The organism is Variovorax sp. E3 (assembly GCF_016082275.1).
GTDB lineage: Bacteria > Pseudomonadota > Gammaproteobacteria > Burkholderiales > Burkholderiaceae_C > Variovorax.
The window spans coordinates 55,999-145,899 of record NZ_MOWM01000003.1; the positions used below are offsets into that span (position 1 = coordinate 55,999).

An 89,901-nucleotide genomic window follows, 5' to 3' on the forward strand; every position below is an offset into this window, starting at 1 on the left:
TATCTCGCCGCGGCGGGCGTCGGCCACATCGTGCTGGTCGACGACGACGAGGTCGATCTCACCAATCTCCAGCGACAGGTCGCCCACACGCACGCGCGGGTGGGGCTTGCCAAGGTCGAATCCGCCGCGCAGGCCATGCGCGACATCAACCCCGACATTGCCATCCAGACGCACGCCGTGCGAGCCGACGAGGCGCTGCTGCCCCGCCTTGTCGCCGAAGCGGATGTGGTGGTCGACTGCTGCGACAACTTCGCCACCCGGCAGCTCGTCAACCGCATCTGCGTGGCCCACGCCAAGCCGCTGGTGGCGGGCGCGGCCATTCGCTTCGACGGCCAGTTGAGCGTCTATGACACCCGAGACGCCGCCTCCCCCTGCTACGCCTGCCTGTTCCCGCCCGACGCCGCCTTCGAGGAGACGCGCTGCGCGGTGCTGGGCGTGTTCGGCCCCGTGGTCGGGACCATCGGCACGCTGCAGGCCAGCGAGGCGCTCAAGCTGCTCGCAGGCATCGGCCCGTCGCTGGCGGGCAAGCTGTTGATGTTCGACGGGCGCAGCACCGGTTTCGACACGCTGCGCGTGGCGCGCGACCCGCACTGCAGCGTCTGCGCGCAGCGCCCGGCCGCCTAGCGCTTCAAGGCTGCTTCGCCGGCACCGGCGTCGTCACCGGCGCAGGCGCAGGCGCAGGCACCGGCACCGGCACTGGCTGTTTGGCCCCCTTCGCCCGGGCGGCACCGTTGGCCGCCGCACCGGCCGTCGGCCTGTTCGCAGCGGCCAGCACGCCCTTGCAATCCGATCTTCGCCCGGCCCGGTCTCGATGGTCGCGGCCAGCGCCAGCAGCGGATTGATGGCACCCAGCGCCAGCGCGGCCAGGCCACGTTCGGCCAACGGCGCCACCTGCAGGCCGCCCTTCGGCGCGCCGAAGGTGCCGCCCACCACCAGCGGTGTGCGAATCGACAGGATGTTCTTGCTCTTGGGCTCCGGCCGCACCACGAAGTCGAGCCCCTCGGTCGCGAGGTTGGCCTGGCCGGTGGCGGTGAACACGGCATTGGTGGTGTCCACCACGAGCGTGCGCCCGCTCATCAGCCCCTTGTTGACGTCGAAGGCCAGGGCCGCGCAACGCAGCTCCACGTTGCGGTCGCCGCGCAGCAGGAACTTGATGATGTCGCCGCCCACCAGCGTCGCGAACACCGGCAGCAGGTTGCCGAACTGGCCGCGCCCGGAAATCACCGCCACGTCGCCCGACACCCCGCCCAGCCAGTTGGCCACGGTGCTGCCCGAGCCCGACAGGTTGATGCGCCCGTCGAGCCGCCCCACGCTGTTGCCCGTGGTCTCGAGCTTGGGGAACAGGCGGGCCAGCTGCATGGCGCGCACGTCGAGCGAGGCGCGGATGTCGGCCGGGTTCTTCGAGGCGTCGATGCGGATCGCGCCGCCCAGCTTGCCGCCGGCCACGCCCAGGTCGAGCGGGTCGAGCGTGAGCACGCCGGTGTCCAGCTTCACCTGCACGCTGCCACGGTCGAGCGGAATGTCGCGCACGTTCTGGATGCGGTCGGCGGTGTATTTGACGTCGGCGTTCATGGCGCGCAGGCGCTCGAAGTCCAGCGGCGCGGTGGGCAGCACCTTGCCGCCCGGGCGCTTGACCTGCGTCACGGTCGGCGGCGGCGCCACGCCCTCCACCGTGTTGGCGGTGCGCGCGGTGGGCGGCAGGCCAATCAGCGGGCCCAGGTCGTCCATGTCCATCACGCGCGAGCGCAGGTTGCCCGACAGGTGCGGCAGCGTGCCCGCCTGGTCGAACTTCATGTCGCCGGCAATGTCCGACAAGCCCAGCTTGCCCTTGAGCCCGGCCACGCCCCACAGCTTGCCGCGCTTGCTGAGGTCGCCGCTCAGCGCGTAGGGCGAGGTCTGCGGCAGCGCGATGCCCAGCAGCGGGAACAGCGCGCCCAGCGTCTGCCCCTTCAGCTCGAACTTGGCGTCGATGCCGTCGAGCCCCGACAGCTCGGCCACGGTGCCGGCGGCCTTCAGCTGGGTCTGGCCGGCCGCGGCGTTGATCTCCATGGGAAACGGCGGCGCGCCCGCCGCGTTGATCTGCAGCACGTTGCCGGTGCGGCCGCTGGCGGTCAGCGGCTGGCCCTTGTAGCGGCCCTTGATGCGGTAGTCGAGCGGCATCTCGCCGCGACGGGTGTCGTAGCTCAGGTCGGCATGCAGGTCCACGCCCAGGTGCTTGGCCAGGAAGTCGACCGCGCCGGTGTCGACCTGCAGCAGGCCGATGCTGGGCACCGTGCCCGAGTCGGAGGTGTCCTTGCCCAGGGCCCAGGTGCGGCGCCCGTCCGCCTCCATCTGCAGGCCCACGGTGGGCGAGAACAGCGCCAGGCGCGGAATGACCACCTTGCTGCCGACCAACGGCCAGATGCGGATGTCGAACTCGGCGCGGTCCGCCTTGACCAGGTAGGGGTCGCGCGCCCAGTCGGGGTTGGCGAACTCGATGCCGTCGAATTTCACGGTGGCCTGCCGCCAGCCGAGGTTCACGTCGAGCCGGCGCGTGATCTCGAATTTGCGGCCGGTCTTTTCGCTGACGTAGCGGTTGACCGGCTCGCGCAGCACGTCCCACGGGAAGAAAGCCAGCACGAGCACCAGCAAGCCCAGCAGCAGCACGATGGAGGCCAGCAGCTTCTGCCACAGCGGCCGGGTGCGAAAGATGTTCGTTGCCATGATCGATGGAATACCTCAAGCGGCGGGCGCGCAGGGTCGGCTGCGGACCGCAGAAACCGTGCGGCATTGCCTACGACGGCGATTTACCAACGCTTCGTCGGAACCCGCCTACAACACCCGGTCCACGAAGCTTGCATGATGCGCGACAAGGAGGCCTCAATGTCCACATGCAGGCATTCCCGCAGGCGGGGTCGCTTCGGATGTGCCTGCCAACGTCAGAGGAAGCGTGGCTCGGCATGGATCCCAGATTGCAGACATACGTCGTCGAAGACAACCTCACGATCCGTGAAAACCTCATTGGCACGCTGGAAGAACTTACCTGCGCCACGGTCGTGGGCTTTGCCGAGACCGAAGGCCACGCCCGCGAATGGCTGCTCGGCCATGCCGGCGAGTGGGACCTCGCCATCGTCGATCTCTTTCTCAAGCAGGGCAGCGGCCTGGGTGTGCTGCAGGCCTGCCAGGCACGCAAGCCGGCCCAGAAGGTGGTGGTGCTCAGCAACTACGCGACGCCGGACATCCGCCGTCGCTGCGCCGAATTCGGGGTCGACGCGGTGTTCGACAAGTCGAACGAAATCGAGGCGCTGGTCGACTTCTGCCTCGTGCAGGCCAGCGCGTTGCGCGCCGCGCCCGGAACCGCGGGTTGAGGCCGCCTTGCGCGCCCTCCCCGCTCCCGTGCCGGTCTCAGTCGATCAGCTTGTTCTTCAGCGCGTAGTACGTCAGGTCGCTGTTGGAGGACAGGTTCATCTTCTCCATCAGGCGCGTGCGGTAGGTGCTCACGGTCTTCACGGACAGCGACAGCGTCTTGGCGATGTCGCCGGCGGTCTCGCCCTTGGCCAGCTTCAGGAACACCTGGAACTCGCGCTCCGAGAGCTGCTCGTGCGGCGCGGCGTCGTCCTTGCGGTCGAGCTGGCGGGCCAGCAGTTCGGCCACGGCGGGCGTGATGTAGCGCCGGCCCAGCGAGATGGTGCGGATGGCGTTGACGATCTCGATCGGATCGCATTCCTTGTTCAGGTAGCCGCTCGCGCCCTGACGGATCAGGTTCATCGCGTAGTGTTCTTCGGGATAGCCGCTCAAGATGAGGATGCCCACGTCCGGCGCCTTGGCGCGGATCATGGCGAGCGCGTCGATCCCGCTCTGTCCCGGCATCGAAAGGTCCATGACCAGCACGTCCAGCTCCGTGGTGCGCACCAGTTCGATGGCTTCGCGCCCGCTGGCCGCTTCACCCGCCACGCGCAGGTCCACGTGCTCGGAGAAGAACTGCCGGAGGCCCGATCGCACGATGGCGTGGTCGTCCACAATTCCAATTTTGATCATCTGCTACTTTCGTCGTTGTGTTGCGCGCATGCGGGCCGCAACATGCCGGGTCCCTGATTGTTGTCAATTATTCACGAACTTGCGTAGTACGCAGCCTTGAAAGTTTCATGCACTGGTTAGCCCCTCCAAAAATGGCCGTGAGCCTGCTGCTCGCGGCGCTGGCTGCGCTGGCCCTCGTCGGCATCAACGAGGCCGGCTACCGGCAGTCCAGCCGCGCCCTGGCCGACATCAACGAGGCGCAGCAGGTGCGCGGCACGCTCAACCAGATCCTGCAGAACATGCTGGACGCCGAGACCGGCCAGCGCGGCTACCTGCTGACCGGCGAGGCCAGCTACCGGCAACCCTACGACAACGCGGTCAAGCAGGTCGACGGCAACCTCGCGACCCTGCGCCAACTGTACGCCGATCGGCCGGCCGAACTCACCCAATTGGCCGAGCTCTCGAAGCACGTGCTGCGCAAGGTCGCCGAAATGGACATGAGCGTGCGGCTGCGCCAGGACGGCAAGGAAGACGCCTGGAAGTTCGTCATCACGACCGACGTGGGCCGCGAAGAAATGGACGCGATCCGCGCCACCGCCGGCGAACTGGTCAAGATCAGCAACGGCACCCTGCAGCAAAGCCAGACGCAGGTGCTCAAGTCGCTGCAACTGGCCCGCATCGGCACCGCCATCGTGGCGCTGGCCGCATTGCTGGCCTTCTTCCTGTACCTGCGCCAGACGCACGCGCTGCGCTCCATCGGCGAGCGCCAGCAGGAGGCCCTGCAGCGCGAGCGCAATGCGCTGGAAGACGAGGTGCGCGAGCGCACCGCCTCGCTGGCCGAGCTGGCCACCCACCTGCAGGACGTGCGTGAAACCGAGCGCGGCTACCTCGCGCGCGAGCTGCACGACGAGCTGGGCTCGCTGCTCACCGCCGCCAAGCTCGACGTGGCGCGCCTCAAATCCCGGCTGGCGGACTCGCCCGACGCCATCCAGCGGCTGCAGCATCTGACCGAGCTGCTCAACAGCGGCATCGCGCTGAAGCGCCGCATCATCGAAGACCTGCGGCCGTCGTCGCTGTCGAACCTGGGGTTGGTGGCGTCGCTGGAAATCCTGGGGCGCGAGTTCGCCGAGCGCTCGGGCCTGCAGATCGAGATGGCGCTGGAGCCCGTGACCATGGACGAGTCGCGCCAGCTCACCATCTACCGCATGGTGCAGGAGAGCCTGACCAACATCGGCAAGTACGCCGAGGCCAGCGAGGCCACCATCGTGCTGAAGAACTACGAGAACCACGTGATCGTGGAAGTGGCCGACAACGGCAAGGGCTTCGACACACAGCGCATGCGCCCGTCGACGCACGGCCTGGCGGGCATGCGCCACCGCGTGGAGGCGGCGCGCGGCAAGCTCACGGTCTCGTCCACCCCCGGCAAGGGCACGCGCCTGAGCGCGATGCTGCCGGTGGTGCGGCCGACCTGAGGCCGCGCCTGGCCGTATTCGGCGCACTCGGCCATCTCCTACGCACCCCGCCCCCGACCGCTGACAGGTCCGGCGCGGGCGGCCACTTAAGGTTGCTCCTGTGCCATCCGATGCTTCCTCCAGGAGCGCCGGATGCGCAGTTTTCAACACAACGAGGCAAGCCTCGAAGGAGTTCCACATGCTGCATTACGCCGTGGTTTTTCTGGTCATTGCACTGATCGCCGCCCTGTTCGGTTTCGGGGGCATCGCCGCCAGCGCGGTGGGTATCGCCAAGATCCTTTTCGTGATCTTCGCCATCCTTGCGATCGCGAGCTTCCTTGCCGGCTTGCTCCGACGCAACTAGCGTAGTTACGATCCACAGGCCTTCGCATTTCATCTTCCCGGAAAGGACTTTCACATGAACACGACCAAGACTCCCTCGCAACTCGCCGACGACGCGCGCCAGACCGCCAACGAAGCAGTCGAATCGACCCGCGCCTATGCACAGAACGCGGTGAATGCGGCGGGCGAAAAGGTCCGCGAACTGCGCCGCGACGCCGAGCCGGCCGTCGAGCAACTGGCAGCGCGTGTGCAGCAAGCCGTTCAGCGCGGCCTGGACGCGGCGTCCACCACGAGCGCGCGCGCACAGCGCCGCATCGAGCGGGCCGCGGACGTCACGGGCCGCTACATCTCCGACCAGCCCGTGCGCTCGGTGCTGATCGCCGCGGCCGCCGGCGCCGCCATCACGGCACTCATCGTGCTGGCCAGCCGCCGCAGCCGGGACGACTACTGATCCGCTGAACCTTCGTTCCACCGATTCCCGGCACCATGCTTCATCCGATTTTCTCCACGGTGCTCGGGCATCCGGAACTCGTCGCTGAACACCTCGCCAACTACGCCGCCCTCGTCCGCCAGGAAACTGCGCAGGCGGGGCGCGGCCTCGTCGCCCGCATCGTCGCGGGGGTGCTGGCCGCGGCCAGCGCCATGCTGGCCCTCGGGCTGATCGGCGTGGCCGTGCTGCTCGGCGTGCTGCATGGCAGCTTTCACTGGGTGCTGGTCATCGTGCCGGGCGTGGCCGTGGTCATCGCGGCCATCTGCGCCTGGTACGCCACGCGCCCCAGCCCGAGCTACGGTTTCGACGACCTGCGCTCCCAACTCGAGGCCGACCTGCAGGCCTTGCACAACGCCGGAGCCCACCATGGCCAGCGCTGAACGCCCGCCCCTGACGCCGCAGCAGCGCCTGGCGCTCTCGCGCCGCGCGCTGGTCCGCGAACTGAACGGCGGCGAAGAGCCGGCCCGTGCCCCGCGCTACGCGACGGCCCAGGAGCCGGACGACGACCTGGAATACGCCCGGCACGACACGCCGGACGCGCTCGCGCACGAACCCCGTTCACGGGGCCGGGCCGGCAACAACGTCTGGCTCTCGATGGGCCGCAGCGTGGTGGAGCGCTGGTGGCGCCGCCACCCCGCGCACGCGGTCGGCCAACTGGCCCGCCCCCTGCTCGAGAACTACGCCCGCAAGCAGCCCGCCAAGCTGATGGCCGCCGCTGCGGCGACCGGCGCGGTGCTGGTGCTCGTCAAGCCGTGGCGCCTGCTGTCGGTCACGGCCGTGCTGGCGGCGGTACTGAAGACATCCGACGTGGCTGACATCGTCAACACGTTGATGCAGAAGACCCAAAGCCCCCCACGAAAGGACCCTCCATGAAAGCCGATGTTTCCTCATCTCCCAAGGCCTCCGGACACAAGCACCTGGTGCTGGACCAGGGCGGCCTGGACGCCGCGCGCAAGAGCCTGGACGACGGCGCCGTCACGCCCAGCTACGGCCCCTGGCGCGACGACGTGGTCAAGCTGCTGAACGACGCGCTGGCCACCGAACTGGTCTGCGTGCTGCGCTACAAGCGCCACTACTTCACGGCCAACGGCGTGGAATCACCCGCCATCGCCGACGAGTTCCTGGTGCACGCCAATGAAGAGTCGGGCCATGCGGACCGCATTGCCGAGCGCATCGTGCAACTGGGCGGCGAACCCGATTTCGCGCCCTCGCACCTGCTGGACCGCAGCCATGCCGCCTACGACGAGTCGACCGACCTGCAGGCCATGGTGCGCGCCAACCTGATCGCCGAACGCATCGCCGTGGAGTCGTACCGCCAGATGATCGCCCTGATCGGAGACAAGGACCCGACCACCCGCCGCATGCTCGAAGACATCCTCTCCGACGAGGAGGAACATGCCGACGAGCTGAAGGACTGGCTCGGCCACTGAGCCCGATGCGACCGGGGCCCGAGTGGCCCCGCCGAAGAAACCAAAGAAGCCAAAGAAAAAGCCCGGACACTCCGGGCTTTCTCTTTGGCGGTTGATCGCCTGTTGCTGATCGCGGCCGGTCAGCCCTTCACTTCGAGCTGGTTGTCCACCGAGGTCACGCCCTGCACGCCCTTGGCAATCTCTTCCGCGCGCGCCTTGGCGGCGGCGGTGGGGGCCGGGCCCTTCAGGCTCACCGCGCCGGCCTTGGTGTCGACGTTGATCTTGATCGCGCTCAGGTCCGGGTCCTTCGCAAGGCCCGCGGACACCGAGGCGTGATGGCCGCGTCGTCGACCGTCGCGCTCACTGCGGCGCCGGCGTCCTTGACCGCTTCCTTCACGTTGGCCATGCCTTCCTTCACCTCGGTGGTGGTGCCGGACGCATCGACCTTGGCCTTGGCTTCCTTGACCGCTTCGCCGGTCTTGGCGGCGGCGGTGTCGGCGGCCTTTTCGGTCTTCGCCACGGCGCTGTCGAGCTTCTCGCCCGCCGTGCGGTTGTCCGACTTGTCGCAGGCGGCCAGCGTCAAGGCGGCGCCGGCCACGAGCACGGCGAGCCACGCGCGCGAATGCGGCATGGCCATGGATTGGTTGGGTTTGTTCATTTGAATTCCTCCTGTCGCGTATCGCGCTGTGCGATGAAAAGAGGGTTGCACGCCTCGTGCGCGCAACCCCGTCCAGCCGGTCAGAGCTTGTCGGCGCCCGACTTGATGGCGTCCTTGGCCTTTTCCTTTACGTCGCCGTAGGTCTTCTGCACCTTGCCGGCAGCCTGGTCGGCCACGCCTTCGCCCTGGAGCTTTTCGTTGCCGACGACCTTGCCGGTCACTTCCTTGATCTTGCCCTTGGCTTCTTCGACGCGTCCTGCCACTTGGTCCTTGTTCATGTCGCTTCCTTCCTGTGAGGGGGTGAAATACCGTGGGCCGGTATGACCCACTGCCTTCAATCTAGGCGTCGGCGCGCGGCCACGAATGCCGCCGGGAGCCCGAAGCGGTGTAGGACAACAAGGCTCAGGCGGTGACGATCCATCCTTCAAGCGGATCGAAAACCTCGGGCAGGCCATGGCCCGGCCCCCGGCTCGCGGCGCGCTGCAGGCCCCACGCGGCCTGCAGCAGGCACAGCACGGCGTCGATGTCGTCGCCGCACCCGTCGGCCAGCAACTCGGCGCGCCGCGCCGCCGTGACGGCCAACCGCAGGCCGAGCCGCGACGTGCCGGCTTCGAGCCCCGCCAGCAGGTCGGTGCGCGCGGCCAGTCGCTCGGGCGTCTGCTTGCGCCGGTCGTCGCTCTTGTAGCTGCGCCGCCCGATCAGCTCGCGCGCCAGCAGGCCCGGATAGGCCTCCAGCGCGATGCGCCCGGCATGCGTGCCCGTGTGCAGCCCGGGAATGCGCGCGCCGGCCGCCAGCAGGCGGGGCACGCCGGCGTGCAGCATGTAGGCCACCGGCGGGTTGACCCATTTCATCGACGGGCTCGATCCCGCGGGCACGTCGGTCGCCCGGTGCGCGAACTTGCCGCCGACGGGGCGGCCCGCGCAGAAGGCGGCGAAGGTGTCGCGGATCTGCGCGCGGCTCAGGCCGGCGTAGTGGTGCATCAGCGCCTCCCACTGCGTGGGCCAGCCCAGGTGCTCGACCAGCTCGCGTGGCAGGCCGAACGGAAAGTCGAAGCCGCCGACCCATGCGGGCGTGGCGCGCAGCCAGTCGCCCCATTCGTCGAGCGAAGCGAAGCGATGCAGGCCGGTCAACGTCACGCGCTTCTTCTCGGCCGCTTGGCCGACCGCCACCACGATGGGCTTGCGCGCGGTGGGCGCGCTGGAAAAATCGCAGCCGAAGAGCAGCACCACGGCCTCAGCCCAGTGCGAGCGCCACCACGCCAGCGGCGATGAGCACCGCGCCGAACAGCCGCAGCAGCCGGTCGCCTTCGCGCAGCAGGTGGCCGCCGATGAGCGCGGCGAACAGCATCGACACTTCGCGCGCCGGCGCCACGTGCGAGATCGGCGCCTGCTGCACCGCATACAGCACGAGCACATACGACACGGGGCTGAACGCCGCCACCAGCAGCGCGTATTTCCACTGCGAGCGCCACAGGCGCGCGGTCGTCGCGCGGTCCCTCAGCGCGACCGGCAGCAGCAGCACGATGCGCACGAGGTTGCCGAAATAGTCGAGCAGGATCGGCGACATGACGAGGAACTTGACCGCATAGCTGTCGACCACCGTGTAGGCCGCGATGAAGCCGCCCGTCAGCACGCCGTAGCGAATGCCCTTGTGCACCCGTTCACGCTGCACCGGGTCGTGCGCCTTGCGCCACAGCTTCGGGCCGCCCGCCACCAGGAACACGCCGAGCACCACGCCCACGATGCCGGCCACGCCGAAGAGGCTGATCTTCTCGCCGAGGAAAAGCACCGCCACCAGCGACGACAGCAACGGCCCGGAGCCGCGCGCGAGTGGATAGACCACGGTCAGGTCCGACCTGCGGTAGCCGCGCAGCAGCACGACGAAATAGAAGACGTGCAGCACGCCGCTGAGCACGACGAAGCCCCACTCGGCCCTGCCCCAGCCCGGCACCACGTTCCAGCCCAGCGTGATGCCCACGGGCGCCCAGACGAGCATGTTGAACACGCTGGTCTGGAAGCTGAAGCGCGCGTCGCCGTTCGCCTTCTTGGCGACGATGTTCCAGCCGGCATGGATGATCCCGGCCAACAGGATCAGTGCGAATGCGGAGAGCGGCACCTCGAGCTACGCGAGACCGAGCGCCGCCGGGCCGCCCCAGGGCGCGAGCGGCCCCCTCGGGTGGCAGCGAGGAGACGAAGTGCCGAGCGCGGGGGCCACGTGCTCAGTGGCGGCCGACGATGGCCGCTGTGGCCATCAATTCTTCGAGCAGCGCCAGCGAGACCTTGCCCGACACCGCGTACGGGTTGAGTTCGGGTTTTTCGGAATACTTCAGCAGCGTCGAGGCATTGAGCTTCGACAGGTTGACCTGCCCCATCGTCCAGCCGCCGAAACGGCGCTCGGAGATTTCTTCGTAGTGCAGCAGCACCACGTCCTTGTGGCGTGCGTCGCGCTGGATGTGGCCATAGAGCTCGCTGATGGCCATGCGGCCACCCTCGATGGCCTGCAGGAAGGTGCCGGCACCGTAGCAGAGGATGCCGGTGATGCCGCAGGTCGTGTTGTGCGTGCGCGATTGCGCGAGGATCGATTCGATTGCTGCCGGGCTGGTGTCGACGGCACGGCTGGCGTAGAGAAGTCGGACCAGCATGGCTCAGCTCTTTCTTGGCAGGAGAGACAAAAATTCGCGGCGCAGGCTCGGATCCTTGAGGAACACGCCGCGCATCACGGAGTTGATCATCTTGCTGTCCATTTCCTTCACGCCGCGCCAGGCCATGCAGAAATGCTCGGCTTCCATGACCAGCGCCAGGCCGTCGGGTTGCGTCTTTTCCTGGATCAGGTCGGCCAGCTGCACCACGGCTTCTTCCTGGATCTGCGGGCGGCCCATGACCCATTCGGCCAGGCGCGCGTACTTCGACAGGCCGATCACGTTGGTGTGCTCGTTGGGCATCACGCCGATCCAGAGCTTGCCGATGATCGGGCAGAAGTGGTGGGAGCAGGCGCTGCGCACGGTGATCGGGCCGACGATCATCAGCTCGTTCAGGTGCTCGGCATTGGGGAATTCGGTGAGCGGGGGCGGCGGCACATAGCGGCCGCGAAACACCTCGTTCAGGTACATCTTGGCGACGCGGCGCGCGGTGTTGTCGGTGTTGTGGTCGTTCTCGACGTCGATGACGAGGCTTTCGAGCACGCCCTTCATCTTGACCTCGACCTCGTCGAGCAAAGTCTCCAGCTCGCCGGGCTGAATGAACTCGGCGATGTTGTCGTTGGCGTTGAAGCGCTTGCGCGCGGCGGTGATGCGCTCGCGGATCTTGACGGAGACGGGCGTACCCTCGTCGTCGTCTTTTCGATCGGGAAGGGGTTCGACGTCGGTTTTCCTCAGCATCCGCGCATGGTAGCAGCGATCATTTTTCGATGCCCCTGAAGGGAAACACCGCGGAACCGGCTTCGCCGGGCCGCAGGGGGCGAGCTCAGACCAGCGAGAAATCGGCCACCAGGGGCAGGTGGTCGGACATGCGGGCCCAGATGGGGCCCCGTGGCACCGCGCAGGCCAGCGGCTCCAGCTTGCGCCCGTAGACGAAGTCGAGCTGCGCCACCGGCAGGCGCGAGGGGTATGTGAGCGTGCGCGGGCCGCGCAGGTCGCTGGTGTCGCGCAGGCCCATGGCGTTCATGGCGTAGCGCATGCGCGCGCCCCAGTCGTTGAAGTCGCCCGCGACCACCACGGCCTCGTCGGGCGGCACCTCGCGGTCGATGAACTCGCGCAGGCGGGCAATCTGCCGCACCCGGCTGCCCTTGATGAGTCCCAGGTGCACCACGATGGCATGCACCGGCCGGCCCTCGACCTCGATCACCGCGTGCAGCAGGCCGCGCTGCTCGAAGCGGTGGTCGGAAATGTCCTGGTGGCTGGTGCGGATCACCGGCCAGCGCGTGAGCAGCGCGTTGCCGTGCTCGCCGTGGCGCGTGACGGCATTGGTCTCGTAGACGGCGGTGTAGCCCTCGGGCGCGAGGAAGTCGGCCTGCGGCAGCTCGGGCCAGCGCGCGAAGCGGGCGGCGGCCTGGCGGTTCATCTTGCGCACTTCCTGCAGGCAGACGATGTCGGCATCGAGCTGCTCGATGGCGTGGCCGAGGTTGTGGATTTCGAGCCGGCGCGCGGGCCCGATGCCCTGCACACCCTTGTGGATGTTGTAGGTCGCGACCCGGAGGTTGTGCGCTGCGGCTGTCGTCGTTGCTGCTGGTGCGGCCGGCTGGTTCATCGCGCAAATTCTGGCAGCAACAGAATGGCTTCGGCGTTTGACGGGGAAAAGCAGGCGTCGGCCGCCTCCCGGTAGGGCAGCCATTTCCAGTCGGTGTGCTCGCGGGGCTCGAGCTTCGGCGTCAGGCGCCCGGGCACGCACAGGCCGAACAGGTGCTCGGTGTTGTGCGTGACGCCGGGTGCATAGCGGGCGCGCCAGCGGGGGTAGATTTCGTAGACGTTGCGCAGTTGCCAGTCGACCAGCTGCGAAGCCAGCGCGGTGCCCTCGCCGCACTGGATGCCGGTTTCCTCGGCCACCTCGCGCGCCGCCGTGAGCGCGAGCGGCTCGTCGGCCAGGTCCTTGCTGCCGGTGACGGACTGCCAGAAGTCGCTCTCGGCGTCGGCGCGCCGGATCAGCAGCACGTCGAGGGCGGGCGTGTGGATCACGACCAGCACCGACTCCGGGATCTTGAAGGGGCGTGCGTCAGAAGCCACTGAGAACGGCGTCCATGGCGGCCATGACCTCTCCCGCACGCGGTGCGAGGGACGCCACCGGCTTTTTCAGGAGACGCGCGGGCAATGGCGCCGCGAGCTGAGGCATGAGCGAAAAGGTTTCGGCCCCGATCTCGACCATCGGACACAGATTGACCGGCGCCTGCCGCACGCCAATGCGAAACAGGGGCATCACCAGGCGCGTCGGCAGATGGTCGAGCAGCCCGCTCTGCACGTCGACGACGAAAGGAACCATCTGGCGCGCTTCGGGCCGCGGGTTGTCGTAGATGTCGAACTGCGCCACTCAGGGAGCATCCTGCCAGGCGACCAACCCATCGCACCACAGGCCATGCTCGTCGAAGCGCGCGTTCTGCTCGGCGATCCAGTCCTGGTACTGCTCGTTGAATTCGCGCTTGCGCTGGGCAAGCGTCTTCTTCTGCTCGAGCGCCTCGAGTTCGGCAAAGCGTGCCGCCGAGACGATCACCGCCGCCACGCGGTCGTTCTTGAGCACGTGAACAGGCTCACGTTCGGCTTGGCCGAGGTAGTAGCCGAATCGGTTCTTGGCTTCGGTGGCGGTGATCTGCATGGCGGCTCCGGCGCAGTGATTAGCCATTTTAGCCATCAACCGCCCCAGAGCCCACCTGCGAGGTCTCAGGCCTTTCAGGCCGCCTGAGGCGTGTTCCGCAGCTTGATGTGCAGTTCGCGCAGCTGCTTCTCGTCGACCGGGCTCGGGGCCTGCGTCAGCAGGTCTTGGGCGCGCTGGGTCTTGGGGAAGGCGATCACGTCGCGGATCGACTCGGCGCCGGTCATGAGCATGACCAGGCGGTCCAGGCCGATGGCGATGCCGCCGTGCGGGGGCGCGCCGTACTGCAGCGCGTCCAGCAGGAAGCCGAACTTGAGCTGTGCGTCCTCGGCGCTGATCTTCAGCGCGCGGAACACCTTGCTCTGCACTTCCTCGCGGTGGATACGCACCGAACCGCCGCCCATCTCGATGCCGTTGAGCACCATGTCGTAGGCCTTGGCGATGCACTTCTCGGGCGCGGTGTCCATGAGGTCTTCATGGCCGTCCTTGGGGGCCGTGAACGGGTGGTGCACGGCGCTCCAGCGCTGGCCTTCCTCGTCGAACTCGAACATCGGGAAGTCGACCACCCACAGCGGTGCCCAGCGGTCGTCGAACAGGCCGGTCTTCTTGCCGAAGGCGCTGTGGCCGATCTTCACGCGCAGCGCGCCGATGGCGTCGTTGACGACCTTTTCCTTGTCGGCGCCGAAGAACAGGATGTCGCCGTTGCGGGCACCCGTGCGGGCGATGATCTCGGCCAGCGTGTTGTCGTCCAGGTTCTTCACGATCGGGCTCTGCAGGCCGTCGCGGCCGGCTGCCGCGTCGTTGACCTTGATGTAGGCCAGGCCCTTGGCGCCGTAGATCTTGACGAACTCTTGATAGGCGTCGATTTCACCGCGCGACATGCCGCCTTCGGCACCGCCGCCGGGCACGCGCAGTGCCACGACACGGCCGCCGGCCATGGTGGCGGCGTTCGAGAACACCTTGAACTCGACGCGCTTCATCAGCTCGGTCAGTTCGGTGAATTCGAGCTTCACGCGCAGGTCGGGCTTGTCCGAGCCGTACTTGAACATCGCGTCGCCGTACGTCATGGTCGGGAACACCGGCAGGTCGATGCCCGCGGCATTGCGGAACACGTTGCGGATCATGCCTTCGAACATCTCGCGGATTTCTTCTTCGGCGAGGAACGAGGTCTCGATGTCGATCTGCGTGAATTCGGGCTGGCGGTCGGCGCGCAGGTCTTCGTCGCGGAAGCACTTCACGATCTGGTAGTAGCGGTCGTAGCCGGCCACCATCAGCAGCTGCTTGAACAGCTGGGGCGACTGCGGCAGCGCGAAGAAGCTGCCGTCGTGCACGCGGCTGGGCACGAGGTAGTCGCGCGCGCTTCGGGCGTGGACTTGCCGAGCATCGGCGTCTCGATGTCGATGAAGCCGTTGGCGTCGAGGAACTTGCGCGTTTCCATCGTCACCTTGTAGCGCAGCATCATGTTGCGCTGCATGGCCGGGCGGCGCAGGTCGAGCACGCGGTGCGTGAGGCGGGTGGTTTCCGACAGGTTGTCGTCGTCCAGCAGGAACGGGGGCGTGACCGAGGGGTTCAGCACCTTCAGCTCGTGGCACAGCACTTCGATCTTGCCGCTCTTGAGCTGGTCGTTGGTGGTGCCTTCGGGGCGCGAACGCACCAGGCCCGTGATCTGCACGCAGAACTCGTTGCGCAGGTTCTCGGCCACGGCGAAGGTGGAGGCGCGATCGGGGTCGCACACCACCTGCACATAACCTTCGCGGTCGCGCACGTCGACGAAGATCACGCCGCCGTGGTCGCGGCGACGGTTGACCCAGCCGCACAGGGTAACGGTTTGGCCCATCAGGGCTTCGGTCACGAGACCGCAATAGTGAGTACGCATGGCCATAGAGAGGACTTCCGGCGCCTTGACGGCGCGTTCGTTTTTATGAGTTGGATGGCTTGGTCGCCAGCACGGCGGGGCCGCCAGGGACGACCACCCCCATCGAGACGATGTACTTGAGCGCTTCGTCCACGCTCATCTTGAGTTCGATGCAATCGCTGCGCTTGAGCATCACGAAGTAGCCGCCCGTGGGGTTGGGCGTGGTCGGCACGTAGACGCTGAGGAACTCCTCGGTGCCCAGGTGCGCGGCCACCTCGTTGCCCGGCGCGCCGGTCACGAAGGCGATGGTCCAGACGTTTTCGCGCGGCCACTGAATCAGCACGGCCGTGCGGAAGGCATTGCCGTTCTCGGAGAACAGCGTGTCCGACACCTGTTTGACGCTGGAATAGATGGAGCGCACCACCGGAATGCGGCGCACCACGGCGTCGCCCCAGCCGAGCAGGCGCTTGCCCACGAAATTGCTCGCGATGGCGCCGACCACCAGCAGGATGGCCAGCGTGAGCAGCACGCCCAGCCCGCGGATGTTGTTCTCGAACAGCCAGCGCTGCCATGCGCCCGGGAGCACCCAGAGCGTCTGGTCCAGCGTGTCGATGATCCACTTCAGCACCGCGAGGGTGATGAACAGCGGAACGATCACCAGCAAGCCGGAGAACAACCATTTGCGCAGGGCGAGCATGGCGAGGGTCTCAGTCGCCGCTCTTGGCGGTGGCGGCAGCGGGCGCGGGGGCCGCAGCGGGTGCGGCCGGTGCCGGGGCGGGGCTGGGCGTGGCGCTGGAAGAAGACTCGCCGGACTTGGCGGCGTCGCTCGAGGCGGGCGCGTGGCCGGTTCGGACTTCTTGCCGCCGCCGTCGCGGAAATCGGTCACGTACCAGCCCGAGCCCTTGAGCTGGAAGCCGGCGGCCGTGACCTGTTTTTCGAAAGCGCTCGCGCCGCACGCCGGACACACCGTGAGAGGCGCGTCGGACATCTTCTGCAAAGCGTCTTTGGCAAAGCCGCAGGCGCTGCACTTGTAGGCGTAGATGGGCATGGGAAATCGGGTGGGGAAAAGCGGCGCAGCTGCCGCTCGCAAAGCCCTCGATTATAGGGGCGACCCCGCCAAACAGGGCCCGGCGTGGGCCCCGGCCCCGAGCTTCACGCCGGTTCCGTGGCCAAAGGCCGGTGCGGCGTGTGAGTGTCCACTAGCCATTGCGGCAACAGCGACCCGACCACCATGCCCCCGAAAGAGCACAGCACGCCCGCCAACTGAGCCGGAAACACCGCGCCCCAGGCCGGTACGGCCAGAAACAGCAGCCACACGCCGATGCCCAGCGCGATCGAGGCGATGGCGCCCTGCGTGGTGGCGCGGCGCCAGTACAGGCCGCACACCAGCGGCACGAAAGCCCCCACCAGCGGCACCTGGTAGGCGCCCGACACCAGTTCGTAGATCGGCGTACCCTGCATGCGGATGGCGTAGGCCAGCACGGCGGCGCTGAACAGCAGCACCGTGATGCGCATCGTCATGAGGTTCTGGCGGTCGGTGCCCGACGGGCGGAACTGGCGCCAGATGTTCTCGGTGAAGGTGACGCTGGGCGCCAGCAAGGTGGCCGAGGCGGTCGACTTGATCGCCGAGAGCAGCGCGCCGAAGAACAGCACCTGCATCACGAACGGCATCTTCTGCAGCACCAGCGTGGGCAGCACCTTCTGCGGATCCTCCTTGAGCAGCGTGGCCGTCTGCTCCGGCATGATCAGCAGCGCGCTGGCCACCAGGAACATCGGCACGAAGGCGAACAGGATGTACGCCACGCCGCCGATGACCGGACCGCGCGTGGCGGCCTTCACGCTGTTGGCCGACATCACGCGCTGGAACACGTCCTGCTGCGGAATGGAGCCCAGCATCATGGTGATGGCGGCCGCGAAGAAGAAGATCATGTCGTGCCAGCTCGGCTCGGGCCAGAACTTGAACAGGTCCTTGCTGACCGCGAACGCCACCACCTTGTCGGCGCCGCCGGCCATGTCGCCCGCGAACATGGCGATCACGGCCAGGCCGGACACCAGGATGATCATCTGGATGAAGTCGGTCACCGCCACCGACCACATGCCGCCGAACAGCGTGTAGGCCAGGATCGAGACCACGCCGATCACCATGCCCATCGGGATGCTGATGGCACCGGCCGACAGCAGGTTGAACACCAGCCCCAGCGCCGTGACCTGCGCCGACACCCAGCCCAGGTAGCTCAGCATGATGATCAGCGAGCACGCCACCTCGACCCCGCGGCCGAAGCGCTCGCGGTAGTAGTCGCTGATGGTCAGCAGCGTCATGCGGTAGAGCTTGCCCGCGAAGAACAGGCCCACCAGGATCAGGCAGGTGCCCGCGCCGAACGGGTCTTCGACCACGCCGTTGAGGCCGCCTTCGATGAACTTGGCCGGAATGCCGAGCACCGTTTCGGAGCCGAACCACGTGGCGAACGTGGTCGTCACGATCATGAACAGCGGCAGGTGCCGCCCGGCAATGGCGAAGTCGGTGGTGTTTTTCACCCGCTTCGCGGCATAGAGGCCGATCGCGATGGTGACCAGCAGATAGACGATGACCAACGTCAGCAGCACGACGGAAACTCCTCTAGAACAAACGCACGCGCACCAGCAATTGCATGGCGAGCAACCCCAATACAAAACCTATGCCACCGTAGACGATGGTCTGCAGCAACCGGTTGGTGCGCTTCTGCTCGGCCAGCAGTTCGAGCAGTTCGCGCCGGTTGTCGGCGGGGCGATTTTCCAGGAAATCGTGCAAAAGTCGCGGAAATTGAGGAAGCAATTTGGCGTACCGCGGCGCCTCGGCCTTGAGTTGCTGCAGCAACTTCTTCGGGCCGATCTGGTCGACCATCCACTTCTCCAGGAAGGGTTTGGCCGTGGCCCACAGGTCGAGATCGGGGTCGATGTTGCGGCCCAGGCCCTCGATGTTGAGCAGCGTCTTCTGCAGCAGCACCAGCTGCGGCTGGATCTCGACGTGGAAGCGGCGCGAGGTCTGGAACAGGCGCATCAGCACCATGCCCAGCGACAGTTCCTTCAGCGGCCGGTCGAAGTACGGCTCGCACACCGTGCGGATGGCCGCCTCCAGCTCGTCGATGCGCGTGCCCACCGGCACCCAGCCGCTTTCCAGGTGCAGCTCGGCCACGCGCTTGTAGTCGCGCCGGAAAAAGGCCACGAAGTTCTGCGCGAGGTATTCCTTGTCCGACTCGGTGAGCGTGCCGATGATCCCGAAGTCCAGCGAGATGTAGCGCCCGAAGGTCTCGGGCGCCAGGCTCACCTGGATGTTGCCGGGGTGCATGTCGGCGTGGAAGAAGCCGTCGCGAAAGACCTGCGTGAAGAAGATCGTGACGCCGTCGCGCGCCAGCTTGGGAATGTCGACGCCGGCCGCGCGCAGGCGCTCCATCTGCGCAATGGGCACGCCCTTCATGCGCTCCATCACGATGACCTCGGGGTGGCAGAAGTCCCAGAACATCTCGGGGATCAGCACCAGGTCGAGCTCGGCCATGTTGCGGCGCAGCTGGGCCGCGTTGGCGGCCTCGCGCACCAGGTCGAGCTCGTCGTGCAGGTACTTGTCGAACTCGCCGACCACCTCGCGCGGCTTCAGGCGCTTGCCGTCGGCCGACAGGCCCTCGACCCAGCCGGCCATCATGGCCATGAGCGCCAGGTCTTTCTCGATCACGCCGCGCATGTTGGGTCGCAGCACCTTGACCGCGACCTCGCGCACCTCGCCCGCGTTGGTGCGGATGGTCGCGAAGTGCACCTGCGCGATCGATGCGCTGGCAATGGGCGTTTCGTCGAACTGGATGAACACGTCGCTCACCGGGCGGCGGAACGCGCGCTCGATGGTCGCGATGGCCACGGCCGAGGGGAACGGCGGCACGCGGTCCTGCAGGAACGCGAGTTCGTCGGCGATGTCGGGCGGCAGCAGGTCGCGCCGGGTCGACAGCACCTGGCCGAACTTGACGAAGATGGGGCCGAGCCGCTCGAGCGCCTCGCGCAGCCGCTGGCCGCGCGGCGCGTCGAGGTTGCGCCCGAAGGACACGATGCGCGCCACCACGCGCAGCCAAGGCTTCTGGAAGCTCGTGAGCACGAGCTCGTCGAGACCGTAGCGCAGCGCGACCCAGACGATGAACAGGCCGCGGTAGAAGCGCCTCATTCGAAGGTGCCCGCCGAACCGCCGGCCTTGCCGGCCGCGCGGTTGCCGACGAACTGGCGCAGCGCGCCGGCGACGCGCCGCACGGCGTTGCCGAGGGTGTGCGCGGGCACGTCGCCGATCACGCGGGCCAGGTCGTCCTCGATGTCCCAGCGCACGTGGTCGACCAGCCAGTTGACCTCGGCCGCCAGTTGCACGTCGCCGACGATCTGCACCGAGGGCTTGTCGCCGCGCAGCGTGGCGCGGGCGATGTCGAAGGGGGATTCGTCGGTGACGGTGAGCCTGAGCTCGGGCTCCGCGCCTTCAGGGGCCAGGTCGAGCAGGCCGGCCGGCGTGGACACCAGCTGCATGGTCACGAAGCGCCACTGGAAGCGCACCACCCTGCCCTGCTGGCGCAGCAACCGCTGCTGGGCCTCGGGCTCCTGCTGCAGCACGTGGTTCAGGAACAGGACCGCGCGGTGCTGGATCTCGTGGACTGCCCAATCCGGGGGCTGGAGGCGTTCGCCGATGCGATTGAAAAGGTCGCCGAGAAAAGAAAAAGGGGACGATGGTGTGGCCATAGTCCCCATTATCCCGTCTGTGTCGCGGCCGGGCGCGGCCGCGACCCGGTTTTACTGTAGTGCCTGCACGCCGGCGACAAGCCAGCCGCTGGTGCCGCTGGTCGGCTTGGTCATGTTCCAGACTTCGCGGAACGGGCCCGGGCCCGCCGAGGCGTCTTCGCGGATCATGCCGGAGAACTCCACGCTGGCCATGTAGGCGTCGGGCAGCTCTTCGATGCCCAGCAGCTTGGCGTCGAGCATGACCACTTCGGTCTTGTTCGAGGCGCCACCCGTGTGGCTGGCGCGGTCGGCCAGCTGCGAGCGGATTTCGTCGACCATGCTGTCGGTCATCATCGAGCGCAGCATCGACACGTCGGCGCGGTCCCATGCGTCCTGCAGGGTCACGAAGTTGCGCTTGGCCGCACCGAGGAAGCCCTCGACGTCGAAGCCGGCGGGAATGCCCCACGACTGCGAACCACCGAGCGCCGAACCGATCATGCTGCCGCCGGCTGCCGCGCCGGCCGCCGAGAGGCTGCTGCCGTGACGGTCGCCTTCAGCAGGCGTTGCGTCGAACGAGGTCGCGCTGCGTTCCCACGGGCGGGCCGATGCGTCGTTGCCCACGTTGGCCGGGCTGTACTGCGCCGGTGCGGTGGCGTTGCTCGGGCTGGCGCCCGCGCCCTGGAACGCGAAGCCGCCCTGGCGGTTGGCACCCGAGGCTTGCTGCGAGCGCGCCTTGATCATGCGCCACACCACCACGCCGGCCAGCACGAGCAGGCCGATCAGCAGGATGTTGCCGAAGCCGGCACCCAGGCCCAGCGAATGCGCGAGCCATGCGAGACCCAGGCCGGCCGCGAGGCGCCGAGCATCGCGCCCCACGGACGCTTCGGTGCCGCTGCCGCCGCGGCCGCACCCGGCTTGGCCGCTGCCGCGCTCGACGCGTTCTGCTGCGCGGGTGCGCCGGGCGCTGCCGGCGGCGTGGCCTGGCGTTGCGTCACGTTGGAGGACTGGCGTCCCACCGACTTGCCGCCGCCCATGCGGGCAGCCTCGGCCTGGACACTGCCCAGCACCAACGCGACCGCCAAAAACAAAGAACCCAAACTCTTCATGTCGTCTCCTCTTGAGCGAAAGATTCGCCTCATCAACACTTGATTCCAACATGGAGGGCAGCGATTCCCCCCGTCATGTTGTGATAGTCCACATGTCCGAAACCGCCCTCTTTCATGAGGGTCTTGAGTTCCTCTTGCGAGGGGTGCATCCGGATGGATTCGGCCAGGTAGCGATAGCTCGCGTCGTCACCGGCCACGAGCTTGCCAAGGCGCGGCAGCACGTTGAAGGAGTACCAGTCGTAGGCCTTGGCGAGCGGCTTGGCGACCTTCGAGAACTCCAGCACGAGCAGCTTGCCGCGCGGCTTGATCACGCGGTTCATTTCCTTGAGCGCGATGTCCTTGTGCGTCATGTTGCGCAGGCCGAAGGCCACCGTGACCACGTCGAAGTGGTTGTCGGGAAAGGGCAGCTTCTCGGCGTCGCAGACCATGGTGGGCAGCGACACGCCGGCGTCCAGCAGACGGTCGCGGCCGGTGCGCAGCATGGCTTCGTTGATGTCGGTGTGCACCACCTGGCCGGTGGCGCCGACCTTCTTGGCGAAGGCCAGTGCGAGGTCGCCGGTGCCGCCCGCGATGTCGAGCACGCGCGAGCCTTCGCCCACATTCGCGACCATCACGGTGTACGCCTTCCAGGCGCGGTGCAGGCCCGCCGACATCAGGTCGTTCATGATGTCGTAGCGCGAGGCAACCGAATCGAAGACGCCGCGAACGCGTTGCGCCTTCTCGGTTTCGTCGACTGTTTCGAAGCCGAAGTGTGTGGTACTCATGCAACCGATGTTAGGCCGGAAGCCTTCACATCAAGCCGACGACCCCGCGCGCACGGCGGACATTTGTTGCTTTTTTCGCGCGCCCTTCCTGGGCGTAGGGCTATGTTTTCAGGAGCACCGCGCGGATTTTCGGGTGCCTGCCGCAGGCCTCAGTGGCTGCTGCAGCCGTGACCGCCGGCTTCGACCATCGGCGTGTCGCGATCGCGCCCGCCTCAGCCAGGCGGTGCTCGTACGTGGCCCACAGCTCGGCCTGCTTCTCACCCAGTTCGTAGAGCAGGTCCCACGAGTAGATGCCGGTGTTGTGGCCGTCGCTGAAGGTCGGCTGCACGGCGTAGTTGCCGACGGCCTCGAGGTCGACGAGATCGACGTTGCGCTTGCCGGTCTGCAGGATTTCCTGGCCCGGGCCGTGGCCCTGCACCTCGGCCGAAGGCGAGTAGATGCGCATCAGCTCGAAGGGAATCCGAAAGCTCGCGCCGTCCGAGAAGCCCACTTCGAGCACGCGCGACTGGCCGTGCACGGTGATCGATTGCGGCGTCGGTGCGCCCGGTTTCAAGCCTGCCATCAGAAACTCCTGTTGCCCAAGCGTTCGATCATCGCAGCCTCGGCGGCCGGCAGGCGCGCAGTGGTTTCTGCCTCGCGCGCGGCGCTGCGTTCGCGTTGAACGGCAGCCCACACGGAGCCCGGAAAGTGGCTGTCATCGGCGAAGCGCGCGATCACGTGCCAGTGCAGGTGCGCCACCATGTTGCCGAGCGCGGCGAGGTTGATCTTGGTCGGGCGCAAGTGCTCGCGCAGGCACTGTTCGACGACGGCCACCGCCTCCATGCACAGCACGCGATCGGCCGCGTCGAGATCGGAAAACTCCGCCGCATGCTCGCGCCAGATCACGCGGTAGAAGGCCGGAAAGCCCGCCTCTTGCGCATGGATGACGCGCAGCTTCGCGCCCTCGAACACGAGGCGACCGCCCGCGCCCTCGCACAGCACGCAGCCTTGCTGCATCGCGGCCGTCACACCAGCACCCGCTCGATCCCGCCCTGGTTGGCGGCGGCCACGTAGGTCGGCATCCAGTCGGCGCCGAGGATCTTGTTGGCCATCTCGACCACGATGTAGTCGGCTTCGAGCAGGCCGTTGTTCAGGTCGTTGCCGTAGCGCGAGAGGCCTTGCAGGCAGCTCGGGCAGCTGGTGAGAATCTTCACGTTGTCCTTTTCGCCGACCTTGCCGCTGTCGCGCAATGCGGCCTCGCCCTTCTTCAGCTCCTCTTCCTTGCGGAAACGGATCTGCGTCGAGATGTCGGGCCGCGACACGCCCAGCGTGCCCGACTCGCCGCAGCAGCGGTCGTTCTTGAGCACGTTGTCGCCGACCAGCGCCTTCACCGTCTTCATCGGGTCCTGCTGTTTCATCGGCGAGTGGCAGGGGTCGTGGTACAGGTAGCCGCCACCGCCCGCATCGGCCAGCGTGATGCCCTTTTCGAGCAGGTACTCGTGGATGTCGATGATGCGGCAGCCAGGGAAGATCTTGTCGAACTGGTAACCCTGCAGCTGGTCGTAGCAGGTGCCGCAGCTCACCACCACCGTCTTGATGTCGAGGTAGTTCAGCGTGTTGGCCACGCGGTGGAAGAGCACGCGGTTGTCGGTGATCATCTTCTCGGCCTTGTCGAACTGGCCGCTGCCGCGTTGCGGATAGCCGCAGCACAGGTAGCCCGGCGGCAGCACGGTCTGCACGCCCGCATGCCACAGCATGGCCTGCGTCGCCAGGCCCACCTGCGAGAACAGCCGCTCCGAGCCGCAGCCCGGAAAGTAGAAGACCGCCTCGGTTTCGGGCGTGGTCGCCTTCGGGTTGCGGATGATCGGCACGTAGTCGGCATCCTCGATGTCCAGCAGCGCGCGCGCCGTCTGCTTGGGCAGGCCGCCCGGCATCTTCTTGTTGATGAAGTGGACCACCTGCTCCTTGATCGGCGCCACGCCCAGCGAGGCCGGCGGCGCTGCCGTCTGCTTCTTCGCCAGGCCGCGCAGCAGGTCGTTGGCCAGGCGCTGCGCCTTGAAGCCCACGCCCACCATGCCCGCGCGCATCGTCTTGATGGTCTGCGGGTTGGTTGCGTTCAGGAAGAACATCGCGGCCGCGTTGCCGGGGCGGAAGCTCTTCTGGCCCATCTTGCGCAGCAGGTTGCGCATGTTCATCGACACGTCGCCGAAGTCGATCTTCACCGGGCACGGCGTGAGGCACTTGTGGCACACGGTGCAGTGGTCGGCCACGTCCTCGAACTCTTCCCAGTGCTTGATGCTGATGCCGCGCCGCGTCTGCTCTTCGTAGAGGAAGGCCTCCACCAGCAGCGAGGTCGCGAGGATCTTGTTGCGCGGGCTGTAGAGCAGATTGGCGCGCGGCACGTGGGTGGCGCACACGGGCTTGCACTTGCCGCAGCGCAGGCAGTCCTTCACGCTGTCGGCAATGGCGCCGATGTCGCTCTGCTGCATGATCAGCGACTCGTGGCCCATGAGCCCGAAGCTCGGCGTGTAGGCGTTGGTCAGGTCGGCATGCAGCGTCTCGGGCTTGCCGGCCGGCGCGCGCAGCAGCTTGCCCTTGTTGAAGCGGCCTTCGGGGTCGACCTTGGCCTTGTACTCGGTGAACGGACGCAGCTCTTCGTCGCTGAGGAACTCGAGCTTGGTGATGCCAATGCCGTGCTCGCCCGAGATCACGCCGTCGAGGCTGCGCGCCAGCGCCATGATGCGCACCACCGCGGCATGCGCGGTCTGCAGCATGTCGTAGTTGTCGCTGTTCACGGGAATGTTGGTGTGCACGTTGCCGTCGCCCGCGTGCATGTGCAGCGCGACCCACACGCGGCCCTTGAGCACGCGCTTGTGGATGGCCGTGCACTCGGCCAGGATGGGCGCGAACTCGGCGCCCGAGAAAATCTCCTGCAGCGGCTGGCGCAGTTGCGTCTTCCAGCTCGCGCGCAGCGTGTGGTCCTGCAGCTGCGCGAACTGCGCGTCGACATTGCGCAGCCAGCCGGCCCACAGCGCGCGCACCTCGTGCACCAGCGCCACGGCCTGCGTCACGCGGTCTTCGAGCAGCTCGGCCGCCGGGATTTCGTGCGCGTCGTCGGTCTTGCCCAGCGGCAGGTTGCCGCGCGTGAGGAAGGCTTCGAGCTCGTCGGTCAGCGCGAGCTTGTTCTGCAGCGACAGCTCGATGTTGATGCGCTCGATGCCGTCGCTGTACTCGGCCATGCGCGGCAGCGGAATCACCACGTCTTCATTGATCTTGAAGGCGTTGGTGTGCTTGCTGATGGCGGCCGTGCGCTTGCGGTCGAGCCAGAATTTCTTGCGCGCCTCGGGACTGATGGCAATGAAGCCTTCGCCGCTGCGCGAGTTGGCGATGCGCACCACTTCCGAGGTGATGCGCGCCACGTCGTCGGCGTTGTCGCCCGCGATGTCGCCGAACAGCACCATCTTCGGCAGGCCGCCGTGCTTCTTCGACTTGGTGGCGTAGCCACGGCCTTCAGGTAGCGGTCGTCCAGGTGCTCGAGGCCGGCCAGCAGCACGCCCGAGCGCTTCTGCTCGGCGAACATGAAGTCCTTGATCTCCACGATGCTGGGCACCGCGTCCTTGGCGTTGCCGAAGAATTCGAGGCACACGGTGCGCGTGTGCGCCGGCATGCGGTGCACCACCCAGCGGCAGCTGGTGATGAGGCCGTCGCAGCCCTCTTTCTGGATGCCCGGCAGGCCCGAGAGGAACTTGTCGGTCACGTCCTTGCCCAGGCCTTCCTTGCGGAAGGTGCGGCCGGGGATGTCCAGGCGCTCGGTGCGCAGCCTGGTCTTGCCGTCGGCGGCGTAGTACTGCAGCTCGAACACGGCGCTTTCGGCGTCGTGGATCTTGCCCAGGTTGTGGCCGATGCGCGTGACCTCGAGCCATTCGGCCTGCGGCGTCACCATGCGCCACGAGGCAAGGTTGTCCAGCGCCGTGCCCCACAGCACGGCCTTCTTGCCGCCTGCGTTCATGGCCACGTTGCCGCCCACGCACGAGGCCTCGGCCGAGGTCGGGTCGACCGCGAACACGAAGCCCGCGCGCTCGGCCGCGTCGGCCACGCGCTGCGTGACCACGCCGGCTTCGGTCCAGATGGTGGGCACGGGGTCGGCCAGGCCGGGCAGCGGCATGTGCTCGACCTCGGTCATCGCCTCGAGCTTCTCGGTGTTGATGACCACGCTGTTCCAGGTCAGCGGAATGGCGCCGCCGGTATAGCCGGTGCCGCCCCCGCGCGGAATGATGGTCAGGCCCAGCTCGATGCAGCCCTTCACCAGCAGCGCCATCTCGGCCTCGGTGTCGGGGCACAGCACCACGAAGGGGTACTCCACGCGCCAGTCGGTGGCGTCGGTCACGTGCGACACGCGCGACAGGCCGTCGAACTTGATGTTGTCCTTGGCCGTGAGCCGGCGCAGCACGCGCGTGGCCTTGCGGCGCAGGGCGGCCACGTCGCGGAACTTGGTATCGAGGCCGCCACCGCGTCGCCCACCAGTCCGGTGAGCTCGCCCACGAGCTGGTCGCGCGGCAGGTCGCTGTCGGGGGTGCGGCGCTTCTGGACCTCGCTCAGGCGGTGCTTCAGCGCATCGACCAGCTGGCCGCGGCGGCGCGGGTTGTCGAGCAGGTCGTCGACCAGGTAGGGGTTGCGCTGCACCACCCAGATGTCGCCCAACACCTCGTAGAGCATGCGGGCCGATCGGCCGGTGCGGCGCTCGGCGCGCAGGGTCTGCAGCAGGTCCCAGCCGCGTTCGCCCAGCAGGCGAATCACGATCTCGCGGTCGGAGAAGCTGGTGTAGTTGTACGGGATCTCGCGCAGTCGCACGGGCTCTGCGGCCTGTGACAACAGCGTGTTCAACGCGGTCGGAGCATTCATCGGGGGTGGCGCCACGGCCAGGCACTGCGCGCCCATTCAGCCGGGCTGAGGATTTTAGGTCAGCGCTTGGGGTCTTGCCTCGTGGCGCCTGCTACGGCCTTGTGCTAAGCGCGGCGGTGGTGGGGGCGCCCCGGGCCCCGCACCACCGGAAAACCCGGTTCAGAACAGCACGCGGCTGCGGATGGTGCCGTTCACCTTGGCCAGCTTTTCCAGCGCCAGGTCGGACGAGGCGGCGTCGATGTCCATCACCACGTAGCCGACCTTCTCGTTGGTCTGCAGGTACTGCGAGGCGATGTTGATGTTGTTGTCCGAGAAGATCTTGTTGATCTCAGACAGCACGCCCGGCACGTTCTTGTGGATGTGCAGCAGCCGGTGCTTGCCGTGGTGCGCGGGCAGCGCCACCTCGGGGAAGTTGACCGACGAGATGGAGGTGCCGTTGTCGCTGTACTTGACCAGCTTCTCGGCCACCTCGCCGCCGATGTTGGCCTGAGCCTCCATGGTGGAGCCGCCGATGTGCGGGGTCAGGATCACGTTGTCCAGGCCGCGCAGCGCCGAAACGAACTCGTCCTTGTTGCTGCCCGGCTCGACCGGAAACACGTCGATGGCGGCGCCCCAGAGCTTCTTGGCCTTGATGGCATTGGCCAGCGCCTCGATCTCGACCACGGTGCCGCGCGCGGCGTTGATCAGGATGCCGCCCGGCTTCATGGCCGCGATTTCCGCCTCGCCGATCATCCACTTGGTGGACGGCAGTTCGGGCACGTGCAGGGTCACGATGTCGCTCTGGGCCAGCAGGTCGTGCAGCTTGGGCACCTGGCGGGCGTTGCCCAGCGGCAGCTTGCTGACCACGTCGTAGAAGGCCACGTGCATGCCCAGCGCCTCGGCCAATACCGACAGTTGCGTGCCGATGGAGCCATAACCCACGATACCCAGCGTTTTTCCGCGAATTTCGTGCGAGTTGACGGCCGACTTGAGCCAGCCGCCGCGGTGTGCCAGCGCGTTCTTCTCGGGAATGCCGCGCAGCAGCAGGATGGCCTCGGCCAGCACCAGCTCGGCCACCGAGCGGGTATTCGAATAGGGGGCGTTGAACACCGCCACGCCGCGCTCACGGGCCGCGTCCAGGTCGACCTGGTTGGTGCCGATGCAGAAGCACCCCACCGCCACCAGCTTGGGCGCGGCCGACAGCACGTCGGCCGTGAGCTGGCTCTGCGAACGGATGCCCAGGAAATGCACGTCGGCCAGCTTGGCCTTGAGCTCCTCGCCCTGCAAGGCCTTGGGCAGGGTCTCGATCTGCGAGTACCCGGCACCCCGGATCACCTCGATGGCCGAAGGATGGACGCCTTCAAGAAGAAGGAACTTGATCTTGCTTTTGTCGAGAGAGGTTTTGCTCATGCCCGAAGGCTAGCATGGTGCAGCGCAGCAAGCGGCGCACCAAACGGGAGCGCGGACGGTCAAAAGGGTTTCCCCGGTTTGAGCTAAATCGCGTTCATGCGAAAACAACCGCCGCGAAACGTTCACATTCGTAACCTAATATCGCGGGTCTCAAATCCCCCTCTCAGGAGTCTTTTTCATGCGCTTCAAGACGCTCGCCATCGCCTCCGCGCTGGCCGCTACCCTGGCCGTGCCAGTTCTCGCCCAGGCCCAGACGGAAATCCAGTGGTGGCACTCGATGGACGGTGCCCTGAACGACTGGGTCAACGACCTCGCCAAGCAATTCAACGAGAGCCAGAAAGAGTACAAGGTCGTGCCCACCTACAAGGGTGAATACGACCAGTCGATGGCCGCCGGCATTGCCGCCTACCGCTCGGGCAACGCGCCCGACATCCTGCAGGTGTTCGAAGTGGGCACCGCCACCATGATGTACTCCAAGGGCGCCATCAAGCCCGTGGCCGACGTCATGAAGGAAGGCGGCCAGAAGTTCGACCCCAAGGCCTACATCCCCGCCGTGGCCGGCTACTACACGGCCCCCAACGGCCAGATGCTGTCGTTCCCGTTCAACAGCTCGACGACGGTTTTCTACTACAACAAGGACGCCTTCAAGACCGCCGGCCTGGACCCCGAAAAGGCGCCCGCCACCTGGCCTGAAGTCGTCTCGGCCGCCGCCAAGCTCAAGGCCAGCGGCAACCAGTGCCCGTTCACCACCTCGTGGATGAGCTGGGCCCAGCTGGAGAGCTTCTCTGCCTGGCACAACACCTCGTACGCGACCAAGAACAACGGCTTCGGCGGCCTGGACGCCCGCCTGGAATTCAACTCGCCGCTGCACGTTCGCCACTTCGAGAACCTGTCGAACATGGCCAAGCAAGGCCTGTTCGTCTACAAGGGCCGCGCCAGCAAGCCGATCACGTCGTTCACCTCGGGTGAATGCGCGATGTTCATCGGCTCGTCGGGCAGCTACGCCAGCGTGAAGCGCGACGCCAAGTTCAAGTTCGCCGAGTCGGCGCTGCCCTACTACCCGGACGTGCAGGGCGCACCGCAGAACACCATCGTCGGCGGCGCCAGCCTGTGGGTGATGTCGGGCAAGTCGGCCGACCACTACAAGGGCGTGGCCCAGTTCTTCACCTTCCTGTCGAGCCCCAAGGTGCAGTCGGAAAGCCACATGCGCACCGGCTACCTGCCGATCACCATGGCCTCGTATGAGCTGACCGAAAAGGCCGGCTTCTACAAGGAAAACCCGGGCACCGACGTGGCCGTGAACCAGATGATCAAGAAGACCACCGACAAGTCGCGCGGCGTGCGCCTGGGCAACCTGCCCCAGATCCGCGCCATCGAGGACGAGGAAACCGAACTGATCTGGACCGGCAAGAAGACCCCGAAGGAAGCCCTGGACAGCGCCGTGAAGCGCGGCAACGAACTTTTGGTGAAATTCCAGGCCGCAAACAAGTAAGCTCTGCACCCGGCCAACCGGCGCGAACGAATGTTCGTTTCGGTTCGTTTTAAGATCGCAAGCCAGCCTGCCCCGTGCAGTGCTGGCTCTTTGCTTATGTGTCTGTTGACCTGAACGCCCCCCATGGAAAAACGCGTCCTTTTTCGCTCGAGCTGGCTGCCCTGGGCATTGCTCGCTCCCCAGCTGATCATCGTCGGCGTCTTCTTCTTCTGGCCCGCCGGTCAGGCGCTGGTGCAATCGCTGCAGCAGCAGGATGCCTTCGGCAACTCGGTCACCTGGGTGGGCTTCGACAATTTCGTGGCGCTGTGGAACGACAGCACCTACATGGCCTCGTTCCAGACCACGCTGATCTTCTCGACGCTGGTCACCGTGCTGGGCCTGGGCATCGCGCTGGTGCTGGCCGTGTTCGCCGACCGCGTGGTGCGCGGCTCGCGCTTCTACCGCAGCGTGCTGATCCTGCCGTACGCGGTGGCGCCGGTGGTGACCGGCCTGCTGTGGTCGTTCATGTTCTCGTCGTCGATCGGCATCGTCGCCTATTGGCTCAAGAAGATGGGCTTCAGCTGGAACCACCTGCTGAACGGCGGCGACGCGATGGCGCTGGTCGTCATGGCGGCCGTGTGGAAGCAGATTTCCTACAACTTCCTGTTTTTCCTGGCGGGCCTGCAGTCGATCCCGAAGTCGCTGATCGAGGCCGCCGCCATCGACGGCGCGCGCCCGATGCGCCGCTTCTGGACCATCCAGTTCCCGCTGCTCACCCCCACCACCTTCTTCCTGCTGGTGATCAACATGGTGTACGCCTTCTTCGACACCTTCGCGATCATCGACGCCACTACGCAGGGCGGCCCCGGCAAGGACACCGCCACGCTGGTGTACCGCGTGTACTTCGACGGCTTCCGCGGCATGGACTTCGGCGGCGCCGCCGCGCAGTCCGTGGTGCTGATGGCCATCGTCATCTGCCTCACGGTGCTGCAGTTCCGCTACGTCGAAAAGAAGGTCCAGTACTGATGACCTCCGCCCTCATGCAATTCAACTCCACCACCACGGAGGCCCGCCATGGTTGAGCGACGCGCCTCACTCGGCATCCTCGCGCACGCGATCATGATCTTCGGCGTGCTGCTGGTGGTCTTCCCGATCTACCTGGCGTTCGTGGCCTCCACGCACACGCCACAGGAAATCATGCAGGCGCCGATGCCGATCCTGCCCGGCGGCAACTTCTGGGAAACCTACAAGGCCGCGCTCACGGGCGGCGGGCGCACCAGCACCAACGTGTCGGTGGCCCGCATGATCTGGGTCAGCACGGTCATCACCTTCATCATCACCTTCGGCAAGATCAGCATCTCGCTGCTGTCGGCGTTCGCGGTGGTGTACTTCCGCTTCCCGCTGCGCAGCCTGTGCTTCTGGCTGATCTTCATCACGCTGATGCTGCCGGTGGAAGTGCGCATCGGCCCGACGTACCAGGTGGTGGCCAGCCTGGGCATGATCAACACCTTCGCCGGGCTCTCGGTGCCGCTGATTGCCTCGGCCACGGCCACCTTCCTGTTCCGCCAGTTCTTCCTGACGGTGCCCGACGAGCTGGTGGAAGCCGCGCGCGTCGACGGCGCGGGCGCCATGCGCTTCTTCAAGGACATCCTGCTGCCGCTGTCCAAGACCAGCATCGCGGCGCTGTTCGTGATCCAGTTCATCTACGGCTGGAACCAGTACCTCTGGCCGCTGATCGCCGCCACGAGCGAGAACATGTACCCGATCGTGGTGGGCATCAAGGCCATGACCGGCAACGGCGAATCGCCGGTGGACTGGAACGTGGTCATGGCCACCGCCGTGCTGGCCATGCTGCCCCCGGGCATCGTGGTGGTGCTGATGCAGAAGTGGTTCGTCAAGGGCCTGGTCGATACCGACAAATAAACGCAGAACGAACGAAAAATGGCTGCTCTCTCTCTACGCAACGTCATCAAGCGCTACGGCCACGGGCCGAAAGCCAACCAGGTCATTCACGGCGTGAGCGCCGAAATCGCCGACCATGAGTTCATCGTCATCGTCGGGCCCTCGGGCTGCGGCAAGTCGACGCTGCTGCGCATGGTGGCCGGCCTGGAGGAAGTCTCGGCCGGCGAAATCTGCATCGGCGATCGCGTGGTGAACAACCTCGAGCCCTCCGAGCGCGACATCGCGATGGTGTTCCAGAACTACGCGCTCTACCCGCACATGACGGTCTTCGACAACATGGCCTACGGCCTGAAGATCCTCAAGGTGCCGGTGCCCGAGATCAAGACGCGCGTCGACAAGGCCGCCAAGATCCTCGAGCTGGGCCACCTGCTCGCGCGCAAGCCGCGCGAACTGTCGGGCGGCCAGCGCCAGCGCGTGGCCATGGGCCGCGCCATCGTGCGCCAGCCCAAGGTGTTCCTGTTCGACGAGCCGCTGTCCAACCTGGACGCCAAGCTGCGCGCGCAGACCCGCCTCGAAATCCAGAAGCTGCACCGCGAGCTGGGCATCACCTCGCTGTTCGTCACGCACGACCAGGTCGAGGCCATGACGCTGGCGCAGCGCATCATCGTGATGAACGGCGGCGTGATGGACCAGTTCGCCACGCCCGAGGAGGTGTACACGCGCCCCGCCACCACCTTCGTGGCGAGCTTCATCGGCTCGCCGCCGATGAACCTGCTCAAGCACGCACCGGGCGTGCGCCCGGGCCAGATCCTGGGCATCCGCCCCGAGCACATGAAGCTCGACGAAAGCGGCTGGACGGTGCAGGTCGAGCAGGTCGAGCTGCTGGGCGCCGAGCGCCTGGTGTACGGCCGCATCGGCGACGAGCAGATCATCATGCGCACCGACGAAGGCGACCGCCCGCCGGTGGCCGGCGACACGGTGAAGATCGCCGCGCGCGAAGACAAGCTGCACTGGTTCGACGCCGGCTCCGGCAAGCGCGTGGACTGATCATGCTCGCCCCCAGGCTGCGCGCACTTCGTGTCGCTTCGCCAACCCCCTACCGGGGGCGACACCAGCGGCCCGGCAAAGCCGGTTCCGCGGTGTCTCGCGAAAAAGCCGGGAGCACACCCGAAAGATGACCATGAATTCCTGGCCCTACCCCCGCTGGGTCGCGCACCGCGGCGCCGGCAAGCTGGCGCCCGAGAACACGCTCGCGGCCTTCAAGCTCGGCGCGGCGCACGGCTACCGCATGTTCGAGTGCGACGCCAAGCTCAGCGCCGACGGCGTGCCTTTCCTCATGCACGACGCCAAGCTCGACCGCACCACCAGCGGCAAGGGCATCGGCGGCGAGCAGCCGTGGCAGGCGCTGTCGCAGCTCGACGCGGGGGGCTGGCATTCGCGTGCCTTCGCGGGCGAGCCGCTGCCCACGCTGGAGAACATCGCGCGCTTCTGCCTGGCCAACGGCCACCTGCTGAACATCGAGATCAAGCCCACGCCCGGCGTGGAGCGCGAGACCGGCGAGGTGGTGGCGCGCGAAGCCGCGCGCCTGTGGCAGGGCGCGGCCGTGCCGCCGCTGCTCACGTCGTTCCAGGTCGATTCGCTGAAGGGCGCGCAAGCCGTGCAGCCCGAACTGCCGCGCGGCCTGCTGCTCGATGCGCTGCGCAAGGACTGGCTCGAAACCGCCGTGCAACTGGGTTGCGTGGCCGTGGTCTGCAACCATGCGCTGTGGGACGCCGGCGTGGTCGCGCAAGTGCACGGCGCAGGCATGCGCGCGCTGAGCTATACCGTGAACGACGAATGGGCCGCGCAGCGCCTCATCGACCTGGGCACCGACGGCATCATCACCGACCGCGTCGACCTCTTCAGCCCTGCCGGCTGAGGCGCACGTTTCTTACAGGCCCTTACTTCATGGCCGCTTCTATGATGCGGCCATGAAACGGACCTCTCGCCTGGCGAGCTACTGCCTCGCCATCCTGCTGGCCCTGTCGACGTGCGGCGTCGCGCTCGCGCAGCCCGATGCCAGCATGAACGCCGGCAACGGCGGCAACCCCAACAACAGCGCCAACACCGCCGCCGCGCCGGCCCCGGCACCCACGGTGGCCGAGCTGCGCACGCAGTTCAACAAGATCGCGGCCGCAACGGCCAGCAGCCCCGACGACGACCCGCGCAAGCAGCTCGCGCAGATCAGCGACATCGGCGCGCAGGCCGACAAGTTCGTGGCCGCGCGCACCGGCGACCTCGCCGACCTCAACGCCCGCCTCGGCGAACTCGGCAACCCGCCGGCCGCCGGCGCCACCGAAGACCCCGACATCACGCGCCAGCGCGCGCGCCTGACCAAGGAGCGCAACGCGCTCGACGCCGACATCCGCCTGGCGAAGCTGCTGTCGATCGACGTGCGCCAGCGCGGCGCCGATCTGCTGTCGCAGCGGCGCGAGATGTTCGAGGCCCAGCTCACCGAGCGCGCGGCCTCGCCGCTGACGGGCGCCTTCTGGACCGACCTGCAGGACGCCTGGCCCGACGACCTCGAGCGGCTGCAGGCCATGGGTTCGGCACTGAACGACGGCTTCGAGCAGGCGCTGGTGCCGGCGTCGCGCACGCTGGTGATCGCGGCGCTGATCGGCGCGCTGCTGCTGGCGTTCCTGGGCGTCTGGGGTGCCGAGCGCGTGCTCGCGCGGCTCGCGACGCGGCTGCTGCCGGCCGGACGGCTGCGGCGCTCGCTGCTGGTGATTGCCATCGTGGGCAGCCACGTGCTGCTGGTGGCGGTGGCCGCGCACGGCTTCGTGGAAGTGCTCAAGGCCCACGCCACCTGGGACCCGCAGGCGCGCAAGGCGCTGCAATCGGCGGCGCAGGCGCTGACTTTCATGGCCTTCGTCATCGGCCTGGGCCGCGCGCTGCTGGCCACCTCGCGCCCGTCATGGCGGCTGCCGCCCATTCCCGACGCCACGGCCGGCAAGCTCGCCGCCCTGCCCTGGCTGGTGGCGCTGGTGGCCGCGCTGGCGTGGACGCCGGCCGAGGTCAATGCGCTGATCGACGCCAGCTTCGCGGCCGTGGTGGCCACGCACGTGCTGACGGCGCTGGTGCTGACCGCGCTGGTCGGCACCGTGATCTACCGGCTCAAGGCGCTGCGCGCCGACGCGCCCGAGGCCGGCCTGCCCGAGCGGCCGATGTGGGTCGGCCTGCTGGTGGCGCTGATCGGTGCGCTGATGATCGCCATCTGGGTGCTGGTGGCGCTGGGCTACGTGGCACTGGGCAGCTTCCTGGCCTCGCAGCTCACGTGGACCGGCATCGTGGCCGCGGCCTTCTACGTGCTGTTCAAGTTCGCCGACGACGTGTTCATGGCCATCGTGTCGTCGCGCAGCACCTTCGGCCAGAGGCTGCAGAAGAGCTTCGGCCTGGCGCCGCAGACGCTCGACCAGGCGGCCACGGTGCTGTCGGGCATCAGCCGCGTGGCGCTGTTCGTGTACATGCTGATTGCGCTGGCCGCGCCGCTGGGCACCTCGCCGGGCGAGGTGTTCCAGCGCAGCGGCAAGCTGGGCACCGGCGTGAAGGTGGGCGAGTTCCAGCTGGTGCCGGGCGCGATTTTGAGCGCGCTGAGCGTGGCGGTGGTGGGCTTCATCCTGCTGCGGGTGTTCAAGCGCTGGCTCACGCGCAGCTACCTGCCGAACACGCAATTCGAGCCGGGCATGCAGAGCTCGATCACCACCTTGCTGGGCTACGTGGGCGGGATCCTGGTGATCGCGTTCACGCTGTCGGCGCTGGGCATCGGCATCGAGCGCATCGCGTGGGTGGCGAGCGCGCTGTCGGTGGGTATCGGCTTCGGCCTGCAGGCATCGTGCAGAACTTCATCTCGGGGCTGATTTTGTTGGCGGAGCAGCCGGTGAAGGTGGGCGACTGGGTGGTGCTGGGCACGGCCGAGGGCGACGTGCGGCGCATCAACGTGCGCGCCACCGAGATCCAGCTGGGCGACCGCTCGACGCTGATCGTGCCGAACTCGGAGTTCATCACCAAGACCGTGCGCAACATGACGCTGGCCAACGCCGAGGGCCGCGTGCTGATCCGCCTGCCGATGCCGCTGACCACCGACGCGCAGCGCGTGCGCGACCTGATCCTGGCGGCCTGCAAGGCGCATGAGGGCGTGCTGGAGACACCGGCGCCTTCGCTCACGCTCGAAGGCATCGAGAACGGGCTGCTGATCTTCCAGGCCATCGCCTACGTGGCGAGCCCCCGGCTCGCGGGCGGCGTGCGCAGCGACCTGCTGTTCGTGATCCTCGACGAGCTGAAGAAGGCCTCGCTGCCGCTGGCGGTGCCGACGATGGTGATGGCCGCGGCCGCCACGCCCGAGCCGCTTCCCACGCCCGGGGTGCCCTCGTCGCCCGCCTCGCCGATTCCGGGCATGCCGGGCTGACGCCCTGTCGTCACTCCAGCGGCAAGGCCGTGGTGAACTTGATCTCGTTCAGGCACACGCTGGAGCGCACCGCCGACACGCCCGGCATGTGCATCAGCGTGTGCATCAGGAACTGCGAGAGCGACTCCAGGTCTTGCGCCACGACCTTGAGCACGTAGTCGAAGTCGCCCGTCACCGAGTAGCACTCCAGGATCTGCTTCATGTCGGAGATCAGGTCCTGGAACTTGGGCAGCTCGTCGACATGGCCGCGCGCCATGGTCACGTGAATGAAGGCGATCACGCCCAGCCCCACGCGGCGCGCGTTCAGCCGCGCCGCATAGCCGTGGATGAGGCCCAGCTCCTCCAGCCGCCGGTGGCGCCGCAGGCACTGCGCGGGCGAAAGGTTGGCCGCTTCGGCCAGTTCCAGGTTCGACGTGCGGCCGTGCACCTGCAAGTGCTCCAGAATCCGCCGATCGATCCGGTCGAGTTCGATCTCATGCAATTTCGTCTCCCAATGCACCAATCAGATGCAATTTTATGGCGCAAAGCGGGGTAAGTCCGGGCCTTTGATGCACCTTAATTGTGCAAAGTACGATCTAGACTCCAAAGCTGCCGGAACTGCACGCTGCAATTCCGGCCCGCTGGATCTCAGGCCCCGGCTCCGCCGGCGGCTTCACTCAGACCTCAGACACATCCATTCCTCTCCGGAGACCCTCACGTGAAAAACGCTTTGCTTCGCACTCCCTTCAGCGCAGTGGCCCTGGCCCTCGGCATGCTGGCCGCCGCGCCTTCGTTCGCGGCCGACACCAAGTCGGTGGCCGTGACGGCCATCGTGGAGCACCCGGCGCTGGACGCCGTGCGCGACGGCGTGAAGGCCGAGCTGAAGGCTTCCGGCTACGAAGAAGGCAAGAACCTCAAGTTCACCTACCAGAGCGCACAGGGCAACGTCGGCACCGCCGCGCAGATCGCGCGCAAGTACGTGGGCGATGCGCCCGACGTGATCGTGGCCATCGCCACGCCGTCGGCGCAGGCCGTGGTGGCCTCCACCAAGACCATTCCGGTCGTGTACTCGGCCATCACCGACCCGGTGGCCGCCAAGCTGGTGAAGAACTGGGACGCCACCGGCACCAACGTGACCGGCGTGTCGGACCTGTCGCCGCTGGAAAAGCACATCGCCCTCATCAAGCAGGTGGTGCCCAACGCCAAGCGCATCGGCGTGATCTACAGCCCCGGTGAAGCCAACTCGGTGGCCATCGTCGACTCGCTGAAGAAGGCCGCCTCGGCCGCCGGCATGACCGTGGTCGAAGCCGCCGCCGCCCGCACGGTCGACGTGCCCACCGCCGCCCAGAGCCTGGTCGGCAAGGCCGACGTGATCTACACGCCCACCGACAACAACGTGGTCTCGGCCTTCGAGGGCATCGTGAAGGTCGCCCAGCAGGCCAAGCTGCCCGTGGTGGCGGCCGACACGGCCACCGTCGAGCGCGGCGCCGTGGCGGCCCTGGGCCTGAACTACAGCGACATCGGCCGCCAGACCGGCAAGATCGTGGTGCGCATCCTCAAGGGCGAAAAGCCCGGCACCATCGCCTCGCAGACCAGCACCAACTTCGAGCTGGTGGTGAACCCCGGCGCGGCCAAGCTGCAAGGCGTGACGCTGTCCGACGAGCTGCTGAAGACGGCGAAGGTCGTGAGCACCAAGTAATTCCCCGACGGGACCGCGCCCCGGTGGCCTCCACCGGGGCGCGCCCGTTTCTGCCTCGCCGCCTGCCGGAAGCCTCCCCCCATGTCCCTCATCGCCTCGCTGGGCGCCATCGAGATCGGTCTGATATTCGGACTGGTCGCTCTGGGCGTCTTCATGTCGTTTCGCATCATCAACTTTCCCGACCTCACGGTGGACGGCAGCTTTCCGCTGGGCGCCGCCGTGGCCGCGACGCTGATCGTCGCCGGCTGGAACCCGGCCGCCGCCACCGCGGTGGCCTGCGTGGCCGGCGCCGCCTCGGGCTGGGTCACGGCCTGGCTCAACGTCAAGCTGAAGATCATGCAATTGCTCGCGAGCATCCTGTGATGATCGCGCTGTACTCCGTCAACCTGCGCGTGATGGGCAAGCCCAACGTGGCGCTCATCACCGAACCCACCGTGTTCAGCATGGTCGACTTCGGCGGCATGCCCGAGCAGTGGGCCAAGCCGCTGTTGCTGCTCCTGATCGTGATCGTCGCCAAGATCCTGGTCGACATGTTCTTTGCCTCGGAAGCCGGCCTGGCGATGCGCGCCACCGGCGGCAACGCGCGCATGGCGCGGGCCCAGGGCATTTCGACCGACTTCCACACCATGCGGGCCTGGCGCTGTCGAACGCGCTGGTGGCGCTGGCCGGCGCGCTGTTCGCGCAGAGCCAGGGCACGGCCGACATCTCGATGGGCGTGGGCACGATCGTGATCGGCCTGGCCGCGGTGATCATCGGCGAGACGCTGCTGCCCGCGCGCAGCATGATCATCACCACGCTGGCCTGCGTGCTGGGCGCGCTGCTGTACCGCTTTTTCATCGCGATGGCGCTGAACACCGACTTCATGGGCCTGCAGGCGCAAGACCTGAACCTGGTGACGGCCGTGCTGGTGGCCGTGGCGCTGCTGGTGCCCGCCTACAAGCGCAAGCTGCGCGGACTCTTCAAGGGGAAGAACTGATGTTGCGCGCCCAACAACTCGAGATGACCTTCAACCCGGGCACGCCGATCGAGAACCGCGTGCTGCGCGGCCTCAGCCTGGAGATTCCCACCGGCCAGTTCGTCACCGTGATCGGCTCGAACGGCGCGGGCAAGTCGACTTTCCTCAATGCGGTGAGCGGCGACCTGATCGTCGACAAGGGCAGCATCGAGATCGACGGCAAGGACGTGACGCGCATGAACGCCTGGCAGCGCTCGGGCATGGTCGCCCGCGTGTTCCAGGACCCGATGGCCGGCACCTGCGAGGCGCTGACCATCGAGGAGAACATGGCGCTGGCGTGGAAGCGCGGCGAGCGCCGCAGCTTCGGCTTTGCGCTCAACCGCAACCTGCGCGAGCTGTTCCGCGAGAAGCTGTCGATCCTGAAGCTGGGGCTGGAGAACCGGCTGGCCGACCGCATCGGGCTGCTGTCGGGCGGGCAGCGGCAGGCGGTGAGCCTGCTGATGGCGTCGCTGAAACCCTCGCGCATCCTGCTGCTCGACGAGCACACGGCAGCGCTCGACCCGAAGACCGCCGCCTTCGTGCTGGAGCTGACGGCCAAGATCGTCGAAGGCAGCCAACTGACCGCGATGATGGTCACGCACAGCATGCGCCAGGCGCTGGACTACGGTTCGCGCACGGTGATGCTGCACGAGGGCCAGGTGATTCTCGACGTGGCCGGACCGCAGCGCGCGGGCCTGGACGTGCCCGACCTGCTGCGCATGTTCGAGCAGACGCGCGGCGAAAAGCTCGACGACGACAAGCTGCTGCTGGCCTGATGCCTCCCGCCGGCGCCCTCCTCGTGCGCGCGATGCGCGCCGACGACCTCGACGCCGTGCTCGCGATCCAGCTCGCCTGCTACGGCGCGGGGTTCGTCGAGGACGGCGCGCTGATCGCGCGGCGGCTCGCGAGCGCGCCGCACACGGGCTGGGTGGCCGAGCATGGCGGCGGCGTGCGGGCCTATCTGGCGGGTTATCCGTCGGTGGTCGGCAAGCTGACGCCGTTGCACGGCGAATTCGAAGTGGCCGCGCGGGCCGATGCGCTGTACCTGCACGACCTGGCGGTACACCCCGACGCCTCGGGACTGGGCCTGGGTCCGCGGCTGGTGCGCCATGGCTGGGCCCACGCGGTGCAGGCCGGATGGCGGCATTCGACGCTGGTGTCGGTGCAGTCCTCGGTCGGTTTCTGGGAGCGCCAGGGCTACACGGCGACACAGCCTGTGGGCCCTGAGCAACAGGCCCGGCTCGCCACCTACCCCGGCGAATCGGTCTACATGCGCCGCGGGCTGGACCTGGATCTGGGCTGACCGGCCTTCAGCGGCGCCAGCCGCGCATCGCCAGCCACTGGACGGTGCCGCAGACCACCACGAGCGCGGCATAGGTCGCCATCATGCCGTCGCGCCCGGACACCACGAGGCCGATCACCGAGACCCCCACGCCGGCCAGGAAGGTCAGCGCCCACTGCAGCCACCAGCGCGGCACGCCCGCGCGCCGGCCGCCCAGGTAACGGCCCGCGAACACCAGCACCAACGCCATGAAGGCCGCCGGGGCGACGAAGTTGAGCAGGTGGTTGAAAAGGTCCAGCAGGTCCATCGGAAGGGGCCGCGCTTGTGTCGGCCGGGTCATGCGGCTCAGGATATGGCTGTCATAGGGAAAGCCATTTGCCCCTCGGCCCACCCGGTGCGGCTGCTGATTTTATAATCACGGGAATGTCTGTCTGGGCTCTTGGCTTGAACCACACGACCGCGCCGCTCGATCTGCGCGGTCGTTTCGCGTTCGCGCTCGACCAGATCGCCCCGACGCTGCAGAGCCTGCGCAGTTCGTTCAGCACCGGCCGGCACCCGCAGGTCGAGGCCGCGATCATCTCCACCTGCAACCGCACCGAGATCTATTGCGCCTCCGAGCAGGTCGCGCTCGACCACACCTTCGGCTGGCTGGCCCAGAGCGGCGGCGTGGCCCCCGCCCTGCTGCGCTCGCATGCCTACACCCTGCACGGCGACGAAGCCGCCCGCCACGCCTTCCGCGTGGCCAGCGGGCTCGACTCGATGGTGCTGGGCGAGCCCCAGATCCTCGGGCAGATGAAAGACGCCGTGCGCGCGGCCGAAACCGCCGGCGCGCTCGGCAGCACGCTCAACCAGCTGTTCCAGCGCTCCTTCGCCGTGGCGAAGGAAGTGCGCACCGCCACCGAGATCGGCGCGCATTCCATCAGCATGGCCGCCGCCGCCGTGCGACTGGCCGGCCAGCTCTTCGAAGACCTGCGCAAGACGCGCGTGCTGTTCGTGGGCGCAGGCGAAATGATCGACCTTGCCGCCACGCACTTCGCGGCCAAGGAGCCCAAGTCGATCGGCATTGCCAACCGCACGCTGGAGCGCGGCGAAAACTGGCCTCGCGCTTCGGCGGCGAGGCCATGCGCCTGGCCGACCTGCCGTCGCGGCTGGCCGAATTCGACATCATCGTGAGCTGCACCGCGAGCACGCTGCCGATCATCGGCCTGGGCGCCGTCGAGCGCGCGCTCAAGGCGCGCAAGCACCGCCCGATGTTCATGGTCGACCTGGCCGTGCCGCGCGACATCGAGCCTGAAGTGAAGGCGCTCGAAGACGTGTACCTCTACACCGTCGACGACCTCGCGCAGGTGGTGCAACAGGGCCAGGCCAACCGCCAGGCCGCCGTGGCGCAGGCCGAGGTGATCATCGACGCCGGCGTGCAGAGCTTCATGCACTGGCTGGGCCAGCGCGGCACCGTGCCGCTGATCCAGCAGCTCAACGCGCAGGCCGACGAATGGCGCGCCGCCGAAATGGCGCGCGCGCGCAAGCTGCTGGCCAAGGGCGAGTCGGTCGATGCGGTGCTCGAGGCGCTGTCGCGCGGGCTCACCCAGAAGATGATGCACGGCGCCATGGCCGAGCTGCACTCGGGCGATGCCAGTTCGCGCGAGCAGACGGCGCAAACCATCTCGCGCCTGTTCCTGCGCAAAGAGCGTTAGCGACGCTGGTCGGTGGCCCGGCGTGCCCGGGCCGCGCTCCTTCATGCGCCCTGCCGCTGCATCGCGGCTTTACCCTCCCATTTTTCCGAGCCCCCTTCGCCGTGAAATCCTTTCTGCGCCATCAACTCGAACGCTACGCCCAGCGCCTGGGCGAGCTCGACTTCCTGCTTTCGCGCGAAGACATCATGAGCGACATGGCGCAGTACCGCACCATCTCGCGCGAGCACGCCGAGGTCACGCAGATCGCGGGCCGCTACGAGCGCTATCGGCAGCGCGAGGCCGACATCGCCGGCGCCAGGGAAATGCTCGACGACCCCGACATGGCCGAGATGGCGCGCGAGGAAATCTCGGGCGCCGAGGCCGAGCTGGTGCAGCTCGAGGAAGAGCTGCAGCGCCTGCTGCTGCCCAAGGACCCGGACGACGCGCGCAACGCTTTTCTCGAAATCCGCGCGGGCACGGGCGGCGACGAATCGGCGCTGTTCGCGGGCGACCTGCTGCGCATGTACACGCGCTACTGCGAGCGCGCCGGCTGGCGCTGCGAAGTGGTGAGCGAAAGCGAGAGCGAGCTCGGCGGCTACAAGGAAGTGGTGGTGCGCATCTCGGGCGACGAGGTGTTCGGCCACCTGCGCTTCGAGTCGGGCGGCCACCGCGTGCAGCGCGTGCCGGCCACCGAGACGCAGGGCCGCATCCACACCAGCGCCTGCACGGTCGCCGTGCTGGCCGAGCCCGACGAGGCCGTGGCCGTGCAGATCAACCCGGCCGACCTGCGCATCGACACGTACCGTGCGAGCGGCGCGGGCGGGCAGCACATCAACAAGACCGACTCGGCCGTGCGCATCACGCACATTCCGACCGGCATCGTGGCCGAGTGCCAGGACGACCGCAGCCAGCACCGCAACAAGGCCAAGGCACTGCAGGTGCTGTCCGCGCGCATCCAGGAAAAAGACCGCAGCGAGCGCGCGGCCAAGGACGCGGCCATGCGCAAGGGCCTGATCGGCAGCGGCGACCGCTCGGACCGCATCCGCACGTACAACTTTCCGCAGGGCCGGCTCACCGACCACCGCATCAATCTCACGCTCTACAAGCTGCTGGCCATCATGGAAGGCGACCTGGGCGACGTGCTCGACGCCTTGCGCGCCGCGCGCGAGGCCGAGCAACTGGCCGAGCTGGAATCGAGCCTGCCCGCGTGATGACCGCCGACAACCCGAAGCCGAGCACCGTGGCGCAGGCGCTGGCCGCCGCCGTCGCGCTGGGCGTCGACCGGCTCGACGCGCAGTTGCTGCTGCTGCACGCGCTGGGCCGCGCCACGCATGACCGCGCATGGCTGCTGGCGCACGACACCGATGCGATGCCGGACGCGGCGTGGTCCGCGCTCTCGGCGCAACTGTCGCGCCGCCTGGCGGGCGAGCCGGTGGCCTACCTGCTCGGCGAGAAGGAATTCCACGGCCTCGACCTGCGGGTCGACGCACGCGTGCTGGTGCCGCGCCCCGACACCGAGACGCTGGTCGAATGGGCACTGGAGTGCCTCGAAGGTCATGCCGCCCCGCGCGTGCTCGACCTCGGCACGGGCAGCGGCGCGATCGCGCTGGCCCTGCAGCACGCGCGCAGCGATGCGCGGGTCGATGCGGTCGACGCCAACGCCGACGCACTGGCGGTCGCCCAGGCCAACGCGCAGCGCCTGGGCCTGCCGGTGCGCTTCGCTCACGCGAACTGGCTCGACGGCGCCGACAGCGGCTACATGGTCATCGCCAGCAACCCGCCGTACATTGCCGCCGGCGACCCGCATCTGCCGGCCCTGCGGCACGAACCCGTTGCCGCGCTGGTCGCGGGCACCGACGGGCTCGACGATATTCGCCAGATCGTCCAGAACGCCTCCGCGCACCTCGCGCAAGGCGGATGGCTGCTGCTCGAACACGGCCACGACCAGGCCGCGGCCGTGCGCCAATTGCTCGCCGAACGCGGTTTCGCCGAAGTGCAAAGCCGCGACGACCTCGCCGGCATCCAGCGCTGCTCCGGCGGAATCTGGCGCACGGTGAAATAATCCCTTCAGCCCACTTTTCAGGAGTCCCCATGTCCGACGCTCAACAACGCATCGACGACCTCGTCAAAACCAACGACCTCGTGCTCTTCATGAAGGGCAATGCCAGCTTCCCGATGTGCGGCTTCTCGGGCCGTGCGATCCAGATCCTGAAGGCGGTCGGCGTCGACACCAAGGCGCTGAAGACCGTCAACGTGCTCGAAGACGACGGTATCCGCCAGGGCATCAAGGAATACAGCAACTGGCCCACGATTCCCCAGCTCTACGTGAAGGGCGAATTCGTCGGCGGCTCGGACATCATGATGGAGATGTACGAGTCGGGCGAGCTGCAGCAAGTCATCGGCGGCGGCGCTTCGGCCTGATTTCAGGGGCCCCGCGATGAGCCACGATCACGACAAGGATCACGGCCATTCGCACGAGGCCGGCTCGGCCGAACCGGCCTGGAAGCACGACGGCGTGCGCGTGGTCGCGGCCAACCAGCTCGACGTCAACACCGCGCAGACGCCCGGCATGAACCGGGCGGCCGCCATCAACTTCGCGCGCGTCGGCGCGCAGAAGCTGTGGGCCGGCACCGTGACCATCCATGCCGACGCCAAGACCGGCGCCCACCACCACGGGCACCTCGAATCGGTGATCTATGTCGTGCGTGGCCGGGCCCGCATGCGCTGGGGCGAAAAGCTCGAGTTCACGGCCGAGGCCGGACCGGGCGACTTCATCTATGTGCCGCCCTACGTGCCGCACCAGGAAATCAACGCCAGCGCGACCGAGCCGCTCGAATGCGTGCTGTGCCGCAGCGACGGCGAAGCGGTGGCCGTGAACCTCGACATCGAGCCCGTCGAAAAGCCTGAATCGGTGTTGTGGGTCGATCCCACGCACCCGCACGGCGGCGTCTGAGCGTTTTTCGCGGGCCGAGTCATGGCACCATGGCATTCTTCGCCGTGCCACCATGACCCTGACCCAAAGCCTGCTCATCATCGCCTTGCTGATCGCGATGAGCGCGTTCTTCTCCCTCGCCGAAATCACCCTGGCCGCCTCGCGCCGCCTGCGCCTGCGCCAGATGGCCGACGAAGGCGACCCGCGCGCGGAAAAAGTGCTGCGGGTGCAGGAGCAGCCGGGCCACTACTTCACCGTCGTGCAGATCGGGCTGAATGCCGTGGCCATTCTTGGCGGCGTGGTCGGTGAGGGCTCGCTCAGCCCGTATTTCGCGGTGTTCTTCGAGCGTTGGTTCAGCGTCGAGGCCTCGGCCAACATCGCGTTCCTGTGCTCGTTCGTGATCGTCATCGCGGTGTTCCTGGTGTTCGCCGACCTGTTCCCCAAGCGGCTGGGCATGAGCAACCCCGAGCAGCTCGCGGTGCGCATGGTCGGGCCGATGCAGGTGCTGATCACCACCTTCAAGCCGCTGGTGTGGTTCTTCACGCGCTGCACCGACCTGCTGTTCAAGGTGCTGGGCATGCCGATGGCGCGCGACGACAAGATCACCTCGGCCGACATCCTGGCCATGACCGAGGCCGGCGCGCGGGCCGGCGTGCTCGCGGTGCGCGAGCAGCAGGTGATCGCCAACGTGTTCGAGCTGGAGACCCGCCTCGTGAGCAGCGTGATGACGGCGCGCGAAAGCATCGCCTGGTTCCTGCACGACGACCCCGAGACGGTGCTGCGCGCGCGCATCGTGGCCGAACCCTTCTCGGCCTACCCCGTGTGCGACGGCGACATCGACCATGTGCTGGGCTATGTCGACGCCAAGGACATGTTCCAGCGCGTGCTCAGCGGCCAGCCGCTGGCCTTCGACCAGGGCCTGCCGCTGCACAAGGCGCTCGTCATTCCCGACCGGCTCTCGCTGACCGAGGTGCTCGAGCAGTTCCAGCAGGCGCACGAAGACTTCGCGATCATCGTCAACGAATACAGCCTGGTGGTGGGCGTGATCACGTTGAACGACGTGATGAGCACGGTGATGGGCGACCTCGTCTCCATGCCCGACGAGGAGCAGATCGTGCAGCGCGACGAGAACTCGTGGCTCATCGACGGCATCACGCCGATCCAGGACGTGCAGCGCGCGCTGCACATCGACGAGCTGCCGCATTCGGAGGAGTACGAAACCCTGGCGGGCTTCCTGATGGTGATGCTGCGCCGCGTGCCCAAGCGCACCGACAACGTGACCTGGGGCGGCTACACCTTCGAGGTGATGGACGTCGACAGCTACCGCATCGACCAGGTGATGGTCACGAAGGGCTCGGGCACCGCGAAGGCGCCGGCCAGCTGAGGGTTTTCAGGCCGCCGAGCGGTCGCGCTCGCGGTCCCTGTCGTTGAACACCCAGAGCCGCTGGTTCGCGAACACGGCGTTGGGGTACGGCGACTTGCCCCGGCTGCCGTTGTAGCGGCCGAGCGTCATGTAGAGGTCGCCGTTTTCGCGGTCGAGGTAGTGCCGCAGGATCACGCAGCCGAAGCGCAGGTTGGTCTGCATGTGGAACAGCTTGGCCGGGTCGGCGTCGCCGATCACGCGGGTCCAGAACGGCATCACCTGCATGTAGCCGCGCGCGCCGGCGCTGGACACGGCGAACTTGCGGAAGTTGCTCTCGACCTGCACCAGCCCCAGCACCAGGCTCACGTCCAGCCCCGAGCGCTTGGACTCGTACCAGACGGTCTGCAGGAATTCCTTGCGCGACGGCCAATCGGGAATTTTCTTCTTGAGCCGCTCGCTCATTTCGCCGAGCCAGCGCAGGTAGACCAGCCGGGCCTCGGTGTTCCCGAACTCGGGCACCGGCGGCGCCTTGTTGTGAATGGCCGAACTCAGCGCGGTGCGCACCGAGTCGATCAAAGGCTCTTCGATCTGCGCGCCGGCCTGGGCGGTCTGCGGCAGCGACAGCATGGTGAGGGCGCCTGCGGTCACGGCGCCGCCCACGCACTGGCGCCGCGAGAGGCCGCCCTCCACGCTCATTTCGCGAGCTTGCCGGTGATGAACTCGGCGATGCCGGCGGCCGGCACCTTGGTGGCCGCGGTGTCGCGCCGGCCCTGGTATTCGAGCTGGCCTTCCTTCAGGCCGCGGTCGGAGATGACCACGCGGTGCGGCACGCCGATGAGTTCCCAATCGGCGAACATCGCGCCGGGGCGCTCGCCACGGTCGTCCAGCAGCACGTCGACGCCGGCCGCGAGCAGTTGCTCGTAGAGGGCTTCGGCCGCGACCTTGACCTCGGGGCTGCGGTCCATGCCGATGGGGCAGACCACCACGGTGAACGGCGCCAGCGCGTCGGGCCAGATGATGCCGCGCTCGTCGTGGTTCTGTTCGATGGCGGCGGCCGGCAGGCGCGTGATGCCGATGCCGTAGCAGCCCATCTCGAGGAACTGCGGCTTGCCGCCTTCGTCGAGGTAGGTGGCGTTCATGTCCTTGCTGTACTTGGTGCCGAGCACGAAGACGTGGCCCACCTCGATGCCGCGCTCGATGGCCAGCACGCCCTTGCCGTCGGGCGAGGCGTCGCCCGCGACCACGTTGCGGATGTCGGCAATGAAGTCGGGCTCGGGCAGGTCGCGGCCCCAGTTGACGCCGGTCATGTGGAAGTCGACCTCGTTGGCGCCGGTGATCCAGTCGGCCAGCACGGCGGCTTCGCGGTCGGCCACGAGCTTGACGGGCTTCTTGAGGTTCAGCGGGCCGAGGTAGCCGGGCTTGCAGCCGAAGTGCTCGTCGATCTCGGCCAGGGTCGCGAAGCGGAAGCCCTGGTCCAGGCCGGGCAGCTTGCCGACCTTGATCTCGTTCATGTCATGGTCGCCGCGCAGCAGCAGCAGCCAGACCTGCGAACCCTTGATGTTGCCGGCCGCGTCGACGATGTCGGTGGCCAGCACCAGCGACTTGATGGTGGTCGAGAGCGGCACGCCCAGCAGCTCGGCCACGTCGGCGCAGGTGCTCTTGCCGGGGGTCGGCGTCTTCTCGAGCGGCTTGGCGGCGGCGGGGCGCGGGCCGGCCGGGGCCAGGGCCTCGGCCTTTTCCATGTTGGCGGCGTAGCTGCTGTCGGGGCAGTAGACGATGGCGTCCTCACCGGTGGCGGCGATCACCTGGAATTCTTCGCTCAAGTCGCCGCCGATGGCGCCGCTGTCGGCCGCCACGGCGCGGTAGCGCAGGCCGAAGCGGTCGAAGATGTTGCGGTAGGCCTGCGCCATGACCTGGTAGCTGGCCTTGGCCGCGTCGAGGTCGCGGTCGAAGCTGTAGGCGTCCTTCATGATGAATTCGCGCCCGCGCATCAGGCCGAAGCGCGGACGGCGCTCGTCACGGAACTTGGTCTGGATCTGGTAGAAATTCTTCGGCAGCTGCTTGTAGCTGCGGATTTCCTGGCGCGCGATGTCGGTCACGACCTCTTCGCTGGTCGGCTGGATCACGAAGTCGCGGTCGTGCCGGTCCTTGATGCGCAGCAGCTCGGGGCCCATCTTCTCGAAGCGGCCGGTCTCCTGCCAGAACTCGGCCGGCTGCACGACGGGCATCGCCATCTCGACGGCGCCGGCGCGGTTCATTTCCTCGCGCACGATGGCCTCGACCTTGCGGATCACGCGCAGGCCCATGGGCATGTAGGTGTAGATGCCCGTGCCGAGCTTCTTGATCATGCCGGCCCGCATCATGAGCCGGTGGCTCGCGACCTCTGCGTCAGCGGGCGCTTCCTTGAGGGTGGAGACAAAAAATCGGGAAGCTTTCATCGGGATCGCGGTGATGGAATCGCTGGATTCGAAGTTGGGAAGTGGGGGACTGCTCCCCCGGAGAGACCCTGAGAGCCTGCATCGCAGCTTGCCGAGGGCAACCCGGCATGCATAATCGACTCAGTTCAAAAATTGGGGTTTGATTATGCTCGACCGGGACGGCTTCAGGCCCAACGTCGGCATCATCCTGCTCAACCAGAGAAACCAGGTTTTCTGGGGCAAGCGCATACGCACGCATTCCTGGCAGTTTCCGCAAGGCGGCATAGACCGCGGCGAAAGTCCCGAGCAAGCCATGTTCCGGGAACTGCACGAGGAAGTGGGGCTCCATCCGGAGCATGTGCGCATCGTGGCCCGTACCCGCGACTGGTTGCGCTACGAGGTGCCGGATCGGTTCATCCGCCGTGACGCACGGGGCCACTACAAAGGCCAGAAACAAATCTGGTATTTACTGCAACTCGTCGGCCACGATTGGGATCTCAACCTGCGTGCAACCGACCATCCCGAATTCGACGCCTGGCGCTGGCATGACTATTGGGTGCCGCTCGACGTTGTCGTCGAGTTCAAGCGCGGCGTCTACGAGATGGCGCTCACCGAGCTTGCTCGCTACCTGCCACGGCAGGATTTTCGCAACCGCTTCCTGCGCAGCAACGTGCGCGCCCGAGAATTCGAGCGCCATTCGCTGGACGCCGGCGCGCCTCCCGGACTGGACCTGCCGCCGGGCGGCAGCTTCGATCCGCATCCCGACATTCCTTCAGTGAGCGATGAACCTTCTCCCAACCACAACGCGCCCTTCCTTCCGACGCAACGCTGAACGCGCCCTGCTGCTCGCCTGTTTCGGCATTCTTGCCGGCTGCGCCTCGGGCAATCACGACACCGACAACGCCGACTGGGCCCAGTCCGGCATGCCGCCGCCGCCCAAGCGCACCGAGACGGACAAGGAGTGGGCCGAAACCGCGGTTCCGCCGCCACCGGCCTTCAGCGAGAGCCGCCTGCTGCCGATCGAGATGCCGCCGTACATGAGCCTGCAGTTCGGCGTCGACCCAAACACGATCGCCATCACGGGCGACGGCATCGTGCGCTACGTGGTGGTCGCGCACAACCGCGCGGGCGGCGCCGTCAATGCCTTCTATGAAGGCGTGCGCTGCTCGACCTCGGAAATGAAGAGCTATGCCCGCTACAACAGCGGCTCTTGGCAGGAAACGCCCAAGCCGGAGTGGAAGCGCTTCTACGACCTGAACTCCAACTACACCAAGGCGCTGGCCACCCAGGGCCTGTGCCGCGGCAATGCGCCGCGCGGCTCGGTCGGCGAAATGGTCCAGAACATCCGAAATCCGGTCCGGGAAGTGCAGTAAGCACAATGACAAACGGGGCCTTGCGCCCCGTTGTCGTTTTCAGCTCGGCATGAGCACCATGTTGTCGCGGTGAACCATTTCCGGCTCCGCGACATAGCCCAGCAGGCGCTCGAACTCGGACGAGGGCTTGCGGCACAGCAGGCGCGCCTCCACGCTCGAATAATTGGCCAGGCCTCGGGCCAGCTCCACGCCGTCGACATCGCGCACCGCGATCACGTCGCCGCGCGAGAACTCGCCCGAAACACTCGTCATGCCGATCGGCAGCAGGCTCTTGCCCTCGGCCCGCACCTTGGCGGCCGCGCCGGCATCGACGACGACGGCACCGCGCAACTGCAGGTGGTCGGCCATCCAGCGCTTGCGGGCCTGGTGCTTGGCGGTCTGCGCCACCAGCAGCGTGCCGATCGATTCACCACGCGTCAGCCGCAGCAGGGCATCGGATTCGCGACCCCAGGCGATGACCGTGGAAGCGCCCGAGCCGGCGGCGCGCTTGGCCGCCAGGATCTTGGTGATCATGCCGCCGCGACCGATGCTGGAGCCCGCGCCGCCCGCCATCGCCTCGAGCGCCGGGTCGCCCGCGGCAGCTTCGTGCACGAACTTCGCTTCCGGGTCCTTGCGCGGGTCGGCCGTGTAGAGGCCCTTCTGGTCCGTGAGGATGACCAACGCATCGGCCTCGACGAGGTTGGCCACGAGCGCGCCGAGCGTGTCGTTGTCGCCGAACTTGATCTCGTCGTTGACGACCGTGTCGTTCTCGTTGATGACCGGGACCACGCCCAGGCGAAGCAGCGTGACGAGGGTCGAGCGCGCATTGAGATAACGCTCGCGGTCGGCCAGGTCGGCGTGGGTCAGCAGCACCTGGGCGCTGCCGATCTGGTTTTCGCGCAGCTTAGTCTCGTACATCTGGGCCAGGCCCATCTGGCCGACGGCCGCTGCCGCCTGCAGCTCATGGATTTCGTGCGGGCGGGTGCGCCAGCCGAGGCGCTTCATGCCCTCGGCGATGGCGCCGCTGGACACCATCACCACCTCGCGGCCGTCGCGCACGAGTTCCGCGAGCTGACGGCACCATTCGCCGATGGCGCCTTCATCGAGACCGCGCCCCTCGTTGGTCACGAGGCTGGAGCCCACCTTGACGACGATACGGCGGGCGTCCCGCAAGGCGGTGGATCCAGAATTCGAAGTCATGTCGGCTGTAGCGGGTCGTGAATGCTGCGTTGATTTTCTCAGTCTGTCGCGTGGCACCGGGAGATGCCGCGCCGGCCGCCCGTCAGGCGCTTTCGGGCGGCAGATCGATGAAGCGCGGATCGATCTCGACCGGCGCATGCTCGGCCACTTGCTGCGCCTTGACCTGCTGGTAGACAGCCTGCACCAAATGCTCACAGCCTTCGCGCGTGAGCGCCGAGATTTCGAACACCGGGCCCTTGAAGCGCAGGCGCTTCACGAAGTCCTTGACGCGCGCCGCGCGCTCTTCGGCGGGCACCATGTCGAGCTTGTTGAGCACCAGCCAACGCGGCTTCTCGTGGAGCGCGGCGTCGTATTTCTTCAGCTCGCCGACGATGGCCTTGGCCTGGGCGACCGGGTCGACCGCATCGTCGAACGGCGCCATGTCGACCACGTGCAGCAGCAGACGCGTGCGCTGCAGGTGACGCAGGAACAGGTGGCCGAGGCCGGCGCCTTCGGCCGCGCCCTCGATCAGGCCGGGCAGGTCGGCCACCACGAAGCTCTGCTCGGGGCCGACGCGCACGACACCGAGATTGGGGTGTAGCGTGGTGAAGGGGTAGTCCGCGATGCGCGGGCGGGCGTTCGAGATGGCGCTGATCAGCGTCGATTTGCCGGCGTTCGGCATGCCCAGCAGGCCGACGTCGGCCAGCACCTTGAGCTCGAGCTTGACGCTGCGCTTCTCGCCGGGCCAGCCCGGGGTCTTCTGGCGCGGGGCGCGGTTGATGGCGCTCTTGAAGCGCATGTTGCCGAAGCCGCCGTCGCCGCCCTTGGCGATGGTGATGACCTCGCCTTCGGTCAGCAGCTCGAACAGCACCTCGCCGGTTTCGGCGTCGGAGATGATGGTGCCGACCGGCATCTTGAGCGTGATGTCGTCACCGGCGGCGCCGAACATGTCGGAGCCCATGCCGTGCTCGCCGCGCTTGGCCTCGTGGCGGCGCGAGTAGCGAAAGTCGACCAGCGTGTTGAGGTTCGAGTCGGCCACCGCGAAGACGTGGCCGCCACGGCCGCCGTCGCCGCCGTTGGGGCCGCCGAATTCCTTGTACTTCTCATGACGGAACGACACGCAGCCGTTGCCGCCATCGCCCGCGGCGATGTCGATGAAGGCTTCGTCGACGAACTTCATGGGATGTCCAGTTTACAAATGAAGAAGCCCCGGCAAAGCGGGGCCTCGGGAGGTCGAAGTGACTCGAGGCTTACGCCGCGGGCGTCACGTTGACCGTGTGCTTGTTCAGCGCACCCTTTTGACCGAACGACACGTGGCCGTCGACCAGGGCGAAGAGCGTGTGGTCCTTGCCCACGCCGACGTTCACGCCGGGGTGGAACTGGGTGCCGCGCTGGCGCACGATGATCGAGCCTGCGCTGATCAGTTCGCCGCCGAAGGCCTTCACGCCGAGCATCTTGGGCTTGGAATCGCGCCCGTTTCGCGTTGAGCCGCCGCCTTTTTTCTGTGCCATGGAATGTGCTCCTTAGCCGGCGATCGCGCCGATTTGCAGTTCGGTGAACTGCTGGCGATGGCCTTGACGTTTCTGATAGTGCTTGCGACGGCGCATCTTGAAGATGCCGACCTTGTCGTGCTTGCCGTGCGACAGTACCGTGACTGTCACCGTTGCGCCGGACACCAGGGGCGTGCCAACCTTGATTTCAGCGCCGTTTCCGACGGCCAGAACCTGGTCGATCACGATTTCCTGGCCTACGTCCGCAGCAATCTGTTCTACTTTAATTTTTTCGCCGGAAGCAACGCGATACTGCTTGCCGCCGGTTTTTATGACCGCGTACATGTAAACCTCTTAGAAATTGAGTCTCCGCAGCGAATTCCGCAGAGCCCAAGATTATAGCGCGGTTTGTGTTCGCCAACCAGCCCCTGCCCCGCGGGCTCCTCGCGGAACGTAACGGCTCCCTATAATTTGCGCGTCCCGGCCCCTGGGCCGCCCTTACTTCCAGCAGCGCCCCCGCGCCTTCGCCTTGCCAGTTCCCGCCGCCGACACCTCCCCCACCGCCACCGTGCTGGACCTGATTGCCGGCGACATGGTCGAAGTCGACCGCGTGATCGCCCGCCGCCTCGACACGGGCGTGCCGCTGGTCAGCCAGGTTTCCAAGTACATCATCTCGGCGGGCGGCAAACGCCTGCGACCGGCGCTGCTGCTCCTCATGTCGGGCGCGCTGAACTACACGGGCGAACAGCGCTTCAATCTGGCCGCCGTGGTGGAGTTCATTCATACGGCCACACTGTTGCACGACGACGTCGTCGATGAATCGACCCTGCGGCGCGGGCGCGCAACGGCCAACGAGTCGTTCGGCAACCCGGCGAGCGTGCTGGTCGGCGACTTCCTCTACTCGCGCGCCTTCCAGATGATGTTGGATGCCAACAACATGCGCATCATGCAGATCCTGGCCGAAGCGACCAACGTGATTGCCGAGGGCGAAGTGCTCCAGCTGATGAACATGCATGACGCATCGCTGGACGAAGCCGCCTATCTGCGCGTCATCCGCTCGAAGACCGCCAAGCTCTTCGAAGCCAGCACCCGGCTCGCGGCCGTGCTGGCGGGCGCCACACCCGAAGTCGAGGAAGCCTGCGCCACTTACGGACAGGCGCTGGGCACCGCATTTCAGGTGATCGACGACGTGCTGGACTACGCAGGCGACGCCAATGAGCTGGGCAAGAACGTCGGCGACGACCTGCGCGAAGGCAAGACCACGCTACCGCTCATCTTCGCGATGCAGCGCGGAACGTCGGCGCAAAGCCAGCTGGTGCGTGCGGCCATCGAGGCCGGAGACACCTCTCAACTGGCCAATGTCGTCCAGATCGTTCGCGAAACCGGGGCACTCGACGCGTCTCGCGAAGCCGCCGCAGCGGAAGCTCGGCGCGCAATTAATGCATTAGATGGCTTTCCATCCAATTTGCACGCTTCAGGTTTGCTACAATTGGCGGCTCAGTTGCTTGAGCGACGTACCTGAACACCTCTCGTGAGTTGGCATCTAGGACGAGTTCTTTTCTTGCAACCAATCGGGGTGTAGCTTAGCCTGGTAGAGCGCTACGTTCGGGACGTAGAGGCCGGAGGTTCGAATCCTCTCACCCCGACCAGCCTTTGGCTGGCATAAATAAATGGCCATGCCTGTTGCTGTGTAGCGATTTACAGCACGGGAGTGTTCAGCGATGATCGTGAAGCACTTTTTCACATCTTTTGCATTCGCTGAATGGCCGCTGCCGAACTTCCAGTCAAAGAATCCGCGCAGATAGCGCTTCCCGGGCTTGCGCGTGCCTTGGTTTCGGCCGGCAAGCTTCCTGCCAAGACGGCGGAAGACATCTATCAAAAGTCGCTGAGCGGCCGCACCAGCTTCATTGCTGAGCTGACCGGCACCGGCGCCGTGTCGGCCGCCGACCTCGCCCACACCCTCTCCAGCGCCTTCGGCGCCCCGCTGCTCGACCTCGACGCCATCGATCACCAGCGCCTGCCCAAGGACCTGCTCGACCCGAAGCTGTGCCACGCCTACCGCATCGTCGTTCTCAGCAAGCGCAATAACCGGCTGATCGTTGCCACGGCCGATCCTTCCGACCAACAGGCGGTGGAGAAGATCAAGTTCGCCTCCCAGATGGGTGTCGACTGGGTCATCGCCGAATACGACAAGCTGTCGCGCATGATCGAAGCCGCCGCCGTGAGCGCCGCGGAGACCATCAACAGCATCGTCGGCAGCGAGTTCGAATTCGACGAGGTCACCGCCGATACCTCGGGCGATGCCAATGAGCAGGCCATCGCCGAAGTCGAAGACGCACCGGTCGTGCGCTTCCTCCACAAGATGCTGCTCGACGCCGTCGGCATGCGCGCCTCGGACATCCACTTCGAGCCCTACGAGCACCACTATCGCGTGCGCTTCCGTGTCGACGGCGAGTTGCGCGAGATCGCCAGCCCGCCCACCGTCATCAAGGACAAGCTCGCCTCCCGCATCAAGGTCATTTCCCGGCTCGACATCTCCGAGAAACGCGTGCCGCAAGACGGCCGCATGAAGCTCAAGATCGGGCCCGACCGCGTGATCGACTTTCGCGTGAGCACGCTGCCCACGCTGTTCGGCGAGAAGATCGTCGTTCGTATTCTCGACCCCAGCAGCGCCCGCCTGGGCATCGATGCGCTGGGCTACGACGCCGACGAAAAGGCGCGGCTGCTGCACGCCATCGGACGCCCCTACGGCATGGTGCTGGTGACCGGCCCGACGGGTTCGGGCAAGACGGTGTCCCTCTACACCTGCCTGAACCTGCTGAACCAGCCGGGCGTGAACATCGCCACGGCGGAAGACCCGTCGGAAATCAACCTGCCGGGCGTCAACCAGGTCAACGTCAACGAGCGTGCGGGCCTGACTTTCGCGGCGGCGCTGCGCGCCTTCCTGCGGCAGGATCCCGACATCATCATGGTCGGCGAAATCCGCGACCTCGAGACGGCCGACATTTCGATCAAGGCCGCGCAAACGGGCCACCTGGTGCTCTCGACGCTGCACACCAACGACGCGCCGACCACGCTCACGCGCATGCGCAACATGGGCATCGCGCCGTTCAATATCGCGTCGAGCGTGATCCTGATCACCGCGCAACGCCTGGCACGGCGGCTGTGCACTGTCTGCCGCGCACCGGCCGACATGCCGCGCGAGGCATTGATCGACGCCGGCTTCAGCGAAGAACAACTGGACGGCACCTGGAAGCCTTACCGGCCCGTCGGCTGCTCCGCCTGCAGCGGCGGCTACAAAGGCCGCGTCGGCATCTACCAGGTGATGCCGATCACCGAAGCCATCCAGGAAATCATCCTGCGCGATGGCAGCGCACTCGACATCGCGCAGCAGTCCGAACGGGAAGGCGTACGCTCGCTGCGCCAGTCGGGCCTGCGAAAAGTCATGCAAGGTCTCACTTCGCTGGAAGAAGTGGTGGCCTGCACCAACGAATAACGCACACACTGAATACCGGAGATCGAATGGCAACAGTGGCATCCTCCCGCTCCCAGCCCACGCACAAGGAATTTGTCTTCGAGTGGGAAGGCAAGGACCGCAACGGCAAGCTGGTGCGCGGCGAACTTCGGGCCGCCGGCGAAAACCAGGTGCAGGCCGCATTGCGCCGCCAGGGCGTGCTCGCCTCGAAGATCAAGAAGCGGCGGATGCGCTCGGGTAAAGCCATCAAGCCCAAGGACATCGCCATCTTCACGCGCCAACTGGCAACGATGATGAAAGCCGGCGTACCGCTGATGCAGTCCTTCGACATCGTCGGGCGCGGCAATGCGAACGCGAGCGTGGCCAAGCTGCTGAACGACATTCGCAGCGACGTGGAAACCGGTACGTCGCTGTCGGCTGCGTTTCGCAAGTTTCCGAAGTACTTCGACACCCTGTACTGCAATCTGGTGGAAGCCGGTGAGGCCGCCGGTATCCTGGAAGACCTGCTGGACCGGCTAGCCACCTACATGGAAAAAACCGAGGCGATCAAGTCGAAGATCAAGTCGGCGCTGATGTACCCGACCTCGGTGGTCGTGGTGGCCTTCGTGGTCGTGGCCATCATCATGATCTTCGTGATCCCTGCGTTCAAGCAGGTGTTCACGTCGTTCGGCGCCGATCTGCCCGCGCCCACGCTGTTTGTCATGGCGATGAGTGAATATTTCGTCTCGTACTGGTGGCTGATCTTTGGCGGCATCGGAGGCGGGATCTATTTCTTCCTGCAGGCCTGGAAACGCAACGAGCGCTTCCAGAAGGTCATGGACCGCCTGCTGCTGCGCATCCCGATCTTCGGCGCGCTGATCGAAAAGTCGTGCATTGCCCGCTGGACCCGTACGTTGGCGACCATGTTCGCTGCCGGTGTGCCGCTGGTCGAAGCCCTGGACTCGGTGGGCGGTGCCTCGGGCAATTCCGTCTACGGTGATGCCACGGCCAAGATCCAGCAGGAAGTGTCGACCGGCACCAGCCTCACCACGGCCATGACCAATGCCAACCTGTTCCCGTCGATGGTGATCCAGATGACGTCCATCGGCGAGGAATCCGGCTCTATCGACCACATGCTGGGCAAGGCCGCAGACTTCTACGAATCCGAAGTGGACGACATGGTCGCGGGCCTGTCGAGCCTGATGGAGCCCATCATCATCGTGTTCCTGGGCACCATCATCGGCGGCATCGTGGTGTCGATGTACCTGCCCATCTTCAAGCTGGGCCAGGTCGTCTGATGCTCGTGTCGAGGGAGTTCGACACCGCGTTCGCCGGTGTCCTGGGGCTATTGATCGGCAGCTTCCTGAACGTGGTGATCTACCGCACGCCGGTCATGATGTACCGGGGCTGGCTGGCCGACGCCGTCGCCAATCTCATGTCGTCCAAGGACGTGCCGTCGCTGTGGTCGCTGGTCTTCGGTCCGAAGGCTGTGCCCCCGGCAGGGCTCGAAGCGGCGGCCGACAAGGCGGCGGTGGCCATCGAGGCCCTGCCCCCCTTCGATCTCACGCGGCCCGCATCGCGCTGCGGAAACTGCGGCCACAAGATCCGCTGGTACCAGAACATCCCGGTGCTGAGCTACCTGGTGCTGCGTGGTCGCTGCGGCGCGTGCAAGACCGCCATCAGCCCGCGCTACCCCTTGGTCGAGCTGATCACGGGCGGCCTCTTCGCCCTGTGCGCGTACCGCTTCGGCATCACCCCTGCCGGCGCCTTGTGGGCCGCGTTCGGGGCCTTGCTGATCTGCCAGTTCCTGATCGACTTCGACACCCAGTTCCTGCCCGATTCGCTCAACTACCCGCTGCTCTGGCTCGGCCTCATCGGCGCGGCCGCGGGCTGGACCGGCGTCTCGCTGAATGCCTCCGTCTGGGGAGCCGTGTTCGGCTACCTGAGCCTCTGGCTTGTGTACCATGGCTTTCGCCTGATCACGGGCAAGGAAGGCATGGGCTATGGCGACTTCAAACTGCTCGCCGCGCTGGGCGCGTGGCTGGGGGCCGACTACCTCATCGCGATCATCCTCGTCTCTTCGCTGGTGGGCGCGGTGATCGGCCTGACACTGCGCTTTGCCGGCAAGCTGGCGCACAAGGACATTCCGATCGCCTTCGGCCCCTTCCTGGCCGGCGCGGGCCTGATCTGCCTCGTGGCGGGTCCGGACCTCGTGAGGCAATGGATTCCGTTCGCGTTCCCCCTGGGCGCGCTGGTCCATTGATCCACGCCATGGTGCGGCGCATCGGATTGACCGGCGGCATCGGCAGCGGCAAGAGCACGGTGGCCTCGCTGCTGGTGGCGCGGGGGGCCGTGCTGGTCGACACCGACGCGATCGCCCGCGCGATCGCGCTACCGGGCGGCATTGCCATGCCGGCCCTTGAGGCGGCGTTCGGTCCCGGCATCCTCGGGCCCGACGGCGGTCTCGACCGGGCTGCCATGCGGCAGCTCGTGTTCACCGACGTGGGGGCCAAGGCCCGCCTCGAATCCATCCTGCATCCGCTGATCGGCACGGAAACCCAGCGCCAGGCGGCTGCTGCAGGTCCCGATGCCATCGTGGTGTTCGACGTGCCCCTGCTGGTCGAATCGGGGCGCTGGCGCGCCATCGTGGACCGCGTGCTGGTGGTCGACGCCACCGAAGAAACCCAGCTGAAACGCGTCGTTGCCCGCTCGGGCTGGACACCCGAAGCCGTGCAGGCCGTGATCGCCCAGCAAGCCCCGCGCAGGGCCCGCCGGGCCGCCGCGGACGCGGTGCTTTACAACGAGTCCCTGAGCCTCGATGAACTCGACGAACAGGTGTGGGGTCTCTGGAAACGGTGGGTTCCGGCGAGCACGCGATAATTTGGGATTGACGCCGCGACGGCTACACGACGATCACGTCAAACGGCGCACGCCTCAGCGCCCCTCACGATGCTTTTCAATTCGTACCCTTTCATCTTCGTATTCTTCCCGCTCGTCCTGATCGGCTTCTTCCTGATCGGTGCGCGCAGCCCCCGGGCGGCGGCGGGTTTCCTGGCACTGGCTTCGCTCTTCTTCTACGGCTGGTGGAGCGTCAAGGCGCTGCCCCTGCTGCTGGGGTCGATCTGCATCAACTACTGGTTCGGACTGCGGCTCACGCCCTCCCCGGGCCGGGAAGACAAGCACCGCAAGGCCCTGCTGATCATTGCGCTGGTGATCAACCTCGGGGTGCTGGCCGTCTTCAAGTACGCCAACTTCTTCCTGGAAAACATCGATGCCGGCCTGGCCGCGGCCGGTTTCGCGCAGATTGATCTGGTGCACATCGTGCTGCCGATCGGCATCTCGTTCTACACGTTCACGCAGATCGCCTTCCTGGTCGACTGCTGGCAGGGCAAGGTGCACGAGCGCAGCTTCATCCACTATGCGCTGTTCGTGACCTACTTCCCGCACCTGATCGCGGGGCCCGTGCTGCATCACGCGCAGATGATGCCGCAGTTCAACAACCCGGCCACCTACAGGATCAACGCCAACAATCTGGCGCTCGGACTGGGCATCTTCGTCTTCGGCCTGGCCAAGAAGATGCTGATCGCCGACCCGCTGGGGCAGTACGCGGACATGATGTTCAAGGGGGTGCACGAAGGCGTGATGCCCTCGCTGTACACGGCCTGGTTCGGGGTGCTGGCCTATACGCTGCAGATCTACTTCGATTTCTCGGGCTACTCCGACATGGCCGTCGGCCTGTCGCTGTGCGTGGGCGTGCAGTTGCCGCTGAATTTCAGGTCGCCCTACAAGTCGACCAACATGATCGAGTTCTGGCGCCGCTGGCACATCTCGCTGTCGACCTTCCTGCGCGACTACCTCTACGTGCCGCTGGGCGGCAACCGCAAGGGCCCGGCGCGCCGCTACATCAACCTGTTCCTCACGATGCTGCTGGGCGGCCTGTGGCACGGCGCCGCATGGACTTTCGTGATCTGGGGCGCGCTGCACGGCGCCTACCTCATGGTCAACCACTTCTGGAATGCCAAGGTGCGCCGCGGCAACACCAGGACCACGTGGTACGGCCGCGTGATCGGCTGGTTCATCACCTTCGTCTGCGTCATGGTCGCGTGGGTGGTCTTCCGCGCCGACAGCATGACGGCCGCCATCGAGATCTACAAGGGCATGCTGGGCATGCACGGCTCGCCCGTGTCGGCCTTCAGCGAGTTCAAGGTCCCGTTCCGCAAGCCCGAGTTCTTCCAGACCCTGTTCGTCGGCCTGCTGATCTGCCTGGCGCTGCCGCCCACCATCACGCTCGACCGCTGGATCCCGGGTGTCGCGGGCCTGGCCGGCCGGCCGCGCCTGCAGCGCCTGGCGACCTGGGTCACCGGGCTGGGCTGCATCTATCTTTTTGGCCTGTGCGTGTCGAAGTTCGGCAGCTACAGCCCGTTCCTCTATTTCCAGTTCTGACATGGAAGACACGAAATCGGCCAGAACCTGGCTTCGCATCTTCGCCGCGGGCTACCTGGTGTGCTGCGCCCTGCTGCTCATCAGCCTCTTCACGCCTATTCCCTATGGCGACCTGACCCGCATCGGGCGCATCTCGGAGCGCGAGTTCGGCTGGCACACGCCGCCGCCTCCCATTCCGGACGCCGACGTCAAGACCTGGCCGATCAACGAGTCCGACGTCCTGGTCATCGGCGACAGCTTTTCGGTGCGCTACGCATGGCAGGCGTCGCTGGTCGGCGCGGGCTACAAGATGACGACCACCCACTGGGACAACCTTGGCGGCGTGGTGTGCGGGGACTTCTCGAGCTGGCTTGAAAAGTCCGGCTTCAAGGGCAAGGTCGTCATCATCGAGAGCATCGAGCGCCTGCTCGAATACCGGATCCAGCAGTCCGAGTCCTGCGGGACGATGAAGCACGCCTTCAATCCGACGCCACCGCCGTTCGAGAACCCGGCCAAGCCCGCGCCGGGCTTCCAGATCAACTGGGACGCCCAGTTGCTCAGCGGCTGGCTCACCTACCAGAACACCAAGGCCATCCTGCGCTCCGACAGCTGGACCAACACGCCCGACCACTGGGGCCCGCTGATCGACGCGCGCAACGTGCCCGACGGCTGCAAGCAATTCAGCCATCGCGCCTGCGGCAAGCTGCTGATGACCGCCGAAGACCGCGTGAACGATCCCCTGTCGGTCAAGTCGGCGCAGTTCATGAAGAACTTCGAGGCCACGGCCGCGCCCTACAAGGTCGTGTGGATGGTCGTGCCGAACAAGACCACGGTCTATTTGCAACAAGATCATGCCGACGCGTTCCGCGCCGCATTCAACCCGCAAAATATCGGACCCGACCTGTTCGCCGTGGCGGCCGAGAACCGCTACAAGGTCATGGACCTTTTCCCCGCCAACGAAACCCATGTCTCGACCCGCGGATACATTCTTTTCGGTCAGCGTATGCTGGAGGCTGTGCGCCAGGTGCTGCCGCCCCCGGCCGCCAAGTCGCAGTGAGCTCGAACCTGACGTGAAAAAACGATACGCGTGATCCTTTACGAGTACCCCTTCAACGAGCGCATCCGCACCTACCTGCGGCTGGAGCACCTGTTTCGCCGGCTCGGCGAACTGGTGCCCTCTGAATCGCCGCTGTCCCATCACTACGCCCTGATCACGATTTTCGAGATCATGGACGTGGCCGCGCGGGCCGACCTCAAGGCCGATGTGCTGCGCGACCTCGACAAGCACAAGAACGTCTTCAACGGCTACCGCGGCAACCCGGCCATCGCCGAAGCCGTGCTCGACCAGGTCGTCGGCCAGCTCGAGCGCAACTTCACGACCCTCAACGGCGTGGCCGGCAAGGCCGGACAGGCGCTGACGGAAAACGAGTGGCTCATGAGCATCCGCAGCCGCGCCGGCATCCCGGGCGGCACCTGCGAGTTCGACCTGCCCGCCTACTACGCCTGGCAGCACCGCCCGCCGGCCAGCCGCCGCGCCGACCTGGAGCGCTGGTCCAACACCCTGTCGCCGTTGGCCTCGTCGATCTACCTGCTGCTCAAGCTGCTGCGCGACGCCGACGTGCCCTACAAGGTGATCGCCACCCACGGCCAGTTCCAGCAGAACCTGCCGCAGGGCCGCAGCTTCCAGCTGCTGCGCCTGCGCATCGACCCCAAGCTGGGCCTCGTTCCTGAAATCAGCGGCAACCGCCTCATGGTCTCGGTGCGCCTGATGCGCCACGAGGCCGACGACCGCCTGCACCAGAGCTCGGACGACGCGCCCTTCGAGCTCACCCTCTGCGCATGACCCGCGTGAACAGCAAAGGCGAGCGGATCGTCCGCTGCCCCTCGTGCGGCGGCGACAGCATCTACGCGCCCGGCAATGCCTATCGGCCGTTCTGCAGCGCGCGCTGCAAGGGCATCGACCTCGGCGCCTGGGCCAGCGAGGAATTCCGGATGCCGGCCGAAGCGCCGCCCGACGAAGAGCCTTTCGGCGACCCCAAGATCCAATAGCCGCAACAGCCGCGCGCGCGGGCTACTTGGCGGCGCCGGCGCCCTCGTCCAGCAGGGCCGGGTCGATATAGGTCGCAAAGCTGCGCGTGTACCTGGGCCGGAGGTGGCCGATGTCCTTGTAGGCCGGTGAGTCGTCGTCCGGCATGCTCCGGATGCACGCGCCCGAGGCGCAAAGGCTGGCAAAGGGCTCGATCACCTGCGCGCCATTCGCCAAGGCCACCTGTTTGAGCCTGGTATTGAGCTGCGCCTGATCCTGCGGCACGGGTGCCGTGAGCCGCCCGGCGGATGCCGTCATCGCCCCCAGGCGACTGCCCTGGATCTGCCGCAGCGGGTCAAAGTCCATGCCGACCGGATTGCCCAGCACCAGGTAGACCTTCTTGTGGGCCGACAGGCGCTTCAACACCTCGCCCAGCGACTGCAGCGACAGGTCGATGCCATCCCCGTTCACGAACGGATGCACGGCCTTCTTGTCATCGACGAAGTAGTTCACGACAGGACCGGCCCCCGTGAAATAGCAACTCCAGCATGCCCCCAGAACGACCGTATCGATCTGGGGTTGCAGCGCCAGATCGAGCACCGCCGTTCGCCGCTCGTCGCAATCGGCACCGGCATCGAGGCGGGAGAACAGGCCCGGCACGGGCGGGCACGAGCCCTTTGTGGCGAAGTAAACCGTGCGCGCCCTGGCCGGCTCGGTGCGCGCCAGTTCCAGTGCGCGCGGTGCGTACTGCTCGACGTGGCTGTCGCCGATCAGCAGCACGTTGTGCTTTCCCTGGCCGGTGCGATAGACGAACTGACCGCCCAACGCGTCCTCCTGGAAGCCATCGTAGTAGTTGTCTTCCTGCGTGGCATCCGCCACGGCCTGCAATGCCTGGCTGGCGTTGCGGGGCGGCGGCATGCCGAAAAACACCAGCACGCCAACCAGCGCGAGCGCCGCACCGCCCGCCGCCAGACCGCGCAACAGCGCCTGCGAAAGGTGCAGCTTGACGAAGCGCTCGACGAACCGGTAAGTGCCCCAGGCCAGCACGACGCCGCCACGACGAGCACCACGCGCACCTGGAGCGACGGCTCGCCCCCTTCGACGATGCGCGCATACGACAACAGCGGCCAGTGCCACAAGTAGAGCGGATAGCTGATCAGCCCGATCCACACCATGACCCGGTTCGACAGCAGATAGCGATTGAGCACGCCATTCGGTCCCGCGGCAATGCAGCTCACCGCGCCCAGCACCGGAAGCAGTGCCCACCAGCCCGGAAACGCCTTCGTGCTGCGCGTCATGAACAGGCCGAGCACGATCAGGGCGACCCCGACGATCGACTGCACATGCTTGGTCAGCGGCCGCGAGTTCGCCGAACCGTCCGCGGTCGCTTGCAGGCGCATCGCGGCCAGCAGCCCGCCGGCCATCAGCTCCCAGGCACGCGACAGCGGCGAATAGAACGCCGCCGCGCGATGCGGCTGCACGGTGATGACGTTGACCAGGAACGAAATCACGGCCACCGCCAGGGTCACGCGCAGGATCGGCCAGCGCTTGCGCCAGGCCAGCCCCAGCAACAGGGGCCAGAAGATGTAGAACTGCTCCTCGATGCCCAGCGACCACAAATGCAGCAGCGGCTTGGTCTCAGCAGTGGCATCGAAATAGCCCGACTCACCAAGAAACACCAGGTTGGCAAAGAAAGCCGCTCCACCCGTGGTCTGCTTGCCCAGTTGAGAGAACTCGCCCGGCAGCAGCACGTACCAGCCGAAAGCCAGCGTCGCGAGCAGCACAAGCACCAGCGCCGGAAAAATGCGCCGGATACGCCGTGCGTAGAAGTCGCGGTAGCTGAAATCCCCCGCGGCCAGACTCTGCAGCAGGATGGTCGTGATCAGGAAACCCGAGATCACGAAGAAGATGTCGACCCCGATGAAGCCCCCGGGCAACAAGCTCGGAAAAGCGTGATAGGCCAGCACGGAGCCCACGGCGACTGCGCGCAGTCCGTCGATGTCCGGTCGGTATTTGGGGTGCATCGTGCGGTCTCGGTCTTCGGCTACTTGGCGGACGGCGTCGTCTCGCTCTTGCGCATCACGCGATCGATGTAGTTCGCGTGGTCTCGCGTGAACTCCAGCCGGAGGTGATCGCCGTCCTTGTACGACGGATTTCCATCGGGCATGACACGCTGGCACGCATTGTCCTTGCACAGGCTGGCCACGGCGTCGATCGGCTCGGCACCGCTCGCCGCGGCGATGGCCAGCAACCGGTCGTTGAGCTGCCTCTGGTTGGCCGGCAGCTGCGCCGTCGGTGTCGTCGGTGCGGCGGTGATGTGCGCCAGCCTGTTGCCCTGGATCAGGCGTCGTGGCGTGAAGTCCGCCCCGCCCGGGTTGTCGAGCAGCAGATACACCTTCTTTTTCTGCGACAGGTCGCGCAGCAGCGCTTCCAGCGAGGCGAGCGAGCGGGCGATGCCGTCCCCGTTCTGGAAGGGATGGACCACGCCGTCCGGTCCGCGGAAGTAATAGTCGACCGCGCCGGAGTCGAGGAAATAGCAATTCCAGCATCCACCGATGACGACCGTCTTGACCTGGGGGGAATAGGCAATGGCCAGCGTCTTGTCGCGGCGTTCCGGGCAGTCGACGTTCTTGTCCGCGAAGACACCAGGCACCGGCGGGCACGAACCCAGGGTCGCGAAATATGCGGTGCGTGTGTCTTCGGGAAAGGCCCGCGCCACTTCCAGCGCGCGAGGCGCGTACTGCTGCACATGGCTGTCACCGACGAAGAAAGTATCGGCCGCGCCGGCACCGACCTTGTAGACCCGCTGGTCGCCGACCATGTCGCGCTCCAGACCTTCGTAATAGTCGCCATCGACCGCGGCATTCGCCACGCCCTGGAGCGCCGCGTTGCTGTTGCGCGGCAAGGGAATGCCGAACGACACCACCGCGCCCACGGCCGCCAGCACCGCCATCGACACCACCAGGGCACGCAGCACGCCCGGCGTCGGCCGATGCCGGGCGAAGCGTTCCACGAACCGGTACGTGGCCCAGGCCAGCAGCACGCTCGCGGCCACCGCGCAGACACGGGCGGTCACCGAGTGGTGCACGGGGTCGTTCTCGACGAGGCGCACATACACCAGCAGCGGCCAGTGCCAGAGATACAGCGGATAGCTGATGAGCCCGATCCACACCATCACCCGGTTCGACAGCAGGTACTTGTTCAGCACGCCCGTCGGCCCCGCCGCGATGCAGCTCATCGCGCCCAGCGTGGGCAACAGCGCCCACCAGCCCGGAAACGCCTTGATGGCCCGGATCATCACCAGCCCGAGCACGATGAGCCCGATGCCGAGCACGGACTGCAGGTGGCTGCGCCACGGGTTGGGAGTCGGCGGGCGCAACCGCATGCAGGCGAGGATGCCCCCGACCATCAGTTCCCAGAAACGGGAGGCCGGCGAATAGAACGACGCCGTCGGAAAGGGATGGACCGTCGCCACGTTGACCAGCAGCGACACCGCCGCGATCGCCAGCACCAGCCGGACGATCGGCCACTTCCGGTGCCAGGCGAAACCCAGCAACAGCGGCCAGAAAATATAGAACTGCTCCTCGATGCCCAGCGACCACAGGTGCAGCAGCGGCTTGGCCTCGGCCGCGGTGTCGAAGTAGCCTGCCTCGCCCCAGAAGACCAGGTTGGCGACGAACGCGGCGCCGCCCACGGTCTGCTTGCCGAGTTCGGCGAACTCGTCCGACAGCAGCAGATACCAGCCGGCGCACAGCGTGACCAGCAGCACCAGCACCAGCGCTGGAAAGATCCGCCGCACACGCCGTACGTAGAAATCCTTGAAGCTGAAATCGCCCGCCGCCAGGCTCTGCAAAATGATGGTCGTGATCAGGAACCCTGAAATCACGAAGAAGATATCGACCCCGATGAAGCCCCCGGGCAGCAGGCTCGGGAAGGCGTGATAGAGCACCACGGAGGCTACCGCGACGGCGCGCAGGCCGTCGATGTCGGGGCGGTACTTGGGGTGCATCAATCAGTCGATCGGTCGTGGGACATCAGGTTGCCACGCCGCCCTCTTCCTGATCCGAAAGAAGGCCGGACACGCCTGACGCGTGCCCTATGCCGCAGCCTGCGGCGCGAACGGCAGCCCGCGCTCCTCCGACAGCCACTGCAACACAGGCAGCGCCCCCGGCAACACCGGCGTCACATCCAGCGGCAGTTGCTGCCACGCCATCTGCTGGCCTTCACGCATTTCGAATTCACCGGTCCACGCCGTCACCTTGCACCAGTGCAGGCGCACCAGCGCATGCGGGTAGTCGTGCTCGGTGATCTTCCAGACCTCGGCGCCGTCGATGGTGATGCCGAGCTCTTCCTGCAGCTCGCGCCGCAGCGCCTGCTCGACCGTTTCGCCCGCCTCGATCTTGCCGCCCGGAAACTCCCAGTAGCCCGCATAGGCCTTGCCTTCAGGCCGGGTCGAGAGCAGCAGCGCGTCGTCGGCCAGGCGAATCAACACGCCGACCGCGACCTCGGTGTGCTTGCGCACTTCGTTGCTCACGCGTTGGCCCGCCCTGCGTAGTCGCGCGCGAACTGATAAGCCACACGGCCGCTGCGCGAACCGCGCTCCAGCGCCCAGACCAGCGCCTCGGGCCGTGCCGCCGCGATGGCGGCGGCATCGACGCCGAACGACGAGAGCCATTGCCCCACGATCGTCAGATATTCGTTCTGGCTGAACGGATAGAAGCTCACCCAGAGGCCGAAGCGCTCCGACAGCGAGATCTTTTCCTCGATCACTTCACCGGGGTGCACTTCGCCGTCGTCGGTGTGCGTGTACGTGAGGTTTTCCTTCATGTACTCGGGCAGCAGGTGGCGCCGGTTGCTGGTCGCGTAGATCAGCACGTTGGGCGTCGACGCGGCAATCGAGCCGTCCAGGATCGACTTCAGCGCCTTGTAGCCCGGCTCGCCCTCGTCGAAGCTCAGGTCGTCGCTGAACACGATGAACTTCTCGGGCCGCTGCGAGACCACCTCGACGATGTCGGGCAGGTCAGTCAGCTCGGCCTTGTCGACCTCGATCAGGCGCAGCCCCTGCGGCGCATAGGCCTGCAGGCACGCACGGATCAGCGACGACTTGCCGGTGCCCCGCGCGCCCGTCAGCAGCACGTTGTTGGCCGGCTTGCCTTCGACGAACTGGCGCGTGTTGCGCTCGATCTTTTCCTTCTGGACATCGATTTCCTTCAGCGAATCGAGCGCCATCGTGGCCACGTGCTTGACCGGCTCGAGCACGCCATGGCCCGAGTTGCGACGGCGGTAGCGCCAGGCGATGGACGCGTTCCAGTCGGGCGGTGCCGCCAGCGGCTGCGGCAGGATCGATTCGATGCGGCCAATGAGCTGCTCGGCGCGCTCGATCAGTTTCTGAAACTGCTCGTTCATGACCGGTAGTCGGCGTTGATGGTCACGTAGTCGTGGCTCAGGTCGCAGGTCCACACGGTCTCGCTGGCGTTGCCGCGGCCCAGGCCGATGCGCACCGTGATCTCGCTCTGCTTCATGACGCGCTGGCCGTCTTCCTCGCGGTACGACGGGTTGCGCCCGCCCTTGACCGCCACGTGCACGTCGTCCAGGAACAGGTCGATGCCGGTCTGGTCGAGGTCGCCGATGCCCGCATAGCCCACTGCCGCGAGGATGCGGCCCAGGTTCGGGTCGCTGGCGAAGAAGGCGGTCTTGACCAGCGGCGAATGCGCCACGGCATAGGCCACCTGCTTGCACTCGGCCGCATCCTTGCCGCCCTCGACCTGGATGGTGATGAACTTGGTCGCGCCCTCGCCGTCGCGCACGATGGCCTGCGCCAGCTGGCGGGCCACGTTCTGCATGGCGGCCACGAGCGCCTTGCCTTCGGCCGAGTCGAGCGAGGTGATGACGGCGTTGGCCGCCTTCTGCGTCGCGATGACCACGAACGAGTCGTTGGTGGAGGTGTCGCCGTCGATGGTCACGCGGTTGAACGAGGCGTCGGCCAGCAGCTTGGCCAGCGGCTGGATCAGCGACGCGTCGATCTTCGCGTCGGTCGCCATGAAGCCGAGCATGGTCGCCATGTTCGGGCGGATCATGCCGGCGCCCTTGCTGATGCCGGTGATGGTGACGGTGGCGCCGCCGACCTGCGCCCGCTGGCTGAAGGCCTTCGGGATCGTGTCGGTGGTCATGATGCCCTCGGCCGCGCGCGCCCAGTGGTTGGCGTCGGCATCGGCCAGCGCGGCCGGCAGGCCCGCTTCGATGCGGTCGACCGGCAGCGGCTCCATGATCACGCCGGTGGAGAACGGCAGGATCTGCTCGGGCGAGATTTCCAGCTTGCGCGCCAGCGCGATGCAGGTCGAGCGCGTGCGCATCAGCCCGTCTTCGCCCGTGCCGGCGTTCGCGTTGCCGGTGTTGATCACCATCGCGCGAATGCCGTGGTTGGCCGCCAGGTGTTCGCGGCAGACCTGCACCGGCGCCGCGCAGAAGCGGTTCTGGGTAAACACGCCGCCGACCGCGGCGCCCTCGTCGATCAGCACGACGGTCAGGTCCTTGCGATTGGCCTTGCGCACGCCGGCTTCGGCCACGCCGATGCGGACGCCGGGCACCGCGAACAAGGCGGCGGGATCAGGGGCAGACAGGCTCACGGGCATGGAGGTTTCTCTTCGAGGGTTTGTTCAGGTCAGCTGAGCTTGCCGTGGCATTGCTTGTATTTCTTGCCGCTGCCGCAAGGGCATGGGTCGTTGCGGCCGACACGGGCAAAGGCCAGGGCTTCGGCGCTCAGCGCGCCGGCACCCGCCGCCGCCAGGCGACGCTGGCTTTCCTCGTCGACGCGCACCTCGACCTCGCCGGTTTCCGTCGGCGCGGTGTAGGTGATGTTGGCAAGGTTCTCGCCGCGGCTCTCGAGCGCTTCGGCGGCTTCCTCAAGCTGTTCGCCCGACTGCACGCGCACCGTCATCAGCTGGCGCGTGACTTCGTTCTTGACCGAGTCGAGCAGTTGGCCGAAGAGCTCGAAGGCTTCGCGCTTGTATTCCTGCTTGGGCTGCTTTTGCGCATAGCCGCGCAGGTGGATGCCCTGGCGCAGGTAGTCGAGCGAGGCCAGGTGTTCGCGCCAGTGGGTGTCGATGCTCTGCAGCAGCACCATGCGCTCGAACTGCGTGAAGTTCTCCTGGCCGATCAGCGCCAGCTTGGCGTCGAAGGTGTCGTTGGCGCCCTTGAGCACCTTCTCGACGATTTCCTCGTCGGAGATGGCGTCCGCCGCCTCGACTTCCTTCTTGAGCGGCATGTCCAGGCCCCACTCGGTGAAGAGCGTCTTCTCGAGGGCGTCGAGCTCCCACTGCTCCTCGACCGATTCGCGCGGTACGTACTGGCGCACGAGGTCGGTGAAGCAGCCTTCGCGCAGCCCGGCGATCTGCGCCGTGAGGTCGCCCGCGTCGAGGATGTCGTTGCGCTGCTGGTAGATCACCTTGCGCTGGTCGTTCGACACGTCGTCGTACTCGAGCAGCTGCTTGCGGATGTCGAAGTTGCGCGCCTCGACCTTGCGTTGCGCGCTCTCGATGCTGCGCGTGACGATGCCGGCCTCGATGGCTTCGCCGTCGGGCATCTTCAGGCGGTCCATGATCGCCTTCACGCGGTCGCCCGCGAAGATGCGCATCAGCGGATCGTCCAGGCTCAGGTAGAAACGCGACGAGCCCGGGTCGCCCTGGCGGCCCGAACGCCCGCGCAGCTGGTTGTCGATGCGGCGCGACTCATGGCGCTCGGTGGCAATGATGCGCAGGCCGCCCAGCGACTTCACGAACTCGTGGTCCTTGGACCATTCGGCGCGCACGTGCTCGATGTCGGCCTGCTTGGTGGCTTCGTCGCGGCCTTCGTCGGCCTCGATCGCCTCGATCATCTTCTCGATGTTGCCGCCCAGCACGATGTCGGTGCCGCGACCGGCCATGTTGGTGGCGATGGTGATCATCTTCGTGCGGCCGGCCTGCGCCACGATGTCGGCTTCGCGTGCGTGCTGCTTGGCGTTCAGCACCTGGTGCGGCAGGCCCGCCTTCTCGAGCAGGCCGTCGATGATTTCCGAGTTCTCGATGGACGAGGTGCCCACCAGCACCGGCTGGCCGCGCTCGTAGCACTCGCGGATGTCCTGGATGGCCGCTTCGTACTTCTCGCGCGTCGTCTTGTAGACGCGGTCGAGCTGGTCTTCGCGCTTGCTGATGCGGTTGGGCGGAATGATCGTGGTCTCGAGACCGTAGATTTCCTGGAATTCGTAGGCCTCGGTGTCGGCCGTGCCGGTCATGCCGGCCAGCTTGCCGTACAGGCGGAAGTAGTTCTGGAAGGTGATCGAGGCCAGCGTCTGGTTCTCGGCCTGGATCTCCACGCCTTCCTTGGCTTCCACGGCCTGGTGCAGGCCGTCGCTCCAGCGGCGGCCCGTCATGAGGCGGCCGGTGAACTCGTCGACGATGACCACTTCGCCCTGCTGCACCACGTAGTGCTGGTCGCGGTGGTACAGGTGACGGGCGCGCAGCGCCGCGTTCAGGTGGTGCATCAGCGTGATGTTGGCCGGGTCGTACAGCGACGCGCCTTCGGGCAGCAGCTTGAACTCGCCCAGGATGCGCTCGGCGTTCTCGTGGCCGTCTTCGGTCAGGAACACCTGGTGCGTCTTCTCGTCGACCGTGAAGTCGCCGGGCACCGTGACGCCCTCGCCCGTGCGCGGGTCGGCTTCGCCTTCCTGCTTGGTCAGCAGCGGCACCACCTTGTTGATGGCCAGGTAGAGGTCGGTGTGGTCTTCGGCCTGGCCGCTGATGATCAGCGGCGTGCGGGCCTCGTCGATCAGGATCGAGTCCACTTCGTCGACGATGGCGAAATTCAGCCCGCGCTGAACCCGGTCGCCGGGCTCGTAGACCATGTTGTCGCGCAGGTAGTCGAAGCCGTACTCGTTGTTGGTGCCGTACGTGATGTCGCTGCCGTAGGCCTGCTGCTTTTCCTCGCGCGGCATCTGGGGCAGGTTGATGCCCACCGACAGCCCGAGGAAGTTGTACAGCCGGCCCATCCAGCGCGCGTCGCGGCTGGCGAGGTAGTCGTTCACCGTGACCACGTGCACGCCCTTGCCGGACAGCGCGTTCAGGTACACCGGCAGCGTGGCGGTCAGCGTCTTGCCTTCGCCCGTGCGCATTTCGGAAATCTTGCCGTTGTGCAGCGCCATGCCGCCCAGCAGCTGCACGTCGAAGTGGCGCATCTTCATGATGCGCTTGGAGCCTTCGCGCACCGTGGCAAAAGCCTCCGGCAGCAGCGCATCGAGGGTCTCGCCCTTGGCGATGCGGTCCTTGAACTCCTGCGTCTTGGCGCGCAGCCCGTCGTCGCTGAGCTTCTCGAACTCGGGTTCGAGCGCATTGATGCGTTCCACCGTCTTGCGATACTGCTTGAGGAGCCGATCGTTGCGACTGCCGAAAATCTGGGTCAGGAAGTTGGTTGCCATGGGTGGAGATGGGCGGGCACCTGAGACGACAGGCACTTCGACCGGATTCCCTAAGATATGGTGAAAGCAGTTGGGCGCGCTTCCCATTAAAGCAAGCGGCCTTTTTTCCGGCGCGAACGTCGGCAAACCGGGCATTTTAGCTGTCTTGTTTCTAACCCCTGGATTACCCATGTATCGCCGCACGCCACCTCCGATTTCGCTGCAGCAAGCTGCGGAAGGCTCGCCCACCCTGGGCAGCCTGATGGCGCGCGCCCGCGACACGGCGGAGCGGCTGAAAGCCGTGGAAGGCCTGATTCCACCTGCCATGCGCGGGGCCATTCAGGCCGGCCCGGCGGAGGGCGACGTGTGGTGCCTGCTGGTCAAGGGCAGCGCCGCCGCCGCCAAGCTGCGCCAGCTGGCGCCGATGCTGGTCACGCGGCTCAAGAACCGGGGCTGGGAGGTGGCGAGCATCCGCATCAAGGTGCAGACGGGACGCTGACCGGCATCGACGAAAGTCGATATTTTTGATTTTTCGTCTGAAAATAGATAATATTTCCAGATGAATGCATCACCGTCGCCCGCCGACGCCCAACTCCTTCTGCTCGACAAGCACCAGGTCGACGCCCTTCTCTCCCCCGACGACGTGCGCCAGGCCGTGCGCGAAGCCTTCGTGTTGCACAGCGACCGCGAGGGCCGCGTGTTCCCGGTCGTGCGCGAGCCGCTGAAAACCGGCGGCGTGTTCGGCATCAAGTCGGGCGATGTGCAGGCCCAGGGCCTGCTCGGCTTCAAGGCCGCCGGCTTCTGGCCCGCCAACCGGCAGCGCGGCGGCGAGCCCCACCAGGCGACGATCCTGCTGATCGACCCCGCCACGGGACGGCCGCAGTGCGTCATCGACGGCAACGCGGTCACGACCGTGCGCACCGGCGCGGCCGGCGGGCTCGGCCTCCAGCAACTTGCGCGCCCCGGCAGCACGCGGCTGTGCGTTTTCGGCACCGGCGTGCAGGCGCGCATCCAGCTCGACTTCGCGCTGCGCCTGCTGCCCACGCTGCAAGACGTTCTCTATATGAGTGCCGACGGCCGGCGCAACACCGCCTTCGAGGCCGCCTTCACCGGGCGCTGCCACATCGCTCCCGCCGGCGACCGCAACGCGGCCGTCGCCCGGAGCGACATCGTGATCACCGCCACCCCGGGCGGCGGCGCGCTGTTCGACCTGGACGCCGTGCAGCCTGGCACGCACCTGAACTGCGTCGGGGCCGACACGCGGGGCAAGCGCGAACTTCCCGAAGGCCTGCTGCCGCGCGCCCGCCTGTTCGTGGACGACCGCATGCAAGCCCGGCAGATCGGCGAAACCCAGTGGGCCCCCGACACGGCCAGCACCGAACTCGGCGACCTGCTGAGCGGCAAGGCGCCCTTCGAACGCGCGCCCGCCGACATCACCGTGTTCGACATGACCGGCCTGGCCTTGCAGGACCTGACCGTCGCGCGCCTGCTGCAAGCACGCGCGGCCGAGACCGGCACGGGCACACGCATCGCGTGGCCCTGGTGAACCCGTTTAGGCGGCAGCGGTGGTGCCGCCGAACAGCTCGGTCATGAACTGCGTGGACTTCAGCCCGGTCCCGGTCAGCAGCGCGACCGTGGTCTCGCCGGGCTGGATCTCGCCGCGCTGCGCCAGCACCTCGATGGCCGCCGCGGCCGAGGCCGACGTGGGCTCGGTGTACAGCCCGCTCGCCGCCAGCTGACGCACCGCCTCGGCAATCTGCGCCTCGGTCAGCGCCACCGTGCGGCCGTTCGTCTCGCGCAGCGCTTGCAGGATTTCCTTCAACCGCACGGGCCGCTTGATCGCCGTGCCTTCGGCAATGGTCGGCAGCACGGCGCGCTCCACCAGCGTGTCGACACCGGCCGTGAAGCTCGCGTCGATCGGCGAGCAGTTCAGCGGCTGCGCCACGAAGAGGCGCGGCAGCTTTTTGATCTGCCCCGCCGCCAGCAGCTCCTTGAAGCCGATCCAGCAGCCCAGCACATTGCTGCCCGCGCCGGCCGGAATCACCACGTTGTCGGGCGCCACAAAGCCAGGTCTTCCCACAGCTCGTAGGCCAGGGTCTTCGTGCCCTGCAGGAAGAACGGGTGCCAGTTGTGGCTCGCGTAGAAAACCGATTCCGACTGGCGCACCGCCTCGTGTTCCGACGCCTCGCGCGGCCCCGGCACCAGTTGCACCTCGGCCCCGAAGGCGCGGATCTGCGCCACCTTCGGCGCCGGCGTGTAGCTGGGCGCCAGCACCTTCACGCGCATGCCCGCCGCCGCGCCCGCCGCCGCAATGGCCGCGCCGCCGTTGCCCGAGCTGTCTTCGAGCACCGCGTGGACGCCGATCTGGCGCAGGAACGACATCATCACGGCCGCGCCGCGGTCCTTGAAGCTGCAGGTCGGGTTGAACCACTCGAGCTTGAAGTACGGCTCGAGACCGCCCCAGCGCTTTTGCACCAGCGGCGTACAGCCCTCGCCCATGCTCGCGGGGTTCTCGATAGCCACGGGCAGCGCCGCCCGATAGCGCCACAGCGAGCGGGTGCGCGAATCGATGTCGTCGCGCGAAATGCCGGGCAGCGGCGTGACCATCATCGGGTTGCCGTCGTCCGAACGCCAGCGGCGCTCGGCCAGGTCGTAGTGCTTGCCGGTGCGCGGATCGACGTAGCGCGCGCGTTCTTTCGAGTTCATTCGCGACTCCATGGACAAAATTGGATAATACATCCAACTCTATACTTTTTGTATAAACTGGATTATTCGTCCAGCGCTGGATACATTCCATGCCATGAAAAAGAAGTCGAACAAGCACGTACTCGAAATGCTGCGCAACATGGCCGAGGGCCTGGGCGAAACCTTCGCGCCCTTCTGCGAAGTGGTGGTGCACGACCTGAGCAACCCGAAGAACGCGATCTACGCCATCGAGAACAGCCTGAGCGGCCGGGAAGTCGGCCAGTCGGTCACCGAGCTGGGCCTGGCGCGCATCCGCGACCCCGAATTTCCGGCGGTGATCGCCAACTACGCCAACACCTTTCCCGACGGGCGCAAGGTCAAGAGCACGTCGATCGGCATCAAGGACGAGAGCGGCGAGTACGTGGCGGCGCTGTGCCTGAACGTCGACCTCACGCTGTTCCAGAGCTTCCAGGGTGCGATCTCGCAGTTCACGCGCATCGAGGACAAGGAAGTGCATGAACACCTGGAAGCCGGCGGCAACCACGCCGACCGCATCCACGCGCGCATTGACGAGTTCGCGGCGACGCGCGCGACCACCTCGCGCTCGCTCAAGCCCGCCGACCGCAGGCAGCTGGTACAGGAACTGAAGAAGGCCGGCCTGCTGGAAGTGCGGCGCGGCGCCGAAATTGCGGCAGCGCACATGGGCGTGTCGCGCGCCACGGTCTACAGCGACGCGAAGTAGAAAGAAGACAGGAAGGACGCCCGTCGGCTACTGCGGTTGCAGGCCGATCTCGTGCGCGGCCTTCTGCCAGCGCTCGGCCTCGGCGCGCAGGAACGCGCGCAGCTCCAGCGGCGTCGATCCCTTCATCTGCACGCCCAGCACCGACAGCCGCTCTTTCACCGACGGATGCTCCAGCGCGGCAATGGCTTCGCGCCGCAGCTTCTCGATCACGTCGAGCGGCGTGGTGGCGGGCGCGACCATGGCCCACCACTGGTCGATCTCCAGGCCCTTGAGGTTGTTCTCGGCCAGCGCGGGCACGCTCTGCAGGCCCGGAATGTTCACGCGCTGCGTGCTCGTCACCAGCAGCGGGCGGATGCGGTTGGCGCCCAGCAGGCTGGAGCCGCTGGCCAGCGTGGCGAAGTGGCCCGCCACCGTGCCCGCCGCCACGTCGGTGAGCGCGGGTGCCGAGCCCCGGTACGGGACCATGTTGAAGCGGATCTTCGTGCGGCTCGCGAGCAGTTCGGCCGCCAAGTGGCTCACCGTGCCCGCGCCGCTGTGCGCGATGGCCGGCGGCGCGGCCTTGGCGGCGGCCGCGCGGATGAAGGTCTTGAAGTCCTTGCTGTCGTCGTCCATGCCCGCGAAGAACACCAGCGGCGAGGTGCCGATCATGGTCACGGGCGTGAAGTCACGCAGCAGGTCGTACGGCAGCTTGGCCGTCACCGCCGGCGCAATGGCGTGCGGCAGTTCGACGATGGCGATGGTGTAGCCGTCGGGCGCGGCCTTGGCGGCTGCGTCGGTGCCGATCATGCCGGCCGCGCCGGGCCGGTTGTCCACGATCACCGGGCTGCCGAGGGTCTGGCTCATGCGCTGCGCCATCGCCCGCGAGATGGCATCGGTGCTGCCGCCCGCCGCCCAGGGCACGATGAGCTTGACGGGCCTGTCGGGGTAGGCGGCCCAGGCGGGCAGGCTGGCGGCGAGCAGGGCTGCAGGGCCGGCGGCCAGAACGGCCCGGCGATTCATCGTCGGCATGGCGGATTCCTTTGGGTTCAGACGGAGCGGTCGGGCCAACTCGGGTCGCTCGACGCGCTGGCCGTGAGCATCAGCACCACATGGGCATCGGCCGCGATGGCATTGCTCTCGCGCAGCTGCTTCAGCGCGGCCAGGCCGCCGGCCGCGCACAGCTCGGCGCTCACGCCGGCCGCGGTGAGCAGCCGCCGCGCCGCGCGGGCCTGCTCGTCGTCCACCACCACCGCGCCGCCGCCCGTGGCGGTTGCCGCCTGCCATTGCAGGTAAGTGACGGTGGCGCCGGCGGTCGAGAACTGGTCGGTATGGCCCGGATAGCTGCCGTTGATGGCGCCGCCCGCCAGCACGCGCGACAGCCGCGCGAAGGGCTCCACCAGCCACAACTTGGGCAGGCGCGCGATGCGCCCCGCCGCCAGCAGGTCGCGAAAGCCTGCATAGATGCCCCAGGCGAGGTCGCCGCGCGCGGTCGGGATCACGATGTGATCGGGCAGGCCGCCGTCGGTCACGCATTCGAGCGCGATCGGCTTGTAGCCCTCGATCGCCAGCGGCGCGCTGCCCAGCGCGGGCAGGCGGTAGTTGGTCAGCGCGAAATAGCCGGGGTACTGCGAGCGCTCGCGCACGAAGGCCCAGCGGCTCGCGTTGTCGGCGAACACATAGCGCCGCGCGCCCAGCGCGTCGAGTTGCCGCGCGAAGGTGGCGGGCATGCCTTCGTAGGTGGCGACCTCGCAGCCCAGGCCCGCGGCCCAGGCGTAGTGCGCCGCCGAGACGGCCGCGTTGCCCGACGAGGCCAGCACCAGCGTGTGGGCGTCGAAGTCGAGCGCCTGCGCCACGCCCACGGCCGTCATGCGGTCCTTGTGCGAGCCGGTGGGGTTGCACGACTCGTCCTTGATGGCCAGCCGGGCCACGCCGAACTGCTGCGCCAGCTCGGGCATCTGCTGCAGCGGCGTGCCGCCCTCCCCCAGCGCGAAGCCCGACGCATAAGGCATGGGCATCGTGTCGGCCGGGCTGTCGGGCAGGTAGCTGGCACGCAGCGCGACATGAATGCCCGCGCGCTTGCAGGCCGGGCAGCCGTCGTGCGTGAGCGTGATCGGGTAGAGCGCGTCGCACCGCAGGCACTGCAGGCCGCGCAGGCGCGGGTTGCGCGCGGGCTTCGGCGTGCGGTCCCGGACCATCGCCGGAGACTCCCCCGACGGGGAGGCCAAGGGGTCCGCGGGCGATGCGGCGAACTTGAAATCCAGGACTGGCGATGTCGTCACGAGGGTCATGCGTTGGAGGTTGTGCCCAAATCTTATGCAATCGGAAATAAAATTACGCAGCCCCAGATACTCAACCGATAAAAAAACTTATCGATGCGCTTCGCCGAAATCGAGACCTTCCGGGCGCTGATGCGCGGCAGCTCCACCCGCAAGGCAGCCGCCCTGCTGCATGTGACGCAGCCCGCCATCAGCCAGTCGCTCAAGCGCCTGGAGGCGCAGGCCGGCATGCTGCTGTTCCAGCGCACGAGCGGGCGGCTGGTGCCCACGCCCGAGGCGCGCGCGCTGTGGATCGAGGTCGAGCGCGTGTTCATCGGCATGGACGCCATCGAGCACCGCGTGCGCAGCCTGCGCGACTTCGGCGTGAGCCAGCTCGAGCTGTGCTGCTTTCCGGCCTACGGCCTGGGCTTCATGCCGCGCGCGCTGGCACGGCTGAAGGCGCACCGCGGCGCGAGTCCGTGGCCGCAGGTGTCGCTGCAGGTGCTGAGCTCGAAAGACGTGCGCGACCGCGTGGCCATGGGCATCTCCGACTTCGGGCTGATGGCCGACGAGCTCTCGCTCGAAGGCATCGAGCACTCGACCTTCGCGCGCTTTCCCGGCGTGGTGGTGATGCCGGCGGACCATGCGCTGGCCCGCTTCAAGACCATCAAGCCCGAGCAATTGGCCGAAGCGCCCTTTCTCTCGTTGAACCCCGAAGACCCGTCCCACCAGCGGCTCGAGGCCGCATTGGCCCCGCACGGCGTGGCGCTGCGCGTGCTGGTGCAGACGCCCTATGCGGCCAGCGTGTGCGAGATGGCGCTGCGCGGCCTGGGCGTGGGCCTGGTCAACCCGATCACCGCGCTCGACTACGCCGAGCGCGGGCTGGTGGTGCGCAAGTTCTCGGTCGACGTGTTCTTCACCTGCCTGCTGGCCATGCCGGCGGGCAAGGTGCTGTCGGCCACCGCGCGCGACTTCATCTCGCTGATGCGCCAGCAACTGGCCGAAGACGAAAAACGGATCCAGCGCTACCTGCGCTGATGCCGCGGCCGGCGGTTCACTTCCAGGTGAACTCGTGGTTCAGCCCGATCACGAAGCCGCGCACGCCCTGCGGCCCGGTGCGCGAGGCGCTGACGTCCACGCTGATCAGCGGTGTCAGGCTGAAGCGCCCGCCCACGCGCGAGGTCCACACGCCCGCCGCGCGGTTGCGCTCCGCGATCAGCGACACGGTGTCGTTCAGCGCCCATTCGACCGCCGCCCCGCCGCGCGGCGTGCGAACACCGGTGCCCAGCGCCCAGTCGGCGCCCAGGTTCACATGCACCTGCAGGCTGCTGGCCGGGCGCCAGGTCATCGGCACGACCAGCTGCCCGCCCATGCGCCCGCCGCGCTTCAGGTCGGACACGGTGCTGGCGGACACGGCAACGCTGAACGGCGCGTCGGCGCCTGCCCCAGAAAATTCCATTTGACCTGCGGCCCGCCCGTGACCGAATGAACGCCCGCCACCGAGGTGCGGTCGAAATTCAGGCCCAGCTCCACCGGCCCGACCCGGCAGGCCGGCCCGAAGTGAAAGCCCGTGACCGGCTCGGTGCCCGTGCGGCCCCACCAGGTTTCGTACTGGCACTGGCCGGGGTCGAGCGTGCCCGCGTCGTCGACGTCGAAATGGCCCGCGGCCTGCGCGCCCAGGCTCGCGAACGCGCAGGACACGACAAGCGCCCAGCCGGGCGCCGGCGGTCGGGTGTTTGTTCCTTGCCTGTTGTTCTTCATCGCGAGCATCCCTCGGGCCCTGGAAACATTCTAGGGATGCCGGAAGTCGGCGCCATGACGCGGCGCCGCAGCGCTTTTTGGCGGAACGCTCAGATCTCGAACTGCGGCTGCAGCTCGCGGATGCGCTTGATGGCCACGCCGGCGGCGGCCGTGCGCGTCTCGACGCCCAGCTTCACGTACACCCGCTCCAGGTGCTTCTTGGCCGTGGCCGGGCTGCTGCCCAGGATTTCGCCGATGTCCTTGTTGGTCTTGCCCTTGACCACCCAGTACAGCACCTCGGCCTCGCGCGCCGTGAGCTTCAGGCTCAGGCTCATGGCCTCGATCACGCCAGTGTCGGACACCTCGCGCATGATGATCATCCACTCGTCGCCGTCGTCGTCGCTGCTGGTCTGCTGGTGCAGCCGCAAGGTCAGGCTGCTGGCGCCTTGCGCGATCGACAGCACCGGCGGCTCGATGCCGCGCTGCCGCGCATCGGGCGTGTGCTTGCGCAGCCAGTCGAGCACCGCGGGCGGCGTCTCGGGCGCGCGGGTTTCGCAGTAGCGCAGCAGCAGGTCGCGCGCCAGCGCGGTCTGCCAGATCAGCCGGCCCTCGGGCAGGCGCACGGTGATGCTCGCGTAGCCGAAGGCGTCGAGCGCGTTGCGCGCCTGGCCGGCCTGCTGCGCGTCCTGCCGCGCGCGGCGGGCGCCCTGCAGGTGCACGTTCATGCGCGCCAGCACTTCCTTCGGCTTGATGGGCTTGGTGACGTAGTCGACACCGCCCGCCTCCAGCGCGGCCACGAGGTGCTCGGTCTCGGTCAGGCCCGTCATGAACACGATCGGAATGTGCGCCGTGGCGGCATCGGCCTTGAGCCGGCGCGCCACCTCGAAGCCGTCGATGCCCGGCATCATCGCGTCGAGCAGCACGATGTCGGGCCGGGCCTGCGCGGCACGCTGCAGCGCCTGTTCGCCGTTGGTGGCGATGAGCACGGTGTAGCCCGACTCGTCGAGCGCGTCGTGCAGCACCGCGAGGTTGTCGGGCACGTCGTCGACGATCAGCACGAGGTCGCTGTTGGCGCCCTGCTGTTCGCGCAGGGTTCGGGCCAGCGGCGATGCTTCCGTGGCAATGGGCGGGGTCTGGGTCATGCGGCGCTTTCAACGGCTTCGGCGAGCGCGCGGCTCATCGCTTCGAACTGGAACTGACGGGCCAGCACGCGCTGGGCTTCGGACCAGCCAGCGCACTCGGGCTGCGCCGCGTCGATGGCGTCGAGCTGGTTCATGATGCCGCGGAAATAGCCGAGGCTCACGGCCTCCTCGAGCGCGCGCAGGCGCGGCAGCGACGGGGCCTGCAAGGTGCGCGGCGCCACGGGGGCGGGCTTGGCGGCGGTGTCGGTCCATTGCAGCCCGAGGCGGCGCTCCAGCCAGTCGAGCAGCTCGGTGTGGCGCACCGGCTTGACGAAGAAGTCTTCGGGCGCAATGCCCACGTCGTTGTCGAGCCCCTTGTCGAAGGCGTTCGCCGAGACGATGGCCACCGACGCCCCGTTCAGCCCGAGCTTGCGCGCGCGCCGGATGGTCTCCCAGCCGTCGATGCCCGGCATCGCGAGGTCGACGAACATCGCATCGGGCCGGTAGCCGGCGGCGATCAGGTCCAGCGCGTCGTGGCCGCTGGCCGCGCTGCGCAGCTCGAAGCCCAGCGGCGCGAGCACATGGCCCAGCAGGTCGCGGTCGGCCTCCTCGTTGTCGACCACCAGCAGGCGCCTGCGCGGTCCTTCGTAGCCGCGCCGCGCGCGCTGCACGGGCACCGGGCGGCCGGTGCCGGCCACCGTGTCGTGCACGCGCGGAAGGAAGAGGCGCACGCAGAACAGCGAGCCTTCGCCCGGCGTGCTGCGCACCTTCATCTCGCCGCCCATCAGGTCGGTCAGCATCTTCGCGATGGTGAGCCCCAGGCCCGCGCCCGGCGCCGCCGACGCGCCCGCCGCGTTGCCGCGCGCAAAGGGCTCGAAGATGCGCTCGATGTCACCGGCGGGCATGCCCGGGCCGGTGTCCTCGATCTCGATCGACGCGAACTCGCGCGCATAGGCCAGCCGCAGCGTGACCTGCCCCGCCGCCGTGAACTTGATCGCGTTGCCCAGCAGGTTGATGAGGATCTGCAGCACGCGCTTTTCATCGGCGCGCACCACCTCGGGCAAGGGCCCCGCCGCCTCGAAGCGGAACTGCAGCCCCTTCTCGGCCGCCTGCAGCTCGAACATGTCGGCCAGCTCGCGCAGCGTGTCGGCAAAACGCATCGGCCGCGCGTGCAGCGTGAGCTTGCCGGCCTCGATGTGCGCAATGGCCAGCGTGCCTTCGATCAGCGACAGCAGATGCTCGCCGCCGCGCTTGATGACGGCCACCGCCTGCTGACGGTGCGGCGGCACCGACGGGTCTTCGCCCATCAGCTGCGCGTAGCCCAGGATGCTGTTGAGCGGCGTGCGCAGCTCGTGGCTGATGGCGCTGATGTAGCGGCTCTTGGCCTGGTTGGCCTGGTCGGCCGCCTGCTTGGCGAGCTCGGCCGCGAGCTTGGCGTGCTCCGCGATCTCGCGGGCCTCGTCGGCAGTCTGCTTGGCGGCTTGCAGCGCACGGTCGGTCTCGCGGTGCAGCGCGATCTCGCGCACCAGCAGGTGGGTCTGGCGGTTCGATTCTTCCTGCGCCACCTTGCGGCTCTGGTGCGCCAGCACCAGCCACCACGCGACGATGCCCGCGATGACCAGCAGCGCCATGTAGGCCTTGAGAAAACCCGAGCGCAGCGAAGACTGCTGCACGCCCGCCAGCGCCGCCGCCACGTCGGCCTGCGAGGCCAGCGCCAGCGCGCCTTCGCCGAACGCGCGCAGCTCCTGCTGGTAGAGCACGCCGAACACCACCGCCAGCAGCGGCACGATGACCAGCATCAGCAGCAGGAAGTGGCCGAGCCCCGTGTCCAGGTAGCGCCAGCTGCGCCGCGGCAGCAGCCAGCGCAGCACCGCCGACCACTGCGCCGACAGGCTCGCATGCGGCTTGCACAGGTCGCCGCAGCGCGCGTCGAGCGTGCAGCACAGCGAGCAGATCGCGCCCTGGTAGGCGGGGCAATGGGCCATGTCGGGCCCTTCGTACTCGCGCTCGCAGATCACGCAGTGCTGCACCTTCAGGCGGCGGTAGCTGCCCTCGCCGCCGTTGCCGTAGTCATCGTGCTCGACCTTCGCCCAGCGCACCGCGCGGGGGCCCGGCGCGGGCGCGAACGCCACGGCGCCCTGCGCCCACGAGCCGCGCGCCAGGTAGTACTTGCCGCCCGTCGCCCACGCCAGCAGCGGCGAGGCGACCAGCGCCGTGCCCAGCGCGATCAACGCCGAGAACGCCTGCGCCAGCGGCCCGAACACACCCAGGTGCGCCGTGATCGACAGCCCCGAGGCCAGCGCCATCGCGCCCACGCCCACCGGGTTGATGTCCCACAGGTGCGCGCGCTTGAACTCGATGCCCGGCGGCGACAGCCCCAGCGGCTTGTTGATGACCAGGTCGGCCACCACCGCCATCATCCAGGCGATGGCGATGTTGGCGAACAGCCCGAGCACGTCGCCCAGCGCCTCGAACACGTTCATCTCCATCAGCATGAAGGCGATCAGCGCGTTGAACACCACCCACACCACGCGCCCCGGGTGGCTGTGCGCCACGCGCGAGAAGAAGTTGCTCCACGCCAGCGAGCCCGCATAGGCGTTGGTCACGTTGATCTTGAGCTGCGAGATCACCACGAACAGCGCCGTGGCCGCCACCGCCCAGCCGTAGTTGGGAAAGACGTACTCGTAGGCCGCGAGGTACATCTGGTTCGGGTCGACCGCGCGCTCGGCCGGCACCATGTGCTGGATGGCGAGATAGGCCAGCAGCGCCCCGCCCAGCATCTTGAACACTCCAAGCACCACCCAGCCCGGCCCGCCCGCCAGCACCCCGGCCCACCAGCGCCGCGCCGTGGCCGCGGTGCGCGCGGGCATGAAGCGCAGGTAGTCGGCCTGCTCGCCCATCTGGGTGATGAGCGCAATGCCGACCGTGAGGGCAGCGCCAAAGAGGTGCAGATCGAAGCCCTTGGTGGCCGATCGAACCCCGTTGTAGTGCACGATGCCCGCAAACGCACCAGGATCGCGCACCAGCACGTAGCCGAAGGGCACGACCAGCATCAGCAGCCACAGCGGCTGGGTCCACAGCTGCAGCCGGCTGATGGCCGACACCCCGTGCGTGACCAGCGGAATCACCACCAGCGCGCACACCAGGTAGCCCCAGACCGGCGGAATGCCCAGCGCCAGTTCCAGCGCATAGGCCATCACCGCCGCCTCGAGCGCGAAGAAGATGAAGGTGAAGCTCGCGTAGATCAGCGAGGTGAGCGTCGAGCCGATGTAGCCGAAGCCCGCGCCGCGCGTGAGCAGGTCCATGTCGACGCCGTAGCGCGCCGCGTACACACTGATCGGCAGGCCCGCCAGGAAGATGATCAGCCCCGTCGCCAGGATCGCCCAGAAGGCGTTGGCAAAGCCGTACTGCACCAGCAGCGTGGCCCCCACCGCCTCGAGGATCAGGAACGACGCCGCGCCGAACGCCGTGTTGGCCACCCGCCATTCGGACCACTTGCGAAAGCGCTGCGGGGTGTAGCGAAGGGCGTAGTCCTCCAGTGTTTCGCTGGCGACCCAGCTGTTGTAGTCGCGCCGCACCTTGACGATGCGCTGGGGCGCGTCGTCGGGGGTGGTGGGGGCTTCGGCGGGGTTCACACCGTTTCGGTGCATCTTTCGTGCCATCGGCACGGGCGCCCCCGGCGGTCAGGGGAGTTTGGCGAGGAGTCTGTCGAGGCGGGTGGGCGGGAGCTGGATGGCGCCGTCGTCGAGGGAGGTGTCGTAGATCAGCCAGCCGTCGTCCACCCAATGCAGCGCAACGCCGTGCTCCGTGTAGACGCGTTCCGCGAGCAGTATCGGATCGCCCGTGCGATAGAGCCTCAGCAAGATCGTGTCGCGACTGGTGAAGACGAGTCTGGCCGTGTAGGCCCCATCTTGAATGGGTGAAACCTCGCTCCACCATTCGTCGGGACGGTTGTCGGCCCTGAGGCGAGCCTTCACCTCGAAGCAATACTTGATGGCGAACAGGATGAACGTGGCGCAAAGCGTCCACCGGAGGACACGCCCCGCTCGCCGCAGCGCGGCGCGAATGTCGAGCCTCATAGCGCCACCCTGATCGGCGTGTCGAGTTTCATGGTGAACCGGTCTGTATAGATGACGAAATCGCCGCCCTGGTTGTGCTTGCGCTGCCACGCGCGAAAGTCCGAGTTCCTGACCGGATAGAGCACGGCGTCCTTGGCATGCACGTCGCCTTGCACCACCGGATATCCGACCCATCCGATGTTCGCCAATGCCGCTGCCTCGTGAACAGGAACAATCGCCACATGGCTGCGACTCCAATGCCCCAGGTACTGCGACGCCTCGCCCTTCTTGTCCGTGAATGTGAAGTTGTCTTTCACGTAGACGGAGACGTGAGTCACGACGGCAGCCTTGTTCTTGTGGTCGAAGTAGGCGTATGAGATCGCCGCGTAGAGATTGAAGGAACCCAGGACACAGGTCAGGTCGTCCGGCGCACCTTCGTTGAAGAGCGACTGCGTGACGAACTGCGCCAGCTTCTGGCTGAGGGTGCCCTCCACGGGCGCCAACTGGAACTGGAACGCCTTGTGAAAACTCGGGATGTCTCCCTTGCACTCGAGCCAGGGCCAGATGTCCCGCCGGTTCCGGTACGGGCGCAGCGCGTTGGCCGCTATCTTCAGCGCAGGCGGCGTTTCGAGCTGGGACATCAGGAAGTCCAGCCCTTTCCTGGCCCTTTCGAACCTCAGCACCCAATCGATCTTGACCGAGGTGGTGTCGATCATGCTCGGCGGATAGGGCACCCCGTTCTGGTTGATGCCGTTGCGCTCGTCACCCGATGTCGGCGAGTAGTTCAACGGGCCTGCAAACCATTTGTCCATCAATTGCGCCCCGAGCGGCGCCCCCAGCTTGCGCATCGCTCCCGGAATATCCTGGATGTCGAATGGCGGAACGGTCTTCGCAGGCTCGGTTTTGTCCGCCGGTGCGGGCGGGGGCGACTTCAACCACTGCTGGAAGCGCCCCACGGCGCCGGACATTGACTCCGCAACCTTGATCGCGCCGAGTACGGCGCCGGCATAGGAGTCTTCCTTGGACTGCCTTCTGGAGGGCACTTCCATCGATTTCCGTCCGCGCCCCTCGACGCCGGTCCGCCCCTGCGCCAATGGTGGCGCCCGGTTCATCGACAGCGCAATGCCCTCACCACAAATCTCACCGGCCTGCGGCGCCCATGACCGCATGAAATTGCTCGACTTATGAAAGTCGACCTTCCCGCCAGCTTGCGACTGCATGTTCCAGCCCTCCCTTTTTTCTTTGTGCATCCGAACGCGCCCAAAGTAGCACCGAGCCCCCGTTTCCAGCCCCTCTCGCACAGCACCCAATCACCACTTCCGTGCAATCCGTACGACTTTTGGCGAACACGGCACGACTGTTGCAAAGGAGTCGCTTTGCCCATAATGGCCGACTCTCCCAGCCACCCGATGCCGCTCCCATGGAACTGACCCCGCGCGAAAAAGACAAGCTGCTGATCTTCACCGCGGCGCTGCTCGCCGAACGCCGCAAGGCGCGCGGGCTGAAGCTCAACTACCCCGAAGCCATCGCGCTGATTTCCGCCGCCGTGATGGAAGGCGCGCGCGACGGCAAGAGCGTGGCCGAGCTCATGAGCGACGGGCGCGGCGTGCTGACCCGCGCCGACGTGATGGACGGCATCGCCGAGATGATTCCGGACATCCAGATCGAAGCCACCTTCCCCGACGGCACCAAGCTCGTGACCGTTCACCAGCCCATCGTCTGACGCCAGACGGAACGAAACAGAACACAGAACAAGAAGGACGCTTTCTCCATGCGCAAGACCACCGCCTCCAAGACCCTCGCACTGCTCGCCGCATTGCTCCCGTTCGCAGCCAGCGCCCACGTCGGTGTCGACGGCGGCATGCACCACGGCTTCAGCACCGGCTTCCTGCACCCGTTGACCGGCGCCGACCACCTGGCCGCCATGGTCGCGGTCGGCTTCTGGAGCGCCCTGGCCGCGCGCCGCGCCTGGCCCGACCTGCTGTGGGCGCCGCTGGCCTTCGCCGGCATGCTGCTGGTGGGCGCGCTGATGGGCCTGGCCGGCGTGCAGTTGCCGGCGGTCGAGCCGATGATCGCGGCCTCGCTGCTGGTGCTGGGCCTGCTGGTGGTCACGCGCGTACACCTGCCGGCCGCGGTCGCCATGGTGGTGGTCGGCGTGTTCGCCGTCTTCCACGGCGTGGCGCACGGCTACGAGCTCGCGAGCGAGCAAGGCGCGGCCCTCACGCTGGCCGGCATGGTCTGCGCGACCGTGCTGCTGCACGTCGCGGGCATCGCCGTGGGCTGGGCGCTGCGCAACGCCAACGCATGGCTGCCGCGCGTGGCCGGCGCCGCCGTGGTGGTGCTGGGTGCGTCGCTGCTGGCCCAGGCCGTCTGAGCACCGCCATGACGCCCGGCGAACTCTTCACCGACGACGGCGAGCACACGCTCAACCCCGGCCGCCGCACCCTCACGCTGGTGGTGCAGAACACCGCCGACCGGCCGATCCAGGTCGCTCGCACTACCACTTCGCCGAGACCAACGGCGCGCTGGGCTTCGACCGCGAGGCCGCGCGCGGCATGCGGCTGAACATCGCCTCGGGCGCGCGGTGCGCTTCGAGCCGGGGCAGCAGCGCACGGTCGAACTGGTCGACTTCTCCGGCGATCGCATCGTCTACGGCTTTCGCGGCCTGGTTCAAGGGAAACTGGAATGACCCCCAGTCTTCGCGCACTTCGTGTCGCTACGCCAACCCCCTTCCAGGGGGCGACGCCAGCGGCCCGGCAAAGCCGGTTCCGCGGCATCCCACGAAAAGAGGAACGCTGAGATGGCGACCATCGCAAGGCGTGCATACGCAGAAATCTTCGGCCCCACCGTGGGCGACCGGGTCCGCCTCGCCGACACCGACCTGCTGATCGAGGTCGAGGCCGACTACACGCTGCGCGCCGGCGGCTACGGCGAAGAGGTGAAGTTCGGCGGCGGCAAGACGATCCGCGACGGCATGGCGCAGTCGCAGCGCACCCGCGCGCAAGGTGCCGTCGACACGGTGCTGACCAACGCATTGATCCTCGACCACTGGGGCATCGTCAAGGCCGACATCGGCCTGAAGGACGGGCGCATCGCCGCCATCGGCAAGGCCGGCAACCCCGACGTGCAGCCGGGCGTGGACATCGTCATCGGCCCGGGCACCGAGATCATCAGCTGCGAGGGCAACATCGTCACCGCCGGCGGCATCGACAGCCACATCCACTTCATCTGCCCGCAGCAGATCGAAGAGGCACTGTCTTCCGGCGTCACCACCATGCTCGGCGGCGGCACCGGCCCCGCCACCGGCACCTTCGCCACCACCGCCACGCCCGGCCCCTGGCACATCGAGCGCATGCTGCAGGCGGCCGACGCGTTCCCCATGAACCTCGGTTTCCTCGGCAAGGGCAACGCCAGCCTGCCGCACGCGCTGCACGAGCAGATCGAGGCCGGCGTCATCGGCCTGAAGCTGCACGAAGACTGGGGCACCACGCCCGCGGCCATCAGCAACTGCCTGGACGTGGCCGACGCCACCGACACGCAGGTGGCCATTCACAGCGACACGCTCAATGAATCGGGCTTCGTCGAGAACACGATCGCCGCCGTGGGCGGGCGCGCCATCTGCGCCTTCCACACCGAGCGCGGGCGGCGGCCATGCGCCCGACATCCTGCGCGTGGTGGGCGAGGACAACTTTTTGCCCTCGTCGACCAACCCCACGATGCCCTACACCGTGAACACGCTCGACGAGCACGTCGACATGCTCATGGTGTGCCACCACCTGGACGCCGGCATCGCCGAAGACCTGGCCTTTGCCGAGTCGCGCATCCGCAAGGAAACCATTGCGGCCGAAGACGTGCTGCACGACCTGGGCGCCATCAGCATGTTCAGCTCCGACAGCCAGGCCATGGGCCGTGTCGGCGAGGTCATCATCCGCACCTGGCAGACCGCGCACAAGATGAAGCTGCAGCGCGGCAAGCTGCCCGAGGACAACGAGCGCAACGACAACTTCCGCGCCAGGCGCTTCGTCGCCAAGTACACGATCAACCCGGCCATCGCGCACGGCATCGCACACGAGGTCGGTTCGCTCGAAGTCGGCAAGTGGGCCGACATCGTGATCTGGAAGCCGGCCTTCTTCGGCGTGAAGCCCTTCACCATCCTGAAGGGCGGCACCATCGCGATGGCGGCCATGGGCGACCCGAACGCGTCGATCCCCACGCCGCAGCCGGTGCACTTCCGGCCGATGTTCGGCGCCTACGGCGGCTCGCTCGCCAGGAGCTCGCTGACTTTTGTGTCGCAGGCCGGGCTGGCGTCGGGCATCAAGGAACGCTATGGTTTGTCCAAGCACCTGAGCGCGGTGAAGAACATCCGCAACGTGCGCAAGAAAGACCTGATCCACAACGGCTACGCGCCGAAGATGGAGATCGATGCGCAGACCTACGCGGTGCGCGCCGACGGGCACCTGCTGACCTGCGAGCCGGCGAAGCTGCTGCCGATGGCGCAGCGGTATTTCCTGTTCTGACGCGGGGGCAAGCGCCTGCTTGACAGGCTGCGTATCCTCGAAGGTATTCACGCAGTCCACGGGCGCTTCGGCGTCCACCAGCCTCATTCGCATCACCATGCTCACCGCCAACAAACTCATGCCCCAGGGCCGCGGCCTCGCGCCCGTGTTGCTCAAGCGCGCCGCCACCATCGAACTCGACTGGGACATCCGCCAGAAGAGCCGTTTCGACGCCACCGATTCCCAAGGGCGCCAGATCGGCGTGTTCCTGCCGCGCGGCACGGCCGTGCGGGGTGGCGACGTGCTGGTGGCCGAAGACGGTTCGCTGGTCCGGGTGATCGCGGCGCCGCAGCCGGTGCTGCGCATCACGCACTGCACGGCCCACGGCACGCCGTTCGACCTGACGCGCGCGGCCTATCACCTGGGCAACCGGCATGTGCCGATCGAGCTCAAGCCCGACCACTTGAAGATCGAGCCCGACCATGTGCTGGCCGACATGCTGCGCTCGATGCACCTGATCGTCGTCGCGGTCGAGGAGGCCTTCGAACCCGAGGGCGGCGCCTACGGTTCGCACGAACATTCGCACGGCGGTGGTGGCCACAGCCATGACCACGCGCACGGCAGCAGCAGCAAGGGCCCGAAGCCGCTCGTGCTGGCGCCGGAACTGCTCGACGACCATGACCATTCGCACGGTCACGATCACGGGCACCACGGTCATTCCCACTGAGATGAGGCTCTGCTGTTCGGTCCGTGGCGTTCGCGGTTCTTCGGGGCGCGCCCGCGCCGACGGTGTGCTCTGCTCCGCGAATGTCCCCCGGCCTGCGGCCTCCTCCTTTATTTCGCTGCGCAGAGCACACCATCAGCGCGAGCGTTATGCGCAGCGGTCGTTGATCGGCGAGCACCAGCCGCGTGCCCAAGTGCACAGGGCATCGGGTGTCTCCCGCAGCGAAATAAAGGAGGA

The 89,901-nt window shown here is 67.1% G+C and carries 77 protein-coding genes, 1 tRNA gene and 14 pseudogenes (1 of these 92 only partly in view); 45 read left to right on the forward strand and 47 right to left on the reverse strand.

Going from position 1 to position 89,901, the window contains the following annotated elements:
* Window positions 1-624, forward strand: partial view of a molybdopterin-synthase adenylyltransferase MoeB gene (locus BMG07_RS01675; protein ID WP_198082894.1) — the 3' portion only. 135 nt of this gene lie to the left of the window's left edge; the window shows 624 of its 759 coding nt (coding positions 136-759); the start codon falls outside the window, past its left edge; its stop codon occupies window positions 622-624.
* Between the two features lie 4 nt (window positions 625-628).
* Here BMG07_RS01675 and BMG07_RS01680 read toward each other — a convergent pair.
* Window positions 629-2,703: pseudogene (locus BMG07_RS01680) on the reverse strand (AsmA family protein).
* A gap of 236 nt (window positions 2,704-2,939) precedes the next feature.
* Here BMG07_RS01680 and BMG07_RS01685 point away from each other — a divergent pair.
* Window positions 2,940-3,347: a response regulator gene (locus BMG07_RS01685; RefSeq protein WP_198082964.1), complete on the forward strand. Its 408-nt coding sequence runs from the start codon at window positions 2,940-2,942 to the stop codon at window positions 3,345-3,347.
* A gap of 37 nt (window positions 3,348-3,384) precedes the next feature.
* Here BMG07_RS01685 and BMG07_RS01690 read toward each other — a convergent pair whose 3' ends face one another.
* Entirely contained in the window at window positions 3,385-4,017 is a 633-nt protein-coding gene (locus BMG07_RS01690) for a response regulator transcription factor (RefSeq protein ID WP_007837167.1), read from the reverse strand.
* A 131-nt stretch (window positions 4,018-4,148) separates the two neighbouring features.
* Between BMG07_RS01690 and BMG07_RS01695 the strand changes: the two genes are divergently transcribed.
* The 6 genes from BMG07_RS01695 to BMG07_RS01720 all read left to right on the forward strand — a co-directional run bounded on the left by BMG07_RS01695 (window position 4,149) and on the right by BMG07_RS01720 (window position 7,709).
* On the forward strand, window positions 4,149-5,468 hold the full coding sequence (locus BMG07_RS01695) for a CHASE3 domain-containing protein (protein ID WP_198082965.1): 1,320 nt from the start codon (window positions 4,149-4,151) through the stop codon (window positions 5,466-5,468).
* A 178-nt stretch (window positions 5,469-5,646) separates the two neighbouring features.
* Window positions 5,647-5,811: a DUF1328 domain-containing protein gene (locus BMG07_RS01700; RefSeq protein ID WP_198082895.1), complete on the forward strand. Its 165-nt coding sequence runs from the start codon at window positions 5,647-5,649 to the stop codon at window positions 5,809-5,811.
* A 54-nt stretch (window positions 5,812-5,865) separates the two neighbouring features.
* On the forward strand, window positions 5,866-6,240 hold the full coding sequence (locus BMG07_RS01705; protein ID WP_198082896.1) for a hypothetical protein: 375 nt from the start codon (window positions 5,866-5,868) through the stop codon (window positions 6,238-6,240).
* A gap of 35 nt (window positions 6,241-6,275) precedes the next feature.
* Window positions 6,276-6,659: a phage holin family protein gene (locus BMG07_RS01710; protein ID WP_198082897.1), complete on the forward strand. Its 384-nt coding sequence runs from the start codon at window positions 6,276-6,278 to the stop codon at window positions 6,657-6,659.
* Window positions 6,646-7,152 carry a hypothetical protein gene (locus BMG07_RS01715; RefSeq protein ID WP_198082898.1) on the forward strand — a complete coding sequence of 169 codons (507 nt, stop codon included), beginning with the start codon at window positions 6,646-6,648 and terminating at the stop codon, window positions 7,150-7,152. The genes BMG07_RS01710 and BMG07_RS01715 overlap by 14 nt, the downstream gene beginning before the upstream one ends.
* Window positions 7,149-7,709 (forward strand): bacterioferritin, encoded by a 561-nt coding sequence (locus tag BMG07_RS01720; protein ID WP_198082899.1) that lies wholly within the window; start codon window positions 7,149-7,151, stop codon window positions 7,707-7,709. Before BMG07_RS01715 ends, BMG07_RS01720 begins: the two co-directional genes overlap by 4 nt.
* A 119-nt stretch (window positions 7,710-7,828) precedes the next feature.
* Here the strand turns inward: BMG07_RS01720 and BMG07_RS01725 are convergent.
* From BMG07_RS01725 to serA, 22 genes and pseudogenes are all read right to left on the reverse strand, one after another.
* A pseudogene (locus BMG07_RS01725) lies at window positions 7,829-8,346 on the reverse strand (BON domain-containing protein).
* Between the two features lie 80 nt (window positions 8,347-8,426).
* Complete coding sequence (locus tag BMG07_RS01730) at window positions 8,427-8,624, reverse strand: CsbD family protein (RefSeq protein WP_198082900.1); 198 nt, start codon at window positions 8,622-8,624, stop codon at window positions 8,427-8,429.
* A gap of 124 nt (window positions 8,625-8,748) precedes the next feature.
* Window positions 8,749-9,573 (reverse strand): DUF429 domain-containing protein, encoded by an 825-nt coding sequence (locus BMG07_RS01735; protein WP_198082966.1) that lies wholly within the window; start codon window positions 9,571-9,573, stop codon window positions 8,749-8,751.
* A 7-nt stretch (window positions 9,574-9,580) separates the two neighbouring features.
* Window positions 9,581-10,462: an EamA family transporter gene (locus BMG07_RS01740; RefSeq protein WP_198082901.1), complete on the reverse strand. Its 882-nt coding sequence runs from the start codon at window positions 10,460-10,462 to the stop codon at window positions 9,581-9,583.
* Between the two features lie 103 nt (window positions 10,463-10,565).
* Window positions 10,566-10,988, reverse strand: a complete 423-nt coding sequence (locus BMG07_RS01745; protein WP_198082902.1) for a BLUF domain-containing protein — start codon at window positions 10,986-10,988, stop codon at window positions 10,566-10,568.
* A gap of 3 nt (window positions 10,989-10,991) precedes the next feature.
* On the reverse strand, window positions 10,992-11,723 hold the full coding sequence (gene folE, locus BMG07_RS01750; protein ID WP_198082903.1) for a GTP cyclohydrolase I: 732 nt from the start codon (window positions 11,721-11,723) through the stop codon (window positions 10,992-10,994).
* A gap of 85 nt (window positions 11,724-11,808) precedes the next feature.
* Window positions 11,809-12,591, reverse strand: coding sequence for an endonuclease/exonuclease/phosphatase family protein (locus BMG07_RS01755; RefSeq protein WP_198082904.1), 783 nt, complete (start codon window positions 12,589-12,591; stop codon window positions 11,809-11,811).
* A complete protein-coding gene (nudB, locus tag BMG07_RS01760; protein WP_198082905.1) occupies window positions 12,588-13,064 on the reverse strand; it encodes a dihydroneopterin triphosphate diphosphatase in 477 nt (158 codons plus the stop codon). Before nudB ends, BMG07_RS01755 begins: the two co-directional genes overlap by 4 nt.
* A complete protein-coding gene (locus BMG07_RS01765) occupies window positions 13,054-13,365 on the reverse strand; it encodes a CcdB family protein (protein WP_198082906.1) in 312 nt (103 codons plus the stop codon). The genes nudB and BMG07_RS01765 overlap by 11 nt, the downstream gene beginning before the upstream one ends.
* Window positions 13,366-13,647 (reverse strand): type II toxin-antitoxin system Phd/YefM family antitoxin, encoded by a 282-nt coding sequence (locus BMG07_RS01770; RefSeq protein WP_198082907.1) that lies wholly within the window; start codon window positions 13,645-13,647, stop codon window positions 13,366-13,368. It lies immediately after the preceding gene.
* Window positions 13,648-13,721: 74 nt separating this feature from the next.
* Window positions 13,722-15,526, reverse strand: a pseudogene (gene aspS / locus BMG07_RS01775) (aspartate--tRNA ligase).
* 37 nt (window positions 15,527-15,563) lie between these two features.
* Entirely contained in the window at window positions 15,564-16,196 is a 633-nt protein-coding gene (locus tag BMG07_RS41275) for a DUF502 domain-containing protein (RefSeq protein ID WP_269758547.1), read from the reverse strand.
* Between the two features lie 207 nt (window positions 16,197-16,403).
* Window positions 16,404-16,547 (reverse strand): annotated as a pseudogene (locus BMG07_RS41280) (zinc ribbon domain-containing protein); the annotation flags it as partial.
* 104 nt (window positions 16,548-16,651) lie between these two features.
* Window positions 16,652-18,103 carry a sodium:solute symporter family protein gene (locus tag BMG07_RS01785; RefSeq protein ID WP_198082909.1) on the reverse strand — a complete coding sequence of 484 codons (1,452 nt, stop codon included), beginning with the start codon at window positions 18,101-18,103 and terminating at the stop codon, window positions 16,652-16,654.
* Window positions 18,104-18,116: 13 nt separating this feature from the next.
* Window positions 18,117-19,682, reverse strand: coding sequence for a ubiquinone biosynthesis regulatory protein kinase UbiB (gene ubiB / locus BMG07_RS01790; protein WP_198082910.1), 1,566 nt, complete (start codon window positions 19,680-19,682; stop codon window positions 18,117-18,119).
* Window positions 19,679-20,239, reverse strand: a complete 561-nt coding sequence (locus tag BMG07_RS01795) for an SCP2 domain-containing protein (protein ID WP_198082911.1) — start codon at window positions 20,237-20,239, stop codon at window positions 19,679-19,681. The genes ubiB and BMG07_RS01795 overlap by 4 nt, the downstream gene beginning before the upstream one ends.
* Window positions 20,240-20,290: 51 nt before the next feature.
* Window positions 20,291-21,324, reverse strand: a pseudogene (locus BMG07_RS01800) (Tim44 domain-containing protein).
* Between the two features lie 32 nt (window positions 21,325-21,356).
* Window positions 21,357-22,088 carry a bifunctional demethylmenaquinone methyltransferase/2-methoxy-6-polyprenyl-1,4-benzoquinol methylase UbiE gene (gene ubiE / locus BMG07_RS01805; RefSeq protein ID WP_198082912.1) on the reverse strand — a complete coding sequence of 244 codons (732 nt, stop codon included), beginning with the start codon at window positions 22,086-22,088 and terminating at the stop codon, window positions 21,357-21,359.
* A gap of 149 nt (window positions 22,089-22,237) precedes the next feature.
* Window positions 22,238-22,650, reverse strand: a pseudogene (locus BMG07_RS01810) (gamma-butyrobetaine hydroxylase-like domain-containing protein).
* On the reverse strand, window positions 22,650-23,084 hold the full coding sequence (locus tag BMG07_RS01815) for an HIT family protein (RefSeq protein ID WP_198082967.1): 435 nt from the start codon (window positions 23,082-23,084) through the stop codon (window positions 22,650-22,652). Before BMG07_RS01815 ends, BMG07_RS01810 begins: the two are co-directional and overlap by 1 nt.
* 8 nt (window positions 23,085-23,092) lie before the next feature.
* Window positions 23,093-26,969 (reverse strand): annotated as a pseudogene (locus tag BMG07_RS01820) (DUF3683 domain-containing protein).
* 159 nt (window positions 26,970-27,128) lie between these two features.
* A complete protein-coding gene (serA, locus tag BMG07_RS01825; RefSeq protein ID WP_198082913.1) occupies window positions 27,129-28,358 on the reverse strand; it encodes a phosphoglycerate dehydrogenase in 1,230 nt (409 codons plus the stop codon).
* 178 nt (window positions 28,359-28,536) lie between these two features.
* On the opposite strand from serA, the gene ugpB reads away from it, so the two are divergent.
* The 6 genes and pseudogenes from ugpB (at window position 28,537) to BMG07_RS01855 (ending at window position 36,175) form a co-directional block, all read left to right on the forward strand.
* Complete coding sequence (gene ugpB / locus BMG07_RS01830) at window positions 28,537-29,850, forward strand: sn-glycerol-3-phosphate ABC transporter substrate-binding protein UgpB (RefSeq protein WP_198082914.1); 1,314 nt, start codon at window positions 28,537-28,539, stop codon at window positions 29,848-29,850.
* A gap of 123 nt (window positions 29,851-29,973) precedes the next feature.
* Entirely contained in the window at window positions 29,974-30,855 is an 882-nt protein-coding gene (gene ugpA / locus BMG07_RS01835; RefSeq protein ID WP_198082915.1) for a sn-glycerol-3-phosphate ABC transporter permease UgpA, read from the forward strand.
* 48 nt (window positions 30,856-30,903) lie between these two features.
* Window positions 30,904-31,752 carry a sn-glycerol-3-phosphate ABC transporter permease UgpE gene (ugpE, locus tag BMG07_RS01840; protein ID WP_198082916.1) on the forward strand — a complete coding sequence of 283 codons (849 nt, stop codon included), beginning with the start codon at window positions 30,904-30,906 and terminating at the stop codon, window positions 31,750-31,752.
* Between the two features lie 18 nt (window positions 31,753-31,770).
* A complete protein-coding gene (gene ugpC, locus BMG07_RS01845; protein WP_198082917.1) occupies window positions 31,771-32,778 on the forward strand; it encodes a sn-glycerol-3-phosphate ABC transporter ATP-binding protein UgpC in 1,008 nt (335 codons plus the stop codon).
* A gap of 127 nt (window positions 32,779-32,905) precedes the next feature.
* On the forward strand, window positions 32,906-33,649 hold the full coding sequence (gene ugpQ / locus BMG07_RS01850) for a glycerophosphodiester phosphodiesterase (protein WP_198082918.1): 744 nt from the start codon (window positions 32,906-32,908) through the stop codon (window positions 33,647-33,649).
* Window positions 33,650-33,701: 52 nt separating this feature from the next.
* A pseudogene (locus BMG07_RS01855) lies at window positions 33,702-36,175 on the forward strand (DUF3772 domain-containing protein).
* A gap of 10 nt (window positions 36,176-36,185) precedes the next feature.
* Here the strand turns inward: BMG07_RS01855 and BMG07_RS01860 are convergent.
* Complete coding sequence (locus BMG07_RS01860; RefSeq protein WP_198082919.1) at window positions 36,186-36,656, reverse strand: Lrp/AsnC family transcriptional regulator; 471 nt, start codon at window positions 36,654-36,656, stop codon at window positions 36,186-36,188.
* Window positions 36,657-36,926: 270 nt separating this feature from the next.
* Between BMG07_RS01860 and BMG07_RS01865 the strand changes: the two genes are divergently transcribed.
* From BMG07_RS01865 to BMG07_RS01880, 4 genes and pseudogenes are all read left to right on the forward strand, one after another.
* Complete coding sequence (locus BMG07_RS01865) at window positions 36,927-37,853, forward strand: ABC transporter substrate-binding protein (protein WP_269758550.1); 927 nt, start codon at window positions 36,927-36,929, stop codon at window positions 37,851-37,853.
* A gap of 81 nt (window positions 37,854-37,934) precedes the next feature.
* Window positions 37,935-38,829 (forward strand): annotated as a pseudogene (locus BMG07_RS01870) (ABC transporter permease).
* Window positions 38,829-39,623 (forward strand): ABC transporter ATP-binding protein, encoded by a 795-nt coding sequence (locus BMG07_RS01875; RefSeq protein WP_198082921.1) that lies wholly within the window; start codon window positions 38,829-38,831, stop codon window positions 39,621-39,623. Before BMG07_RS01870 ends, BMG07_RS01875 begins: the two are co-directional and overlap by 1 nt.
* Window positions 39,623-40,150 (forward strand): GNAT family N-acetyltransferase, encoded by a 528-nt coding sequence (locus tag BMG07_RS01880; protein ID WP_198082922.1) that lies wholly within the window; start codon window positions 39,623-39,625, stop codon window positions 40,148-40,150. The genes BMG07_RS01875 and BMG07_RS01880 overlap by 1 nt, the downstream gene beginning before the upstream one ends.
* A gap of 7 nt (window positions 40,151-40,157) precedes the next feature.
* Here BMG07_RS01880 and BMG07_RS01885 read toward each other — a convergent pair whose 3' ends face one another.
* On the reverse strand, window positions 40,158-40,436 hold the full coding sequence (locus tag BMG07_RS01885; RefSeq protein ID WP_198082923.1) for a hypothetical protein: 279 nt from the start codon (window positions 40,434-40,436) through the stop codon (window positions 40,158-40,160).
* Window positions 40,437-40,552: 116 nt separating this feature from the next.
* Between BMG07_RS01885 and hemA the strand changes: the two are divergent.
* From hemA to BMG07_RS01915, 6 genes and pseudogenes are all read left to right on the forward strand, one after another.
* Window positions 40,553-41,823, forward strand: a pseudogene (gene hemA, locus BMG07_RS01890) (glutamyl-tRNA reductase).
* 101 nt (window positions 41,824-41,924) lie between these two features.
* Window positions 41,925-43,013 carry a peptide chain release factor 1 gene (prfA, locus tag BMG07_RS01895; RefSeq protein WP_198082924.1) on the forward strand — a complete coding sequence of 363 codons (1,089 nt, stop codon included), beginning with the start codon at window positions 41,925-41,927 and terminating at the stop codon, window positions 43,011-43,013.
* On the forward strand, window positions 43,013-43,864 hold the full coding sequence (prmC, locus tag BMG07_RS01900; RefSeq protein ID WP_198082925.1) for a peptide chain release factor N(5)-glutamine methyltransferase: 852 nt from the start codon (window positions 43,013-43,015) through the stop codon (window positions 43,862-43,864). Before prfA ends, prmC begins: the two co-directional genes overlap by 1 nt.
* A gap of 29 nt (window positions 43,865-43,893) precedes the next feature.
* Window positions 43,894-44,223: a Grx4 family monothiol glutaredoxin gene (gene grxD / locus BMG07_RS01905; RefSeq protein WP_198082926.1), complete on the forward strand. Its 330-nt coding sequence runs from the start codon at window positions 43,894-43,896 to the stop codon at window positions 44,221-44,223.
* A 16-nt stretch (window positions 44,224-44,239) separates the two neighbouring features.
* A complete protein-coding gene (locus tag BMG07_RS01910) occupies window positions 44,240-44,755 on the forward strand; it encodes a cupin domain-containing protein (protein ID WP_198082927.1) in 516 nt (171 codons plus the stop codon).
* Between the two features lie 52 nt (window positions 44,756-44,807).
* Window positions 44,808-46,118, forward strand: coding sequence for a hemolysin family protein (locus BMG07_RS01915; RefSeq protein WP_198082928.1), 1,311 nt, complete (start codon window positions 44,808-44,810; stop codon window positions 46,116-46,118).
* Between the two features lie 6 nt (window positions 46,119-46,124).
* Here BMG07_RS01915 and BMG07_RS01920 read toward each other — a convergent pair whose 3' ends face one another.
* Together BMG07_RS01920 and BMG07_RS01925 are read right to left on the reverse strand one after the other, a co-directional pair.
* On the reverse strand, window positions 46,125-46,793 hold the full coding sequence (locus tag BMG07_RS01920) for a lytic transglycosylase domain-containing protein (RefSeq protein ID WP_198082929.1): 669 nt from the start codon (window positions 46,791-46,793) through the stop codon (window positions 46,125-46,127).
* Window positions 46,790-48,535: a proline--tRNA ligase gene (locus BMG07_RS01925; protein WP_198082930.1), complete on the reverse strand. Its 1,746-nt coding sequence runs from the start codon at window positions 48,533-48,535 to the stop codon at window positions 46,790-46,792. Before BMG07_RS01925 ends, BMG07_RS01920 begins: the two co-directional genes overlap by 4 nt.
* A gap of 145 nt (window positions 48,536-48,680) precedes the next feature.
* Between BMG07_RS01925 and BMG07_RS01930 the strand changes: the two genes are divergently transcribed.
* Together BMG07_RS01930 and BMG07_RS01935 are read left to right on the forward strand one after the other, a co-directional pair.
* Window positions 48,681-49,346: an RNA pyrophosphohydrolase gene (locus BMG07_RS01930; protein WP_198082968.1), complete on the forward strand. Its 666-nt coding sequence runs from the start codon at window positions 48,681-48,683 to the stop codon at window positions 49,344-49,346.
* The gene (locus tag BMG07_RS01935; RefSeq protein ID WP_198082931.1) at window positions 49,297-49,887 is read left to right on the forward strand and encodes a CNP1-like family protein; all 591 of its coding nucleotides are present in this window, start codon (window positions 49,297-49,299) and stop codon (window positions 49,885-49,887) included. The genes BMG07_RS01930 and BMG07_RS01935 overlap by 50 nt, the downstream gene beginning before the upstream one ends.
* A 39-nt stretch (window positions 49,888-49,926) precedes the next feature.
* Here BMG07_RS01935 and proB read toward each other — a convergent pair whose 3' ends face one another.
* The 4 genes from proB to rplU all read right to left on the reverse strand — a co-directional run bounded on the left by proB (window position 49,927) and on the right by rplU (window position 52,880).
* Entirely contained in the window at window positions 49,927-51,066 is a 1,140-nt protein-coding gene (gene proB / locus BMG07_RS01940; RefSeq protein WP_198082932.1) for a glutamate 5-kinase, read from the reverse strand.
* Window positions 51,067-51,148: 82 nt separating this feature from the next.
* Window positions 51,149-52,225 (reverse strand): Obg family GTPase CgtA, encoded by a 1,077-nt coding sequence (gene cgtA / locus BMG07_RS01945; RefSeq protein ID WP_198082933.1) that lies wholly within the window; start codon window positions 52,223-52,225, stop codon window positions 51,149-51,151.
* A 70-nt stretch (window positions 52,226-52,295) separates the two neighbouring features.
* Window positions 52,296-52,556: a 50S ribosomal protein L27 gene (rpmA, locus tag BMG07_RS01950; protein WP_081267930.1), complete on the reverse strand. Its 261-nt coding sequence runs from the start codon at window positions 52,554-52,556 to the stop codon at window positions 52,296-52,298.
* Window positions 52,557-52,568: 12 nt separating this feature from the next.
* A complete protein-coding gene (gene rplU, locus BMG07_RS01955) occupies window positions 52,569-52,880 on the reverse strand; it encodes a 50S ribosomal protein L21 (RefSeq protein ID WP_042578903.1) in 312 nt (103 codons plus the stop codon).
* A gap of 184 nt (window positions 52,881-53,064) precedes the next feature.
* Between rplU and BMG07_RS01960 the strand changes: the two genes are divergently transcribed.
* The 10 genes from BMG07_RS01960 to BMG07_RS02005 all read left to right on the forward strand — a co-directional run bounded on the left by BMG07_RS01960 (window position 53,065) and on the right by BMG07_RS02005 (window position 62,460).
* The gene (locus BMG07_RS01960) at window positions 53,065-54,057 is read left to right on the forward strand and encodes a polyprenyl synthetase family protein (RefSeq protein ID WP_198082934.1); all 993 of its coding nucleotides are present in this window, start codon (window positions 53,065-53,067) and stop codon (window positions 54,055-54,057) included.
* A 50-nt stretch (window positions 54,058-54,107) separates the two neighbouring features.
* Window positions 54,108-54,184, forward strand: a tRNA-Pro gene (locus tag BMG07_RS01965).
* Between the two features lie 113 nt (window positions 54,185-54,297).
* A complete protein-coding gene (gene pilB / locus BMG07_RS01970; RefSeq protein WP_198082935.1) occupies window positions 54,298-56,031 on the forward strand; it encodes a type IV-A pilus assembly ATPase PilB in 1,734 nt (577 codons plus the stop codon).
* Window positions 56,032-56,057: 26 nt separating this feature from the next.
* Window positions 56,058-57,287 (forward strand): type II secretion system F family protein, encoded by a 1,230-nt coding sequence (locus BMG07_RS01975; RefSeq protein WP_198082936.1) that lies wholly within the window; start codon window positions 56,058-56,060, stop codon window positions 57,285-57,287.
* Entirely contained in the window at window positions 57,287-58,252 is a 966-nt protein-coding gene (locus BMG07_RS01980; protein ID WP_198082937.1) for an A24 family peptidase, read from the forward strand. Before BMG07_RS01975 ends, BMG07_RS01980 begins: the two co-directional genes overlap by 1 nt.
* A gap of 8 nt (window positions 58,253-58,260) precedes the next feature.
* A complete protein-coding gene (gene coaE / locus BMG07_RS01985; RefSeq protein ID WP_198082938.1) occupies window positions 58,261-58,869 on the forward strand; it encodes a dephospho-CoA kinase in 609 nt (202 codons plus the stop codon).
* Between the two features lie 69 nt (window positions 58,870-58,938).
* Window positions 58,939-60,432, forward strand: coding sequence for an MBOAT family protein (locus BMG07_RS01990; protein WP_198082939.1), 1,494 nt, complete (start codon window positions 58,939-58,941; stop codon window positions 60,430-60,432).
* A 1-nt stretch (window position 60,433) separates the two neighbouring features.
* Window positions 60,434-61,468 (forward strand): hypothetical protein, encoded by a 1,035-nt coding sequence (locus tag BMG07_RS01995; RefSeq protein WP_198082940.1) that lies wholly within the window; start codon window positions 60,434-60,436, stop codon window positions 61,466-61,468.
* 30 nt (window positions 61,469-61,498) lie between these two features.
* On the forward strand, window positions 61,499-62,254 hold the full coding sequence (gene zapD / locus BMG07_RS02000) for a cell division protein ZapD (RefSeq protein WP_198082941.1): 756 nt from the start codon (window positions 61,499-61,501) through the stop codon (window positions 62,252-62,254).
* The gene (locus BMG07_RS02005; protein ID WP_198082942.1) at window positions 62,251-62,460 is read left to right on the forward strand and encodes a DNA gyrase inhibitor YacG; all 210 of its coding nucleotides are present in this window, start codon (window positions 62,251-62,253) and stop codon (window positions 62,458-62,460) included. Before zapD ends, BMG07_RS02005 begins: the two co-directional genes overlap by 4 nt.
* Window positions 62,461-62,482: 22 nt before the next feature.
* Here the strand turns inward: BMG07_RS02005 and BMG07_RS02010 are convergent.
* The 6 genes and pseudogenes from BMG07_RS02010 to secA all read right to left on the reverse strand — a co-directional run bounded on the left by BMG07_RS02010 (window position 62,483) and on the right by secA (window position 71,885).
* A pseudogene (locus BMG07_RS02010) lies at window positions 62,483-64,461 on the reverse strand (acyltransferase family protein).
* Between the two features lie 20 nt (window positions 64,462-64,481).
* Window positions 64,482-66,446, reverse strand: a complete 1,965-nt coding sequence (locus BMG07_RS02015) for an acyltransferase family protein (RefSeq protein ID WP_198082969.1) — start codon at window positions 66,444-66,446, stop codon at window positions 64,482-64,484.
* A gap of 87 nt (window positions 66,447-66,533) precedes the next feature.
* Complete coding sequence (locus BMG07_RS02020) at window positions 66,534-66,971, reverse strand: NUDIX domain-containing protein (RefSeq protein WP_198082943.1); 438 nt, start codon at window positions 66,969-66,971, stop codon at window positions 66,534-66,536.
* Window positions 66,968-67,843: an ATP-binding protein gene (locus BMG07_RS02025; RefSeq protein ID WP_198082944.1), complete on the reverse strand. Its 876-nt coding sequence runs from the start codon at window positions 67,841-67,843 to the stop codon at window positions 66,968-66,970. The genes BMG07_RS02020 and BMG07_RS02025 overlap by 4 nt, the downstream gene beginning before the upstream one ends.
* A complete protein-coding gene (argJ, locus tag BMG07_RS02030; RefSeq protein ID WP_198082945.1) occupies window positions 67,840-69,069 on the reverse strand; it encodes a bifunctional glutamate N-acetyltransferase/amino-acid acetyltransferase ArgJ in 1,230 nt (409 codons plus the stop codon). Before argJ ends, BMG07_RS02025 begins: the two co-directional genes overlap by 4 nt.
* Before the next feature lie 29 nt (window positions 69,070-69,098).
* Complete coding sequence (secA, locus tag BMG07_RS02035; protein ID WP_198082946.1) at window positions 69,099-71,885, reverse strand: preprotein translocase subunit SecA; 2,787 nt, start codon at window positions 71,883-71,885, stop codon at window positions 69,099-69,101.
* A 169-nt stretch (window positions 71,886-72,054) separates the two neighbouring features.
* Between secA and BMG07_RS02040 the strand changes: the two genes are divergently transcribed.
* Both BMG07_RS02040 and BMG07_RS02045 read left to right on the forward strand, forming a co-directional pair.
* Window positions 72,055-72,363 (forward strand): hypothetical protein, encoded by a 309-nt coding sequence (locus tag BMG07_RS02040; protein WP_198082947.1) that lies wholly within the window; start codon window positions 72,055-72,057, stop codon window positions 72,361-72,363.
* A gap of 60 nt (window positions 72,364-72,423) precedes the next feature.
* Window positions 72,424-73,410 (forward strand): ornithine cyclodeaminase family protein, encoded by a 987-nt coding sequence (locus BMG07_RS02045; RefSeq protein ID WP_198082948.1) that lies wholly within the window; start codon window positions 72,424-72,426, stop codon window positions 73,408-73,410.
* 6 nt (window positions 73,411-73,416) lie between these two features.
* Here the strand turns inward: BMG07_RS02045 and BMG07_RS02050 are convergent.
* Window positions 73,417-74,570, reverse strand: a pseudogene (locus BMG07_RS02050) (pyridoxal-phosphate dependent enzyme).
* A 94-nt stretch (window positions 74,571-74,664) separates the two neighbouring features.
* Between BMG07_RS02050 and BMG07_RS02055 the strand changes: the two are divergent.
* The gene (locus tag BMG07_RS02055; RefSeq protein WP_198082949.1) at window positions 74,665-75,291 is read left to right on the forward strand and encodes a transcriptional regulator; all 627 of its coding nucleotides are present in this window, start codon (window positions 74,665-74,667) and stop codon (window positions 75,289-75,291) included.
* Window positions 75,292-75,318: 27 nt separating this feature from the next.
* Here the strand turns inward: BMG07_RS02055 and BMG07_RS02060 are convergent, their stop codons facing one another.
* Window positions 75,319-76,299 (reverse strand): tripartite tricarboxylate transporter substrate-binding protein, encoded by a 981-nt coding sequence (locus tag BMG07_RS02060; protein WP_198082950.1) that lies wholly within the window; start codon window positions 76,297-76,299, stop codon window positions 75,319-75,321.
* 17 nt (window positions 76,300-76,316) lie between these two features.
* Window positions 76,317-77,558 carry a pyridoxal-phosphate dependent enzyme gene (locus tag BMG07_RS02065; protein WP_198082951.1) on the reverse strand — a complete coding sequence of 414 codons (1,242 nt, stop codon included), beginning with the start codon at window positions 77,556-77,558 and terminating at the stop codon, window positions 76,317-76,319.
* 84 nt (window positions 77,559-77,642) lie between these two features.
* Here BMG07_RS02065 and BMG07_RS02070 point away from each other — a divergent pair, with 84 nt between their 5' ends.
* Window positions 77,643-78,563 carry a LysR substrate-binding domain-containing protein gene (locus BMG07_RS02070; RefSeq protein WP_198082952.1) on the forward strand — a complete coding sequence of 307 codons (921 nt, stop codon included), beginning with the start codon at window positions 77,643-77,645 and terminating at the stop codon, window positions 78,561-78,563.
* A gap of 16 nt (window positions 78,564-78,579) precedes the next feature.
* On the opposite strand, the gene BMG07_RS41295 is transcribed toward BMG07_RS02070, so the two are convergent.
* The 6 genes from BMG07_RS41295 to BMG07_RS02095 all read right to left on the reverse strand — a co-directional run bounded on the left by BMG07_RS41295 (window position 78,580) and on the right by BMG07_RS02095 (window position 85,664).
* Window positions 78,580-78,939 (reverse strand): hypothetical protein, encoded by a 360-nt coding sequence (locus BMG07_RS41295; RefSeq protein ID WP_269758538.1) that lies wholly within the window; start codon window positions 78,937-78,939, stop codon window positions 78,580-78,582.
* Window positions 78,912-79,226: a hypothetical protein gene (locus tag BMG07_RS41300; protein WP_269758539.1), complete on the reverse strand. Its 315-nt coding sequence runs from the start codon at window positions 79,224-79,226 to the stop codon at window positions 78,912-78,914. Before BMG07_RS41300 ends, BMG07_RS41295 begins: the two co-directional genes overlap by 28 nt.
* Before the next feature lie 149 nt (window positions 79,227-79,375).
* Entirely contained in the window at window positions 79,376-80,407 is a 1,032-nt protein-coding gene (locus tag BMG07_RS02080; RefSeq protein ID WP_198082953.1) for a response regulator transcription factor, read from the reverse strand.
* The gene (locus tag BMG07_RS02085; RefSeq protein WP_198082954.1) at window positions 80,404-84,036 is read right to left on the reverse strand and encodes an ATP-binding protein; all 3,633 of its coding nucleotides are present in this window, start codon (window positions 84,034-84,036) and stop codon (window positions 80,404-80,406) included. Before BMG07_RS02085 ends, BMG07_RS02080 begins: the two co-directional genes overlap by 4 nt.
* A gap of 33 nt (window positions 84,037-84,069) precedes the next feature.
* A complete protein-coding gene (locus BMG07_RS02090; RefSeq protein WP_198082955.1) occupies window positions 84,070-84,465 on the reverse strand; it encodes a hypothetical protein in 396 nt (131 codons plus the stop codon).
* Entirely contained in the window at window positions 84,462-85,664 is a 1,203-nt protein-coding gene (locus BMG07_RS02095) for a DUF6402 family protein (RefSeq protein ID WP_198082956.1), read from the reverse strand. The genes BMG07_RS02090 and BMG07_RS02095 overlap by 4 nt, the downstream gene beginning before the upstream one ends.
* Window positions 85,665-85,864: 200 nt before the next feature.
* Between BMG07_RS02095 and BMG07_RS02100 the strand changes: the two genes are divergently transcribed.
* The 5 genes and pseudogenes from BMG07_RS02100 (at window position 85,865) to ureE (ending at window position 89,667) form a co-directional block, all read left to right on the forward strand.
* Entirely contained in the window at window positions 85,865-86,167 is a 303-nt protein-coding gene (locus BMG07_RS02100) for an urease subunit gamma (RefSeq protein ID WP_056594100.1), read from the forward strand.
* A gap of 48 nt (window positions 86,168-86,215) precedes the next feature.
* Window positions 86,216-86,818 carry a HupE/UreJ family protein gene (locus tag BMG07_RS02105; RefSeq protein ID WP_198082957.1) on the forward strand — a complete coding sequence of 201 codons (603 nt, stop codon included), beginning with the start codon at window positions 86,216-86,218 and terminating at the stop codon, window positions 86,816-86,818.
* A gap of 8 nt (window positions 86,819-86,826) precedes the next feature.
* Window positions 86,827-87,133, forward strand: a pseudogene (locus BMG07_RS02110) (urease subunit beta).
* 111 nt (window positions 87,134-87,244) lie between these two features.
* Window positions 87,245-88,961 (forward strand): annotated as a pseudogene (gene ureC, locus BMG07_RS02115) (urease subunit alpha).
* Window positions 88,962-89,058: 97 nt separating this feature from the next.
* A complete protein-coding gene (ureE, locus tag BMG07_RS02120) occupies window positions 89,059-89,667 on the forward strand; it encodes an urease accessory protein UreE (RefSeq protein ID WP_198082958.1) in 609 nt (202 codons plus the stop codon).
* The last annotated feature ends 234 nt before the right edge of the window (window positions 89,668-89,901 follow it).

Excerpts from the sequence above, each read along its gene's own strand:
- ugpC (WP_198082917.1), top strand. The coding sequence starts at position 31,771 with ATGGCTGCTCTCTCTCTACGCAACGTCATCAAGCGCTACGGCCACGGG.
- BMG07_RS02040 (WP_198082947.1), top strand. The coding sequence starts at position 72,055 with ATGTATCGCCGCACGCCACCTCCGATTTCGCTGCAGCAAGCTGCGGAA.
- rpmA (WP_081267930.1), bottom strand. The coding sequence starts at position 52,556 with ATGGCACAGAAAAAAGGCGGCGGCTCAACGCGAAACGGGCGCGATTCC.
- BMG07_RS01995 (WP_198082940.1), top strand. The coding sequence starts at position 60,434 with ATGGAAGACACGAAATCGGCCAGAACCTGGCTTCGCATCTTCGCCGCG.
- BMG07_RS01695 (WP_198082965.1), top strand. The coding sequence starts at position 4,149 with ATGGCCGTGAGCCTGCTGCTCGCGGCGCTGGCTGCGCTGGCCCTCGTC.
- BMG07_RS02105 (WP_198082957.1), top strand. The coding sequence starts at position 86,216 with ATGCGCAAGACCACCGCCTCCAAGACCCTCGCACTGCTCGCCGCATTG.
- prmC (WP_198082925.1), top strand. The coding sequence starts at position 43,013 with ATGACCGCCGACAACCCGAAGCCGAGCACCGTGGCGCAGGCGCTGGCC.
- folE (WP_198082903.1), bottom strand. The coding sequence starts at position 11,723 with ATGCTGAGGAAAACCGACGTCGAACCCCTTCCCGATCGAAAAGACGAC.
- coaE (WP_198082938.1), top strand. The coding sequence starts at position 58,261 with ATGGTGCGGCGCATCGGATTGACCGGCGGCATCGGCAGCGGCAAGAGC.
- BMG07_RS01975 (WP_198082936.1), top strand. The coding sequence starts at position 56,058 with ATGGCAACAGTGGCATCCTCCCGCTCCCAGCCCACGCACAAGGAATTT.
- BMG07_RS02060 (WP_198082950.1), bottom strand. The coding sequence starts at position 76,299 with ATGCCGACGATGAATCGCCGGGCCGTTCTGGCCGCCGGCCCTGCAGCC.
- ubiE (WP_198082912.1), bottom strand. The coding sequence starts at position 22,088 with ATGAGTACCACACACTTCGGCTTCGAAACAGTCGACGAAACCGAGAAG.
- BMG07_RS41275 (WP_269758547.1), bottom strand. The coding sequence starts at position 16,196 with ATGCTCGCCCTGCGCAAATGGTTGTTCTCCGGCTTGCTGGTGATCGTT.
- BMG07_RS01705 (WP_198082896.1), top strand. The coding sequence starts at position 5,866 with ATGAACACGACCAAGACTCCCTCGCAACTCGCCGACGACGCGCGCCAG.
- BMG07_RS01730 (WP_198082900.1), bottom strand. The coding sequence starts at position 8,624 with ATGAACAAGGACCAAGTGGCAGGACGCGTCGAAGAAGCCAAGGGCAAG.
- BMG07_RS02100 (WP_056594100.1), top strand. The coding sequence starts at position 85,865 with ATGGAACTGACCCCGCGCGAAAAAGACAAGCTGCTGATCTTCACCGCG.
- argJ (WP_198082945.1), bottom strand. The coding sequence starts at position 69,069 with ATGCCCGTGAGCCTGTCTGCCCCTGATCCCGCCGCCTTGTTCGCGGTG.
- BMG07_RS01930 (WP_198082968.1), top strand. The coding sequence starts at position 48,681 with ATGCTCGACCGGGACGGCTTCAGGCCCAACGTCGGCATCATCCTGCTC.
- ureE (WP_198082958.1), top strand. The coding sequence starts at position 89,059 with ATGCTCACCGCCAACAAACTCATGCCCCAGGGCCGCGGCCTCGCGCCC.
- BMG07_RS01745 (WP_198082902.1), bottom strand. The coding sequence starts at position 10,988 with ATGCTGGTCCGACTTCTCTACGCCAGCCGTGCCGTCGACACCAGCCCG.
- BMG07_RS01910 (WP_198082927.1), top strand. The coding sequence starts at position 44,240 with ATGAGCCACGATCACGACAAGGATCACGGCCATTCGCACGAGGCCGGC.
- BMG07_RS01885 (WP_198082923.1), bottom strand. The coding sequence starts at position 40,436 with ATGGACCTGCTGGACCTTTTCAACCACCTGCTCAACTTCGTCGCCCCG.
- BMG07_RS01690 (WP_007837167.1), bottom strand. The coding sequence starts at position 4,017 with ATGATCAAAATTGGAATTGTGGACGACCACGCCATCGTGCGATCGGGC.
- BMG07_RS02095 (WP_198082956.1), bottom strand. The coding sequence starts at position 85,664 with ATGCAGTCGCAAGCTGGCGGGAAGGTCGACTTTCATAAGTCGAGCAAT.
- BMG07_RS02015 (WP_198082969.1), bottom strand. The coding sequence starts at position 66,446 with ATGCACCCCAAGTACCGCCCCGACATCGACGGCCTGCGCGCCGTCGCG.
- ugpE (WP_198082916.1), top strand. The coding sequence starts at position 30,904 with ATGGTTGAGCGACGCGCCTCACTCGGCATCCTCGCGCACGCGATCATG.
- BMG07_RS02065 (WP_198082951.1), bottom strand. The coding sequence starts at position 77,558 with ATGACCCTCGTGACGACATCGCCAGTCCTGGATTTCAAGTTCGCCGCA.
- BMG07_RS01755 (WP_198082904.1), bottom strand. The coding sequence starts at position 12,591 with ATGAACCAGCCGGCCGCACCAGCAGCAACGACGACAGCCGCAGCGCAC.
- ugpQ (WP_198082918.1), top strand. The coding sequence starts at position 32,906 with ATGACCATGAATTCCTGGCCCTACCCCCGCTGGGTCGCGCACCGCGGC.
- BMG07_RS01915 (WP_198082928.1), top strand. The coding sequence starts at position 44,808 with ATGACCCTGACCCAAAGCCTGCTCATCATCGCCTTGCTGATCGCGATG.
- BMG07_RS01710 (WP_198082897.1), top strand. The coding sequence starts at position 6,276 with ATGCTTCATCCGATTTTCTCCACGGTGCTCGGGCATCCGGAACTCGTC.
- serA (WP_198082913.1), bottom strand. The coding sequence starts at position 28,358 with ATGAGCAAAACCTCTCTCGACAAAAGCAAGATCAAGTTCCTTCTTCTT.
- BMG07_RS02085 (WP_198082954.1), bottom strand. The coding sequence starts at position 84,036 with ATGCACCGAAACGGTGTGAACCCCGCCGAAGCCCCCACCACCCCCGAC.
- BMG07_RS02090 (WP_198082955.1), bottom strand. The coding sequence starts at position 84,465 with ATGAGGCTCGACATTCGCGCCGCGCTGCGGCGAGCGGGGCGTGTCCTC.
- ugpB (WP_198082914.1), top strand. The coding sequence starts at position 28,537 with ATGCGCTTCAAGACGCTCGCCATCGCCTCCGCGCTGGCCGCTACCCTG.
- grxD (WP_198082926.1), top strand. The coding sequence starts at position 43,894 with ATGTCCGACGCTCAACAACGCATCGACGACCTCGTCAAAACCAACGAC.
- BMG07_RS02005 (WP_198082942.1), top strand. The coding sequence starts at position 62,251 with ATGACCCGCGTGAACAGCAAAGGCGAGCGGATCGTCCGCTGCCCCTCG.
- ugpA (WP_198082915.1), top strand. The coding sequence starts at position 29,974 with ATGGAAAAACGCGTCCTTTTTCGCTCGAGCTGGCTGCCCTGGGCATTG.
- BMG07_RS01925 (WP_198082930.1), bottom strand. The coding sequence starts at position 48,535 with ATGAAAGCTTCCCGATTTTTTGTCTCCACCCTCAAGGAAGCGCCCGCT.
- BMG07_RS01880 (WP_198082922.1), top strand. The coding sequence starts at position 39,623 with ATGCCTCCCGCCGGCGCCCTCCTCGTGCGCGCGATGCGCGCCGACGAC.
- rplU (WP_042578903.1), bottom strand. The coding sequence starts at position 52,880 with ATGTACGCGGTCATAAAAACCGGCGGCAAGCAGTATCGCGTTGCTTCC.
- BMG07_RS02025 (WP_198082944.1), bottom strand. The coding sequence starts at position 67,843 with ATGAACGAGCAGTTTCAGAAACTGATCGAGCGCGCCGAGCAGCTCATT.
- BMG07_RS01980 (WP_198082937.1), top strand. The coding sequence starts at position 57,287 with ATGCTCGTGTCGAGGGAGTTCGACACCGCGTTCGCCGGTGTCCTGGGG.
- BMG07_RS01720 (WP_198082899.1), top strand. The coding sequence starts at position 7,149 with ATGAAAGCCGATGTTTCCTCATCTCCCAAGGCCTCCGGACACAAGCAC.
- pilB (WP_198082935.1), top strand. The coding sequence starts at position 54,298 with ATGGCCGCTGCCGAACTTCCAGTCAAAGAATCCGCGCAGATAGCGCTT.
- secA (WP_198082946.1), bottom strand. The coding sequence starts at position 71,885 with ATGGCAACCAACTTCCTGACCCAGATTTTCGGCAGTCGCAACGATCGG.
- BMG07_RS01990 (WP_198082939.1), top strand. The coding sequence starts at position 58,939 with ATGCTTTTCAATTCGTACCCTTTCATCTTCGTATTCTTCCCGCTCGTC.
- ubiB (WP_198082910.1), bottom strand. The coding sequence starts at position 19,682 with ATGAGGCGCTTCTACCGCGGCCTGTTCATCGTCTGGGTCGCGCTGCGC.
- BMG07_RS01795 (WP_198082911.1), bottom strand. The coding sequence starts at position 20,239 with ATGGCCACACCATCGTCCCCTTTTTCTTTTCTCGGCGACCTTTTCAAT.
- BMG07_RS01770 (WP_198082907.1), bottom strand. The coding sequence starts at position 13,647 with ATGCAGATCACCGCCACCGAAGCCAAGAACCGATTCGGCTACTACCTC.
- BMG07_RS02080 (WP_198082953.1), bottom strand. The coding sequence starts at position 80,407 with ATGACCCAGACCCCGCCCATTGCCACGGAAGCATCGCCGCTGGCCCGA.
- BMG07_RS02070 (WP_198082952.1), top strand. The coding sequence starts at position 77,643 with ATGCGCTTCGCCGAAATCGAGACCTTCCGGGCGCTGATGCGCGGCAGC.
- BMG07_RS01875 (WP_198082921.1), top strand. The coding sequence starts at position 38,829 with ATGTTGCGCGCCCAACAACTCGAGATGACCTTCAACCCGGGCACGCCG.
- BMG07_RS02045 (WP_198082948.1), top strand. The coding sequence starts at position 72,424 with ATGAATGCATCACCGTCGCCCGCCGACGCCCAACTCCTTCTGCTCGAC.
- BMG07_RS01865 (WP_269758550.1), top strand. The coding sequence starts at position 36,927 with ATGCTGGCCGCCGCGCCTTCGTTCGCGGCCGACACCAAGTCGGTGGCC.
- proB (WP_198082932.1), bottom strand. The coding sequence starts at position 51,066 with ATGACTTCGAATTCTGGATCCACCGCCTTGCGGGACGCCCGCCGTATC.
- cgtA (WP_198082933.1), bottom strand. The coding sequence starts at position 52,225 with ATGAAGTTCGTCGACGAAGCCTTCATCGACATCGCCGCGGGCGATGGC.
- BMG07_RS02055 (WP_198082949.1), top strand. The coding sequence starts at position 74,665 with ATGAAAAAGAAGTCGAACAAGCACGTACTCGAAATGCTGCGCAACATG.
- BMG07_RS01685 (WP_198082964.1), top strand. The coding sequence starts at position 2,940 with ATGGATCCCAGATTGCAGACATACGTCGTCGAAGACAACCTCACGATC.
- BMG07_RS01815 (WP_198082967.1), bottom strand. The coding sequence starts at position 23,084 with ATGCAGCAAGGCTGCGTGCTGTGCGAGGGCGCGGGCGGTCGCCTCGTG.
- BMG07_RS01700 (WP_198082895.1), top strand. The coding sequence starts at position 5,647 with ATGCTGCATTACGCCGTGGTTTTTCTGGTCATTGCACTGATCGCCGCC.
- BMG07_RS01715 (WP_198082898.1), top strand. The coding sequence starts at position 6,646 with ATGGCCAGCGCTGAACGCCCGCCCCTGACGCCGCAGCAGCGCCTGGCG.
- BMG07_RS01920 (WP_198082929.1), bottom strand. The coding sequence starts at position 46,793 with ATGAGCGTGGAGGGCGGCCTCTCGCGGCGCCAGTGCGTGGGCGGCGCC.
- BMG07_RS01935 (WP_198082931.1), top strand. The coding sequence starts at position 49,297 with ATGAACCTTCTCCCAACCACAACGCGCCCTTCCTTCCGACGCAACGCT.